Annotated in this window: 98 protein-coding genes (1 of these 98 running past the window's edge); 81 read left to right on the top strand and 17 right to left on the bottom strand. The window is 37.5% G+C overall.

Translation table 11 applies throughout. The annotated features are described in order from the left end of the window. The 44 genes from H4J57_RS00490 to H4J57_RS00275 form a co-directional block, all read left to right on the top strand. Positions 1–5: the 3' portion of a 2OG-Fe(II) oxygenase gene (locus H4J57_RS00490; RefSeq protein ID WP_182241642.1), read on the top strand. It extends 808 nt beyond the left edge of the window; the window shows 5 of its 813 coding nt (coding positions 809–813); its start codon lies off the left edge, out of view; its stop codon occupies positions 3–5. A gap of 21 nt (positions 6–26) precedes the next feature. Next, positions 27–839: a glycosyltransferase gene (locus H4J57_RS00485; RefSeq protein ID WP_182241641.1), complete on the top strand. Its 813-nt coding sequence runs from the start codon at positions 27–29 to the stop codon at positions 837–839. A 10-nt stretch (positions 840–849) separates the two neighbouring features. Then, positions 850–1,887 carry a polysaccharide biosynthesis protein gene (locus H4J57_RS00480; protein WP_182241640.1) on the top strand — a complete coding sequence of 346 codons (1,038 nt, stop codon included), beginning with the start codon at positions 850–852 and terminating at the stop codon, positions 1,885–1,887. After that, complete coding sequence (gene wbjC / locus H4J57_RS00475) at positions 1,888–2,943, top strand: UDP-2-acetamido-2,6-beta-L-arabino-hexul-4-ose reductase (RefSeq protein ID WP_182241639.1); 1,056 nt, start codon at positions 1,888–1,890, stop codon at positions 2,941–2,943. It abuts the gene before it with no gap. Between the two features lie 56 nt (positions 2,944–2,999). Then, complete coding sequence (gene wecB / locus H4J57_RS00470) at positions 3,000–4,160, top strand: non-hydrolyzing UDP-N-acetylglucosamine 2-epimerase (protein ID WP_220470245.1); 1,161 nt, start codon at positions 3,000–3,002, stop codon at positions 4,158–4,160. Further along, entirely contained in the window at positions 4,160–5,356 is a 1,197-nt protein-coding gene (locus H4J57_RS00465; RefSeq protein ID WP_182241638.1) for a glycosyltransferase, read from the top strand. Before wecB (H4J57_RS00470) ends, H4J57_RS00465 begins: the two co-directional genes overlap by 1 nt. A 23-nt stretch (positions 5,357–5,379) precedes the next feature. Further along, positions 5,380–6,465: a CapA family protein gene (locus H4J57_RS00460; RefSeq protein WP_182241637.1), complete on the top strand. Its 1,086-nt coding sequence runs from the start codon at positions 5,380–5,382 to the stop codon at positions 6,463–6,465. Between the two features lie 78 nt (positions 6,466–6,543). Further along, positions 6,544–7,947: an asparagine synthase C-terminal domain-containing protein gene (locus H4J57_RS00455; protein WP_182241636.1), complete on the top strand. Its 1,404-nt coding sequence runs from the start codon at positions 6,544–6,546 to the stop codon at positions 7,945–7,947. Beyond that, entirely contained in the window at positions 7,934–9,085 is a 1,152-nt protein-coding gene (locus tag H4J57_RS00450; protein WP_182241635.1) for a glycosyltransferase family 4 protein, read from the top strand. Before H4J57_RS00455 ends, H4J57_RS00450 begins: the two co-directional genes overlap by 14 nt. Next, entirely contained in the window at positions 9,085–10,032 is a 948-nt protein-coding gene (locus H4J57_RS00445) for an SDR family oxidoreductase (protein WP_182241634.1), read from the top strand. Before H4J57_RS00450 ends, H4J57_RS00445 begins: the two co-directional genes overlap by 1 nt. 61 nt (positions 10,033–10,093) lie before the next feature. Next, on the top strand, positions 10,094–10,660 hold the full coding sequence (locus H4J57_RS00440) for a sugar transferase (protein ID WP_182241633.1): 567 nt from the start codon (positions 10,094–10,096) through the stop codon (positions 10,658–10,660). A 445-nt stretch (positions 10,661–11,105) separates the two neighbouring features. Further along, the gene (locus H4J57_RS00435; RefSeq protein ID WP_182241632.1) at positions 11,106–13,046 is read left to right on the top strand and encodes a nucleoside-diphosphate sugar epimerase/dehydratase; all 1,941 of its coding nucleotides are present in this window, start codon (positions 11,106–11,108) and stop codon (positions 13,044–13,046) included. Between the two features lie 237 nt (positions 13,047–13,283). Then, a complete protein-coding gene (locus H4J57_RS00430) occupies positions 13,284–15,401 on the top strand; it encodes a YjbH domain-containing protein (protein WP_182241631.1) in 2,118 nt (705 codons plus the stop codon). Between the two features lie 366 nt (positions 15,402–15,767). Then, positions 15,768–16,844, top strand: a complete 1,077-nt coding sequence (locus H4J57_RS00425; RefSeq protein WP_310733688.1) for a Wzz/FepE/Etk N-terminal domain-containing protein — start codon at positions 15,768–15,770, stop codon at positions 16,842–16,844. 14 nt (positions 16,845–16,858) lie between these two features. Then, positions 16,859–17,896, top strand: a complete 1,038-nt coding sequence (wecA, locus tag H4J57_RS00420; RefSeq protein WP_259366758.1) for a UDP-N-acetylglucosamine--undecaprenyl-phosphate N-acetylglucosaminephosphotransferase — start codon at positions 16,859–16,861, stop codon at positions 17,894–17,896. 212 nt (positions 17,897–18,108) lie between these two features. After that, positions 18,109–19,245: a non-hydrolyzing UDP-N-acetylglucosamine 2-epimerase gene (gene wecB, locus H4J57_RS00415; RefSeq protein WP_182241630.1), complete on the top strand. Its 1,137-nt coding sequence runs from the start codon at positions 18,109–18,111 to the stop codon at positions 19,243–19,245. Between the two features lie 126 nt (positions 19,246–19,371). Then, positions 19,372–20,661, top strand: coding sequence for a UDP-N-acetyl-D-mannosamine dehydrogenase (gene wecC / locus H4J57_RS00410; protein ID WP_182241629.1), 1,290 nt, complete (start codon positions 19,372–19,374; stop codon positions 20,659–20,661). A 166-nt stretch (positions 20,662–20,827) separates the two neighbouring features. After that, positions 20,828–22,129 (top strand): oligosaccharide flippase family protein, encoded by a 1,302-nt coding sequence (locus tag H4J57_RS00405; protein WP_182241628.1) that lies wholly within the window; start codon positions 20,828–20,830, stop codon positions 22,127–22,129. Then, positions 22,126–23,382 carry a hypothetical protein gene (locus H4J57_RS00400; protein ID WP_182241627.1) on the top strand — a complete coding sequence of 419 codons (1,257 nt, stop codon included), beginning with the start codon at positions 22,126–22,128 and terminating at the stop codon, positions 23,380–23,382. The genes H4J57_RS00405 and H4J57_RS00400 overlap by 4 nt, the downstream gene beginning before the upstream one ends. A gap of 1 nt (position 23,383) precedes the next feature. Next, complete coding sequence (locus H4J57_RS00395; RefSeq protein ID WP_182241626.1) at positions 23,384–24,592, top strand: O-antigen ligase family protein; 1,209 nt, start codon at positions 23,384–23,386, stop codon at positions 24,590–24,592. Then, the gene (locus tag H4J57_RS00390; RefSeq protein WP_182241625.1) at positions 24,593–25,741 is read left to right on the top strand and encodes a glycosyltransferase; all 1,149 of its coding nucleotides are present in this window, start codon (positions 24,593–24,595) and stop codon (positions 25,739–25,741) included. Then, the gene (locus H4J57_RS00385; RefSeq protein ID WP_182241624.1) at positions 25,738–26,511 is read left to right on the top strand and encodes a glycosyltransferase; all 774 of its coding nucleotides are present in this window, start codon (positions 25,738–25,740) and stop codon (positions 26,509–26,511) included. Before H4J57_RS00390 ends, H4J57_RS00385 begins: the two co-directional genes overlap by 4 nt. After that, the gene (locus H4J57_RS00380) at positions 26,498–27,532 is read left to right on the top strand and encodes a polysaccharide biosynthesis protein (RefSeq protein ID WP_182241623.1); all 1,035 of its coding nucleotides are present in this window, start codon (positions 26,498–26,500) and stop codon (positions 27,530–27,532) included. The genes H4J57_RS00385 and H4J57_RS00380 overlap by 14 nt, the downstream gene beginning before the upstream one ends. Then, positions 27,533–28,645 (top strand): UDP-2-acetamido-2,6-beta-L-arabino-hexul-4-ose reductase, encoded by a 1,113-nt coding sequence (gene wbjC / locus H4J57_RS00375; RefSeq protein ID WP_182241622.1) that lies wholly within the window; start codon positions 27,533–27,535, stop codon positions 28,643–28,645. Next, the gene (wecB, locus tag H4J57_RS00370) at positions 28,642–29,772 is read left to right on the top strand and encodes a non-hydrolyzing UDP-N-acetylglucosamine 2-epimerase (protein WP_182241621.1); all 1,131 of its coding nucleotides are present in this window, start codon (positions 28,642–28,644) and stop codon (positions 29,770–29,772) included. The genes wbjC (H4J57_RS00375) and wecB (H4J57_RS00370) overlap by 4 nt, the downstream gene beginning before the upstream one ends. Beyond that, complete coding sequence (locus H4J57_RS00365) at positions 29,773–30,969, top strand: glycosyltransferase family 4 protein (protein ID WP_182241620.1); 1,197 nt, start codon at positions 29,773–29,775, stop codon at positions 30,967–30,969. Between the two features lie 15 nt (positions 30,970–30,984). Next, complete coding sequence (rfbA, locus tag H4J57_RS00360; protein ID WP_182241619.1) at positions 30,985–31,863, top strand: glucose-1-phosphate thymidylyltransferase RfbA; 879 nt, start codon at positions 30,985–30,987, stop codon at positions 31,861–31,863. An 893-nt stretch (positions 31,864–32,756) separates the two neighbouring features. Next, entirely contained in the window at positions 32,757–33,305 is a 549-nt protein-coding gene (gene rfbC, locus H4J57_RS00355) for a dTDP-4-dehydrorhamnose 3,5-epimerase (RefSeq protein ID WP_182241618.1), read from the top strand. A gap of 33 nt (positions 33,306–33,338) precedes the next feature. Then, positions 33,339–34,214 carry a dTDP-4-dehydrorhamnose reductase gene (gene rfbD, locus H4J57_RS00350; protein ID WP_182241617.1) on the top strand — a complete coding sequence of 292 codons (876 nt, stop codon included), beginning with the start codon at positions 33,339–33,341 and terminating at the stop codon, positions 34,212–34,214. A gap of 30 nt (positions 34,215–34,244) precedes the next feature. Then, positions 34,245–35,345: a dTDP-glucose 4,6-dehydratase gene (rfbB, locus tag H4J57_RS00345; RefSeq protein WP_182241616.1), complete on the top strand. Its 1,101-nt coding sequence runs from the start codon at positions 34,245–34,247 to the stop codon at positions 35,343–35,345. 96 nt (positions 35,346–35,441) lie between these two features. Further along, positions 35,442–36,608: a nucleotide sugar dehydrogenase gene (locus tag H4J57_RS00340; RefSeq protein WP_182241615.1), complete on the top strand. Its 1,167-nt coding sequence runs from the start codon at positions 35,442–35,444 to the stop codon at positions 36,606–36,608. A gap of 51 nt (positions 36,609–36,659) precedes the next feature. Continuing rightward, positions 36,660–37,694: an NAD-dependent epimerase/dehydratase family protein gene (locus H4J57_RS00335; RefSeq protein ID WP_182241614.1), complete on the top strand. Its 1,035-nt coding sequence runs from the start codon at positions 36,660–36,662 to the stop codon at positions 37,692–37,694. Positions 37,695–37,839: 145 nt separating this feature from the next. Next, positions 37,840–38,739 carry a UTP--glucose-1-phosphate uridylyltransferase GalU gene (gene galU / locus H4J57_RS00330; protein WP_182241613.1) on the top strand — a complete coding sequence of 300 codons (900 nt, stop codon included), beginning with the start codon at positions 37,840–37,842 and terminating at the stop codon, positions 38,737–38,739. Positions 38,740–39,510: 771 nt separating this feature from the next. Further along, positions 39,511–41,130, top strand: coding sequence for a glucose-6-phosphate isomerase (pgi, locus tag H4J57_RS00325; RefSeq protein ID WP_182241612.1), 1,620 nt, complete (start codon positions 39,511–39,513; stop codon positions 41,128–41,130). Between the two features lie 188 nt (positions 41,131–41,318). After that, positions 41,319–42,848: a SulP family inorganic anion transporter gene (locus H4J57_RS00320; protein ID WP_182176065.1), complete on the top strand. Its 1,530-nt coding sequence runs from the start codon at positions 41,319–41,321 to the stop codon at positions 42,846–42,848. A gap of 56 nt (positions 42,849–42,904) precedes the next feature. Beyond that, on the top strand, positions 42,905–43,210 hold the full coding sequence (locus tag H4J57_RS00315) for a DUF1289 domain-containing protein (RefSeq protein ID WP_182217334.1): 306 nt from the start codon (positions 42,905–42,907) through the stop codon (positions 43,208–43,210). A 577-nt stretch (positions 43,211–43,787) separates the two neighbouring features. Beyond that, a complete protein-coding gene (locus H4J57_RS00310; protein WP_182241611.1) occupies positions 43,788–45,212 on the top strand; it encodes an amidohydrolase in 1,425 nt (474 codons plus the stop codon). Between the two features lie 11 nt (positions 45,213–45,223). After that, positions 45,224–46,492 carry an amidohydrolase family protein gene (locus tag H4J57_RS00305; protein WP_182241802.1) on the top strand — a complete coding sequence of 423 codons (1,269 nt, stop codon included), beginning with the start codon at positions 45,224–45,226 and terminating at the stop codon, positions 46,490–46,492. Positions 46,493–47,015: 523 nt separating this feature from the next. Continuing rightward, positions 47,016–47,891: a D-hexose-6-phosphate mutarotase gene (locus H4J57_RS00300; RefSeq protein WP_182241610.1), complete on the top strand. Its 876-nt coding sequence runs from the start codon at positions 47,016–47,018 to the stop codon at positions 47,889–47,891. A 121-nt stretch (positions 47,892–48,012) separates the two neighbouring features. Beyond that, positions 48,013–48,552: a hypothetical protein gene (locus H4J57_RS00295; protein ID WP_182241609.1), complete on the top strand. Its 540-nt coding sequence runs from the start codon at positions 48,013–48,015 to the stop codon at positions 48,550–48,552. Between the two features lie 3 nt (positions 48,553–48,555). Then, positions 48,556–50,166 carry a GMC family oxidoreductase gene (locus tag H4J57_RS00290; protein WP_310733687.1) on the top strand — a complete coding sequence of 537 codons (1,611 nt, stop codon included), beginning with the start codon at positions 48,556–48,558 and terminating at the stop codon, positions 50,164–50,166. A gap of 1,223 nt (positions 50,167–51,389) precedes the next feature. Next, on the top strand, positions 51,390–51,680 hold the full coding sequence (locus H4J57_RS00285) for an OadG family protein (protein WP_182241608.1): 291 nt from the start codon (positions 51,390–51,392) through the stop codon (positions 51,678–51,680). A gap of 10 nt (positions 51,681–51,690) precedes the next feature. Further along, positions 51,691–53,472: a sodium-extruding oxaloacetate decarboxylase subunit alpha gene (gene oadA, locus H4J57_RS00280; protein ID WP_182241607.1), complete on the top strand. Its 1,782-nt coding sequence runs from the start codon at positions 51,691–51,693 to the stop codon at positions 53,470–53,472. A gap of 6 nt (positions 53,473–53,478) precedes the next feature. Continuing rightward, positions 53,479–54,609 (top strand): sodium ion-translocating decarboxylase subunit beta, encoded by a 1,131-nt coding sequence (locus H4J57_RS00275; RefSeq protein ID WP_182217347.1) that lies wholly within the window; start codon positions 53,479–53,481, stop codon positions 54,607–54,609. 127 nt (positions 54,610–54,736) lie between these two features. Here H4J57_RS00275 and H4J57_RS00270 read toward each other — a convergent pair whose 3' ends face one another. From H4J57_RS00270 to H4J57_RS00260, 3 genes are all read right to left on the bottom strand, one after another. Continuing rightward, positions 54,737–55,582 carry a transporter substrate-binding domain-containing protein gene (locus H4J57_RS00270; RefSeq protein WP_182217349.1) on the bottom strand — a complete coding sequence of 282 codons (846 nt, stop codon included), beginning with the start codon at positions 55,580–55,582 and terminating at the stop codon, positions 54,737–54,739. Further along, entirely contained in the window at positions 55,582–56,253 is a 672-nt protein-coding gene (pdxH, locus tag H4J57_RS00265; RefSeq protein WP_182230966.1) for a pyridoxamine 5'-phosphate oxidase, read from the bottom strand. Before pdxH ends, H4J57_RS00270 begins: the two co-directional genes overlap by 1 nt. A 115-nt stretch (positions 56,254–56,368) precedes the next feature. Next, a complete protein-coding gene (locus H4J57_RS00260) occupies positions 56,369–56,536 on the bottom strand; it encodes a PA3496 family putative envelope integrity protein (RefSeq protein WP_182241606.1) in 168 nt (55 codons plus the stop codon). A gap of 214 nt (positions 56,537–56,750) precedes the next feature. Here H4J57_RS00260 and H4J57_RS00255 point away from each other — a divergent pair, with 214 nt between their 5' ends. Then, positions 56,751–58,973, top strand: a complete 2,223-nt coding sequence (locus H4J57_RS00255; protein ID WP_182241605.1) for a GNAT family N-acetyltransferase — start codon at positions 56,751–56,753, stop codon at positions 58,971–58,973. A 12-nt stretch (positions 58,974–58,985) separates the two neighbouring features. Here H4J57_RS00255 and H4J57_RS00250 read toward each other — a convergent pair whose 3' ends face one another. Both H4J57_RS00250 and H4J57_RS00245 read right to left on the bottom strand, forming a co-directional pair. After that, on the bottom strand, positions 58,986–59,243 hold the full coding sequence (locus H4J57_RS00250; RefSeq protein ID WP_182230923.1) for a hypothetical protein: 258 nt from the start codon (positions 59,241–59,243) through the stop codon (positions 58,986–58,988). Then, a complete protein-coding gene (locus H4J57_RS00245) occupies positions 59,234–59,464 on the bottom strand; it encodes a hypothetical protein (RefSeq protein ID WP_182241604.1) in 231 nt (76 codons plus the stop codon). The genes H4J57_RS00250 and H4J57_RS00245 overlap by 10 nt, the downstream gene beginning before the upstream one ends. Before the next feature lie 179 nt (positions 59,465–59,643). Between H4J57_RS00245 and H4J57_RS00240 the strand changes: the two genes are divergently transcribed. Then, the gene (locus tag H4J57_RS00240) at positions 59,644–60,558 is read left to right on the top strand and encodes an ABC transporter ATP-binding protein (RefSeq protein ID WP_182241603.1); all 915 of its coding nucleotides are present in this window, start codon (positions 59,644–59,646) and stop codon (positions 60,556–60,558) included. A gap of 4 nt (positions 60,559–60,562) precedes the next feature. Next, complete coding sequence (locus tag H4J57_RS00235) at positions 60,563–61,567, top strand: ABC transporter permease (RefSeq protein WP_070374527.1); 1,005 nt, start codon at positions 60,563–60,565, stop codon at positions 61,565–61,567. A gap of 144 nt (positions 61,568–61,711) precedes the next feature. Here H4J57_RS00235 and H4J57_RS00230 read toward each other — a convergent pair whose 3' ends face one another. Then, positions 61,712–62,311, bottom strand: a complete 600-nt coding sequence (locus tag H4J57_RS00230; protein ID WP_182241602.1) for a DUF4202 domain-containing protein — start codon at positions 62,309–62,311, stop codon at positions 61,712–61,714. A 291-nt stretch (positions 62,312–62,602) separates the two neighbouring features. Between H4J57_RS00230 and H4J57_RS00225 the strand changes: the two genes are divergently transcribed. The 3 genes from H4J57_RS00225 to H4J57_RS00215 all read left to right on the top strand — a co-directional run bounded on the left by H4J57_RS00225 (position 62,603) and on the right by H4J57_RS00215 (position 66,969). Next, positions 62,603–64,240 (top strand): CTP synthase, encoded by a 1,638-nt coding sequence (locus H4J57_RS00225; protein ID WP_070374523.1) that lies wholly within the window; start codon positions 62,603–62,605, stop codon positions 64,238–64,240. A 158-nt stretch (positions 64,241–64,398) separates the two neighbouring features. Then, a complete protein-coding gene (eno, locus tag H4J57_RS00220) occupies positions 64,399–65,697 on the top strand; it encodes a phosphopyruvate hydratase (RefSeq protein WP_182222863.1) in 1,299 nt (432 codons plus the stop codon). Positions 65,698–66,543: 846 nt separating this feature from the next. Then, positions 66,544–66,969, top strand: a complete 426-nt coding sequence (locus H4J57_RS00215) for a hypothetical protein (RefSeq protein WP_220470243.1) — start codon at positions 66,544–66,546, stop codon at positions 66,967–66,969. Between the two features lie 124 nt (positions 66,970–67,093). On the opposite strand, the gene H4J57_RS00210 is transcribed toward H4J57_RS00215, so the two are convergent. After that, the gene (locus H4J57_RS00210; protein ID WP_182241601.1) at positions 67,094–67,987 is read right to left on the bottom strand and encodes a mechanosensitive ion channel family protein; all 894 of its coding nucleotides are present in this window, start codon (positions 67,985–67,987) and stop codon (positions 67,094–67,096) included. 215 nt (positions 67,988–68,202) lie between these two features. Between H4J57_RS00210 and H4J57_RS00205 the strand changes: the two genes are divergently transcribed. From H4J57_RS00205 to rpoS, 10 genes are all read left to right on the top strand, one after another. Continuing rightward, entirely contained in the window at positions 68,203–68,820 is a 618-nt protein-coding gene (locus H4J57_RS00205; protein ID WP_182241600.1) for a hypothetical protein, read from the top strand. A gap of 112 nt (positions 68,821–68,932) precedes the next feature. Continuing rightward, a complete protein-coding gene (gene ftsB, locus H4J57_RS00200) occupies positions 68,933–69,235 on the top strand; it encodes a cell division protein FtsB (protein ID WP_182241599.1) in 303 nt (100 codons plus the stop codon). 7 nt (positions 69,236–69,242) lie between these two features. Beyond that, positions 69,243–70,001, top strand: coding sequence for a 2-C-methyl-D-erythritol 4-phosphate cytidylyltransferase (gene ispD / locus H4J57_RS00195; RefSeq protein ID WP_182241598.1), 759 nt, complete (start codon positions 69,243–69,245; stop codon positions 69,999–70,001). Next, the gene (gene ispF, locus H4J57_RS00190) at positions 69,998–70,498 is read left to right on the top strand and encodes a 2-C-methyl-D-erythritol 2,4-cyclodiphosphate synthase (RefSeq protein WP_070374503.1); all 501 of its coding nucleotides are present in this window, start codon (positions 69,998–70,000) and stop codon (positions 70,496–70,498) included. Before ispD ends, ispF begins: the two co-directional genes overlap by 4 nt. A 1-nt stretch (position 70,499) precedes the next feature. Then, entirely contained in the window at positions 70,500–71,534 is a 1,035-nt protein-coding gene (gene truD, locus H4J57_RS00185; protein WP_182241597.1) for a tRNA pseudouridine(13) synthase TruD, read from the top strand. Beyond that, positions 71,534–72,280, top strand: a complete 747-nt coding sequence (gene surE / locus H4J57_RS00180; RefSeq protein ID WP_070374501.1) for a 5'/3'-nucleotidase SurE — start codon at positions 71,534–71,536, stop codon at positions 72,278–72,280. The genes truD and surE overlap by 1 nt, the downstream gene beginning before the upstream one ends. 101 nt (positions 72,281–72,381) lie before the next feature. Then, positions 72,382–73,020 carry a protein-L-isoaspartate(D-aspartate) O-methyltransferase gene (locus tag H4J57_RS00175; RefSeq protein ID WP_404842419.1) on the top strand — a complete coding sequence of 213 codons (639 nt, stop codon included), beginning with the start codon at positions 72,382–72,384 and terminating at the stop codon, positions 73,018–73,020. A 142-nt stretch (positions 73,021–73,162) separates the two neighbouring features. After that, positions 73,163–73,741, top strand: coding sequence for a YqaA family protein (locus H4J57_RS00170; RefSeq protein ID WP_182241596.1), 579 nt, complete (start codon positions 73,163–73,165; stop codon positions 73,739–73,741). A gap of 29 nt (positions 73,742–73,770) precedes the next feature. Then, a complete protein-coding gene (locus H4J57_RS00165; RefSeq protein WP_220470242.1) occupies positions 73,771–74,631 on the top strand; it encodes a peptidoglycan DD-metalloendopeptidase family protein in 861 nt (286 codons plus the stop codon). Positions 74,632–74,717: 86 nt separating this feature from the next. Continuing rightward, the gene (gene rpoS, locus H4J57_RS00160) at positions 74,718–75,641 is read left to right on the top strand and encodes an RNA polymerase sigma factor RpoS (protein ID WP_182241595.1); all 924 of its coding nucleotides are present in this window, start codon (positions 74,718–74,720) and stop codon (positions 75,639–75,641) included. 65 nt (positions 75,642–75,706) lie between these two features. Here the strand turns inward: rpoS and mutS are convergent, their stop codons facing one another. Further along, complete coding sequence (gene mutS / locus H4J57_RS00155; RefSeq protein WP_182241798.1) at positions 75,707–78,286, bottom strand: DNA mismatch repair protein MutS; 2,580 nt, start codon at positions 78,284–78,286, stop codon at positions 75,707–75,709. A gap of 337 nt (positions 78,287–78,623) precedes the next feature. Between mutS and recA the strand changes: the two genes are divergently transcribed. The 3 genes from recA (at position 78,624) to metH (ending at position 84,815) form a co-directional block, all read left to right on the top strand. Then, a complete protein-coding gene (gene recA, locus H4J57_RS00150; protein ID WP_182216951.1) occupies positions 78,624–79,661 on the top strand; it encodes a recombinase RecA in 1,038 nt (345 codons plus the stop codon). 448 nt (positions 79,662–80,109) lie between these two features. After that, a complete protein-coding gene (gene metA / locus H4J57_RS00145) occupies positions 80,110–81,057 on the top strand; it encodes a homoserine O-succinyltransferase (protein WP_182231053.1) in 948 nt (315 codons plus the stop codon). Positions 81,058–81,116: 59 nt separating this feature from the next. Then, on the top strand, positions 81,117–84,815 hold the full coding sequence (metH, locus tag H4J57_RS00140; RefSeq protein WP_182241594.1) for a methionine synthase: 3,699 nt from the start codon (positions 81,117–81,119) through the stop codon (positions 84,813–84,815). Positions 84,816–84,936: 121 nt separating this feature from the next. Here the strand turns inward: metH and H4J57_RS00135 are convergent, their stop codons facing one another. Next, positions 84,937–86,067, bottom strand: a complete 1,131-nt coding sequence (locus H4J57_RS00135; RefSeq protein WP_182241593.1) for a HupE/UreJ family protein — start codon at positions 86,065–86,067, stop codon at positions 84,937–84,939. Between the two features lie 237 nt (positions 86,068–86,304). Here H4J57_RS00135 and dinB point away from each other — a divergent pair, with 237 nt between their 5' ends. Continuing rightward, positions 86,305–87,366, top strand: coding sequence for a DNA polymerase IV (gene dinB / locus H4J57_RS00130; protein ID WP_182241592.1), 1,062 nt, complete (start codon positions 86,305–86,307; stop codon positions 87,364–87,366). A 67-nt stretch (positions 87,367–87,433) separates the two neighbouring features. On the opposite strand, the gene H4J57_RS00125 is transcribed toward dinB, so the two are convergent. The 3 genes from H4J57_RS00125 to rpsT all read right to left on the bottom strand — a co-directional run bounded on the left by H4J57_RS00125 (position 87,434) and on the right by rpsT (position 90,166). Beyond that, entirely contained in the window at positions 87,434–87,928 is a 495-nt protein-coding gene (locus H4J57_RS00125; RefSeq protein ID WP_182241591.1) for a peroxiredoxin, read from the bottom strand. A 131-nt stretch (positions 87,929–88,059) separates the two neighbouring features. Further along, a complete protein-coding gene (locus tag H4J57_RS00120; RefSeq protein WP_182241590.1) occupies positions 88,060–89,712 on the bottom strand; it encodes a dipeptidyl-peptidase 3 family protein in 1,653 nt (550 codons plus the stop codon). 193 nt (positions 89,713–89,905) lie between these two features. Then, positions 89,906–90,166 carry a 30S ribosomal protein S20 gene (rpsT, locus tag H4J57_RS00115; protein WP_070374488.1) on the bottom strand — a complete coding sequence of 87 codons (261 nt, stop codon included), beginning with the start codon at positions 90,164–90,166 and terminating at the stop codon, positions 89,906–89,908. A 310-nt stretch (positions 90,167–90,476) separates the two neighbouring features. On the opposite strand from rpsT, the gene murJ reads away from it, so the two are divergent. From murJ to H4J57_RS00055, 12 genes are all read left to right on the top strand, one after another. Beyond that, a complete protein-coding gene (gene murJ, locus H4J57_RS00110; RefSeq protein ID WP_182241589.1) occupies positions 90,477–92,066 on the top strand; it encodes a murein biosynthesis integral membrane protein MurJ in 1,590 nt (529 codons plus the stop codon). Positions 92,067–92,188: 122 nt separating this feature from the next. Beyond that, positions 92,189–93,115, top strand: a complete 927-nt coding sequence (gene ribF, locus H4J57_RS00105) for a bifunctional riboflavin kinase/FAD synthetase (RefSeq protein ID WP_182231050.1) — start codon at positions 92,189–92,191, stop codon at positions 93,113–93,115. 115 nt (positions 93,116–93,230) lie between these two features. Beyond that, positions 93,231–96,068, top strand: coding sequence for an isoleucine--tRNA ligase (gene ileS / locus H4J57_RS00100; RefSeq protein WP_182241588.1), 2,838 nt, complete (start codon positions 93,231–93,233; stop codon positions 96,066–96,068). Between the two features lie 217 nt (positions 96,069–96,285). Further along, positions 96,286–96,819: a signal peptidase II gene (lspA, locus tag H4J57_RS00095; RefSeq protein ID WP_182216965.1), complete on the top strand. Its 534-nt coding sequence runs from the start codon at positions 96,286–96,288 to the stop codon at positions 96,817–96,819. A gap of 1 nt (position 96,820) precedes the next feature. Then, on the top strand, positions 96,821–97,255 hold the full coding sequence (fkpB, locus tag H4J57_RS00090; RefSeq protein WP_182241587.1) for an FKBP-type peptidyl-prolyl cis-trans isomerase: 435 nt from the start codon (positions 96,821–96,823) through the stop codon (positions 97,253–97,255). 42 nt (positions 97,256–97,297) lie between these two features. Continuing rightward, a complete protein-coding gene (ispH, locus tag H4J57_RS00085; RefSeq protein ID WP_182216966.1) occupies positions 97,298–98,227 on the top strand; it encodes a 4-hydroxy-3-methylbut-2-enyl diphosphate reductase in 930 nt (309 codons plus the stop codon). Between the two features lie 396 nt (positions 98,228–98,623). Next, positions 98,624–99,241 carry a type IV pilus modification protein PilV gene (gene pilV, locus H4J57_RS00080; RefSeq protein ID WP_182241586.1) on the top strand — a complete coding sequence of 206 codons (618 nt, stop codon included), beginning with the start codon at positions 98,624–98,626 and terminating at the stop codon, positions 99,239–99,241. A gap of 89 nt (positions 99,242–99,330) precedes the next feature. Next, positions 99,331–100,320: a PilW family protein gene (locus tag H4J57_RS00075; protein ID WP_182241585.1), complete on the top strand. Its 990-nt coding sequence runs from the start codon at positions 99,331–99,333 to the stop codon at positions 100,318–100,320. Beyond that, positions 100,311–100,832, top strand: coding sequence for a PilX N-terminal domain-containing pilus assembly protein (locus tag H4J57_RS00070; protein ID WP_182241584.1), 522 nt, complete (start codon positions 100,311–100,313; stop codon positions 100,830–100,832). The genes H4J57_RS00075 and H4J57_RS00070 overlap by 10 nt, the downstream gene beginning before the upstream one ends. Positions 100,833–100,834: 2 nt before the next feature. Further along, complete coding sequence (locus tag H4J57_RS00065) at positions 100,835–104,410, top strand: pilus assembly protein (protein WP_182241583.1); 3,576 nt, start codon at positions 100,835–100,837, stop codon at positions 104,408–104,410. Beyond that, positions 104,410–104,826, top strand: a complete 417-nt coding sequence (locus H4J57_RS00060; RefSeq protein ID WP_182241582.1) for a type IV pilin protein — start codon at positions 104,410–104,412, stop codon at positions 104,824–104,826. Before H4J57_RS00065 ends, H4J57_RS00060 begins: the two co-directional genes overlap by 1 nt. Position 104,827: 1 nt before the next feature. Next, complete coding sequence (locus H4J57_RS00055) at positions 104,828–105,166, top strand: TapY2 family type IVa secretion system protein (protein WP_182241581.1); 339 nt, start codon at positions 104,828–104,830, stop codon at positions 105,164–105,166. A gap of 9 nt (positions 105,167–105,175) precedes the next feature. On the opposite strand, the gene H4J57_RS00050 is transcribed toward H4J57_RS00055, so the two are convergent. The 3 genes from H4J57_RS00050 to nadE all read right to left on the bottom strand — a co-directional run bounded on the left by H4J57_RS00050 (position 105,176) and on the right by nadE (position 107,490). Then, a complete protein-coding gene (locus tag H4J57_RS00050) occupies positions 105,176–105,757 on the bottom strand; it encodes a GspH/FimT family pseudopilin (RefSeq protein WP_182241580.1) in 582 nt (193 codons plus the stop codon). A gap of 215 nt (positions 105,758–105,972) precedes the next feature. Continuing rightward, positions 105,973–106,548: a GspH/FimT family pseudopilin gene (locus tag H4J57_RS00045; RefSeq protein WP_182241579.1), complete on the bottom strand. Its 576-nt coding sequence runs from the start codon at positions 106,546–106,548 to the stop codon at positions 105,973–105,975. 90 nt (positions 106,549–106,638) lie between these two features. Further along, complete coding sequence (gene nadE / locus H4J57_RS00040; RefSeq protein ID WP_182241578.1) at positions 106,639–107,490, bottom strand: ammonia-dependent NAD(+) synthetase; 852 nt, start codon at positions 107,488–107,490, stop codon at positions 106,639–106,641. Between the two features lie 215 nt (positions 107,491–107,705). Here nadE and glnB point away from each other — a divergent pair, with 215 nt between their 5' ends. Next, the gene (glnB, locus tag H4J57_RS00035) at positions 107,706–108,044 is read left to right on the top strand and encodes a nitrogen regulatory protein P-II (RefSeq protein ID WP_070374471.1); all 339 of its coding nucleotides are present in this window, start codon (positions 107,706–107,708) and stop codon (positions 108,042–108,044) included. 135 nt (positions 108,045–108,179) lie between these two features. Here the strand turns inward: glnB and H4J57_RS00030 are convergent, their stop codons facing one another. After that, on the bottom strand, positions 108,180–108,944 hold the full coding sequence (locus H4J57_RS00030; protein WP_070374470.1) for an outer membrane protein assembly factor BamD: 765 nt from the start codon (positions 108,942–108,944) through the stop codon (positions 108,180–108,182). 187 nt (positions 108,945–109,131) lie between these two features. Here H4J57_RS00030 and rluD point away from each other — a divergent pair, with 187 nt between their 5' ends. The 3 genes from rluD (at position 109,132) to clpB (ending at position 113,588) form a co-directional block, all read left to right on the top strand. Further along, positions 109,132–110,109 (top strand): 23S rRNA pseudouridine(1911/1915/1917) synthase RluD, encoded by a 978-nt coding sequence (gene rluD, locus H4J57_RS00025; RefSeq protein ID WP_182216975.1) that lies wholly within the window; start codon positions 109,132–109,134, stop codon positions 110,107–110,109. Further along, positions 110,069–110,887 (top strand): peptidoglycan editing factor PgeF, encoded by an 819-nt coding sequence (gene pgeF / locus H4J57_RS00020; protein ID WP_182241577.1) that lies wholly within the window; start codon positions 110,069–110,071, stop codon positions 110,885–110,887. The genes rluD and pgeF overlap by 41 nt, the downstream gene beginning before the upstream one ends. A 127-nt stretch (positions 110,888–111,014) precedes the next feature. Continuing rightward, entirely contained in the window at positions 111,015–113,588 is a 2,574-nt protein-coding gene (gene clpB, locus H4J57_RS00015; RefSeq protein WP_182241576.1) for an ATP-dependent chaperone ClpB, read from the top strand. 10 nt (positions 113,589–113,598) lie between these two features. On the opposite strand, the gene H4J57_RS00010 is transcribed toward clpB, so the two are convergent. Then, positions 113,599–114,045: a DUF4124 domain-containing protein gene (locus H4J57_RS00010; protein WP_182241575.1), complete on the bottom strand. Its 447-nt coding sequence runs from the start codon at positions 114,043–114,045 to the stop codon at positions 113,599–113,601. A 180-nt stretch (positions 114,046–114,225) separates the two neighbouring features. Here H4J57_RS00010 and pssA point away from each other — a divergent pair, with 180 nt between their 5' ends. Then, a complete protein-coding gene (gene pssA, locus H4J57_RS00005; protein WP_182216982.1) occupies positions 114,226–115,023 on the top strand; it encodes a CDP-diacylglycerol--serine O-phosphatidyltransferase in 798 nt (265 codons plus the stop codon). The last annotated feature ends 320 nt before the right edge of the window (positions 115,024–115,343 follow it).

Genomic DNA, 115,343 nt, shown 5'->3' with positions numbered 1-115,343 from the left:
AGTAGGTTTTTTATTAAGGTGTTAAATTGAATATTTATAATTTCATTTGTGTTAATTACAATGGTAGCCATTTTTGTCATGACCTACTGAAAAGTTTAGAGTTAATAAATGTCGATTCGGGTCATTATGTCCGTTTTTATATAGTTGATAATTCTTCAAAGTTAAAAGATATTAAGGCTCTAAGGAAACTGTCTAGTAATAAAGTAGAATTAGTTTTAATGGAATTACCTAATAATATTGGTTATTTTCCAGCTATGAATGTAGGGATTAAAAAAGCCAATAGTGACAATGATGGACTAATAATAATTGGAAATAATGATCTTGAATATAGTACAAACTTTATTACATCTTACAATTCTTTAGTAGATGTGCCAAAAGATACAATAGTTATTTCTCCTGATGTTGTAACTACCGACGGGGTTCATCAGAACCCTTTATCATTATCTAAGTTATCTAAATCAAGATTAATTATTGAAGAGATATATTATAGTAATTACTATATTTCTCGTGCGATGATATTTATTCGAGGATTATACCCGAAACAGAAAAAAATAAAGCCTGTACAATCTGAACAAATGGTCATTCAGAGAGGGATTGGTGCTTGCTATATTCTCCAGAAAACTTTCTTTGATTTCTACGATAAGCTAGATGACCGTGTTTTTATGTGGGGTGAAGAAGTATTGTTGTCTAATCAAGTTGAATCAGTAGGTAAAAAAATATTATTTTGTCCGAGCCTTAAAGTTCATCACTTTGAAAGTGGAACAGTTAAAAAAATAGCAAGTAAGAATAGATATGAAATGGTTAGGAAATCATTTCAGATATATAAAAAATATCTTTAAGGGGGATGTAATGTTTAAAAATAAAGTTTTGTTAATCACTGGTGGGACAGGTTCCTTTGGTAATGCAGTGTTGAATCGTTTTTTAGAAACAAATATAGCAGAGATACGTATTTTTTCTAGAGACGAAAAAAAACAAGATGATATGCGAAAGCATTTTAATTCGAATAAGCTGAAGTTTTACATTGGTGACGTGCGTGATCCTCAAAGTATCTCTACTGCTATGATGGGAGTTGATTACGTATTCCATGCTGCAGCATTAAAACAGGTACCTTCATGTGAGTTTTATCCATTAGAAGCTGTTAAAACAAATGTATTAGGTACTGAAAATGTTTTAGAGTCAGCTATTGTTAATAACGTGAGTAGGGTGGTTTGTTTAAGTACGGATAAAGCCGTTTATCCTATTAATGCGATGGGTATATCTAAAGCAATGATGGAGAAAATTATTGTTGCTAAGAGTCGAAATCTTGAAGGTAAAAATACTATTATTTCTGGTACACGTTACGGTAATGTTATGGCTTCTCGAGGCTCTGTTATTCCTCTGTTTATTCGTCAAATAATCGAAAACACCCCACTTACTTTAACTGACCCATCTATGACGCGTTTTATGATGACATTGGGCGATGCAGTAGATTTGGTATTGCATGCTTTTGAGCATGGTAAAAATGGTGATATATTTGTCCAAAAAGCACCAGCCGCAACGATTGAGGTGATGACACAAGCTATTCTCGAAATGATCGGTAAACCTGAGCATAAAGTGAATGTGATCGGTACCCGTCATGGTGAGAAACTATTCGAAGCGCTGTGTAGTCGTGAGGAGATGTTTGTAGCCCAAGACCAAGGTGAATATTACCGTATTCCTGCTGATAACAGAGATCTGAATTATGCGCAGTATACTGAAGAAGGTGACAAAGACCTCTCTGGTATTGAAGACTACAACTCACATAATACTGAGCGTCTAGATGTTGAAGGTATGAAAGAGCTATTACGAAAACTTGATTTTATGCGTGAAATCGAAGCTGGTAATCTATTTGTTCCTGAAGGTGTATAAGTGAACATTTTAGTTACAGGCGCAGCCGGTTTCATCGGCCAAAATTTATGTGTTTTTTTACAGGAATCTGGTTTTGATAATATTGGAAAAATCACCCTTGATGATAACGCATCAACTGTTATTAAGAAGGTAGAGTCCGCCGATTTTATCTATCACCTTGCGGGTATTAATTGCCCTAAAAACGATGATGAATTTAAAAAAGGTAATACTGATTTAACTCAGGAAATTATTAATATCCTTGTTAATAGTGGGCGAAAAACGCCTATTTTATTTACCTCATCAATTCAGGCCGAACTAGATAACCCATACGGTGCTAGCAAAGCGGGTGCAGAGAAAGCTGTTGCTGCCTATCAACAAAAAACGGGTGCATCAACTTTTATATACCGCTTACCAAATGTATTCGGAAAATGGTGTCGTCCTAATTATAACTCTGCAATTGCTACCTTTTTTTCTAACATCCTAAATGATTTGCCAATCACAATTAACGATCCAGAAGCCTCGCTTAGCCTTGTCTATATTGATGATGTTTGTCAGTCGTTTTTAGGCATGTTGACCGCAACGACACAATCTACAGAAAAATATAGTTATGTTGAGCCGGTTTACCAAACAACGGTTGGTGAAGTTGCAGCTTTACTAACTGAGTTTAAAAAAAGTCGTGAAAGTATGATTTCTGCTAAAGTAGGCGAAGGTTTTATTCGTGCTCTTTATTCAACTTATATTAGTTACCTTGCCCCTGAACAGTTTGCATATGATGTTACTCGTCACAGTGATGAGCGTGGTACATTTGTTGAGATGCTTAAAACAAAAGATGCAGGGCAGTTATCCTTTTTTACTGCTCATCCCGGCGTTACTCGTGGTGGTCACTATCACCATACAAAGACAGAAAAATTTTTTGTTATTAATGGAAAAACCTCATTTAAATTCAAGCAGTTCACAACGGGTGAGTCTTACGACCTTATTGTTGATGGTGAAGAATCTCATATTATAGAAACTGCTCCTGGATGGTCCCATGATTTAACAAATATTGGAGAAAATGAATTAGTAGTAATGCTCTAGGCAAATGAAATATTTGATCGAGAGAAACCAGATACAGTTAATTTTAAGGTTTAAGCATGGAAGTAAATAGTAAAAAATTAAAAGTCATGACGATACTTGGAACTCGTCCTGAAATCATCCGTCTTGCTTCGGTAATGGCGACATTAGAAAAGTTTACTGATCATAAGTTAGTTCATACAGGACAAAATTACGATTATGAATTAAACCAAGTTTTTTTTGATGAATTAGGTGTTCGTGAACCTGATTACTTCTTAAATGTTGATACGTCATCTCTAGGTAAAGTATTAGGTGAAATTTTAATAAAAACGGAAGAAGTAATATTAAAAGAAAAACCTGATGCTGTACTTGTATTAGGTGATACCAATAGTGCGATTGCTATTATGATGGCTAAACGTATGAAAATCCCAACATATCATATGGAAGCTGGTAATCGTAGTTTTGATTCAAACGTACCAGAAGAAATCAATCGCAAGGTGGTGGACCACTTGGCTGACTTTAACTTGGTTTATACAGAGCACGCTAGACGTCACTTAATAAGTGAAGGTTTGAGTCATCGTTTTATCTACGTTACTGGCTCACCAATGCTGGAAGTGTTGAACTCTAAAAAAGAAGAAATAGAAGCTAGTAATATATTAAGTCAATTAGAGTTGGAGAAACAAAAATACTTTATTGTAAGTGTTCATAGAGAAGAGAATGTAGATAACCCCGAGTCTCTTAAAAAAGTAGTAAATTGTTTAAATGAATTATATGACAACTATGGTTATCCAATCGTTGTTTCAACGCACCCTAGAACTAAAAATAGATTAGAAAAACTGAACCTTTATACTAACTCTCGTGATATTCGTTTCTTAAAACCATTTGGTTTTTTTGACTATAATAAACTTCAAAAAGAAGCTTTTTGTGCTATTTCAGACAGTGGTACCATTGCCGAGGAATCAGCAATGTTAGGCTTCCCAGCGGTAACTATTCGACAATCAATCGAGCGTCCTGAAGCGTTAGATGCAGGCTCGATCGTATTAACAGGTTTGAATCCAGATATATTAATTTCAGCCGTTGATCTAGTAACAAAAGAAACTGATTTATTTCCTAACCGTGAAGTTCCGGTAGAATATACTGTTGAAAACACTTCTTTAAGAGTTCTTAAACTTATATTAGGAACTGCAAAGTTAACTAATAGATGGCGTAATTTAGAAAGTTTTTCTAGGTATGAATGGTAATGAAGGAGACAATAGTTTATGTAGGGAATTTTTCTTTCCCCAAAAAGAACTCGGCTGGAATACGAGTTCTAAACAACGGTTATTTATTCCGTGAGTTGGGTTATAACGTTGTATATATTGGGCTTAGTAAAACGGTTTCATGTATTGATAATTCCGCTCAGTCTGATAAGGAATATGATGGATTTAGATACTTTGAATTTCCTTATCCAAAGGGGCTTAAAGACTGGTTGTTTTTTTCTAAACAATTAAAAGCAGTCGTTGCTATTCTAAAAGAGTTAGAACCGAAATCTGTTATAGCTTACGGTAGTATGTCTAACGCCTTTTTTTGCTTGTTTTTAGGTTGGTGGTGTAAAGCCCAAAAGATAAAGTTTATTACAGATTGTGTCGACTGGTTAGGTGGAGCCTCAGGCGGGCGAATTTTTAGAATAGGTAAAAGGCTCGATACTGAATTACAAAAGCGATATGTAAATACTATTGGTGATGGAGTGATAACAGTTAGTAGTTTTTTGGCTGATTATTATGCCCGAAAATCTTGTTCGACCTTGATTTTACCTCCTTTATCAAAAGAAAATACGCATAAAATCAAATTAAGCGAAACGTCTAAAAATAAAAAGATCAGAATCATTTATGCAGGCTTTCCTTTCCCTACGGATAGAAAAGTTAAGGATAAGTCTTTTTTTAAGGATAGATTAGATAAAACAATTGAATTATTAGCACTTCAAAAGAAAGGTACTTTCGTTTTTGATATTTATGGAGTGACTTTAAATGATTATATTAAAAGCGTACCTGAGCATGAAACACTCTTATTAGAATTGAATGGAACTGTCAATTTTCATGGGGTGGTGAGTAATGAGGTTGTAGTGAATAAGGTTTCAGAAGCAGATTATTTCTTTTTGTTTAGAGATAGTAACAGAATGACTAATGCTGGTTTTCCTTCTAAAATTGTTGAAGCTATTAGCTTAGGTACCCCTGTTATAACTACTGCAACTTCCGACATAGCAATGTACATAACTAACGATGTTAATGGTCATATATTGTCTAAAGATAATGATGAAAAAAGTGCATTAGAGCTATCTAAAATTTTTGATGAACATGATGCTAAGCATAATATGTTAAAGCGCTCTTGTATTAACTGTAACCCGTTTGACATAAAGTCTTTTACGGACAGCACCAAACAATTTATGAAGTCAATTTAATATCCACATATAAGGAACATACAGTGAAAATAGCGTTATTAGGTGACGTAGCTTTTTTTGGTAAATATTGTTTAAAAAGTAACCCCAAAGTTTATGATTATTTTAGTGAATTAAAGGAATACCTTTCTCAGTATGATTTAATTGTGGCTAACCTTGAGGCACCTTTTGTTGAGCAACAAAATAGTATCGCAAGTGGACACAAGTCTGCTTATGTTAGTTCAGATCCCATAAATATTAATTTGCTGAAGTTTCTTGGCATAAATGTTGTTAATTTAGCTAATAATCATATATTAGATTATGGCGTTGAGGGATTTAATAGGACTGTTCAGCTTTTGGAGCAGAATGAAATTAATTGGTTTGGCGTTAATTCTAAATCCCTAAAACTTGAACTATCAGAAAAAATAGCTTTTCATGGTTATTGTGCTTTTAATACAAATCCATTGGGAGCTAAGAAAAACTCGGGTGTTAACCCGTTAATTGGCGAAATGGTTGAGAAAAACTTAAAAGAGTCTACTGAAGATGGTTTTTATAATATATTAAGTATTCATTCGGGTATTGAGCATGTTAATTATCCGTCAATAGAAGATATAAATCTTGCTCGGTATTTTTCTACAATTGCCCCTTATACTTATTACGGTCATCACCCTCATGTCTCACAAGGGATAGAAACGATAAATAATAGTGTCCTCGCCTACAGTTTAGGTAATTTATGTTTTGATGACGTGTATGACCCAAAAGGGAACTTGATAGTTAAACAATCAGATAATAATAAAGCTTCTTTTATATTATCTTTAGATATTATTGATGGAAAAGTTTGTAAGTATGATGTCATAGACTTTTTTAACCACCAAGATAAATGCGTACTTTTAAGTACTGAAATAAGCAGGAAAGTAGAAGAGTACTCTGCTGCACTTAGTATGAATGTAGATGAATATGAAGAAATGAGAAACAGTAAGGTTGCTGGTGTCCTTAAGGTTAGGAATTCTCGTCGGGACTTGAAATGGGTATTAGATAGGTTGAGTTACTCAACATTAGTTCGACTTTTTGAGTTAAATCTTAATAAAAAACGTCAAAGTAAATTTGTATCTGCTTTTTTAAAAAATAAATAATTTTACTTAAATATATAAACTTAGATGATTTATTGTAGGCAAGTAAAATAGTGATGAAAACTGGTTTTGAGGGATGTTGTGAGTATAAATAGTAAAGTATGGTTTGTCTGTGATGGAAAAAAGTCTCAAGTAAATAAAGAGTTGTTACGTGAGAAATATGGTGTGTTTTTTGAAAATCAGATTGTTTTTCATAATAAAATAGAACTCAAATTATTTTATACTTATAACAACGACGGTATTGTATTAGGTGAATCTTTACAAGATTTAGTTGAGGTTAAAAAAACAACTATATCTAAAGACTCTACAGATTTTTATAATAGATTTGGTTTTATATACCCTCCTTATACTGTATATGAAGACATATTCGTTTTAACTCCTTATATGAGAGTTTCGGTTAACCTTCCTTCTGTTGAACGCGTATTAAATTATCCAACCGTTGATCAATCTTTCTCCTTAAAAGATGTTGAAGTGAGTGATTTGATTAAAAAGCATATACAAATAGAGATAGCAAAAAGTGCTGCGAATAAACTTATATTATTCAGTGGTGGAATTGACTCATCAGTAATCTTAGGCATTGTAAATGAACAAGAAGATAACGTTGAAGCTTTAACTTGCCATATGCCTAGTTTTTCTTCAGAAACCACTAAATCAAAATCAATGTGCTCTGAAATACAGATTCCTCATGAAGTAATTCATATCAAGAATGACCTGTCACAATATGCAATTGAATTTTTAGAACAAACTTTAGAACCAATCTCGGATAAAATATCACCCGTGTTTGGGGCTATACTGGATAGCATTTCTCCTAATAAAGCCAAAAAGTCATTTACTATTATTGATGGGCAGGGTGCGGATTCACTTTTTTGTGGTTTGCCTCATGATAAAGTATATGATTTTTACAAAAAAGCAGAGCATCTACCATTTAGAAATTTACTTTCGTATATCCCTTCTTTACCTCGCAGTAATAACAATTTTCGCCACACATTATACCGAATATGTAAGGCTTTAAGAGCGTTAAGGTTTGAAACTCCGGTAGAAATGTTGATTGATACCTTAGTAGAAGATAGTACGACTAGCATTTGTAACGAAAATAACGTGCTTGTTGCCATGCGTAGTGATCTAGAGCAATTAAATAATCGCTTTGATTCATTTCATTTGGTGATTAAGTATATATTCATGTTTAAAATTTTGCCCTGTAGAGAAATGCAAAAATATGATATCGCAAGAAGAAAGGGTTTTAGCATAGCACTTCCTTTTTTGTCACCATCATTTGTTGAGCAATGTTTTTATATAGATGATTCTCTATTAATTAGAAGTAATAATTATAAATATCCTATGTATAAATTAGCTAAGAAGTATTGGCCAAGTTATTTTGATAACTCTAAAACTTCTCCTTTTAGTATTCCTTATGAAGTGAATAACCAAGATATTCGCATTTATAGTTTAAATAAATTACAAGAAATAATAGATGAAAGATCCTAAAGATAAAAAAATTCTATTTCTCATAAATGTTGATTGGTTTTTTATATCGCATCGCCTACTCATAGCTCTAGAGGCCCAATATAAAGGTTATGTAGTTACAATAGCGTGTCATTTCACCAAACATAAGCAAGAGCTCATTAATATGGGGTTTAGTGTCGTTGATATCCCTTTTAGTCGCAGTGGTAGTGGGATTATTAATGAGCTAAATACCCTTAAAAATATTAGGAAAGTGATAAAGGAGGTTAATCCTTCGCTTATACACGCAGTAACAATAAAACCTGTTTTATACACCGGTTTGGTTTTGAAGAGTATTAATCGCAATATTCCATTTGTAGCAGCGATTTCTGGTTTAGGTTATGTATTTACTGCAAGTACCCTAAGAGCAAAACTCACCCGCTTAATTGTCTCTGGTTTTTATAAAGTGGCATTATCGCAAAAGTATAAAACGGTGATATTTCAAAATACGTCAGATGAAAGTATTTTAACCGACGTTGCAAAATTAAAAGCAAACAGTAAAGTTTTAATTAAAGGCTCAGGTGCGGATTTATCGGTATATAATTATTTGCCAGAAAATAGTACTGATAGCATTAAAGTCGTAATGGCATGCCGCCTTTTGAAAGAAAAGGGCGTCTATGAGTATGTTGCATCCGCAAAGCTTGTAAAAGAACAGTACCCTAGAACTGAATTCTTATTAGTTGGTACGCCTGATGTTGAAAACCCAAATACTGTTAAGCAAGTTGAAATTGATGGCTGGGTAAAAAATAGCCTTATTAAATACCTAGGGCATAGAAACGATATACCCAAAGTATTTTCAGGCTCTAATATTGTTTGTTTACCCTCATTTTATGGGGAAGGTGTACCTAAAGTTCTCATTGAGGCAGCAGCTTGTGGCCGTGCTATCGTTACTACTGATAATCCAGGTTGTAAAGATGCAATTATTGATGGCGAAACGGGTATATTAGTTCCTATTAGAGATGCTCAGGCACTATCTCAGGCAATTATCACTTTAATTAAAGATACTAAGTTACGAAATAATATGGGCAAAAAAGCTAGAGTTTTTGCTGAAAAAGAATTTGATGTGAAGGCAGTAGTGGCTAAACATTTAGATATTTATAAAAATTTATTGGGCCGATGCTAATGATTGCAATTACAGGGTACAGTGGTTTTGTTGGCCAGCATCTACTTTCTGTTTTAGATGAAAACAACTGTTTGCTTTTAGGACGTAAACGCATAAAAAATCAAAGTCAGCATTGTCATTTTAGTTTAGGTTTTGAAAACAGTGCTGAATTAGCGTTGGCTCTATCTTCGGTGAGTACGCTTATTCATATTGCCGCGAGAGTTCACATAATGAATGATGACTCTCAAGATCCTTTAACTGAATTTAGGCAGATCAATACAGAAGGTACGCTTAATTTAGCTAGGCACGCTGCTTCATCTGGGGTTAAACGTTTTATCTTTGTTAGCTCCATTAAAGTTAACGGTGAAAGTACTACTAACAGACCACGCTATAAAAGTTCTGATGAACCTTCACCTGAAGACCCTTATGGTATATCCAAAGCTGAAGCAGAAGTAGGTTTAAAATTAATCGCTGATGAAACTGGTATGGAAGTTGTAATAATTAGACCTCCTCTTGTTTATGGCCCCGGTGTTAAAGCAAATTTCGCATCAATGTTAAAACTTGTCTCAACAGGTATTCCATTACCATTTGGTTGTATAAATCAAAACAAACGCTCAATGGTATATGTAGAAAATCTAATTAGTTTAGTTATTGGGTGTATTAATAATCCAAAGGCTGCGAATCAGACCATTTTGGTGTCAGATGACAATGATTTATCTACTAAAACATTTGTTAAAGGTTTGAGTATTGGATTAGGTAAGTCAGGCCTAATGTTACCTATACCCAGTATGCTTTTTTCTATTGCGGGGAAAGTATTGGGTAAGTCAGCTGTTATTGATAGGTTGTGCGGCTCTTTGCAAGTAGATATTAACCACACCAAAGATACACTAAATTGGCAACCACCCTATTCTGTAGAACAAGGGTTTGCCGCTACAGCTAAGTATTTTAAAGAACAACATTCAAGTTAATTCTAATACTATAATTAACCTGACATTTAACTTTAGGCTATGGCCTAATTAGAGATACCCCATGACCTTTTTATTTATTCGATTGCTAGATTTTTTATTTGCCTTATTTGGGCTTTTATTCGCGTTTCCATTTTTACTTATTTTGACGTTAATAGGTTACTTTGATACTGGCTCCCCAATCTTTATCCAAGAGCGAGTAGGGCGATTTAAAAAACCTTTTAAGCTAATTAAGTTTCGTACTATGACAGTTGGTACGGCATCTGTTGCGAGTCATTTAGCAAGTGCTGCATCTATTACTAAATTTGGTAGTTTTATACGTAAAACAAAGCTTGATGAGTTACCACAACTTTGGAATGTTCTTAAAGGTGAAATGAGCTTAGTGGGACCTAGACCTAACTTGTTTAACCAAAAAGAATTGGTTGTTGAACGTGAATCACGCGGCGTTTATAATGTTCGACCAGGTATTACAGGCCTTGCTCAAGTCAATGATATTGATATGTCTACGCCTGCATTACTAGCCAAGACTGATGAAAAGATGATTTTAACTTTGACAATTAGTTGTTATTTCAAATATATACTCCAAACTGTTACCGGGTCAGGCAGTGGTGACAGAGTTACTAAAGACTAAAGACTAAAGACTAAAGACTTTTACAAATATAATCACAACATATAAATAACAAAGGAAGTGACGTGGTCGTATCAATTAGACCACTTCATACTGTTGAGTAGGGTTTGTTTTATGCAGAATTAGGCGATAATTTTAAAGTTTATTTACAGGGAATAGTTAATAGTCAGTGACCATTTTTTTTAATTCTGACCCTATGGGTTCAGGCCTAAGATACAGTTTGAATGACAATAAACTGGATTCTGACTTAAGTGGTAGCAGGATTAACTAAAGCAAAGGAAGTAGAACTTCGAAGATGACAGTTTATAAGTTTGCAGATACAAGTCGTTATCTAACCATACTATAGGTAACAGTAAGTGAAATTTCAGTTAAATTTCGGTTTTTTTAGTTTATACTAGATCATTCTGTGAAAGGAAAATGTATTTTAATTTATAAAAGGAATTAGTTAGTGTCTTTTATCCAGTCTATTTTGAGTTTGCCTCGCCCGTATAAACGTGCCATTTCGTTGTTGGTAGACTCTGTGTTTTTATTTTGTGCTTTTTGGCTTGCATTACTTATGCGAATTGAGAGCTTTACCCCAATATTTGTTCAAGGTTACTGGCTGGTTTTTGTCAGTTCTTTACCGCTTAGTTTATTCGTTTTTATAAAACTTGGACTTTATCGGGCTGTATTACGCTATATGAATATGCAAGCAATTTGGGCTGTTGCGCTTGGTAGTGTTTTTGCTTCAATTGTTGTTATGGGTTTTTCGTTTGTTTTTCAGGCTGGGATTCCCCGTGCTGTTCCTTTTATTTTTATGAGTTTATGTTTGATATTTATTGGTGGCTCAAGGATTGGCATTAGAGCTGTTATTAGTCATCCGCGTTGGCATAAAAAAACGTCGGTGTTAATTTATGGTGCTGGCTCTGCAGGGCGACAGCTATCAACTGCTTTGTCTCAGGGGCCTGAATATCATGCAGCAGCTTTTGTTGATGATAATAAAGCATTACAAGGCCAAGTAATTCACGGTATTCGTGTTTATTCCCCTAAAGATATAGCCAGCATTGTAGTCAGTAAAAAGATAAAAAAAATATTATTAGCTATGCCAAGTACTTTAATGGAAAGACGTAAAGAAGTACTAAGCAATATTGATTGTTTAGGTGTTCAGGTGTTAACTATTCCTGGCATGGCTGATGTTGTTGACGGTAAGGCTAACCTTGAAGAGTTTAAAGATGTTGGTGTTGAAGATTTATTAGGCCGTGACCCAGTAGACCCTAAACCTGAGTTAATGAATGCTAATGTCGCAGGTAAAATTGTCATGGTTACTGGCGCCGGTGGCTCTATTGGCTCTGAATTATGTCGTCAAATTATTCGGCTAGAGCCAGCTAAACTGGTTTTATTTGAGTCGTCAGAGTTTGGTTTGTATACCATTGATAAAGAGCTTAATGAATATAAATTAACACATGGTTTAATCGTAGAAGTGTTGCCTATTATGGGCTCAGTGCAAAGAGTTAATCGCATTGAAACTGTTATGAAAAGTTTTGCCGTACAAACTGTTTACCATGCAGCCGCATACAAGCATGTGCCATTGGTTGAGCATAATGTTGTTGAAGGTGTCAGAAATAATGTTTTTGGTACTTATCATGCAGCGCGTGCTGCCATAAATGCCAATGTTGAGACTTTTGTATTAATCTCTACCGATAAAGCCGTTAGACCCACTAATATAATGGGTACGACTAAACGTGTGGCTGAGTTGGTACTGCAGGCGTTGTCTAAAACACAAGATACTACGCGTTTTTGTATGGTTCGCTTTGGTAATGTTTTAGGTTCGTCTGGATCAGTGGTTCCTTTGTTTAGAAAACAAATTAAGGGGGGTGGCCCCGTAACGTTAACGCACCCAGACATTACTCGTTATTTTATGACGATACCTGAAGCCTCTCAACTTGTTATTCAAGCCGGTGCTATGGGTACAGGTGGAGATGTATTTGTACTTGATATGGGCGAGCCAGTAAAAATTTATGACCTAGCCTGTAAAATTATTCACTTGAGTGGTTTTTCGGTTAAATCTGATAACAAGCCAAACGGTGACATTGTTATTAAATGTACTGGGTTAAGGCCAGGTGAGAAGCTTTACGAAGAACTGCTTATAGGGAATAACGTTTCAGGGACTATTCATGAGCGTATTATGAGTGCACAAGAGGCCATGCTTGATTGGCATGAGCTAGAACCCTTGCTAAAAAAGCTCGATAATGCCTGTCATGCGTTTGACCATGAGTTAATTCGTGAGATATTGCTTAAGGCCCCAACAGGATTTAACCCCACTGATGGAATATGTGATTTAGTGTGGCTACAAAAAGAAAAAGGGTCGTTGAAAACAGCTGAAGTTATCGAGTTGAAAAAAGTCACTTAATACGCCAATACTCTAACACTAATGGCTCGCTGTTTAACTGGTCATTAAAATGTGGATGTTCTTCGTTATTATGATTTAAAAGCCATTCGAGATTGAATGCTTAGAATGGTTTTTTCTAGTTATAGCACCACAAACCCTATGATTTTGTCGAGCCAAGTGACACAGCACCTGGCGCTATTTTGATCTACGTACTCTTATTATCAATAGTTAGAATTAACCTTGTTAGGATCTATTAAAATGAAGCACCGTATTTTCTTTGTATTGGCTTTTCTGCCTTGTTTTCTTATTGCCGCTGAACCTGAGGCAAGTATGTCTTTTCAAGGGTATAGCGGACTAATAAATACCCCCACAGCAACATTGTTTGATGAAGGTACGCTTTACCTGAAATACAGTAACCAAGTTGAAACAAAGGATGGTTATCGAAACGGTGATAATTATAACTTTGGTGTAGGTTTATGGAAGTATGTTGAAGTTTCAGCCCGGTTAGCTGATTATCAAGCCCCCAATGGCGGCAGTAGTCATACAGATCTATCAGCCAACATTAAAATAGGTATCCCTTTTATCCCAAAAGACTGGTTTAGTTTAGCGGTAGGTATTCAAGATCTAGGTGGCGCGGCTAATTTGTTTGATGCTAAGTATGCTGTGGCGACAAAAAATATTCTAGAAGACGTTAATATTTCTCTGGGTATCGGACAAAGCGACTCAAACCAAGGGCGCCTTGATGGTGTTTTTGCTGGTGTTGAATGGCAGCCTTATCAATGGGTAAAGCTCTCAGCAGAATATGATGCAGCTGATACTCAATTAGGTATGCATTTATCTTCACCTAAAGAGTGGCTGAGCAGCGGTATTCAATTAACTACTGAACTGCTTATCTCTAGTAGTAATGAAGCATTAAAAGACGATGTTTATTATAGTATAGGGGTAACTATACCTCTTGATTATGACGCAGGTACTCATTCATCGCACCCAAAGAGTTACCCGATAAACCATGGTAAAGGTGATGGTGAATTAGAACGAAAGAATGAATACGTAGCATTAGCTATAAATGATGTCGAGTTAGATGATGCTTATCGTTCTGGTGCACTTGAACGATTACGGTTAAGAAAATTACTCGTTAAAGAAGGTTTTGAATCAATCAGGGTCGCTGAAGCTGATGTAAATACGGTCTATGTAGAACTTGAAGATCACATTTATAACCGTAACAAAATAGATGGGCTTGGCGTTATTCTAGGGGTTGTCAGCAAAAATATACATCATAATTACTCGCACTTTACTTTAGTGCTGAAAGAGCGAGAAATATCAACTTTAGTCGTGAAAGGTAGTATCGCTGAGTATGATGCCTTCTTAAGAGATGATAAGCCTTTAAAAATTGATATATCAACAGATATTTTTGCCACTGAGCGGTTGACCTCGGATGATGCTGATAATAGTAATAATTTTTGGCTAAAACCACGCTTTACCTTTTGGCCTGGAATAGCCTCTAGAGTGGGTACAGAGCTTGGCGTCTTTGATGCGTCTGTAGCCTTAATTAGCCACGTTGAATTACCCTTATGGCCTGGTGCTGCTTTAACTGCTGCACATGTTGCACAGTTTGCTGAAACCAAGAACTTTGAAGATGGTCAATATTTCGCTGATGATAAGCAAACTACAGGATTAAAAGAATATAGCTTTCATCAGACCTTTTCATTACCGTATTCGGTAAAAAACATGACTTTTTTTGGTCGCTATCGTGATACTTATAACTATGTAGCGAACGAAGCTCGTTGGCAAAGTGTTGGTGGTGCTCATAAATTAAACCTGTTAACTGCAAGATATGAAAACCAATTAGTACCAACAGGAAGGGCTTACGCGGGGTGTAATATTTTAGCTTTGAGTTGTAGATCGCCAAAAGAACCTGAACCAAGAGAGGTTCTTATTGGTACGTATAAATATTATAACGCTCATCTTAATGCGACTGCTGAACTACAGGTAGGGAAGTACTGGCAACGCGATAAAGGTTTAATCTTTAAAGTAGAGAGGATGTTTGGTGATGTGTCGTTAAATTTAACCTATAAAAATACAAAAATTGATGGTGAAGAAGCTAATCAATTTATTGGTCTTGGCTTTTCAATACCGTTAACACCACGTAAAGATTACAATAATAAATACTTTCAAGTAAGAGGCAAGCCTAAGTGGAATTATTCAGTGAGTACGCTCGTTGGGGAAAACCATAATAGACTAACACCAGGTACTGGCGATAACACTAAGCAGTTTTATAACCTTGATAGTGCCTTTTATAATCATGACCGCTTAGGTAGTGAATATATTTATGAAAATTCGAATCGCTTAAAAGAGGCATATTATCAAGCGCGTTAATATGTTTACCATTATTAATAAAACCCAGTGACAATTTGAGTTGCTGGGAGTGAGATAAATTTGTAAATACAGATAGAAAACGGCTATGTGGCCGTTTTTTTTTGGCAATCGATAATTTGAATTATCATTACTCTTTTTTAAGTTCGCTTGTAAGCGTATAGCTAACGACACCTGTCTCTAATTCTCGACCTCCTATATCCTATCCTCAAACTTGATTTCGGAGATAATCATGAGAATTACACGTAGCCAATAACAATGGAAAACCATCATTGAAGATCAGCAAAACGGTGGCTTAACTAAATTTAATACCGTATAATTCGCAAGCTTTAATAGGGAAGTGTCCTATTGTTATTCAAATAGTTAAGTATGGAAAATCTGCAAGTGCAAAATCAGAATCAATCGAATCAATCGGATCATAATAGTACTCAGCAATCCACTACACCATTTTCTCAAGAAGCGCTTTTGCTTTCTCAGCAAATGTCTCAACAACTTGCCGAAAAAAATAACCCTGACGATGAAATTGACTTAGCAGAATTATGGCGAGCTATATGGTCTGGTAAACTCCTTATTATTGTTATTTCATTTATATTTGCTGTTTCATCTATAGCTGTTGCCTTATCAAAACCCGATATCTATAAAGCATCAATTTTATTAGCGCCAGCCTCATCAGATTCTGCCGGTGGTATGGGGGCGCTTGCTGGGCAGTTCGGTGGTTTAGCTAGTCTTGCGGGCATTAGCTTAGGTGGCGGTGGAATTGATAAAACGGCTTTAGCCCTAGAAATTATAAAATCACGAGCTTTTCTTGAAACCTTTATTACTAAACATGAATTGTTAGTACCATTAATGGCAAGTGAAAATTGGGATAGGGCAACAGATTCTCTCGTTATTAATAAAGAACTTTATGATAGTAAAAATAAAAAATGGTTAAGAGAAGCTTCATACCCCAAAAAGTCTGAACCGTCTTCTTGGGAGGCCTATCAAGAACTTTTAAAATTACTTTCCATTACACAAGATAAAGCAACATCACTAGTAACAATAGATGTTGGATTTTATTCACCTGAAGTAGCAAAACAATGGCTAATTTGGTTAGTTAGCGACGTTAATGACTTTATGCGTGAAAAAGATGAAAAAGAAGCTCAATCTTCGATTGATTATTTAACGAAACAACTTGAGAAAACAGAAGTAAGTGCGATGGAAACTGTCTTTTATCAATTGATTGAAGAGCAAACAAAAAATATGATGCTAACTAAGGTTTCAGCAGAATATGTTTTAAAAACGATTGACCCTGCCCAAGTACCAGAAAAAAAGTCTGGCCCTAAGCGTGCATTAATTGTAGTACTAGGTACAATGCTGGGTGGTATATTGTCGGTACTTATCGTATTAATCAGACACTTTACTAAGAACAATAAATCGACTAAACCAAAGGACGAAAATTTAGCGTAAGCTAATGTGAAATTATGATGGAAGTATTTATCTCTGCACTTACCGCTTTTTGCTTTGCCTTTATCGCAATTAAGTTTTTTAAACCAGTAGCAATAGAAGTTGGCTTAGTTGACAAACCAAGCGAACGAAAATTGCATGCCGGACATATTCCGCTTATTGGCGGAATTTCAATCTTTATAGCGGTACTTATGGCTAGTCTTTTATGGCTTCCTAATACTTTAGAACTTCGTATGTACCTAATTGCCTCAGCAATGATGGTTTTCATTGGTGCGGTAGACGACAAATTTGACTTGAAAGTACGTATTAGAATTATTGGGCAGCTTATTGTCGCTAGTCTAATGATTTATGGTGTAGGTGGTTATATTTCAAACTTAGGTAACCTGTTTGGTTTAGGTGATGTCACACTAGGCCCTGTAGGTATTATATTTACCTATGTCGGGATTATTGTTGTTATCAATGCTTTTAATATGGTTGATGGTATTGATGGGTTGATCGGTAGCTTAAGCATTAATACTTTTGCGTCTATAGCTATTCTATTCATCATGAGTGGACAAAACGATTACGTGAGTTACCCGTTAATACTTGCTACAGCGACTATCCCCTATTTAATTTTTAATTTAGGTTTAGCGTCCAAAGCAAGAAAAATATTCATGGGCGACGCAGGCAGCATGTTCATTGGCTTGAGTGTTATTTGGTTACTAACCATGGGGACTCAAAATGAAAACGCCTCATTTAGACCTGTAACCGCGCTGTGGATTTGCGCTGTACCATTAATGGATATGTTAGCAATAGTGGTTCGACGTTATAAGAATGGTAAATCACCATTTAAGCCAGACAGAGACCACCTTCATCATATACTTCAACGTGTTGGTTACAGCTCACGACAAACCTTGGTTGTTATTTCTACATTTGCAGTAGCAATGTCAGTAATTGGTTTGACGGGGGAATATTTCAATGTTCCTGATGTTATTATGCTAACTGGTTTTATTTTTATCTTTGCTTGTTATGTATTCGTTATTCGTAAAATTACAAAGTCAGAAAAGGTGAAATAGAGAAACCTATTGGCAAAGAAGAAGGTTTTAACGATTAAGTCCTTATTTATAAGGGCTTTTTACTGAGCTGATGCTCATTTAATGTATCGCTAAATGTCTCGGTGACGACAGAACTTGACCTAGGTGATAATTATTTCTGACAAAACAGGTTGATAGTATTCAACTAAGCACGCGCTCCTCAGAGCTAATTAATTTAACATAGATGTAAAATAATGACAAAAAAACGTATTTTAACCGTATTTGGCACACGTCCTGAAGCAATCAAAATGGCCCCCCTTGTTCATGCATTATCAGTAGATGAACGCTTTGATGCAAAGGTATGCGTTACCGCGCAACATCGTGAAATGCTCGACCAAGTGTTAGAGTTGTTTGAAATAACGCCAGATTATGATCTTGATTTAATGAAAGCGGGCCAAACACTCAATGAGGTGACTGCCCGTATTTTATTAGAGTTAAAGCCAGTACTTCAGTCATTCAAACCCGATGTTGTGATGGTTCATGGTGATACTGCAACGACCTTTGCTGCCAGTTTAGCCGCATATTATGAGCAAATTGCCGTAGGGCATGTAGAAGCTGGCCTTAGAACGGGTAACGTATATTCTCCATGGCCGGAGGAAGGCAACAGAAAGCTAACCGGCGCATTAACGAAATACCACTTTGCCCCAACAGAAACTTCTCAGCAGAATTTACTTGATGAGAATTATGCGCAAGAGAATATTGTGGTCACCGGTAATACCGTCATCGATGCATTATTGATGGTAAAAGAAAAGATTGATCATGATGTTGATTTAAACGCAATACTTGCTGATTCGTTTCCAATGCTAAATGACAACAAAAAGTTAATTTTAGTCACCGGTCATCGACGTGAAAGTTTTGGTGGTGGATTTGAGCGTATTTGTGAAGCATTAGCTATTACAGCTAAAAGATATCCCAATGCTCAAATTTTATATCCAATGCATCTAAACCCCAATGTTCGTGAACCTGTAAATCGTATATTAAAGGGTATCGATAATGTCTTTCTTATTGAACCTCAACAGTATTTACCCTTTATATACCTGATGACCCGCGCACACATTATTTTGACTGATTCAGGCGGAATTCAAGAAGAAGCGCCTTCATTGGGTAAACCGGTGTTAGTAATGCGTGATACTACAGAGCGCCCAGAAGCAGTTGACGCAGGCACTGTCAAATTAGTAGGAACCAATGTTGATGTCATGACTTCCGCCATAAATGAGTTAATGGATAATGAACAAGCTTACAAAGCAATGAGCTTTGCCCACAACCCCTATGGCGATGGTAAAACATGCGAGAGAATTTTAGATGTTCTTGCAATGCATAATCGAAGATAAGTCGTCAACCTAAGCTCATGTTAGGATTTAGCAGTCATCCTGAACTTGTTTCAGGATCTAAATAATGAATAAAGAAACCTGTAAATACTAAACTTACAGGTACAAAGCAAAAAGAGTTAAAAATTAATGTCATTTGAAACAATCTCAGTAATTGGTCTTGGATACATAGGTCTACCAACAGCAGCTATGTTTGCCGCTTATGGTAAAAATGTAATTGGTGTTGATGTAAACCAACACGCAGTAGACACAATCAACCGCGGTGAAATACACATCGTTGAACCAGACTTAGATGCTATTGTCCACAAAGCAGTAAGCGACGGAAAGCTTAAGGCTGTTTTGACTCCCGAAGCTGCTGATGCATTTTTAATTGCTGTACCCACACCTTTTTTACCCATTGTAAACGAAGGTGATATCCCGCAACCAGATTTGAAATATATTCAATCTGCTGCAAAAGCTATAGCCCCAGTACTTAAAAAAGGTGATCTAGTTATTCTAGAATCTACATCTCCAGTAGGCGCCACCGAAAAAATGGCAGATTGGTTAGCTGAATACAGAACAGATTTAACTTTTCCTAAAACAAATGGTGAAGAATCCGACATACGTATTGCCCATTGTCCTGAGCGTGTATTACCTGGTCATGTGGTTAAAGAGTTAGTTGAAAATGATCGTGTCATCGGTGGTTTAACCAATAAATGCTCTGAGCAAGCAACTGATCTTTATAAAACGTTTGTTCAAGGCGATTGTGTTGTAACTAATGCTCGCACGGCTGAAATGGCAAAGTTAACAGAAAATAGCTGCCGAGATGTACAAATAGCGTTTGCTAATGAGCTATCAATTATTTGTGACAAGCTGGATATTGACGTATGGGAGCTAATATCTTTAGCCAACAGACACCCTCGTATCAATATTTTACAGCCTGGTCCTGGAGTTGGAGGACATTGTATTGCGGTAGATCCATGGTTTATTGTTGCCAAAACACCAGAGCAAGCACGATTAATTCACACTGCACGTAAAGTAAATGATTCTAAACCGCTGTGGGTAATGAATAAAGTGAAAGTAGCTATAGCAGAATACCTCATAGCTAACCCTAAAAAAACAGCAAAAGATATTACTATTGCTTGTTTTGGTTTAGCTTTCAAACCTGATATTGATGATTTAAGAGAAAGTCCCGCGCTTAATATTACCCAAGCTATTGCAACCATGAATGCAGGTATTACATTAGTGGTAGAACCTAATATAGTTAATTTACCTGATAGTTTGAATAAAAGGTTAACACTTGTACCATCTGAAGTTGCTATTTCGGATGCTGATATTTTACTGATGTTGGTTGATCATAAAGAATTTAAGCAATTAAATAAAGTGTTACTAAATAACAAAGTCATCATAGATACCAAAGGTCTTTGGTCAAAATTATAATTAATTTTTTTGTAATTTAAAAAATTCAGTTTACGAATTAACTAGCTCTAGAAATTAATATTATAAGTTAAATGTACAAATGTTATATGAATGTCTAATTCCTATTGTTTATATATATTTAATTCTGAAATTTAGTTAATACACATAAGTTTTCTAAGGACTTTTTATGAAACATCATCAATTATTTAAGAAAGGGATGATTGTTTTTTTGATTAATATCATCGGCGTTTCGATTTCAATTTTGCTGAATGTACTATTAGCAAAAGAAATGAATCAGATAGATTACGGATTTTATGCCTTTTTAATATCATTTTTTACTTTACTATCAGTTTTATGCCAATTTGGCTTCCCTACTCTGCTAGTTAAAAATCTTCCTTTGTATTTCGCGGGAAATAAAATTGGATTATTTCTAGGCCTAGTGATTTATACCTTAGCGTTATCATTCATATTAGCTTTTTTAATATCTTTGGTACTTTATTTTAATGATGTTTTTATAAGTGAAATTTTCAGTTTAAGTAAAAGTATATATAAGCCGAGTGTTTTTATAGTACCAACAATAAGTTTTTTGATGATTGGATCTGCAATTTTAAGAGCTATCGACAAACCTATATATGGTGTGTTGCATCAGGCTTTAATTCGACCTTTAATTGTATTGCTCATAATGTTGTTTTTTATATATAAAGATGAAGTAATTACAAGGGAACTTGTTTTAAACAGCTACCTGTTTTCTGCATTTTTTTGTTGTATATTGATGTTTTGTTATATATATGTTTTTATTTTTAAAAATAATGATACTTCTTCAATTGTTTTTGAAAACAAATCTTGGATTAAAGAATCTTTCCCCTTACTATTTTTATCAAGTGTCGCTGTATTAACTGATAATTTACCCATTTTAACTCTTACTCATGTATTAGGCCTAGAGGAAGTCGCTTCCTATCGAATAAGTGCTTTAGGGGGGAGTGTTATAAGTTTCATAATACTAAGTTTAACAACCGTTGTATTACCTCGATTAAGTTTATATTATAAAAATAATAAATTTTCAGAAATTGAACAACTATCTAAACAGTGTGCAAAATGGGGAATGAGTATATCTTTCATTCTTTTTTTAATTTACTTACTTTTTGCTAATAAAGTTGTTTTATTTGTTTTAGGTGAGGATTATTCAGAGGTCGGTAGCGTTTTAACTTTGTTTGCTCTGAGCCGTGCGTTAATGGCTGGATTAGGTATACCGGGTGCAATTTTAAGTATGTCAGGATTTGGTGGTGAAGTTGGAAAATACTGGTTTTATACAATTTTAGTTAGTGTAGCATTTGGTACAATTATATCGGGTTATATTGGTTTTCAAGGGATGGTAATGTCTATATTAGTCGGTGAAGTTTTACTTAATATTAGATTGAGAAAATTAGTTCATAATAAAATGAAAATTAATACTGGGATTTATCCAATGCTTTTGAAGAGATCTTTATGAAAAGTAAAGCTGTATTAATCGTACTTCCTAACGCATTTAAATTTGGTTGGATGGGATCAACAAAAAGGCTTTTTAGTATAAGTAATGCATTTAACTCATTGGACTATAAAATTTTAGTTGTCGCACAGAATTATGAAAATGAAAGTGTACAAAGAAAAATAGAAAGTGAATATTCTTGGAAAGTGTTAAGAACTACTTCCTTTGGAAATTATCCTGAAATAATAGGTAAATTTAATTTATTAAGAAGGTTGTTTCGTGGTTTTTGGCGACTTATTGGGAAAGAAAAGTCTTTGTATAATATCTCACTAGGTTGGGCAAATAAACTTAATATTAAAGAGATTCTAAATGACAACGTTTTAGATGATTATGATTTTAAACTTGTTTGGGGGATGTCCGCGGGTATGCTTGATGGTGCTAAATCTGCTTCTAAATTAGCCGATTATTTAAGTGTTCCATGGGTTATGGAATTACACGATCCTCCTATTGGTGTTGATATACATTGTGAATACAAATCTTTAGTGCATGAGTTTACTCAATTACTAGAGGATTGCTCCTTAGTTGTACCAAATACGAAAAGTTATCAATCATTAATTATTGAAAAATATAAGATCGCTACTAAAAAATGTATTCCTATATTTATGACGTATGAAATTACACCTCAATCATTGCTAATCAATCAATCACCTTCGGTAGAGTTTGTTATTGGTTATGTAGGCACTCTAAATGGCCATAGAACCCTTAATAATTTTGCTTATGCTTTAATTGAAGTAGTTCGAAATGATAACAGTATGAACAAAAAAATCAAAATTGAATTAGCTGGGATTGGGCAAGGTTTTGATGACTTTCAAAAGATCTGTTCCGATAGTGAATTTGACTTCATTATAAATTACCACGGTCAACTTGATAGTAAAGCGGTCGAAAGTTTAGTGAAAGCTTGTGATTGTTTGTTAATTGTTCAAGCAAAAGAAAATAACTTAGAGATACCAGGTAAATTGTTCCAGATGTTTTCATACGCTAAACCAATTTTAGGGCTTATGGATACAAATAGTGAAACAGCAAATATATTAAAGAAATCAGGTTTAGGAACCGTTGTGGGGAATTACTCAATAGAAGAAATAAAAACTTCTATTTTGCAGCTTTTTACAAACTACAGGTGTGATTATAAGTTACAACAAAACAAAGAATTTATAGAAATTTTTTCTGAAAAGAAATTACACTTAAGGTTGCAATATGTTCTAGATGAACTTAATTAATATGAAAATATTCCCATCTAAGATAAGTGTGATTTTTGTGGTTGTTACTTTGGTGTATTCTCAATTTTTATTGGGTATGCTTAGTGATAAAATTATAGGTATTTCATTAATACCTATAATTAGTTTAGTAGTAGCTTTAGTTTTTTTATCTAAAACCAAAGTTTTTACAAAAGAAATAATTATTTTTGTTTTGTTAGTAAATTCTTTTTTTATATTTTCTTTTATGGTTAGTGATAAAGGAGAATATGCTACGTATAAGTTTATTTTTATAATCTTAAAATTTACTGTATATGTACTTCTAGGTGCATTATTTGGACAAAAAAAGGAATTATTCGCTCCAGCCGTTTTTAATATATTGTTGATATTTTTTATATATTCAATGTTTTTTTGTTTTGTAAACCAAAGTACCTTTGATGTCAATAATAGAGTTTTTATTGGGATTTTTAATCCAATATGGATAGGTAGAATTATATTTGAATTTTTTTTGATTTCATTGTTTTTTCTCAATAAAAAGCTTTGGGTAAATATTTTAATATTCACTGGATGTTTATTTATTACTTATATGACTGGTTCGAAAGGAGCATTGTTTTCGTTAATTTTAACAGTGTTTTATTGGTATTATGCTAATGAAAAAATCAATAAATTTTATTTTACCCTAACTCTGTTGTTCTTTATCTTGTTTTGCTTTTTAATTTATACCAATGTGGATGTTGATTCATATGTGTTTCAAAGGTTCATGACAACAGTACCAGACGGTACATCGGATGAGTTATATAATGAATCAAGAATTATTGTCTGGCCAAAAACATTTGAGTTAATCGTGTCGCAGGATCTGATTCCTTTATTATTTGGTAATGGGATTGGTGAATTTGGTTCATTTTATAAGGGGCATGAGTATAATGCTCGTTTTTATCCGCATAATCTCATATTAGAACTAATAGTTGAGTTTGGCCTCATCTTCACTACAGCCGTTTTTATTTATATGGTGAAAATATTCAAAAAATCGAAATCACTATACAAACTATTATTCCTTTATTTTTTACTAAACTCCATGTTTTCTGGTGATATATTGCTAAATGAATTTCTTTATTTATACATGGGATGCTTAATGTCGAAGAAAGTAACATTAAATAATAATTATAACTTTTTAAGGCCTGTAAAAATTAAAAGTAACTTAAAATTTCAGAATCTAATTAGGACAAGGCCTTAAATGAAAATATTATATTTAACAATGGAAAGCGTTGAAACGGATCCTATTCTAAACTCACAAGTTATACCTTTACTCGAAAAAATAAGCATGGATGTGCTTATTGATACTGTGACTTTGGTTACTTTTGAGACGAATGGGATTGAGATAAGTAATAATACCTTTAACCATAAACCAATTATAAAAAAAGGGAAAATAAATTCTCAGATTCAATTACTTAAATTTCTTTTACTAAATAGGAAAGGATATGATGTAATTCATGTAAGAAGTTATATGCCGATGTTTATTTCTATTATTGTTAAAAAAATACTCAATAAAAGATTGGTTTTTGATCCGAGGGGACTTTTTGCTGATGAAGTCTTATATGATTACAAGGCAACATCTTTTTTCAACGTAAAAAAATATTTAGCTAAAACAATTAAATTAGTCGAACCGTATCTCTATAATCAATCCGATTCTGTGGTTCTAGTGTCAAATTTTTTTAAAGACTATATCGTAGATAAATACCACGTTAATCGAGATAAATGTTTTGTTATACCAACATTTTCTGTCCCACCACATAGAAATAATAATGATCAATATGTTAGTTTTCGTAGTACCAATAAGTGGGAAGATAAAATAGTCATTTGTTATTCTGGTTCTCTTGAAAAGTGGCAACAAATTGATGAAATATTGCATTTTTGTAAATACGCAAGTACCTATAGTAATAAATTCCGTTTCTGTTTTTTTTCAAAGGACATTAGCGCGATTAAAGAAAAGGTATCAAATTATATACCCTCGTCGCTATGTTTTTTTGGTTCATTTGTACCAGCAGAGTTAACTATGGCATTAAGCGAAGGTGACTATGGTCTTCTCTTTAGAGACAAAAGTATTGTTAATCAAGTTGCAGCTCCTATAAAATTTAAGGATTACCTTTGTTCTGGATTAGAAGTCATTGTTAATCAAAATATAGGCGATTGTGCTGAAGTATTAAACGATACAGGGTTTGGGTTTGTGATTGACGGAGATTTAACTCAACCTTCTGTCATTTTAGATAAAATGTCATTACGTTCATTGGAAAGAAAAAATGAAATATCAAAAGTTGCAACTAAGAATTATGGGTTGCAGACCTCCTTCGAAAGTTATTTATCTATATATAAAGGGCTATTATGAATTTTGAAGTAGATAACAGTCATATTTCAGTTTGTATGGCTACATATAATGGTGAGAGTTATATTATAGAACAGCTTCAGAGTATTATTTCTGAATTAGACCAAAATGATGAGCTAATAGTAATTGATGATTGTTCTTCAGATCTAACTGTTCAGTTAGTGTTGTCTTTAAATGATCCTAGGATAAAGTTGACTGTTAATCGTATAAATTTGGGACATGTAAAGTCTTTTGAAAAAGCAATATTAATTGCAAAAAACAGATATGTCTTTTTAGCAGATCAAGATGATATATGGACAAAAGGACGAGTAAAAAATATGCTTGCAAAGCTTTTGAACCCATCAAATATTCTTGTCACGGGTAATTCAGATTTTTGTGATTTAAATGGGGACTCTATCCAATACCCCGTTAGAGGTGTCATTGGTTATCAAGAAAAGCAAAATTTTCGAAATATAATAGCTGTTGTTTTAGGTGAGTCTTCTTATTTTGGCTGCACTATGGCGTTTTCGGCAAAGTTAAAGAATATTATTCTTCCTTTTCCTAGTTTTATTGAAAGCCATGATCAGTGGATAGCGTTTGCTGCAAATATAGTAGGTAAAAACAGCCATCTTGATGATGTTGTTTTAACAAGAAGAATTCATAACAACAATGTTAGTTATCGACGTCGTAATCTTTTGGTTAAATTGAAAACAAGAGTTATTCAGCTTACTTCGATAATGTTATTACTGGGACGTGTTTTTTTAATTAAGGTGTGTAGAAATGTTCAAAAATAAAATTTTATTAATAACGGGGGGAACGGGATCTTTTGGTAACGCTGTCCTACGTCGTTTTTTAGATTCTGATATTAAAGAGATTAGAGTCTTCTCACGAGATGAAAAAAAACAGGATGACATGCGTAAAAACTTCAATTCTACAAAATTGAAGTTTTATATTGGTGATGTTCGTGATTATCAAAGTGTTTCAAACTGTATGCGTGGTGTTGACTTTATTTTTCACGCAGCGGCACTTAAGCAAGTGCCGTCTTGTGAATTTTATCCTTTAGAAGCAGTTAAAACGAATGTGATAGGTACTGAAAATGTACTTGAAGCAGCAATTAACCATGGCGTTAAAAATGTTGTTTGTTTAAGTACAGATAAAGCTGTTTACCCAATAAATGCTATGGGTACATCAAAAGCTATGATGGAAAAAGTTATTATAGCAAAATCTCGTAATGTACCTGAAGGCATGACTATTTGTACTACACGTTATGGTAACGTGATGGCTTCACGAGGTTCGGTTATCCCTTTGTTTGTTCGTCAAATCATTGAAGGTGCCCCAATTACGATTACTGATCCTAATATGACTCGTTTTATGATGACGTTAGATGATGCAGTTGATTTAGTTATTCACGCTTTCACTAATGGCGCTAATGGCGATATTTTTGTACAAAAAGCGCCAGCTGCAACCATCGATGTATTAACTAAGGCAATATTCAGTTTGATGGATAAACCTGAGTATAAAGTCAATGTAATTGGCACTCGTCATGGTGAGAAACTTTTTGAAGCTTTATGTAGCCGAGAAGAGATGTTCGTTGCACAAGACCAAGGGGAATATTATCGCGTTCCTGCTGATAATCGTGATTTAAATTATTCACAATATACTGAAGAAGGTGAAAAAGACCTTTCTAAAGTTGAAGATTATAATTCACATAATACCCACCGCTTAGATGTAGAAGGTATGAAAAATTTATTACGTAAACTTGATTTTATGCGAGATATTGAAGCTGGAAGTATAATTGTTCCAGAAGGTGTATAAATGAATATCTTAGTTACCGGAGCTAATGGATTTATTGGCAGTAATTTATGTGTATTTCTCAATGAAGGCGGTTATGAAAATATTAGTACTATTACCAGAGATGATTCTGAAGATAGTATATTAACAAAAGTTAGCCAAGCTGATTTTATTTATCATCTTGCAGGAATAAATCGCCCTGAAAATGATGATGAATTCCTAAAAGGTAATGTAGGTTTAACGGAAACAATAGTTAACCATCTAATATTAACAAACGCTACAACTCCTATTTTATTAACATCGTCGATACAAGCAGAACTTGATAATAATTATGGTAAAAGTAAAGCAGGTGCCGAAGCGGCAATTTCTGACTATAGAAGTAAAACTGGCGCATTAACTTATATATATAGATTACCTAATGTCTTTGGTAAGTGGTGTCGCCCAAACTATAATTCTGCTGTAGCTACGTTTTGTCATAATACAATTAACGATTTACCTATTACTATCAACAATGCTGAAGCTGAGCTAAGCCTTGTATATATTGATGATGTTTGTAAAAATTTCCTTCGATTATTAGACCCAACTATTGTTAATAGTAAAGTTAGTGAGATATCTCCAATATACAAGACAACTGTTGGACGAGTTGTTGAGTTATTAGAAAAATTTAAAAGTAGCCGTAAGTCACTTATTACCGAAAAAGTAGGTACTGAATTTACCCGAGCATTATATTCAACTTATGTAAGTTACCTTGAACCTGAACAGTTTGCTTATTCAGTAACTCGCCATGGTGATGAACGAGGTACTTTTGTTGAAATGCTTAAAACCCAAGACTCGGGGCAATTTTCATTTTTTACAGCTCATCCTGGTATTACTCGAGGTGGACATTATCATCACACTAAAACTGAAAAATTTCTTGTAATAAAAGGAAACGCATCATTTAAATTTAAGCATATAGTTACAGGTGATTTTTATGAACTGTTGGTAAACGGTGATGAGTCTAAAATTGTTGAAACAGCCCCTGGTTGGTCTCATGATATAACTAACATAGGTAGTGACGAAATGATTGTTATGTTGTGGGCTAATGAAATTTTCGATCGTGAAAACCCAGATACAGTTAATTTTAAGGTTACAAAATGAAAAAGTTAAAAGTCGTCAGTGTTGTTGGTACTCGCCCTGAAATCATTCGTTTATCTCGTGTTTTAGCTAAATTAGATGAGCATTGTGATCATACTTTAATTCATACTGGGCAAAATTATGACTATGAATTGAATGAGATATTTTTTGACGATTTAGGTGTGAGAAAGCCAGACTATTTTTTAAATGCAGCAGGTAAGAATGCATCTCAAACCATTGGTCAAATTATTATTGCTGTTGATGAAGTCCTTGAAAAAGTTCAACCTGAAGCTTTATTGGTTTTAGGAGATACGAATAGCTGTTTATCAGCTATTCCTGCTAAGCGTCGTAAGATTCCCATCTTCCATATGGAAGCTGGGAATCGTTGTTTTGATATGCGTGTACCAGAAGAGATCAATCGTCGAATCGTTGACCATACGGCTGATGTCAATTTAACATACAGTGATATTGCCCGTGAGTACTTACTTGCAGAAGGTTTATCTCCTGATAGGACCATTAAAACTGGTAGCCCAATGTGCGAGGTATTAGCACATTATGCAGATGGTATCGAAAGTTCAGATGTATTATCGAGGTTAGAACTTACATCAGGGAAGTATTTTGTTGTTAGTGCTCACAGAGAAGAGAACATTGATTCAGATGTGAATTTTGAAAAACTAGCTTTGACATTAAATACAGTAGCTGAAAAGTATAATGAGCCAGTAATCGTTTCAACTCATCCTAGAACACAAAAACGTATTGATGCTAAAAATATTCAATTTCATCCTATGGTTCGTTTATTGAAACCTCTTGGGTTTAAAGATTATGTAAAGTTACAAAAGGAAGCAAGAGTAGTGCTTTCAGATAGTGGGACTATTAACGAGGAGTCGTCAATTTTAAATTTTCCAGCCCTTAATTTACGTGAAGCCCACGAACGTCCTGAAGGAATGGAAGAAGCTGCAGTGATGATGGTTGGTCTTGAACCAGAGCGTGTATTGCAGGCTTTAGCTATTTTAGAAACTCAATTGCGTGGTGAAGAGCGTTCTTTGCGACAAGTGGCTGATTATTCAATGCCAAATGTATCTGATAAAGTCGTAAGAATTATCCATTCTTATACTGATTACGTGAATCGTGTTGTTTGGAAAAAATATTAAATGCGTTTAGCATTGATTATCGATGATTACCTACCTGACAGTACACGGGTAGGAGCTAAAATGATGCATGAACTCGCTATTGAGTTTATGCATCATGGTCACGAAATCGTAGTTATAACCCCTGGTGATAACATACAAGAGCATCGATTAACTAAAAATGTGATTGATGATGTGGAAGTTTGGAAATTTCGCAGTAGATCAGTTAAAGACGTATCTAGAATAAAGCGAGCGATTAATGAAACGTTAATGTCTTTCAACGCTTGGTTAGCGATTCGACACGAAGTTAAAAACAAGCCATTTGAAGGCATTGTTTATTATTCACCCTCCATTTTTTTTGGTCCTCTAGTTAACAAATTAAAACGTAGTTGTGACTGCAAATCTTACTTAATACTTAGAGATCTCTTTCCTCAGTGGGTGATAGATGATGGTATCTTAAAAGAAAAGTCACTTATAACTAAATATTTTCGGTATTTCGAAAATATAAACTATAAAGCCGCTGATGCTATTGGTTTGATGTCTCCTAAAAATTTAGAGTTGTTTATTAAAAAACAGCCAGAACTAGAACATTTGCACGTTTTGTATAATTGGGCTTCAACCGTTCCTGTTCAAAATATAAATCCAAATAGCTCTATTCGGTTAAAGCTTGGTTTAGAAGATAAAATTATTTTCTTTTATGGTGGGAACATAGGTCATGCTCAAGATATGGAAAACCTATTAAAGCTTGCTAAATCTTTAAAAGAAGACTTAAAGGCTCATTTTTTATTCGTTGGACAAGGTGATGAAGTAGATTTAGTCAAACGATTAGTAATTGAATGGCACTTGGAAAATGTTACAATTTTACCTTCAGTATCTCAAGGTATATTTAAAGATATACTTTTTGAGGTAGATGTTGGGTTATTCTCATTAGCAAAAACTCATACGGCCCATAATTTCCCAGGAAAGTTACTTGGATACATGACTCAGTCAATTCCAATTCTTGGAAGTGTAAATGAGGGTAATGACCTTCTTAATGTCGTTAATGATGCCAATGCAGGCTTTGTTTTTGAAAATGGTGAAGATGATAAGTTATTAAATGCGGCAATGATCTTATTAAATGATAAAGAACAAAGAAAAAAACGAGGAGTTGCTTCTCGATGTTTATTAAATGAATTATTTTCTATTGATTCGTCAATAAATGTAATTACTAAATACTTTTAAAAGTTGTGAGGATTTATGCGTAAAGGAATTATTTTAGCAGGTGGAAGTGGGACTAGACTATACCCATTAACCAAAGTTGTTAGTAAGCAGTTAATGCCTATTTATGACAAGCCTATGGTTTATTATCCACTTGCAACGCTAATGCAAGCCGGTATTCAAGAAATACTCATTATATCTACTCCTGAAGAAACTCATCGCTTTGAAGAGCTTTTAGGTGATGGATCTAATTTTGGTGTCGACATATCTTACAAAGTTCAACCTAGTCCTGATGGCTTGGCACAAGCCTTTATTCTTGCCGAAGAGTTTCTTAATGGCTCGGCTGCTGCTCTAGTTCTTGGTGATAATATGTTTTATGGCCATGATTTGACTAAGTCTTTACAGAACGCCAATGCTCAACTATCTGGCGGAACTGTGTTTGGTTATCATGTCTCAAATCCGCGCTCTTACGGTGTAGTTGAATTTGACGAATCAGGTACAGCAGTATCTATTGAAGAAAAACCACAAGTGCCTAAGTCTAATTACGCAGTTCCTGGTTTGTATTTCTTTGATGATCGTGTGGTTGAATTTGCTAAGAATGTTCAGCCTTCTGCTCGTGGTGAATTAGAAATAACTGATGTTATAGAACAGTACTTAAAAGCAGGCGAATTGAAAGTTGAAATTATGGGACGCGGCACAGCATGGCTTGATACCGGAACTCATGATGATTTACTCGCTGCTGCTAACTTTATTTCGACTATTGAAAAACGCCAAGGCTTAAAAGTTAATTGCCCTGAAGAAGTCGCTTTCCGTAATGGTTGGTTGAGTGAAGAAAAATTACGTGAGATTGCACAGCCTTTACGTAAAAGTGGTTATGGCGAGTATCTTATACATTTAATTGAAGGTCGTGTTTTTTAATATTAATAGGAAGTAGGCGCCTTATGCCGTCATACTGAATTTATTTCAGTATCTGGTACTTTTTGTAGAGGCACTTTTGTCGTCATGCTGAATTTATTTCAGTATCTGGTTTTGCTGTTTAAGAACGAGATCCTGAAACAAGTTCAGGATGACGGTAGCTGCGTCGGAATGACGGTATGCACCTTAGGAATGAGGGTAATGACCACTTTCTGTAGAGGCACTTTTGTCGTCATGCTGAATTTATTTCAGTATCTGGTTTTGATGTTTAATAACGAGATCCTGAAACAAGTTCAGGATGACGGTATGGTCTTTCAGGATGACGGTATGCTTCTTCAGGATTACGTTATGTTGCTTCAGATTGATGGTATGCTCCTTCGGAATGTGGGAAGCTGCTACTTTTTGTAGAGGCACTTTTGTCGTCATGCTGAATTTATTTCAGTATCTGGTCTTTGCTGTTTAAGAACGGGATCCTGAAACAAGTTCAGGATGACGGTATGGTCCTCAGGAATGAGGGAAGCTGCTACTTTTTGTAGAGGCACTTTTGTCGTCATGCTGAATTTATTTCAGTATCTGGTCTTTGCTGTTTAAGAACTAGTTCCTGAAACAAGTTCAGGATGACGGTATAGTGCTTAAGATGACGGTATGTTGCTTCAGGATGACGGTATGCTTCTTCAGTATGATGGTATTCTGCTTCGGAATGGGGGAAGCTGCTAATTTTTGTAGAGGCACTTTTGTCGTCATGCTGAATTTATTTCAGTATCTGGTCTTTGCTGTTTAAGTACGAGTTCCTGAAACAAGTTCAGGATGACGGTATGTTGATGGGATACTTGGTTAGTAAAGTGTTTGTTGTTTAAGGCGACCGTGTTAATTTTTAAGATAATAGGAAATAATTAATGAAGTATTTGGATACAAATATCCCTGATGTGAAAATTATTGAAGCAAACGTGTTTGGCGATGAACGCGGTTTTTTTATGGAAACATTTCGTGTTGATGAGTTTAAAGAGCATTGTTCTGAACATGCCTTTGTACAAGATAACCACAGTAAATCTAGTCACGGTATTTTACGTGGTTTACACTACCAACTGAAAAATACTCAGGGTAAATTAGTGCGCGTTATTTCTGGTGAGGTTTATGATGTTGCGGTTGATATGCGAAAGTCATCTCCTACTTACGGACAACACGTAGGTGTTATTCTTTCAGGTGAAAATAAACGCCAGCTTTGGGTGCCAGAAGGTTTTGCTCATGGTTTTTACGTGATGAGTGAATCAGCAGAGTTTGTTTATAAATGTACTGATTATTATGCTCCAGAGCATGAAGTATCATTATTATGGAATGACCCAGCATTAAATATCCAATGGCCACTAGTGGATGAAATTTTACCTTCGTTATCAGCAAAAGATGAAGTCGGATTATTGTTTAAAGACGCACCTTCTTTTTCATAACTTCAGTATTATAGAACGGATAGATCAAACTCTATGAAAATAATTGTTATAGGTAAGTCAGGTCAATTAGCCTGGGAGTTAAGCCAACTTTCATCGGTTAAGCATGAAATTGTTTGTTTAGGCCGAAAGGATATCAACCTTAATGAGCTTTTATCGGTTAGTGAAACTTTAAAAATTCATAAAGCTGAAGCTATTATTAACGCTTCAGCTTATACCGCTGTAGATAAAGCAGAAAGTGATATTGATAATGCATATGAACTTAATGCTAAAGCGGTAGGGCATTTAGCACAAGCGTGTAAATTGTTATCTCTGCCATTGGTTCATATATCTACAGATTTCGTTTTCCATGGTGATAAAGGCGCTCCTTATTTACCGAATGACGAAATTAATCCATTAGGTGTTTATGGTGCTAGTAAAGCAGAAGGTGAGCAGTTAATTACTGATATCCACCCTAGTAATAGCGCTATTATTAGAACCTCTTGGGTCTATTCCGCGCATGGTAATAACTTTGTGAAAACTATGCTGAACTTGATGAATACTAAACCTGAACTTGGCATTATTAGTGACCAAATAGGATCGCCAACCTATGCGAAAGGATTAGCTGAGGCTTGTATTCTTGCTCTGGAAAATAAATTAGTAGGTATTCATCATTATACTGATACAGGTGTTGCTAGCTGGTTTGATTTTGCTGTGGCGATACAATCGATTGGTTTCGATTTAGGTTTGTTAGATAAAAAAATTCCGATTAAGCCCATTTCAACTTCGCAGTATCCAACACCTGCTGAACGACCACATTACAGTGTTTTAGACAAATCTAGTTTAGTTAACGCTTTACCCGAACTTTCTTTCGTACATTGGCAAACTCAATTACAAACTATGATGAAAGCCTTAAAGGCTGATCAGTCTTAAGTTTATATATTAAATTTTTAGAGAATTATTATGAAAAAATTATTAGTTACAGGCGGTGCAGGTTTTATAGGTGCTAATTTTGTTCATTATTGGATGAATAAATACTCAGCAGATAAAATCGTCGTACTAGATGCATTAACTTACGCAGGTAATATCGCCAATTTAGACTGTGTAAAAGATGAAGGTAACTTTACCTTTGTGCACGGTAATATTTGTGACCAAGCGTTAATTGAAACGTTATTAGTTGAGCATAGTATTGATACTCTAGTTCACTTTGCCGCAGAGTCACATGTTGATCGTTCTATTACAGGTCCTGATGCGTTTATAGAAACTAATATTTTAGGTACTTACAGCTTATTAAAAGCAGCTAAAAAAGTTTGGTTAGACGGTGAGAGTATATTAGAAGGTCATCGTTTTCATCATGTATCTACTGATGAAGTTTATGGCACATTAACGCCTACTGAAGCACCTTTTACTGAAGATACGGCTTATGCACCTAATTCTCCTTATTCAGCTAGTAAAGCAGCAAGTGACCATTTAGTACGTGCTTATCACCATACTTATGGTTTAAATGTTACGACTAGTAATTGTTCAAATAACTATGGACCATTTCATTTCCCTGAAAAATTAATTCCATTGGTTATTACTAATATCCTTCATGATAATGCTTTACCTATTTATGGTGATGGTCAGCAAATACGCGATTGGTTATATGTTGAAGACCATGCTTATGGGATCGATCTAGTTCTACAAAATAGCCGTGTAGGCGAAAATTACAATATTGGCGGTAATAACGAATGGGCCAATATTGATATTGTAAAAGCCATTTCAGTACTTGTTGAGCAAGAGTTTACTAATAATGCAGAGCTTGCTACTCGTTTTCCGAAAGCAAAGGCGGCAATAGAAAATAATACCGAATCGTTAATTACTTATGTTAAAGACCGACCGGGTCACGACAGACGTTATGCGATTGATGCAACTAAAACCAATAATGAGCTAGGTTATGAACCTAAGGAATCATTTGAAACGGGGATTGCTAAAACAGTCGCTTGGTATTTGAATAATGAACAATGGTGGCAGTCGGTAATGGATGGTTCTTATCAAGACTGGGTAAAGCAGCAATACAGTTGATTTTAACATCTAGGTAAACGTGCTCAGTTTACTTTTAATATAGGATTGTATTAACATTCTATGGATAATGAATTTTAGAAAACTTAAAGGAATATAATGAATATAACTATTGCAGGAACAGGTTACGTAGGTTTATCAAATTCAATGTTGTTAGCACAACATAACACCGTGATTGCAGTTGATATCATCAAAGAAAAAGTGGACTTGTTAAAAAATAAGAAATCACCAATAGCAGATGTTGAAATTGAAGATTTTTTACAGAATAAAACCTTGGACTTTACGGCAACCTTAGATAAAGAGTTTGCTTATAAAAATGCTGATTATGTAATTATTGCCACACCCACAGATTACGACACAGTAACGAATACATTTAATACCAAAAGCATTGAAGCGGTAATCAAAGATGTAATGGCAATTAACCCATCAGCAGTTATGGTAATTAAGTCCACTGTACCTGTTGGTTATACTGCTCGAATTAAAAAAGAGTTAGGCTGTGAAAATATAATGTTTTCACCTGAGTTTTTACGAGAAGGTCGTGCTCTCCATGATAATTTGCATCCTTCACGTATTATTGTGGGTGAAAAGTCAGAGCGAGCAACTATATTTGCTAATTTATTAGCACAAGGGGCGATTAAGCAAGATATTGATATTTTGTTTACTGACTCTACCGAAGCAGAGGCCGTTAAGCTTTTTTCGAACACTTACCTTGCCATGCGCGTTTCTTATTTTAATGAATTAGATTCTTATGCGGAAACTCATGGTTTAAATACAAAGCAAATTATTGAAGGGGTAGGATTAGACCCTCGTATTGGTACTCATTATAATAACCCTTCTTTTGGTTACGGCGGTTATTGCTTACCTAAAGATACCAAGCAGTTGTTAGCTAATTATCAAGATGTTCCTAATAATCTGATCAGTGCTATTGTTGATTCCAATACTACGCGAAAAGATTTTATTGCTGATTCTATTATTAATAAAAAACCGAAAGTGGTTGGTGTCTATCGTTTGATCATGAAAAGTGGTTCAGACAACTTCAGATCTTCATCTATTCAAGGGATTATGAAACGCATCAAAGCCAAAGGTATTGAAGTGGTTATCTATGAACCCGTGTTAGAAGAGGCTGAGTTTTTTCATTCTAAAGTATATAACGATCTTGAAGCGTTTAAAGCTATTTCAGATGTTATTGTATCCAATCGCATGGATGATGAATTAGTTGACGTTGCCGATAAAGTTTATACCCGTGATCTTTTTGGCAGTGACTAGTTAGTGGCGATTTGTTATCAAATTTTATATGTAAAAGATTAAGAGTGCTTTATGAAATATTTAGTAACCGGTGCAGCCGGATTTATAGGTTTTCACCTAACCAAACGTTTATGCGCGCAAGGGCATGACGTTGTTGGTATTGATAATTTAAATGATTATTACGATGTTAACCTGAAGCTTGCCCGTTTAGCGGAATTAGATAAGTTTACCGTTAAAAATACCACAAATGATAATGGTGTTTTTCGATTTATAAAGTTAGACCTTACCGAACGTGAGGGGATAGCGTCATTATTTACCGATGAAAAGTTTGATCGTGTTGTTCACTTAGCGGCACAAGCGGGTGTTAGGTATTCAATCGAGAATCCTATGGCTTATGCTGACTCTAATTTAATTGGTCACTTAACCATTCTTGAGGGGTGTAGAAACAATAATATTAAACATTTGATCTATGCTTCTTCTAGTTCGGTTTATGGTTTGAATAATAAAACGCCATTTTCAACGAGCGACTCAGTTGACCACCCAGTATCGCTTTATGCAGCAACCAAAAAGTCTAATGAGTTGATGGCGCATAGTTATTCGCATCTGTATGACGTGCCAACTACAGGGTTAAGATTTTTCACCGTTTACGGATCATGGGGACGACCTGATATGGCGCCCTATATATTCACTAAGAAAATTTTAGATGGTGATACGATTGATATTAACAATAATGGTGATATGTGGCGTGACTTTACCCATGTAGACGATATTGTTGAAGGTATTGTTCGCATTGCTGATGTTGTTCCAGTGCGTGATCCTACTTGGAAAGTGGAAAGTGGTTCTGCTGCTTCTAGTTCTGCACCTTATGCTATTTATAACATAGGCCATGGTTCGCCAATTAATTTGATGGGTTTTGTTAAGGCCATTGAAGATGAACTGGGCATTGAAGCTACGAAAAACTTTCGTGAAATGCAAGCGGGTGATGTTTATCAAACCTATGCAGAAGTTGATGACTTATTTGACGCTGCAGGTTACAAATCACAAGTATCTGTCGCCAAAGGTGTTGCTGAATTTATTAGCTGGTATAGAAAGTTTTATAAAAAATAATTAATATCAGGCTAAAATCTTTTTACGATAAAATGACATCAATTGGTGTCATTTTTTATTTGTTAGAGGGGGAAATGATTATTTCACCGTGACAATTGCTAAAAGTCCCTTTAATATTAGTTATCGTAAAAATTTAGGGACGAAAATGACAAATAAAATAACAAAAGCGGTAATTCCAGTAGCGGGTCTTGGTACTCGTATGTTGCCAGCAACTAAAGCAATTCCCAAAGAAATGCTGCCAATTGTGGACAAGCCGATGATCCAATACATAGTTAATGAATGTGTTGCGGCAGGTATTAAAGAAATTGTGCTAGTTACCCATTCTTCAAAAAATGCCATTGAAAACCATTTTGATAAATCTTTTGAACTTGAAACGACTTTAGAAAATCGTGTAAAGCGTCAGTTGCTTGAAGAGATTCAAGCGATTTGCCCGAAAGACGTTACCATACTGCATGTTCGTCAAGGCGAAGCGAAAGGCTTGGGTCATGCTGTAATGAAGGCCCGTCCTATTATTGGTAACGAACCTTTTGTTGTGGTACTACCTGATGTTATTTTAGATGATGCTACGGCCGATTTGAAAACCGAAAATTTAGCGGCGATGTTAACGCGTTATGATGAAGTGGGTGGTTACAGCCAAATTATGGTTGAACCTGTGCCAATGGAGCAAGTAAGTAGTTATGGTGTGGTTGATTGTGGTGGTGTTGAGCTTGCCCCCGGTGAGTCAAAAACTATGACGGCTATTGTTGAAAAACCAGCGATGGAAGACGCGCCATCAAACTTAGCCGTTGTTGGTCGTTATGTCCTTTCTGAGAAAATTTGGGATTTATTAAAGTTAACCCCTCCAGGTGCTGGTGATGAAATTCAATTAACTGACGCTATTGCGATGTTAATGGAAAAAGAAACGGTTGAAGCTTTCCATATGACAGGCAAGTCACATGATTGTGGTTCTAAACTAGGCTATATGAAAGCGAATGTTGAATACGGTTTACGCCACCCAGAATTAGCTGATGATTTCAGAGCATATTTAACCGAATTGATGAAGTAACAACTATTTTTTGTACTTTTGAACTTTTGTGCTTCTGTCGTCATGCTGAATTTATTTCAGTATCTGGTTTTTGTTGTTGCAAGTACAGATCCTGAAACAAGTTCAGGATGATGGAGTAGTGTTCAGAATGAAGGCGTTGGTATCAGGATGATGATCCAACTGGATCACGGTATTGGTATCAGAGAGTCGGTGATTGTTTAGTCCTCTTGTCGTCATGCTGAATTCATTTCAGTATCTGGTCTTTGTTGTAAGTACAGATCCTGAAACAAGTCCAGGATGACGGTGTTGGTATCAGGATGATGGTTATCCCACAGGATGACGTTATTGGTATCAGAGAGTCTGTAGTCGTTTAGCACTTCTGTCGTCATGCTGAATTTATTTCAGTATCTGGTCTTTGTTGTTACAAGTACAGATCCTGAAACAAGTCCAGGATGACGGAGTAGTGTTCAAGATGACGGTTATCGCACCGGATGACTTTTATTTCTTAGGATGACGTTATTGGTATCAGAGAGTCGGTAATAATTTAGCACTTTTGTCGTCATGCTGAATTCATTTCAGTATCTGGTTTTTGTTGTTACAAGTACGGATCCTGAAACAAGTTCAGGATGACGGAGTAGTGTTCAGGATGACGGTGTTGTGTTCAGGATGACTGTTATCCCACCGGATGACGTTATTGGTATCAGGATAACGGTTATCTCACAGAATAATGGTATTGGTATCAGCATGACGAGCCTTCACCTATTTTAAATTTACTATAAGAAAAGTATAAATATGGATATATCTTCTTTATCAGCGCTTTCGAAAGCGGCTAAGTCTCGGGCAATTGTTTCATTGTTCTCTACTGACCAAAGCCGTGTTGAGCAATACTCAACTAGCAATGCCGGTCTATACCTCGACTTCTCTAAACAAAACATTAACTCGACAGAACTTAATCAGCTTTTTGAATTAGCAGAAAAGTCTAGTTTAGCTGAAAAAATCAACGCGCAGTTCTGTGGCGAGGTTATCAATAACACTGAAAAGCGTGCCGTGCTTCATACCGTTCTTCGTGCCCCGGACGAAAAAAAACAAGCAATATTAGGTGCACAAGCTGACGAAGTTATTGCCACTGAGCAGCACATGGCCGACATCGTTAATGATATTAGTTCGGGAACGTTACTTTCAGCTTCTGGTGAAAAGTTCACTGATATTATCGCTATTGGTATTGGTGGCTCTTATTACGGTATTAAAGTGGCGCTTTCTGCATTAAGTACTTGTCATACCACCGGCTTGAATGCCCATGTTATTGCCAATGTTGATGGCGCTGCAGTTGAAGATAAACTCGCTAAGCTGAATGTTGCTACCACCTTGGTTGTTGTTATTTCTAAAACCTTTACCACCCAAGAAACATTATTAAATGCGCTTGCGGTTAAAAACTGGATGCTTAAGCATTCTTCTGATGCTGACATTATTGAAAAGCAGTGGTTTGCGGTTAGTACTAATATTGCTAAAGCGACTGAGTTTGGTGTTTTAGAAAAAAACATTCTACCAATGTGGGATTGGGTGGGTGGCCGTTTTTCTCTTTGGTCTGCTGTTGGATTACCGCTTGCTTTAGTGATTGGCAATGAAAATTTTAATAAACTTAAGCAGGGCGCTTATCAAATGGACCAGCATTTTCAAAATGCTCCCTTTGAGCAGAATATGCCGGTGCTAATGGCACTGCTTGGTATTTGGAATCGTAATGCTTTGCAGTATTCAAGCCTTGCTATTTTACCGTACGACCATTCTTTGCGCGCTTTACCCGGTTATTTACAACAAACAGATATGGAAAGTAATGGTAAGTCAGTATCTAATACTGGCGAGAAGTTAGCATGGCAAACCGCCCCCACTGTTTTTGGTCAAGAGGGGACGAATGGTCAGCATGCTTTTATGCAATTAATGCATCAAAGTGATGATATTATTCCTACCGACTTTATTGTCTGTTTAAAAGGTGCGAGCAATCTACCTGAGCATCATCAAGTATTAGTGGCTAATTGTTTTGCGCAAAGTGAAGCGTTAATGCGCGGTAAAACCTTAGCAGAAGTTGAAGGTGAACTTGACGCTGCAGGCTTAACAGCTGAAGAAATTTCTACACTTGCGCCACATAAAACCATGAAAGGTAATACACCCAGTAACACCTTATTACTTGAAGAAATGACACCCGAAAATTTAGGGGCGTTGCTTGCACTTTATGAGCATAAAATTTTTGTGCAAGGTGTTATTTGGCAGTTAAATTCTTTTGACCAATGGGGTGTTGAATTAGGTAAACAATTAGGCAACAGTATTTTATCAGCAATCAATGGTGGCGAAATGTCAATGCTGTCAGCTTCAAGCCAAAATCTAATCAAACGTTTTAATAGTTCTACTAATAAATAGCATTGAAATATGAACAATAACTAGTCATAAAAGTGGCTAGTTATTGACTTTTTCACGGCAAATCTATAGTATTCCCGCGCTTTTACCTTGATATACCCTCAAATAAGTCAATTAACGCTTCTTGTTAAGTTTTCCTATTATTAGGACGTCGTCAGGTTACACCCCACTATCCATAAAATGAGAGTGCAATGTTCGAATTACATGCCAGTAAAGTTTCTAACCTGAAGAACGATGTTCTTTCAGGACTTACCGTCGCCTTAGCGCTAGTGCCCGAAGCTGTTGCTTTTGCATTTGTTGCTGGTGTCGACCCTCTTGTTGGTTTATATGCTGCTTTTATGGTGGGTTTAATTACCTCTGTTTTCGGTGGACGCCCTGGCATGATTTCTGGTGCAACCGGCGCTATGGCTGTTGTCATGGTGAGTCTAGTGGCTATTCATGGTGTTGAGTATTTATTCGCTACGGTGGTATTAACAGGCTTACTGCAAATTCTTGCTGGTATATTTAAACTGGGTAAGTTTATCCGCTTAGTACCCCATCCCGTTATGCTTGGCTTTGTTAATGGTTTAGCTATCGTTATATTTTTAGCTCAGCTTGGTCAATTCAAATTTACTAATGACGCGGGTGAATTAGAATGGATGCAAGGAGCACCTCTTTATACCATGGCAGGCTTAATTCTTTTAACCATGGCAATTATTCATTTTTTCCCTAAGTTAACTAAAGCGGTACCTTCAACATTGGTCGCGATAGTTGCTGTGTCATTCTTAGTTTTTGGCCTTAATCTCGATACTAAGTTAGTGGGTGATGTTGCCTCTATAGCCGGCGGATTACCAACATTTAGCATACCTAGCGTACCATTTGATTTAGAAATGTTAAAAATCATCTTTCCATTCGCTATCGTATTAGCAGCGATTGGTTTAATTGAATCATTATTAACGTTAACCCTTATTGATGAGTTAACCGGTACTCGTGGTCGTGGTAACCAAGAATGTATTGCACAGGGTGCAGCAAATACTGTTACGGGTTTCTTTGGCGGTATGGGTGGTTGTGCAATGATTGGTCAATCAATGATCAACGTGAACTCAGGTGGTCGAGGTCGAGCCTCAGGCATTACTGCGGCACTAGCATTACTTGGCTTTATTTTATTTGCCTCAGGTTTAATTGAACAAATCCCTCTAGCGGCCTTAGTTGGCGTTATGTTTATTGTTGTTATTGGTACCTTTGAATGGTCGAGTTTCCGCATTTTAGGCAAAGTGCCGAAGGCTGATGCCTTTGTGATAATTCTTGTCTCAGGTGTTACTGTTTATTCAGATCTTGCTATTGCTGTTGTTGTTGGTGTTATTGTCTCAGCGTTAGTTTTTGCTTGGGAACACGCAAAACACGTTACTGTGCATCGTTCAACTAACGAGCATGGCTCAACCGTTTATGATGTTAAAGGACCATTGTTTTTTGGTTCGGTTTCAAACTTTTTAGAGCAGTTTGATATGGATGAAGCAAGTAGCGACATTATCGTAGAATTTAAAAATTCACGCGTTGTTGACCATTCTGCTATTGAAGCGATTGATACCTTAGCTGACCGTTATTTGTCGCGCGGCAAAACCATGCACTTAAGACATTTAAGCAGTGAATGTACAAAGTTATTAACCAAAGCGGGTAGTCTAGTTGAAATCAACGTGATTGAAGACCCTGACTATCATATTGCTACTGATAAATTAGACTAATATGATACAAGCCTATACATTATGTATAGGCTTTTTAAGTTTGGCCGAAGGTTTTTATGCAATTAGAGTTTTTTGATGTTCCCAGCCCTTGTATGGGTGTGTGTCAGTCTGATGAAAAAGGCAATTGTCTTGGCTGCTACCGTACGCGTGAAGAACGCCAAACGTGGATAAACTTAACCTCTGATAACAAACAAAAAGTAGTTAAACGCTGCTTGCAACGCAAAAAACGTAAAAATGCCAAACCGAAAGTTAAAGTTATTCCAACCCAGATAGAAACGCAACAACCTTCGTTACTTGATCCCCAATCAAAAGCAAAGCCAGATCCCTCAACAGATCTTGATTTTGGTGATTTTGAACTCTAAGACAATCATTCTCAACAGACTCTTGAGTCCTGAAAATACTCTGTCATCCTGAACGAATATGTCACTTTTCACGAATATTCAGCCCTGAACGAATACCGTCACTTTTCACGAATAATTCAGCCATGAACGAATACCGTCATCCTGAACTCGTTTCAGGATCTGTACTTGTTCTGCAAAGACCAGATACTGAAATAAATTCAGCATGACGACAAGGGAATGAGACAATGCGAATAATAAACAAACCACTCTCCGTCATCCTGAACTCGTTTCAGGATCTGTACTTGTTCTGCAAAGACCAGATACTGAAATAAATTCAGCATGACGGCATGGGAGTGGGTAGATGCTAGATACTGAAATAAATTCAGTATGACGGCATGGGAGTGAGCAAAATCCAAAAGGCAAATTATCTATGTGCTCTTAGTATCTGAAATACTCTTATTTATTTGCTTCATTCTCCATTCACCGTGAATGTATAACCATTGGACGTAATTGGCTCAGGTTCACTTGCCGTATTGTTCAAATCATTTTATTGTTGACTATTAAACCCCAAAATAATAATCCGCACAGGAAGCATTAAATGCATATCAAGCAAAGCATCGCGCCTACGTTGTTGGCCCTTAGCGTATCACTCGCGTTATCTGGCTGTTTAGAGTCTGAGCAGCAAGACCCAAAAGTGTCTATTAATAAAAACCCTTATCCGAGTACTTATCAACCTCTACCTAAGCAAACGACATTAATCAAAAATACTACGGTATTAATTGGTAATGGTGAGCGTTTTGATAATGCTGATGTGTTGATGACTGATGGAAAAATATCTCAAGTGGGCAAAAACTTGTCCGCTGCGGGTGCTGTCGAAATTGATGGAACAGATAAATGGGTTACGCCTGGTGTTATCGATGTGCATTCGCATCTAGGGGTTTATCCAAGCCCTTCGGCTGAGTCACACTCAGACGGAAATGAAATGAGTTCGCCCAATACCTCTGAAGTTTGGTCTGAACATAGTATTTGGCCACAAGACCCTGGTTTTAATGCTGCCCGTGCTGGCGGTGTTACTACAATGCAAATCTTACCTGGCTCTGCTAATTTATTTGGTGGCCGTGGTGTAACGCTTCGTAATGTATCAAGCCACACGATGCAAGGCATGAAGTTTCCAGAAGCACCTTATGGTTTAAAAATGGCTTGTGGTGAAAACCCTAAGCGTGTTTACGGTAGCCGTAAAATATTACCCTCAACTCGTATGGGCAACATGGCAGGTTACCGCATGGCTTGGGCAGAAGCGACTGAGTATAAACATGCCTGGGAAAAATACGACCGTGACTACGAAGCGGGGAAAAATCCTTTAGCGCCAGCACGAGATTTAGAGCTTGATACCCTACGTGGTGTACTCGACGGTGAAATTTTAATTCACAATCATTGTTACAAAGCTGAAGAAATGGCGATGATGATTGATCTGGGTAAAGAGTTTAATTACCAGTCAGGGACTTTTCATCATGCGATTGAAGGTTACAAAATTGCTGACTTATTAGCTGAAAATGGAAACTGTGCAGCCATGTGGCCTGATTGGTGGGGTTTCAAAATGGAAGCTTACGACATGATCCACGAAAACGTTGCGGTTGTTAACGCGGTGAAAAACTCTTGTGCGATTGTTCACTCAGACTCAAACAGTACTATTCAACGTTTAAACCAAGAAGCAGGTAAAGTCATGTACCGTGCTAACGAGAATGGTTTTGCCTTAAAACCAGCAGAAGCTATTCGTTGGATCACTTTAAATGCAGCTAAATCTTTAGGTATTGATGATAAAACCGGTAGTTTAGAAGCGGGTAAAAATGCGGATGTGGTGCTTTGGAATCAAAGTCCTTTCAGCGTTTATGCACAAGCTGAACAAGTATTTGTTGATGGTGCAAAAGTGTATGACCGCTTTGATGATAAATACCGAGCAACAAGTGACTTTATGTTAGGGCAAGCTGAAGTTCCTGCTTTATCTAAAAAGGGAGGGCAGTAATCATGAAAAAAATTAAGTTATTTAAAGCTTCGTTAGTTGCACTTGCTTTAGCGGCAATAAGCCATGCTAACGCAGAAAGTTTAGCAATAACCAATGCCACTATTCATACGGTTACTGAACAGGGTGTTTTAACAAATGCCACGGTTGTTATTGATGACGGAAAAATTATTGCGATTAACCCTGAAAAGATTGTTGCTGATGTAACCTTCGATGCGATGGGGAAAATACTGACACCGGGTTTAATTGGTTCAATGAATTCATTAGGTTTGGTTGAGGTGAATGCAGTATCAAGAACCCGTGATGCTAGTGATAAAAAAGCAGACATCACTTTTGATGCATCAATGGCTTTTAACCCACGCTCAACGGTTGTGCCTTATACACGCAAAGGTGGTATCACCAGTAACGTTTCAGTGCCTAGCGGTGGTGATAGTATGTTCAAAGGGCAAACCTTTGTAACAGACCTCTCAGGCGAGTTTGACAGTGTTTACATTAAAGAAAATGCCGTCATCATAGATCTTGGTGCTAAAAGCAGCGGTTCACGCGCTCTAAACCTACAAAAACTGCGTTACACGCTTGAAGACGCCCAAAAGGCTTTAACCAAGGCTGCTGAAGACGCTAAAACAGCGAAAAAAGATAAAAAGGCTGACGAGAAGCAAAAAGAACTAAAAGAATTAAAGCGTGATGAAAAAATTATCAACGCCTTGTTAGCCGGTGATAAACCGCTTGTAGCTTATGCTGACCGCGCCACAGACTTACTCGAATTACTGAAATTAAAAGCTGAGTTTAATCTTGATTTAGTGATTGCTGGCGGTGCTGATGCGATATTAATTACCGAGCAATTAGCTGCAGCGAAAGTCCCTGTTATATTTGGCGCTTTAGATAACTTACCAAGTAGTTTTGATTCGCTACATTCATCTTTAGACAATACGGCAAAATTAACCCAAGCAGGTATCAATGTTGCTTTAGCCATAAGCGATGCACATAACTTGTATCAGCTGCGTTTTGAAGCGGGTAATGCAATTGCTAATGGTTTAACTAAAGACCAAGCACTTGCCGCTGTTACTGCCAATGTTGCCGATGCTTTTAACATTAATGCGGGTCGTATTGCCGTTGGTAAAAAAGCCGATTTAGTTTTATGGAGTGCTGATCCTTTCGAGCTTAGTACGAAAGTAGATAAAATGTGGATTAACGGCAAAGAGACCTCAACGCAGAGTCGTCAAGACAAACTGCGTAAACGCTATACCACTGAGAGTGATATGCCAAGAGGTTACACGAAGTAACCCTTATTGGCAGTTTGCTATTAGATAGCGAAAGGCATTAAACGATAATTCGTTTAATGCCTTTTTTTTGCGCTTTGTTGTTTAGCACTTTTGCCGTGATGCTGAATTTATTTCTCTAGTCGTCATGCTGAATTTATTTTTCTTGTCGTCATACAGAATTTATTTATCTAGTCGTCATACTGAATTTATTTCAGTATCTGGTCTTTGTTGTTACAAGTACAGATCCTGAAACAAGTTCAGGATGACGGAGAGTGTTATCAGGGTGACGGTGTAGGTATCAAGGAGTCGGTAATCGTATAGCCTTTTTGTCGTCATGCTGAATTTATTTCAGTATCTGGTCTTTGTAGATCAAGTACGGATCCTGAAACGAGTTCAGGATGACGGTGTGGTATCAGGATGACGGTGTTGGTATTAGGATGACGAAGTAGTGTTCAGGATGACGAAGTAGTATTCAAGATGACGCTTATTTATATTATCGTTATAATGATTTATTTATTACTTTCTAAATACCGCTTGAGGTTGTATGTCATCAATTATTGCTGAAAATGAATTTGGTCAAATTAAGCAAGTTTCGCTTACCGATCAGATAAATGCACTAGAAATTATCCATAATACTTGTACAGCAAAAATAAGTTTATATGGTGGTCATGTTCTCGCTTGGCAACCCGCTAACCAAAAACCAGTGTTTTGGCTAAGTGATGACGTTATTTTTGAACAGGGAACGCCTATTAGAGGTGGGATCCCTTTATGTTGGCCATGGTTTGGTCCATATCAAGCACCTAGCGGTGAAAAAGCCGGTAATCATGGTTTTGCTCGTCAACGAAATTGGCAACTTGATGACGTGATCGTTGCTAAAGACAGGGTTACGGTAACTTTATCTTTGTCTGGAGAAAATGAGCACCCATTATGGCCTCATCAATACCAATTGAAGCAGCAGTTGATTTTTTCTGATCAATTTGAACAAAAATTATTTATAAGTAATTTATCATCCAAGGCGTTTGAATATTCAGCGGCATTACACAGTTACTTTGCCGTTAGTGCACCAGAAAATATTACGGTAGCGCCCTTAGCTGAGTTTCCCTTTGATGACAAGGTTACGGGTAAAGAACAGCAGCTTGCTGCTTTAGAAAATTGTCTGGGTGAAGTCGATCGTATTTATTACACTAACCAACAATGCTTAATCGAAGATAAACAACGGCAAAGAACGCTTACAGTATCGTCAACAAATTGTCAGCAGTGGGTTTTATGGAACCCCGGCGTTGAGGTTGCTCAGCGAATGAAAGATCTTCATGTTGGCGCTGAAAAAGAATTTGTTTGTTTAGAGGCAGCTAATACTGACAGGCAAGTTGTCCAAGCGAATGAGACCGTGATGATCGGGCAGAAAGTCACGCTAACATAAACACATCAAAAACAGCACTCAATTTAAGCCACTAGACTTTGTCGCTATTATCCTTTATCTTTTGATGATTAATTAACAGGTAATACCAGTTGGTATTACCTTTTATAATTTTGGTGGCTGTGTGAATACAAGTCGTAGAGAATTCTTTAAAGTTAGTCTGCTTGGCAGTGCCATCTTGTTGGTTGGCAGTAGCTTGTCTGCTATAGCACTGGCCAATCCAGCTACAAAAAATATACAAAAGTTTGATTTTCTTCAAGCATCTGATGCTGATTTTTTATTAGCGCTTGCCCCTGTTATGTTAAAGAGTAACTATCCTGGTGTATTAGCTGAAGACGCTGGAGTGCGATTATTAATGGCTGTTGACCAACAAATAATTACTTTAGGTGAACACTCCCAAAAGCAATTACGGCAGCTGTTTGATTTAATGTCATCGACGACATTTCGTTATCTTGTTGGTGCACCGACCAGTGATTGGAACGCAACCCCAGCGAAAGAAATTGAAAGCTTTCTACAAGGTTGGAAAAATAGCCTATTTTCATTAAAACGTACTGGCTACGCTTCTTTAGGTAAGCTGATTATTATGAGTTGGTATGCTCAGTCAGAAAATTATTTACAAGCGGGATACCCAGGCCCTCCTAAAATATATCCATCGCAGGAATAAAACGTGAAAATAGTCTCTGAAATTCGTGGTATTAGCGATCCTTACTCAGCAAATAAAGCGATCACCAAGCAAACGGTAAATGCTAATCAGCTAGATACCAATATTATTAGCGCCGATGTCATTATTATTGGCACTGGGGCTGGTGGTGGCACAAGTGCTGAAATATTGGCACAGGCAGGGCTAAAGGTGTTGATGATAGAAGAAGGGCCATTAAAGTCGACCCGTGACTTTAAAATGGATGAACGAACTGCCTATGCCGATTTGTATCAAGAAAATGCTGGGCGAGCCACAAAAGATGGTGGCATTGGTATCTTGCAAGGGCGCTGTGTTGGGGGAACTACCGTAATCAACTGGACCTCAAGCTTCAGAACACCGTCACCAACCCTAGATTATTGGCAAAAAACATTTCAGGTAAAAGGCTGTAGCAGCAGCGATATGGTTCCTTGGTTTGAACAAATGGAAAAACGCTTAAATGTCACGCCATGGCAAGGTGGAGCGAATGAAAATAATGCGGTGCTAAAAGAAGGTTGTGAGCAACTCAATATTCCATGGAAAGTTATTCCGCGCAATGTCAAAGGCTGCTGGAACCTAGGTTACTGCGGTATGGGGTGTCCGACCAACGCAAAACAATCGATGCTAGTTACCACTATCCCAGATGCGCTTGAACATGGTGCCACATTACTTTATCAAGCTCGTGTCGAACGGTTAATTATTGAGAATAAAAAAATAACAGCCGTAGAATGTTTTGCGCTCGATGATAATAAGAAAAAGACAGCGAAGAAGATCATCGCCAAAGCACCTTATATTATTTTAGCAGCTGGTGCGATTAACGGCCCAGCACTGATGTTACGCTCTAATGCGCCAGATCCGAATAATCGTATTGGTAAAAGAACCTTTTTGCATCCAACTGTTTTCTCCTTTGCTCAATTTGATAAAGAAATATCGCCTTTTTATGGTGCGCCACAAACTATTTATAGTGATCATTATCAATGGCAAAATGGTGCTACCGGGCCGTTAAGTTATAAGTTAGAGGTACCGCCATTACACCCGGCTATGTCTTCAATTATGTTAATGGGCCACGGCACTAAACATGTTGAGGATATGGCAAAGCTGAATAATACCCATGCAATGTTAGCCTTGTTACGTGATGGCTTTGACGCTGATAGTGAAGGTGCTGAAATAACGCTTTCTGATGACGGTAGCCCGATTGTTGATTATCCGATGAATGATTATTTATTTGATGGGGTTAAACGCGCTTATTTATCTATGGCTGAAGTACAGTTTGCTGCTGGTGCTAAAAGAGTTCGCCCCGCACATCAACACGGACAATGGTTTGAAAGCTTTGAGTCTTTTAAAGCCGGTTTTAATGAACTTGAGCATAAAGTCAGTAACAACTTAATTGGTAGCGCTCACGTTATGGGAGGCTTAGCGATGGGTGAAAACAAAGCACTATGCTTAGTTGATAGTGATTGTAAGTACCATTATTTAGATAATTTATGGGTATTTGATGGTTCTGTTTTTCCTACATCTATTGGTACTAACCCGCAACTTTCTATTTATAGTTTAGTTTGTAAACAAGCGACCAAACTTGCTAAAAAATTGAATGAATTATAAAGGTTTTATTTTTGGCGTTAGACAAGAAAACAACTAAACTTACGATGAAAAATAGACCGAATTATAATTATTAGCACAATTTTAATCATGCTGAATTGATTTCTCTTGTCGTCATGCTGAATTCATTTCAGTATCTGCTTTTTGTTCTAAGTACAGATCCTGAAACAAGTTCAGGATGACGGAGATGTGTTTAGGATAACGGTGTTGTGTTCAAGATGATGGTGTTGTGTTCAGGACTACGGTGGTTGTTAAGGATAACAGTGCTCGATTTTCACTCTTGTCGTCATGCTGAATTCATTTCAGTATCTGTGTTTTTGGTTCTAAGTACAGATCCTGAAACAAGTTCAGGATGACGGTGTCGTGTTCAATATGATGGTGTTGTGTTCAGGGTAACGGTAGTTATTAAGTAAGGATAACGGTGCTCGCTTTACGCTCTTGTCGTCATGCTGAATTCATTTCAGTATCTGTTTTTTGGTTCTAAGTACAGATCCTGAAACAAGTTCAGGATGACGGTGTCGTGTTCAATATGACGGTGTCGTGTTCAGAATGACGGAGATTATTCAGGATGACAGTGCTCACTTTTCACTTTTGTCGTCATGCTGAATTTATTTCAGTATCTGTTTTTTGGTTCTAAGTACAGATCCTGAAACAAGTTCACGATGACGGCGATGTGTTCAGGATGACGGCGATGTGCTCAAGATGACGGCTTTGTGTTTAGGATAACAGTGCTCGCTTCACGCTCTTGTCGTCATGCTGAATTCATTTCAGTATCTGTGTTTTTGGTTCTAAGTACAGATCCTGAAACAAGTTCAGGATGACGGATATGTGTTCAGGATTATGGGTAGCATTCAGGGTTTTTGGCTGGGGTATCTTATGTTTACTTTGTTCAAAATAGCTATCCAATATACATGCTAAAGCAGTTGATTATTTGTTAATTAAACCCCCTTTATATATTTATGCACATATTTAGAATAAACGAAAGCTATGTGTATATTGTATATTATACTGGTTTTTATCTCGCTAGCTCAGCAATACAAGAATACTATATTGTATACAATATGGTGAATATACAGTTTTTTCTTAATAAAACGCTAAAAATACTGAATATTTACTCTAATCTAGATTGACACGAAATTATTTTTATGAAACTGCAATAATTAGTTTGCTTTTTAGGCATTGGAGTGATTATTCTAATAAAACTTTTTGTTTGAATGAGACTTTTCATGGAACACCTAAACCAATTATTTGTAGAAGCGGGCACGTTAATGTTTGCTGGCATGGTCTTCGTTTTTATCTTTTTGGGATTAATGATTGTTTTTATTAATGTCGTTTTAAAACGCCTCGCCATCAAATTTCCAGATGCCGTTGTCCAAACAAGATCTACCCGCTCAAATCAAAAAACAAAACAAAATGTTGATGGTGTTTCACCTAAAGTGGTGGCAGCAATTACTTCTGCTGTATCGCAATACCGAAAACAACATAATCAACCCTTAAGCAACCATAAAACTAAATAGGAATAAACTCATGACAAAGCCATTAGGTATCACTGAAGTTGTTTTAAGAGATGGTCATCAATCATTGCTCGCCACTCGTTTACGCCTTGAGGATATGTTACCCATTGCGCCAAAACTTGATGAAATTGGTTTTTGGTCAATCGAGTCTTGGGGTGGTGCTACGTTTGACTCTTGTATTCGCTATTTAGGTGAAGATCCTTGGGAACGTTTACGCGCATTAAAAAAAGCGATGCCAAAAACTAAACAACAAATGTTATTTCGCGGTCAGAATATTTTAGGCTACCGTCATTATGCTGATGATGTGGTCGAGAAGTTTGTTGAACGTGCTCATGTTAACGGTATTGACGTGTTTCGCATTTTCGATGCAATGAATGATGTACGTAATTTACAAACAGCGATTAAATCAGCAGTAAAAGTCGGCGCTCATGCGCAAGGCACATTAAGCTATACCGAGAGTCCAGTGCATACCCTTGAAGGTTGGCTGACGATGGCTAAGCAAATTGAAGATATGGGCGCGCATTCTTTATGTATCAAAGACATGTCTGGTCTATTAAAACCTTACGACGCTGAAGAATTGATTGGTCGTCTAAAAGAAACGGTCTCTTTACCTATTGCTTTACATTGTCATGCGACCACAGGTTTAAGTATTGCTACTCACATGAAGGCTATTGATGCCGATGTAGATGTTATCGATACGTCTATTTCTTCAATGAGTATGACTTATGGTCATTCACCGACAGAAACGATTGTTTCGATTGTTGAAGGTACCAAACGAGATACCGGTTTAGACATGGTTAAGCTTGCTGAAGTTGCCACTTACTTTCGTGAAGTTCGTAAAAAGTATGCCAAATTTGAAGGTAGCTTAAAAGGTATCGATGCGCGTATTTTACTTGCACAAGTTCCTGGCGGCATGTTAACAAATATGGAAATGCAGTTAAGAGAACAAGGCGCTGCAGACAAGCTTGATGAAGTGTTAATTGAAATTCCAAAAGTAAGAAAAGATTTAGGTTATATCCCATTAGTGACACCAACCTCGCAAATTGTTGGTACGCAAGCGGTATTAAATGTATTGACGGGTGAGCGTTATAAGTCAATCACTAAAGAAACAGCCGGTGTTTTAAAGGGTGAATATGGCGCAACTGCCGATAAAGTTAATGCCGAATTGCAAGCGCGTGTTTTAGATGGCGCTGAAGCGATAACTTGTCGTCCTGCTGATTTAATTAAACCTGAACTTGATAATCTTACTGCAGAATTAGAAGAACTTGCAAAAGAGAAACAGATTGATTTAGCCGATGATGTGATTGATGACGTTTTAACGTATGCATTGTTCCCGCAAATAGGACTGAAATTTCTAGAAAATAGAAATAACCCGGATGCATTTGAACCTGTGCCTACGATTGAAGATGCGGTAGCAGCCTCTGCACCCGCTAAAAGTTCAACCGCGCCAGAAAGTTATGCAGTCAGCGTTGATGGTCAGGTGTTTGACGTCGTTGTAGGCCCTGGAGGCGATATTAGCCAAATTACTCAGCCTAGTAGCAGTCAATCATCATCACAGGCATCAAAACCGTCCTCATCAACTTCTGAAGCGTTAAATGCACCACTTGCTGGCAATATATTTAAAGTGTTAGTTAATGAAGGTGATGAAGTTGCAGCCGGTGAAGTTGTTATCATTATGGAAGCAATGAAAATGGAAACTGAAATTCGTGCAGTTAACTCAGGTACCGTCACTTCAGTGGATATTAAAGAAGGCGATTCTGTAACTGTTGGTCAAGCTTTATTGAGTTTAGGATAGATAATAATGGATTCGTTAAATAAACTTTGGTTGTCTACTGGCTTAGCTAACTTCGAGTCGGGTCAGGTGATCATGATGATAGTTGGCTGTTTGCTACTTTATCTTGCGATAGCACGTAACTTTGAACCGTTATTGTTATTACCTATGGGCTTTGGTGCGATATTAACCAATATACCTTTAGCTGGGTTTTCAGAAGTTGGTGGTTTATTACATTTCATCTACTATGCGGGTATTGATACGGGGATATTCCCGTTGATTATCTTTATGGGGGTGGGTGCAATGACCGACTTTGGCGCGTTAATCGCTAACCCTAAAACCTTATTACTTGGTGCTGCTGCTCAATTTGGTATCTTTGCTACCTTATTTGGTGCTATTGCTTTAAACGCAATACCTGGTATTGAATTTACGCTTAAAGATGCATCAGCTATTGCTATTATTGGTGGTGCAGATGGCCCAACAGCGATATTTTTAGCATCAAAACTAGCGCCAGAATTATTAGGTGCTATTGCTGTTGCGGCTTATTCTTACATGGCTTTAGTGCCAATTATTCAGCCACCTATTATGCGCGCATTAACCACTGATGCTGAACGTAAAATTGAAATGGAGCAATTACGCCCAGTAACAAAAATTGAAAAAATAGTATTCCCATTAGGTGTTCTCATGATGACTATTTTCTTTTTACCATCAGCAACACCTTTAGTTGGCATGTTCTGTTTGGGTAATTTGATGCGTGAATGTGGAGTGGTTGAACGATTAAGCTCAACAGCACAGAACGAGTTAATTAATATCACCACCATATTCTTAGGTTTAGGGGTTGGCTCTAAATTAAGTGCCGAAGCCTTTTTGAATATAGAAACCTTAGGTATTTTAGGTTTAGGTGCCGTGGCATTCTCAATTGGCACTGCTTCTGGGGTATTAATGGCTAAGTTAATGAATAAGCTTTCATCAACACCTATTAATCCTCTCATTGGCGCTGCCGGTGTTTCAGCAGTACCTATGGCGGCACGTGTTGCTAATAAAGTGGGTCTGGAAGCTAATCCACACAACTTCTTATTAATGCATGCGATGGGGCCTAACGTTGCCGGTGTGCTTGGTTCAGCGGTTGCGGCAGGTATCTTACTGGCATTAGTGGGATAGGAATTGCGGTACGCTTAACGCGTTAACTAACAAAAACGGGAAGCTTTGCTTCCCGTTTTTTTTCATTTTAGCTGCGCTAATGCCCAGGTACGACAACAAATGACATCTTTGCTAGCTTAGCTATCTTTTACTCAATTATACCGTTATCAGGCAATTGGGCGTAAGGGGCTATTTTTTTAAAGTAGTGAGCGGTATCGTCAGACAGCAAGGCATCTAATTGTTTTTTTAGCTTTGCTCCTACTGCATCGTTTGCAACAGCAAGACTTGCTGCAATAACTTTAAACTTTTGATAATAAATTTTTTGTGGGCTTTCTGGGGAGTTGAATTCTGTTGGAACTTTGGTGGAGAGGTCGTCTTGTAATTCTTTAATCGTTGACATCATAGCCACCCGTTCGAAAAGTATCACTTTAAGTCTCCCGCGTGCCATCATCATAATTAATTGCGCTAAACTGCTTACTTCAACAAACTTTTCTCTGGGAACTTGCGCTAATTCAGCGAAAAAATCAGCATTACCAATTAGCGTACCAATGCTCCCTTCGGGCAGATTTTTGATGTCAAAGTTAGCGGGGGATGTTGAATAAAGATCAACGGTAGTGTCAAAGTGCCAAGATAACTCTTGTGCGTATTGGTAAAAGCTTTCTGTTTCACTATCTTTAGGCGTTAAACCTACCATGTCGATACGGTAACTTTTTAATTCCAGCTTCGCCCGAGCATAGGTCATTATTTGATAATTAAACGTTAGTGTCGAATTTTCTTGCAGGCCATTAAGCATATCAATAACAAAACCACTGCCGTCTTCGTTTACTAAAGGAGGAAATGGCTCCAACCCAACTAAAATATTAGTAGGGTTGGCTAATGATTTAACGCTAAATAAAGCACACAAAACAGCAACACCGACAACTTTATATAACACTGATATGTTGTTTGAAATAGACATCTTATAAATACTGTTTGAATGTTTAAATATAGCCATTAAGGATTCAATTTAAATTGATGCCATAGTACCTTTTTGTCATCTTGATTTTGCTCTTGTTCAAAACAAATACGGTCATGTAAACGATTAGCTCGACCTTGCCAAAATTCAAGGTAATGAGGTTTTATTCGCCAACCGCCCCAAAATTCAGGTAAGGGAACTTCTTGGCCAGCAAACTTTTTAGTGTAATAAGCTTCGCTCTGCTTTAGTGCTTCTTTACTCGCCAGTGGTGAGCTTTGCTTTGACGCCCATGCGCCAATTTGGCTACCGCGGTCTCTGCTATGAAAATACTGTTCTGATTGTTCAGCCGTTACTTTTTCGACTCTGCCTTCTATCCTGACTTGGCGTTGCAGTACATTCCAATGAAATAATAAGGCTATCTTATTATTTTCATTTAAATCTTGGCTTTTTCGGCTGCCGTAATTAGTATAAAAAACGAAACCATCGTCATTAAACTCTTTTAACAACACCATACGTGAGCTAGGTTGACCGTTTTGATCGCAACTGCTGACAGACATAGCTTCAGGTAATAAAATGCCTGATTTTTTTGCGTCATCAAACCATTGGCCAAACAATTCGATGGGTGTTGTTTGTTCAGAAATATCGGGCAATGGTAAGGCAACACCTTGACCAAATGTTAATAAGCAGCGTAATTTTTCAAATAATGTCATAACGGTAAATTTAAATGATGTAGGGAGAATAGGTTCGTTAGATAGTAGCATGAATGTTTTATCTGACAATAAGAGATTATCGGCTTAATGCAATCAAAAGTTAATGCAGTGATGACTATATTTTCCAATCATCACTGAAGTCTAATGCTTCACGAAGGCGTTTTTTTTCAAGCAAATCATCGATACGTTTACGCACCTTGCTATTTTTATCTGCTTTTTTACCGGTGGCGAGATCTTTGTCGTAGTTATCAGACTCGTCATTTGCTTTATATTCATCTGCCATTATCGTGTTTTTCTCACGGTTAAGTATTTTTATTAATAAGGATTAATTTCAAGATAGGCAACAACTGAGAAAATTTCAATAAATTAGCTTAATCGCCTACTATTAATGCCATTATTTTTAGTAAATAACCGCAGATAAAAATAAACTATTTGAATTGGGGTAGCACATTGATAAACTGCTTTCACTTTAGTTTTACTGAATTTAGCGCCTGCTTATGTCTAACCATAATTTCGTCGAATGGCTTGAAGAAATGCAATGTCAGGCTTTGACCAAATTTCAGCGACAACTGGTGTTACTGGTCGGTGATGCTTGCTGGGTCAAACAGTTACTGCAACTTAATGAACAAAACCAGAGTAAAGACGCTTGGCTGGTATTTAGTCACCACCCCGAAATTTCTGCCACGATCAACAACAAACACTTTGCTCAGCAACTCGGTAGTGAGCATAGTCGAATATTATTTTCAGGTGTTGAAAATAGCGACTGTTCTGCGCCTAATAGTATCAATTTGGATGCTTTTGCGGCGCTCTCTGGCACGCTAGTCGCTGGCGGTGTTATGTGTTTATGGCTTGAAAAACCATTAATACAAGCGATTGAGCAAACAAAGGCAGCTTCACTTAAGTATTTTTATCGACAACTACTCGACAATAAAGCCTTAATTACGATTACACAAAATGACGAGCAAACGTTTCCGTTGTTAGATGGTATAGCACCAGTAATATCGACCGTCTCTAGTGATTTTTTATATCAATGTAAAACCAAAGAACAACAAATAGCCGTTGAACATATTATTAAGGTCAGCCGAGGTCATCGAAACCGCCCATTAGTGTTAACTGCTGATCGTGGTCGTGGAAAATCATCAGCGCTTGCTATTGCTTGTGTTGAGCTCATTGCAAATAACACCGCTATGGGCCATGAAAAAATTAATATAGTTATTACCGCACCCCATGTTCGTTCTTTATCGGTTTTTTACCGCCAACTTGCTTGTTCATTAGCGGCACTTGGCGAAAAATTTGACTATGCTAATACCAGCAAAACCGCTTTGGTTCACCCCTTGGGTTCGATAACTTTTGTTGCGGTCGATCAACTCATTCGCCGCGATGATCCATTGAATATTTCGCTATTACTGGTTGACGAGGCAGCTGCCATTCCGGTGCCTTTATTAACAAGCTTAACGGCTCTTTTTTCTCGTGTTGTTTTTTCAAGTACGGTTCATGGTTATGAAGGAGCAGGGCGCGGCTTTACGGTAAAGTTTCAACAAGCGTTAACAAAGCAAGTGCCGCAGTGGCGAAGCTTTCATATGCATCAGCCTATTCGCTGGCGTCAAGACGATCCGTTAGAAGTCTTTGTTTTTGAAAGTTGTTTACTTAACGCCAAGTTAACAGAATTGCCGTTACTAACTCAGCCTGTAACCGAAATTTCTTTGAATAAAGCAACCTTAAGCCAATCATCAACAGTGCACTTTGCTAAAGAATCGTTATCTTTTAGCCAAGTGTCATCAACCTCGTTGATTGAAGACACGGCGTTATTAAAGCAAGTTTTTGCTGTGCTGGTCACCGCTCATTACCAAACGTCACCGAACGATATTACGCTATTACTTGACAATAAAGCGCTACAATTATTTGTCGCCAAATTAGGTGATGATATTGTCGGTGTTGCCTTACTTCTTGAAGAAGGGTGTCATAAAACAGCCGATATTCAAGCGATAGCAACAAATCAACGTCGACTAAAAAATCAGTTTATTCCCCAATCTTTATTAACTCATTGTGGTTTTAGTGAAAGCTTTAGTTATCAATATCTGCGGGTTTTACGCATAGCTATTCATCCACAATATCAAGGATATGGTTTTGGCCGTTGTTTTGTTAAAGCGCTAGAAAATTTTGCAAAAAAGCAGCAAGTTGATTTTATTGGCGCGAGTTTTGGTGCCAATGCGCAGTTACTTAAGTTTTGGCAAGATGCTGATTATCAAATTGCTCGAATAGGTTTCACTAAAGACCAAGCCAGTGGTGAGCATTCCGCGCTAGTGGTTTCTGCAATGAGCGAGCGAGGGCAATTTTTTGAACGAAAGATTGCCAGTGAATTTTATAGTTCATTCGATTATTTACTCACCGATGAATACAAAGGTTTATCGCCTAAGTTAGTGTGGCAAATATTACATCATTGCCCTGATAAAAGTTTACCGCAGTTAAGCGCCCATCAGCTGAGCAGCATTAGCGATTTTATTCAACAAAAACGGCAGTTTAGTCATTGCGTAAAAGCGTTGCATTATTGGTGTCTTTTACACTGTAAAGAAAATTATCAAGCAAGTATACTACTGTTAATCGAGCGTATTTTACAGAAAAAGCCCGTTGATGAAGTATGTAAGAATCATCAGTTAACCGGTAAAAAAATGCTAAATCAGGCATTAATTGACTACATTACGCAGGCTCAAGCGCAATAGCTATTCAATCGCCTAGGCAATCTGTTGTTGCCAAAATTTAAGCATAGTAAAATAATGACAAGGCTGACTGGCGAAAGCGGTGAAGTCGTCATGTTTGATAAGGCGAGTTAAATAATAGCTAATCACCTTTGCTAATCCATTACTGGGATGCTGCGCATAAGTCTTGGTCAATACGCTCAACCAATCTTCTATTTGATAAAGCTCACTTGAATATGCAATAGCGCAATGAATACTATCTTTGTGAGAGCCCGCAGAATAAGTTAACGGCATCTTGATTGCTCTCCTTGTAAGCTGCTTAGTAAGAGTGATTGCCACAATGTTTTACGCGCAGCATCATCTAAGCACCTGCACTCATTACCGGGCAAAGCGCCAGACAAGATTAACTTTTCTAATAATATGATGGGTAATTCAACTTGTGCCTTTTCAGTGTGTATGTGGTGATAATTGTCTTGGATATTTTTTCTATTGATAGAATATTGTTGCGCACCCATGATGAAACTCCTTTGCTTTGCCGATGACGTTAGATTTAATTTAATGTAATAGTTGTCACAATGCAAATGATAATTATTATCATTTGCATTGTGGTGGTGTTTTATTATTTTTAGTGATGTGATCTTTACACATATCCCATTACAATAACGAGCAAGCATTAGGTATTATTAGGAAAGTTATGACACAGAATCAGCAACGGGTTGGTCAAACAAAAAACGATGTTATTGAAGTTAATCATTTAGTTAAAAGTTATAAAGGCGTGCAAGCGGTTGATGATATTAGTTTCACCATTACTAAAGGGCATTGTTTTGGTTTGTTAGGGCCAAATGGTGCAGGAAAAACGACGACCATTGAAATAATGGAAGGGATAATTCCAGCGACCAGTGGTGAAGTGCTTTATTCAGGAAAAAGCATAGGCAAGGATATAAGTCAGCAAATAGGCATTCAATTTCAAAGTACTGCTTTGCAAGATTTTTTAACGGTACAAGAGACCTTAAATTTATTCACCGCATTTTATGACAACACCGTACCTCATCAGCAATTAATTGAGCTCTGTGGCTTAAAAGATTTTTTAGATAGAGATAATCGTTTGTTGTCGGGTGGACAACGCCAACGGTTATTATTAGCACTGGCGTTAATTAATGACCCCGATATTATTTTTCTTGATGAACCCACCACCGGGCTTGATCCACAGGCGAGACGTAATTTTTGGCAGTTAATAAAAAATATTAAAGCCCAAAATAAGACGGTTATTTTAACCACTCATTACATGGACGAAGCGGAACAACTTTGTGATGAAGTGGTTATTATGGACAATGGTAAAATTATTGAAAGTGGCACACCTAACCGATTACTTGCCAAGCATTTTCAAGAGGTTTTTATTTATTTACCTCAAGAGCAAGTACCGCAGCCATTAATTGAAAAACATCAGTGGACTATCGAACACGAGCGGGTCGAAATAACGACGCAACATGTGGAAGAAACTATTAGCTTGTTAATTGCTGAGAAAATTCCATTAGAAGGTTTACAAGTAAAGTCTCCAAATCTTGATGACCTTTTTCTAAAATTAACCGGCCATTCGTTGAGAGAGTAAAGTTATGAATTTTAAACGTTTTTTTGCGGTAGTCAAAGCCCGTAATATTGAGTTTTTTCGCGATCGTTCATCGTTAGGGTGGAATTTGTTTTTTCCTATTCTCATGTTAGCGGGTTTATCTTTTGTTTTTTCTGGTGACGGAAAAGCCGTTTATAAAGTGGGGGTTATCGACAGTAAAACCGTTCAATCGAGTTTTATGGAAACACGTTACGTTGACTTTATTGACTATCAAGATAAGGCGTTAGCAACCGTAAAATTAGAACAGCATGCTATTGATTTTTTAGTCGACTTTAGCCAAAAAAGCTATTGGGTTAACCAAGGTTCGCCAAACAGTTACCTGGTTGAAAAAATCTTTTTAGGACAACACAATAACTTTCAACGCCTAGAAACCTATGGGAAGAAAATTCGTTATGTCGATTGGGTGCTGCCTGGGATCCTTGGAATGAACATGATGTTCAGTTGCCTATTTGGTGTTGGCTACGTGATAGTACGTTATCGTAAAAATGCGGTATTAAAACGTTTAAAAGCGACACCGCTTTCAGCGTTTGAATTTGTATCAGCACAATTAGTGTCACGTATCTTTATTGTGATGTTTATGTCGAGTGTTGTTTATATTGGCTGTAATTTCTTTTTTGATTTTTACATGCTGGGCAGCTATTTTGATCTATTTATCATCGCAGTTTTAGGCGCTATTAGCTTAATATCTTTAGGCTTGCTGGTCGCGAGCAGAAGTAAGAGTGAAGAGCTTATTGGCGGTTTACTTAATTTGACCTCATGGCCAATGATGTTGTTATCAGGTGTTTGGTTTAGTTTAGAAGGTGCGCCCAATGCGGTAAAAGTTTTTGCTGACTTTTTACCTTTAACTCATTTAGTGGCTGGAGCGAGAAAAGTGATCACCGAAGGTGCAACCCTAGCTGATATCAGTTATCACCTGACCGCACTTTTGATTATGAGTACTATCTTTTTAGCGTTAGGTTCTTACTTATTTAGTTGGAATACCGAGCGATAATAGCGGTTGCTGTTTTATAGTGAGACCTATTAATCATTATACTAGGTCTCGTTGTGCAACAAAATCCGGCCGTAACACGCCCCTTTATTTTTTTATGGCGTTTACCTCTTTCAGCAGAGGAACAGCAAACTTAACTGTTAATTATTAATCGGCGAGTGCTTTACCCACTAAGGTCGCTAAATGGTTAGGGAGTGTTAATGAAAGTGCTATTTCGTGGCCACGCACTGACATTTTTCCCCAAGTTTTCTTTACTATCCTAATGATTTTAGCTTCGTTGTCTGCTTCAGTATATTTAGCGGCAAAAGCGTCAAAGTAATATTGTAGGAATACTAAGCAAGCGACATCCTCTAACGTTTGCGTGTTGGCATTTGTTTTGAGCTGTTCTTTTCTTAAAATACAAGCGGTCAATTCAGCCTCATGCTCAGAATAATCATTTTCTATCATTAATGACTTAGTGAGCTCAGCGTGGAACTTTCCTTGGGAAATTCGCCATTGATAATAGCCAGCTTTGCCTTCATCAAATTCGGTACGCTTTAAGTCCCAGCGTTTAATATGCTGTGCGCGCACAGCTATTTGTAATAATTCATTTGACTGAGGAAAGTACTGCTCAAGACAAGAGGTCATGTATTGACCATAAAGTAATTCATTGGCTTGAGGATGCCCATTAACAAGTGTTTGATTGGGATCTTCACTATTTATTTTATCGATTGCACAAAGTACGGCGGTTAAACGAGATGAAGTCATAAAGGGTATCCAAAGCCTAGGGCGAATTAAAACAATATGTTAGCTTTTTATCGATAAAATAAACACAGTGATTAAATGTTTTTGTCAAAATAACAGAAATTGATCGGTTGATCATATTGTCGTGGTAGCTAGTTTTAAGTATAATGTTTTCCCGTCCTGCTAGGTTGGTGCGTTTTTCAAAATCATGACTAAACTTACCTCATTATTCGTTAATTAATTCGTATAATAAGCTAGCAAAACAACTTAAGTAAAACACACAAAATTCCTGCTCACTCTGACTTTTGGTATCACATGACAACTAGATATATTTTTGTAACCGGCGGCGTTGTATCGTCTCTTGGTAAAGGTATTGCCGCGGCTTCTCTTGCTGCAATTCTTGAAGCACGCGGCTTAAAAGTCACAATGTTAAAACTTGACCCTTATATTAATGTTGACCCGGGTACGATGAGTCCTATTCAACATGGTGAAGTGTTTGTTACCGAAGACGGCGCGGAAACTGATTTGGATTTAGGGCATTATGAACGATTTATTCGTACCAAAATGACCAAGCTTAATAACTTCACCACCGGCAGAATATATCAAGATATTCTTGCACGTGAGCGCAAAGGTGAGTTTTTAGGTGCCACTATTCAAGTTATTCCTCATATTACTAACGACATTAAGCGTCGCGTTATTGAGGGGGCTGAAGGTTATGACGTTGCTATGGTTGAGATTGGCGGCACGGTTGGTGATATTGAATCACAACCTTTCTTAGAAGCTATACGCCAGTTAGGTACAGAATTAGGACGTGAGCGTGCGATGTATATGCACCTAACGTTAGTGCCTTATATTAAAACAGCCGGCGAAATTAAAACAAAACCAACTCAACACTCAGTGAAAGAGCTACGCTCAATCGGTATCGTCCCTGATATTTTAGTGTGTCGAAGTGAACGCACTGTGCCTGCTAATGAGCGAGCAAAAATATCTTTGTTTACCAATGTTGCTGAAAAAGCGGTTTTATCAATGCGTGACGTTGATAGCATTTATAAGATTCCGGCGTTACTTAAAGCCCAAGGTATAGATGAATTAGTGGTTAAACGTTTTGGTCTTGATGTACCTGCAGCCGATTTAAGTGAATGGGAAAAAGTACTCTATCAAGAAGCTAACCCTTTTGGTGAAGTTACCATAGGCATGGTAGGTAAATATATTGAATTACCAGACGCGTATAAATCTGTTAACGAAGCATTAAAACATGCCGGCTTGAAAAACCAAGTAACGGTAAACATTAAATACATTGACTCACAAGATCTTGAGAGCAAAGGAACTGATGTTTTAGGAACCGTTGACGCGATATTAGTGCCAGGTGGTTTTGGTATTCGTGGCGTTGAAGGAAAAATTTTAGCGGCGAAATATGCCCGTGAAAACAAAGTGCCTTATTTAGGCATTTGTTTAGGTATGCAAGTGGCGCTTATTGATTATGCCCGCAATGTTGCTGGTCTTACTGACGCTCATAGCACCGAATTTAACCCTGAAACCCCACATCCAGTGGTTGGTTTAATTAATGAATGGTTAGATGAAGAAGGCCAAGTTGAATACCGTCATGAAAATTCAGACTTAGGCGGCACGATGCGTTTAGGTTCACAATTGTGCCACCTTGTGAAAGGTACCAAGGCATATGACGTATATGGCAGTGAAACAATTTATGAGAGACACCGTCATCGTTATGAGGTAAATAATAACTACCGTGAGCAAATTAGCAAAGCTGGTTTGGTGTTCTCGGGGTTATCTACGGATAAAACATTAGTTGAGATGATTGAAATACCGGATCATCCTTGGTTTATTGCTGGGCAGTTTCATCCTGAGTTTAATTCAACTCCACGTGATGGACACCCATTGTTTGAAAGCTTTATTGCTGCTTCATTTGAGCATCAAAAACAGCAATCAAGTTAAACCTGAAAATTAATAAAACCGTAGCATAGTGCTGCGGTTTTGCTTTCTGGCATAATTATTTATGGCAAAATGTTTTATCAGTAAAATGTAAACTAAAAACTATTACCAACTTAATAGCGGTTCATTCGCTGTAGTGCACTCAATTTAAAGGAATTATAATGTCGAATATCAGTAAAATTATCGCCCGTGAAATTATGGACTCTCGTGGTAACCCAACCGTTGAAGCTGACGTTTTTTTAGCATCGGGTGCTTGGGGCCGTGCTGCTGCACCCTCTGGCGCATCAACCGGTTCACGTGAAGCGTTAGAGTTACGTGATGGTGATAAATCTCGTTATTTAGGTAAAGGCGTATTAAAAGCGGTTGCGGCGATAAACAATGACATTCAAACGGCATTGATCGGACAAAGTGCTTTAGAACAAGCCACTATTGATCAAATCATGATCGACTTAGACGGTACTGAAAATAAAGAAAAATTTGGTGCCAATGCTATTTTAGCGGTTTCATTAGCAAATGCAAAAGCAGCCGCAATGGAAAAGAAAGTACAATTGTTTGAACATATCGCTGATTTAAACGGAACTCCGGGTCAATACTCATTACCTTTACCTATGATGAATATTATCAATGGCGGTGAACATGCAGACAATAATGTTGATATTCAAGAATTCATGATCCAACCGGTAAGTGCTAAAAGTTTCAGTGAAGCATTACGTATGGGCGCTGAAATATTTCATGCCTTGAAAAAAGTATTATCAGCAAAAGGTTTAAATACTGCCGTTGGTGATGAAGGTGGTTTTGCACCTGATTTAGCCTCGAATGCTGACGCCTTAGCGGTTATTAAGGAAGCAGTTTCTGCTGCCGGTTATGAATTAGGTAAAGACATTACGTTAGCGATGGATTGTGCTGCTTCAGAGTTTTATGATAGCGAGAAAGGCATTTACGACCTGAAAGGCGAAGGCAAGCAATTTACAGCTAACGAATTCTCTGATTTTTTAGCAACGTTATGTGAAGAATACCCTATCGTTTCTATTGAAGACGGTTTGGACGAGTCTGATTGGGACGGTTTTGCTTACCAAACAAAATTATTGGGCGATAAAATACAAATTGTTGGCGATGATTTATTTGTAACAAATACTAAAATCTTAGCACGTGGTATTGAACAAGGTATTGGCAACTCAATTTTAATTAAGTTTAACCAAATTGGTACCTTAACTGAAACATTAGCGGCGATTAAAATGGCGAAAGATGCAGGCTTTACTGCAGTTATCTCTCATCGTTCAGGCGAAACCGAAGATGCAACGATTGCTGATTTAGCGGTAGGTACAGCGGCAGGCCAAATTAAAACCGGTTCACTTTGTCGTTCAGACCGTGTTTCTAAGTATAACCAATTACTACGTATTGAAGAGTACCTTGGTGATAAAGCTATATTCAACGGCCTGTCAGAAGTTAAAGGCCAATAACGATTAAACTATGTTTATTTCTTCCTACCACGTTGTTAGAAGTACTCATTGACTATCGTCAACTCCGTGCGTCTGCCTAGTGGTAGTTTGAACTAACTCATATTTTGATTCGTTATTTGAGTTATAAATATAGTCATAAAAAGCCACTCAATTAGAGTGGCTTTTTATTTTTAGGGATAACTGATTTAGGCAAGTGGTTACTTTAATAACATAGCTAAAGCATGTTTATTTCTTCCTACTGCTTTGTTAGAAGTACTTATTGACTATCGTCAATTCCGTGCGACGTCTTCGCTCTAAAAGCAATTAGCAGCTAAATTAATAATTATTCGTTATATTTTATGATTATGCGTAAGGGTGAGATTAGCCTTACTTACAGTCGTTTATTTTTAAAAGGCTCTCATAAAATTTAATTATGTAAAAAGGCACGTTTTCGATCATAATATTAGAGATTCAGTCAGCAATATTTAAAATCACTTATGCGCTTTATAGACATTAGTTATAAATTATTAGTCATAGGTTATCTAATTAATCACTAACCAAATTTATTGGCATGTTATTTAAATATATGGCGAAGTCTCGTTTATCCCAAATTAATTGGTATTAAATTGTTTTTATTACCTTTAATTTACATGGAATACATGTATGACGAACCATGTGTGGGCTCAGATATATCATGGTTCGTTATGCAAAGTTATATACGATGTTGAATACAACAAAAATTGCTGATAACTTATTAAATATATTATAAAAAATGTGGTGCGTAAAAGATTGTCGTTGAAATTGTCGACGGTTTAATCTGAAATGCGTATTAATAGGCTATTATAGCTTCAAAAATAGAAAGAGGAATTGTTCATCAACGAAAAATACAACCTTAGCTCCACTCGTCGAAATCCTTGGATTTATATTAGTGTCATCGTATTGATATTTATATTTATAGGATTTGCAGTAACGTTGATGCCTAAAGCTTTTAAGATGACTCACGAGCAAATAGGCACCGGCTTGCCGGCTCTAGTGTTTATTTACGATCCAAACCTTGTAGTTAGCATAAGCCAGACTGAACAGATGAATAAAGCTCGTGATCAGCTTGGTGTCCAAGTTCTCTTTCTTATCGCCAAAATTAGGACCCCAGAGGGAGACCAGTTTATCGCTGAATATCAAGCTAGCCCTGCGGAGCTTTTACTCTTTGATCCATCTGGGAGACTGATTAAAAGGCAGTTCGCTTTGAGAAATTCTAGCGAACTAACAGAGTGGATCACGGTAGATGGGCTTTAATTTTGGCATGCTAGTTTCGAACATTATCCGCAGCTACAATTTTCCTCGAAAAAAAACCACTCAATAAGTGGTTTTTTTATGCGTTGAATTTATGGTGGAAAGTCAGACTTATTCAACCGTTATACTAAGCTTGTGAGATTAAATGAACATCGCGTTGTGGGAACGGGATCTCGATATTGTTTTCTTTCAGAGCTAAGTAAATTGCTTTGTAGGCTTTAAATTTAGCATCATAATAATTAGCCGTGGGCGTCCATAAGCGTATCGAAATATTGATAGAGCTGTCAGCAAATTCGCTAATACCAATTTGTGGTTCGCGCGATTCACCAACGATATTGAGTTCCTCTATCGTTTTTTCTAAAATAGTAACCACTTGTAATGGATCTTCTTTATAAGCGATACCCACTGTTAACTCTAATAATGAGTCATGTTTGGAGTTGTGTAATATCTCGCCAACAATATGTTTGTTCGGTATGGTAATCGCAACACCGTCTTGGTCATGAATTATGGTATAAGCCAGGAGAACTTCTTTGACTATGCCGGTAACACCGCGCACAGTTATGGTATCGCCAACCACGAAGGGGCGAATAATAATAATATTAAAACCAGCTGCATAGTTAGCTAATAAACCTTGTAAGGCTAAGCCTGCGCCAAGAGAAATGGCACCAATGGCAGCTATAAATGGCGTAACACTAATGCCTAATTTACTTAACGAGATAACGGTTATCATAATAACGATAAGCATTTTGGTGGTACTGGCCAAAAACTGACTTAAGGTGATATCAAGTTTATGTTTTGTACATAGTCTCAATACAACATTGGATATTTTGCCTGCGACGATATAACCGAGCGCGAAAATGATGAAGGCGCCAATCAATTGGAAGGTATAATTAGCAAAAAAATTAACAATGATATTATAAATATAACTGACCTGATCTATTTCTTGTCGTAATAAATCGGTTGGCGCTAGAGAGAGTGTTTTTTCTACTACGGGGCTTTCACTTGCTACTTTTTCAAACATATATTTTCCATGAGTTTTTGGTGTTAGATTATGTGGAGTTCAATTAACAGCATAGCGCTATTGGTTAATGTTAAGGGCGATAAAGCTAATAATGTGTATGATAATAGCCATAAATAAAGACTGTAGCTTTATTTTATCTTTTTCACCCAATAGGTTATGCTTAAACTTCAGGTTAAATTCTACCCAGTAACGTATTAAAAAGCACTCAATTATTCATGAATGAACAAACCTCAATATGGCAAAGGGACTATCAATCAGCTGATTTTGCTGAGCTTTGTAATGCGCTATACGAAAGAGAGTTGGGGCAGTTGAGTATAGATCCTCTTTTATCAGCCCCATTGATGCAGGGTCGATTAAAAAGTTTACCTCATTATATCAAGCGTACGGCAAATTCCATGTTACAGGTGCAAACACCTCTAAAGCTTGATGTGCAAAATGCAACTTGGTCAGCTAAACAAGGTGTACAGATGCCATTAAATGGTCAAGACAGCGAGTCAGTAAAACAGTGGTATTTATCGGCAACGTTGCATCATGGCCTAGTGGTGCCTATTGCCAAAGATTCCACGATATTATTAGACTCTATTGACAGAATTGATTTTGAGCAACAGCGTTTTCGAACCAATCTTCATGGTTGGTTCTCTTTAACTGAGCTTGAACAAAACCAGGCAATAGGGCAGTTACTCAAGCCTAATAAGAAAGTGATGACGGCAGCTTGTAGTGGCCATTGTTGGTTAAATGCCCATCGAGCAAACCCTTTAACACCGAGTTTGCGTGAGTTGTTATTATCTTGTGCCATTAACTGGCGTAACTTTAAGCAATCGTTAGCAATTTAATTTTTAAAAATTATAAATGTGTTAATAATGTTTACACCAGCAAACACCGATTTATAATGGCAACCGTACTGGTACTTCTCTGACTAAATTTTAGGCTTTACATTAGGTTTTTATGCGCGCTATAACCGTACTATTACTGGTTTTTTTGATGTTATTACAATACCGACTATGGTTCGGGAAAAATAGTGTGCCTGACTATCTAGCTTTGGAACAAGAAGTTGAACGTCAAATAGCAGACAATGACAAGCTCAAACAACGTAATAAATTATTATATGCTGATACCGACGATTTAAAATCAGGCGTCGAAGCTATTGAAGAGCGCGCTCGAAATGAGTTAGGGATGATAAAAGAAAACGAAACATTCTTTCGTTTAATACCCTCTGAAAAAAACACCATGCAAATAGACCCGGAATAATAACGTTATGCTAATTAATCCAACAGAGCTCACTCAACAATTTATTGCTGTTGTCCCTGCCGCTGGTGCAGGTAAACGTATGCAGGCAAATTGCCCTAAGCAATATTTAACTATTGATAATAAAACGATTTTAGAACACACCATTGAACGCCTGTTAAGTCATCCGTCGATAAATAAAGTTATTATTGCGCTCAGTGCAAATGATGAATATTACCCACAAACGTCATTAATCAATAATGCTCAGGTTGAAACAGTTATTGGCGGCAAAGAACGAGTCGACTCAGTTCTGGCTGGATTAACAGCGATTGACCCTGAGCACCATTTTTGGGTCTTAGTGCATGATGCTGCGAGACCTTGTGTTACTCATGATGATATTTCAACGTTAATTGCTCGTTGCCTAGCAAAAGAAGTGGGCGGATTATTAGCTGCACCGGTGCGAGACACCATGAAACGATCGGTTTTGAGTACGTTAAATGGTCCGCAAGTTTTGTCAACGGTCGCGCGAGAGCATTTATGGCACGCGCTAACACCGCAAATGTTTCCGGTGCGAGAATTAAAAGCCGCGATTATTAATGGCCTTAATCAGGGAGCTGAACTCACTGATGAGTCATCAGCAATTGAACGGGCTAATTTACCTAGTCTGTTAGTTTCGGCAAGCAGTGAAAATATAAAAATTACTCATCCAGATGATCTCGCTTTAGCTGCTTTTTTCTTAGCTAAGCAAAAACAACAGCAACAAAAACCAACATTACAGGAAACACCATGAGAATAGGTCACGGCTTTGATGTACACAAATTTGGTGGCAAAGGCCCTATTGTTTTAGCCGGTGTAGAAATAGATTATCCGCAAGGCTTTATTGCTCACTCGGATGGTGATGTTGCAATTCACGCTTTGTGTGACGCAATATTGGGGGCGCTTTGCTTAGCCGATATTGGTAATCACTTTCCCGATACAGATGGCCAGTATGAAAATATCGATAGTCGAATTTTATTAAAGCATGTTGTCGGTTTAATGATTGAAAAAGGCTATCAACTCGGTAATGCCGATATTACTATCGTTGCACAAGCCCCTAAAATAGCACCACATTTATTGGCGATGCGTACTTGCTTAAGTGAAGACTTACAAGCAGAGCTAGATCAAGTGAATGTAAAAGCAACCACGACTGAAAAGTTAGGTTATGCAGGTCGTAAAGAAGGCGTGGCTGTTCACGCTGTGGTCTTACTGACAAAATCTTCTGCAGCCGTTATAGAGAATAATCAATAAAATGAGCAAGTCATTACAATATTTATATACCCAACCGAATGCCACTGGCCAACTTCGTAGTGAAATGTCTGATTTTAAGGTTTTTGAAAAATTACCTTTTGAACCTTGCGGCGAAGGTGAGCATTTATTTATTCATCTGAGAAAAACTGGCACCAATACGCTGGTTGTTGCCCGAGAGTTGGCTAAATACTTTAAGGTAAAAGAAGGCTTAGTATCTTATGCCGGCTTAAAAGACAGATTTGCTGTTACCGAGCAGTGGTTTGGTATTCACCTACCAGGCAAAGCGATTTATGATTTAAGTAACTTAGCCATCGAAGGTGTCGAAGTTCTTTCCCAACAACGTCATAACAAAAAATTACGCATCGGTGCCTTGTCAGGTAATCGCTTCGAATTAGTGTTACGTAATGTCAGTAATACCGATGATGTCTTACGCCGCTGGGCAGCGGTTAGCCAATTTGGTGTACCCAACTACTTTGGTGAACAACGCTTTGGTATTAATGGCGGCAACCTTGAAAGAGCGTTAGAGTTATTTCAAGGTAAGAAAGTAAAAGATAAAAAGAAACGTGGCCTTTATTTATCGGCGGCTCGCTCAGAAATATTTAATCAAATAATCAGTACACGTATTGAAAAAAATCAGTTTGAATCCTTACAAATGGGTGATGTTTTTATGTTAAGCGGTACACAGTCAGTATTTTTGGCTGATGAAATTGATGCAACCATTCGTCAACGCTTTCAAGAAAAAGATATCGACTTAACGGCTGCGCTGTGGGGCGCTGGCAAATTAATGTCGCAAGGTGAATCACAACAGCTAGAGCAACAGGTTGCCGATGGTTACGCTGACTTTTGCCAAGGTTTAGCTAAATTTGGCTTAAAGCAAGAACGACGTAGAATTAGGTTGTCGTTAACTGAAGGCAGTATAAAGTCGGTTGATGACACTATAACATTGAGCTTCTTTTTACCTTCTGGTTGTTATGCAACCACCATTTTACGTGAATTAATCAGTTATCAAGATATGACAGAGCGAGCGGTAAACTAATGAAAATATTACTCAGTAACGATGACGGTGTTCATGCTTTAGGCATTAAAGTTTTACACGACGAATTAGTAAAAATAGCTGAGGTAACGGTAGTCGCACCCGATAGAAACTGTAGTGGTGCCAGTAACTCTTTAACGCTAATGAATCCGCTACGCATTCAAACGTTAGACAATGGTTTCATTTCAGTAAACGGCACGCCAACCGATTCAGTTCATCTTGGCATCAGTCAGCTGTTGACACCTGATTTAGTTGTTGCCGGTATTAACTGTGGCGCAAACCTAGGCGATGATACTTTATATTCAGGTACGGTAGCGGCGGCAACAGAAGGGCGCCATATGGGAATGCCAGCAATCGCTGTTTCCTTGGTGGGTCAAAGTGAACAAAATTACCAAACAGCTGCCGTGGTTACGGCAAAATTTATTCAACGTTTACAATCTCATCCATTAGCCGTCGATCAAATTATCAATATTAATGTCCCTGATATTCCGCTTAGTGAATTAAAAGGTGTCAAGGTGACACGCTTGGGTAATCGTCATAAAGCAGAAATGATGGAAAAAACGCAAGACCCATGGCAACGTGATATATATTGGTACGGTCGATTAGGCCAAGAGCAAGACTGTGGCGAAGGTACAGACTTTCATGCTATTGCCAATGGTTATGCATCGATAACCCCGTTAACTGTTGATATGACCGCCCATGATAGTTTGGCATCGATCACTCGTTGGGTCGGCGACTTAATCATTTAAGTTCCCGTTGAGTTATTGCTAAATTTTAGATAAATCACATGTTAATTTGAAAATAAAAAAAATAAAAAGAGCAGGTTATGAATGTAAGGGTAGGGAGCAATGTGAGCGGTAAATCACGTCGTAGCGGCGAGCTATTAGCGCAAAAATTATACGCAGAAGGGATACGTGATCAGCGGGTGTTGCAAGCGATTGCTCAATCACCTCGTCATATTTTTGTTCCTGAAATCTTAGCGCATAAAGCATACGACAATACGGCTTTGCCTATTGGGCAGGGACAAACTATTTCTCAACCTTATATAGTGGCAAAAATGTCAGAATTATTATTAGCGGACGGTGTCCCTGACAGCATTCTAGAAATAGGGACAGGGTCTGGTTATCAAACATCCATCCTTACACAATTGGTTGCTAAAGTTTTTTCGGTCGAGCGTATTAAGGCATTACAATGGCAGGCGAAACGTCGCTTGCAATCAATAGATTTAAATAACGTCTCAATGAAGCACGGTGATGGCTGGCAAGGGTGGAGTAGTAAGTCTCCCTTTCAAGCGATTATTGTTACTGCAGCGCCAACCGAAGTACCTAAGGCATTACTGGAACAGTTAGCTGATGGTGGGCGCTTAGTGATACCTGTTGGCACAGATACGCAAATACTAAAAGTTATTACTCGTCATGGCGATGAGTATAAAGAACAACAAGTTGAAATGGTTAAATTTGTACCACTTGTACCCGGCGCGTTAATTTAATTTTTCATCGCTTGATATAAAAAGTTGTGCCAGTACGTTACTGCCATAGCCCTAGATTAGCTGCAGAGTATTGTGGTCTTTGCATAAATAAACTAAACAATATTACTCACTCTTTATTATCTGAAAAAAAGGTATGATTTAATTGAAAATTTTTTCAAAAATGTATGAATGGACACTTCGTTTTGCTGAACATAAATTTGCGCCAAGAATGTTGGCACTATTAACTTTTGCTGAATCTATATTTTTCCCTATTCCCCCTGATGTGCTTCTAGCACCCATGGTGCTGGCTAAACCACACAAAGCATGGTCTTACGCCACATTAACAACGATAGCTTCAATTCTGGGAGGCTCTGTTGGTTATTTACTCGGTTATTATATGTTTGAACCTTGGATACAACCGGCAATTACCGCTATGGGTAAGCAAGAGGCTTTTGACGCCGTTGTGCTGTGGTTTCAGCAGTGGGGTGTTTGGGTTGTCTTTATTGCTGGATTTTCACCGATCCCTTATAAATTATTCACAGTCAGTGCTGGCTTCTTACATATGGCTTTTCTGCCTTTTTTAATCGCTTCAGCAATTGGTCGTGGAATGCGATTTTTCTTGGTTGCCGGTATTATTCGCTGGGGAGGGGCCGCCATGGAACAAAAGATAAGACAATGGGTAGATATACTGGGTTGGCTAATTGTTGCGCTTATTATTGTGGCTTATTTTGTTTTACGTTAAATGAATACAGACAACGCTAGGATGGTTTTTTGATTTTAAATCGTGAAAATTATGCTCTATTAAGCACTAAAAAAATCACTTATGTGGTTTTTTTAGTGCTTAGTTTGTCTGTGGTAGGTTGTTCTTCTAACCATAAACCGGCCCCCGTTGTTGATGTTCAAGGCTCAGTTCCATTAAGTAAGCGTGTTAAAAATAGCTTAAAAGGTCGCGAGTACATCGTTAAAAAAGGTGAAACCTTATATTCTATTGCTTGGCGAGCCAATGTTGATATTAGTAGCTTAGCCACTTTTAATAATCTGGTATCTCCTTACAAAATATTCCCTGGACAAAAATTATTTTTAGTTAAAAATTCGAGCCAAGCCACTAGTAATATAGCGCGCAATGAAAAGCCGAAAAGTAACATACCAACAAGGGTAAAAAAACCTGTTGCATCAAATAAAAAGCAGGCGTATGGTAAAAATGTAAGAGGGCAAAAAGTAAACAATAAAACCTCTGCAAATGGCACAAGTTTTTCTCAAAAAATAAGAAATTGGTTGTGGCCTGCTCAAGGAAAAGTTATTGAAGGTTTTTCTACAGCAAAACAAGGTAACAAAGGAATAAACATCGCAGGTATACGTGGTGACTCGATTAAATCGACAGCTGATGGCGTGGTGGTTTATGCCGGAGATGCTTTACGAGGATACGGTCAGCTAATTATTGTTAAACATAATGATGATTACCTTAGTGCTTATGCTCATAACGATAGTATCTTAGTGAAAGAACAACAGTCGGTAAAAGCGGGTCAGGTTATAGCGAAAATGGGTGATACAGACGCTGAAAGAGTCATGCTTCATTTTGAAGTTCGCTTTCGCGGTAAATCAGTAAACCCTATGAAGTATCTGTCTAAATAACAACAAATAATAATAATAATAAATTGGAGTTAGTGTGCATATTTAATCATTGATAGTTGGCTTTGCTAAATATTGGGAGATACAGCATGAGTATAGAAAAAGAATTGGTAAGTACTAGTGTAGATAAAAAAGAATCAACTAGAGCATCATCTAAAGATAGAGAAGATGTACCATCGAATTTAGACGCCACTCAATTGTATTTAAGCGAAATTGGATTTTCTCCATTACTTAGCGCTGAAGAAGAAGTGTACTTTTCTCGCCTTGCCCTTAAAGGTGATGAACCCTCAAGAAAACGCATGATCGAAAGTAATCTGCGTTTAGTTGTTAAAATTTCCCGTCGTTATAATAATCGTGGTTTACCCTTACTTGACCTTATTGAAGAAGGTAACTTAGGTTTGATCCGCGCAGTAGAAAAATTTGATCCCGAACGAGGATTTCGTTTTTCAACTTATGCAACATGGTGGATACGTCAAACGATTGAACGTGCCATTATGAATCAAACACGCACTATTCGTCTCCCTATCCATGTCGTTAAAGAACTCAATATTTATTTACGCACTTCGCGTGAATTAGTACAAAAGCTTGATCACGAACCTACCGCAGAAGATATTGCTGAAGCGCTTGATGTGCCAGTCGCTAATGTCACTAAAATGCTGCGTCTAAATGAACGTATGACCTCAGTCGATTCCCCCTTCGGTGGTGAAAACGATAAAGTATTACTTGATGTGATCCCTGATGATAAAAGTGGTGGTCCAGAAGGTAGCTTGCAAACATCCGACATTAAAAATAATATTATTCACTGGTTAAACGAACTTAACTCTAAGCAACGTGAAGTACTTGCCCGTCGTTTTGGCTTATTAGGATATGAAGCGGCAACATTAGAAGATGTTGGCGTTGAAATTGGTTTAACACGTGAACGTGTTCGTCAAATTCAAGTTGAGGCGCTTAAGCGTTTACGCGATATTTTAAGTCAACAAGACTTATCGATTGAAGCCTTGTTTCAAGCGTAGATATTTTAGCTTCGATAAAACAAAAAACCAGCAATTGTTGGTTTTTTTTTACTTATTATTAAGGGCTACATTTTACTTTTAAACTCAAACAATAAATCTAATGCTTGTTTGGGGGTTAAATCGTTTACATCAATTGATGACAATGACTCTAGTACGGGGTGAGTGTTATCAATAAATGAAAGTTGCTCAAAGGGTTGTTGTTCGACATTGATAACAGAAGGAGCCTGTTGTCTTTCCAGTTCAGCCAAGCGTTGTTTAGCCCGTTGAATAACGGTCTTAGGCACACCGGCAAGTTGTGCAACCTGTAAGCCAAAGCTCTTACTTGCAGCGCCTTCTTGAACGGTATGCATAAAGACGATGGTATCACCATGCTCAACCGCATCTAAATGAACATTAACCAAGCTCGGTATCTGATCGGCTAACAGGGTTAGCTCAAAATAATGACTAGCGAATAAAGTAAAGGCTTTAGTTTTAATCGCCAGCATTTCAGCGCAAGCCCAAGCAAGAGATAAACCGTCATAAGTACTGGTTCCTCTGCCTATTTCATCAAGTAACACTAAACTTTTTTCTGTTGCATTATGGAGAATGTTTGCGGTTTCTGTCATTTCAACCATAAAGGTTGAACGACCACTCGCTAGGTCGTCAGAAGCGCCAATACGGGTAAATATTCGATCAACCATACTAATGTTTGCCGCATCAGCAGGGACATAGCAACCAATATGAGCCAATAAAACAATGAGCGCTGTTTGACGCATATAGGTTGATTTACCGCCCATATTAGGACCCGTAATGATCAACATCTTACGTTCATTATTTAAAGTAACTGGATTAGCAATAAAGGGCTCACTAGTCATTAACTCAACGACAGGATGACGACCGGCTTTAATCTCAATACCGTCATTTTGGCTTAGACTTGGTTTAACATAATTTAGGCTTTCTGCTCGTTCTGCAAAGGTATTTAAAACGTCTAGTTCTGCGACAGCCTGAGCAAGTAATTGCAGTTTTTCTAAATCAGGTAATACTAAATCGAACAATTCATCGTATAAACGTTTTTCTAAGGCGAGAAACTTACTCTGTGCGCTAAGCACTTTTTCTTCATGTTGTTTTAGTTCATTAGTAATAAAACGTTCGTTATTTTTTAAGGTTTGTCGGCGAATATAATCATCAGGTACATCGTTCGCGGCAGTACGACTCATTTCAATAAAGAAGCCATGAACCCTGTTATAGCCTACTTTTAAGGAACTAATACCGGTACGTTCTTTTTCACGCGCTTCGAGTTGGGCAAGAAATTCAGTTGCACCATCACTTAAGTCACGTAAGACATCAAGTTCTTCATGATAGCCTTTGGCAATAACGCCACCATCACGGATAAGAACGGGTGGGTTTTCAACTAAAGCATGCTGTAATAAGTCATGTAAGTCGGGTATTGGAAAGCTTTTTGACGCTAATTCAGTGATATGTGCTTGCTGACAAGTTTGTAAATGTTGCTGAAGTTCAGGCAATTGACTTAAAGCATTACGTAAACGAGCAAAATCTCTTGGACGCGCAGAGCGTAAGGCAATGCGAGAAACAATACGTTCAATATCACCAAAAGATTTAAGTTGGCTAAATAATTCAGTCGTTAAATCTTGTGACAATAGTTCACTAATTGCATTTTGACGTGCAGTTAATATGTTTAAATCACGTAAAGGAAAATGTAACCAACGTTTTAGTAATCTAGAACCCATTGGTGTCGCTGACTTGTCTAATACCGATGCTAGGGTATTTTCAAATCCACCTTGTAAGTTTTGCGTGAGTTCTAAATTACGACGAGTTGCCGCATCTAAAATGACACCAGAAGCAGAAGACTCACAAATAATGGCTCGAATGTGAGGAAGCGCACTGCGTTGACATTCTTTTACATATTGAAATAAACAACCAGCGGCCATTAAGCCTAATGATTTATCACCAACACCAAAGCCAGAAAGTTCTTTAGTGCCAAATTGTGTATTTAGTAAATTAGTAGCTGTGTCTAAATCAAACTCCCATTCAGGTCTTCTTCTTAATCCTTGATAGCCTTTTAGTAACTCTGGCACTGAGAACGATTCACTGTAGAGTAATTCAGCAGGAGATAAACGCTGTAGTTCAGCTTGTAACTGTTCAATGGTATTTGGCTCAGTCAGTACAAAGCGACCACTGGTCATATCAAGATAAGACAGCCCAAAGCGTTGCGATGACTTATTATTGCCTTCACTTACCGCAACAATTAGGTTGTCATGTTTATCAAGTAATAATGCTTCATCACTCACCGTACCTGGGGTAATAACTCTAACAACTTTACGTTCAACAGGGCCTTTGCTGGTTGCTGGGTCACCAATTTGTTCACAAATGGCAACAGATTCACCCAGTTGTACTAATTTTGCTAGATAATTTTCCACCGCATGATAGGGAACGCCCGCCATAGGTATTGCATTGCCACCTGTCTTGCCGCGAGCGGTTAATGAAATATCGAGCAAATCAGATGCTTTTTTCGCATCATCAAAAAATAACTCGTAAAAGTCACCCATGCGATAAAAAATTAAAATATGAGGGAACTCAGCTTTAATGGTTAAGTACTGGCGCATCATAGGGGTGTGTGAGGATAAGTCTAAGTTTGCTGTCGTCATTTCTATGCGGTAACTCATAAGTTCAATTAAAGAGTAAGGTGGCAATTATGTCATAACTGGCAAATTTAGACTCTATTTATTTAACTAAAGTTTTTACTGAATACGATAATGTTTATGCAATTATTTTACAGCAATAATATAAATAGTAACTTTTTGTCGGGTAATGGCTAAAAGTTACTGTTGCTGTTTATTCTCAATTTTATCAGTAACTTAAAAGTCACCTTGTTTTGTTTTTGATAATACAATTAAAATAGTTGTAAAAAAGCTTGATACTGTACGGTCATACAGTATACTTGCTTCATCAAAACGAAATCTTAGCAACATCGGCGGAACAAACATGAAAGATGATAAAGAAAAAGCATTAGCAGCAGCATTAAGTCAAATTGAAAGACAATTTGGTAAAGGCTCAATTATGAAGCTTGGTGATAATAACACCATGGATGTTGAAACCATTTCTACAGGTTCATTGGCGCTTGATGTTGCACTCGGTGCGGGTGGTTTGCCACTTGGGCGTGTTGTTGAAATTTATGGTCCTGAATCAAGTGGTAAAACAACGTTAACGCTTGAAGTTATTGCTGAAGCTCAGCGTAACGGTAAAGTTTGTGCCTTTGTTGATGCTGAGCATGCACTTGACCCTATTTATGCTGAAAAGTTAGGTGTTAACATCAACGAATTACTTGTTTCTCAGCCTGATACCGGTGAGCAAGCATTGGAAATTTGTGACATGCTAACGCGTTCAGGTGCTATAGACGTTATTGTTGTCGATTCTGTTGCTGCCCTTACACCAAAAGCAGAAATTGAAGGCGATATGGGTGACTCTCATATGGGATTACAAGCCCGTATGCTTTCACAAGCAATGCGTAAGTTGACAGGTAACTTGAAAAAATCAAATACCATGATTATTTTCATTAACCAAATTCGTATGAAAATTGGTGTAATGTTTGGTAGCCCTGAAACCACAACTGGTGGTAATGCACTTAAGTTTTATGCTTCTGTTCGTTTAGATATTCGACGTATCGGTGCTGTAAAAGCAGGCGACGAAATTATTGGTAACGAAACTCGCGTAAAAGTGGTTAAAAACAAAATAGCGCCTCCTTTTAAACAAGCAGAATTTCAGATTTTATATGGCGAAGGTATTAACAGCTTAGGTGAATTAATTGATTTAGGTGTTTTGCATAACATGGTTGAAAAAGCCGGTTCTTGGTATAGCTACAATGGCGATCGTATTGGCCAAGGTAAAGCAAATGCGGCTAAATCTTTAGCAGAAAAACCTGAAATGGCAAAAGAACTTGATAAGCGTTTACGCGACTTACTGTTAATTAAAAGTGTAAGAGCAAGTGAAAAGCCAGCTAAAGAAGAAGAAGCTGTAGAATAAACATTAAACATTAAACGTTTAAAAAATTATTAAGCCACTGTATTTACAGTGGCTTTTTTATATCTAATTAGTGACTTCTCTCTCTTATGCTATCGTTCTTTAATATGCTGATATAGTATTTTACCTAAGCATCTTTACTGCCCGAATACCCCCCGTTTTTCTACGTAGCACTCTATTAGGCTAGTTCCACCAATATTTACTCGCTAGGGTTATAGATGACAAATAATATTAACGTAAAAAACATTATAGACGTCTATACGTTTAGATGTTGACATAGCTAAAAATACACGTACCATAAAATGATAATATTTATATATCCGTTATCATTCGTAGTGCTTGAGTTAGTCGAAACCTGTATGTTGATTGGTAGCCATAATATAAGTTAATAAATGAAAGTAGAGAACGAAGTGTTCATGCTTGTTTGACATTATTTGATTAGGTAAACGCTATGCCCATTAAAATTCCAGATTTATTACCTGCTTTGTCTATTTTAGGTGAAGAAAATATTTTTGTAATGTCTGAGCGTAGAGCGGCAAGTCAAGAAATTCGCCCAATGAAAGTCGCTATTCTCAATCTAATGCCTAATAAAATTGAAACAGAAGTTCAAATATTACGGGTATTGTCTAATACACCTTTACAAATAAATGTCGATTTTGTACGTATTCACGCCAATGAATCCAAACATACGCCGAAAGAGCACTTAGATAATTTTTACCGTCTCTTTGATGACATTAAAAATACTCAATACGATGGCCTAATTATAACCGGTGCACCATTGGCGTTAATGGAATACGAAAAAGTAACTTTCTGGGATAAAATCTGTGAAATATTTGATTGGGCTGAAGAAAATGTCACCTCAACAATGTTTTCTTGTTGGGCTGCTCATGCCGCTCTATATCATCACTATGGATTGCGACGACATTTAAGAAAAGAAAAATTATCTGGTGTTTTTCAGCATAGCCCTGTTGACCAAAAAGAACAGCTTACCCGCGGCTTTGAAGAATTTTTTAATGTCCCACACTCACGATTTGGATATATTGATAAGTCTGATTACCTATCAATTCCTGAATTAAAGATTGTTGCTGAATCTCCTCAAGCAGGCGTTTATGTGGTCGCGAGCAAAAATAAACAGCAGGTCTATTTAACCGGTCATCCAGAATATGACTCAACCACGCTAGATGAAGAGTTTCAACGTGACCTTAAGGCTGATGTTGATGCAGTTATGCCCAATAATTACTATATTAATGATGATATAACAAAAGTGCCACACAGTTCATGGCGTAGTCATGCCAGTTTATTATTTACTAATTGGCTAAACTATTATGTCTATCAGATCACACCGTACAAGCTAGACGCAACAAATATTAAAGCAATACACCCAGATGCAGAAATATAAACAGTGTCGGATATATCTAGCCATTAAATTAAGTTTGAAAGTAAAAGTAGAGAAATAGTATGAAAAAATCAGCATCATTTAGTCGTCTTGAGCAACAAATACAAAAAAGAATTCTTATTTTAGATGGTGCTATGGGGACGATGATCCAAGCCTATAAATTTGAAGAACAAGATTACCGAGGTGAACAGTTTGCTGATTGGCATCTTGATGTCAAAGGCAATAATGATATGTTAGTGCTTACACAACCCGAGGTAATTAAAGCTATTCACTATGAATACCTTGAAGCGGGTGCTGATATTCTTGAAACGAATACTTTTAATGCCACGACGATTGCGATGGCAGATTACGATATGCAGTCTTACAGTGCGGCAATCAATTTAGCGGCGGCACAAATAGCCCGTGCAGCAGCGGATGAATTTACCGCTAAAAACCCTGATAAGCCTAGGTTTGTTGCCGGCGTTTTAGGGCCAACGAACAGAACATGTTCTATTTCACCCGATGTTAACGATCCTGCTTATCGTAATGTGACTTTTGATCAATTAAAAGATGCCTACATAGAATCAACGAAAGCACTGATTGAAGGTGGCTCAGATATTATTCTTATTGAGACTATCTTTGATACCTTAAATGCTAAAGCGGCTATTTTTGCGGTTGAAACTGTTTTTGATGAATTGCAGTTACGTTTACCAGTAATGGTCTCGGGTACCATTACTGATGCATCAGGCAGAACATTGTCTGGGCAAACCACCGAAGCTTTTTATAATTCATTGCGCCACGCAAAACCTATTTCATTTGGTTTGAACTGTGCATTAGGTCCGGTTGAACTAAGACAATATGTCGCAGAATTGAGTCGAATATCAGACTTTGCTGTTTCAGCTCATCCTAATGCAGGCTTGCCTAATGCCTTTGGTGAATACGATTTCAGCGTCGAAGATATGAATGTTCATGTCAATGAGTGGGCTGAGTCGGGATTCCTTAACATTATTGGTGGCTGTTGTGGTACAACGCCAGCGCATATAAAAGGTATGGCGGATGCGGTTGCCAATGTAAAACCTAGGGAAATCAGCGCCAGGAAAATTGCTTGTCGTTTGTCTGGGCTTGAAGCGTTAACCATAGAGGAAAGTTCATTATTTGTTAACGTTGGCGAACGAACTAATGTTACTGGCTCTGCTGTATTTAAGCGCTTAATTACCGAAGAAAATTATGAACAAGCCGTCGCTGTTGCCCTGCAACAAGTTGCCAATGGCGCGCAAATTATAGATATAAATATGGATGAAGGCATGCTTGATTCGAAAGCGGCGATGATCCGTTATTTGAATTTAATCGCCGGTGAACCTGATATCGCGAAGGTGCCGATTATGCTTGATTCTTCTAAATGGGATATTTTAGAAGAAGGCTTGAAATGTATTCAGGGCAAGGGGGTTGTTAACTCAATCAGCTTGAAAGAGGGCGAAGAAAACTTCCGTAAACAAGCTGAACTTCTACGCCGTTATGGTGCGGCTGTTATTGTTATGGCCTTCGACGAACAAGGTCAAGCAGACACTCGGGTACGTAAGTATGAAATATGTAAACGTGCTTATGAAATTTTAGTCAATGAAATAGGCTTTCCTGCAGAAGATATTATCTTTGATCCCAATATTTTTGCAGTAGCAACCGGTATCGAAGAGCATAATAACTATGCGGTAGATTTTATTGAAGCGGTTGCCGATATAAAAGAAAACCTGCCTCATGCGATGATTTCGGGCGGTGTTTCTAACGTGTCATTTTCATTTCGTGGTAATAACCCAGTACGTGAAGCGATTCATGCGGTGTTTTTATATCACGCAATAAAAAATGGTATGGACATGGGCATTGTAAATGCAGGTCAGTTAGCTATTTATTCAGATATTCCTGACGATCTCCGCCTTGCTGTTGAAGATGTCATACAAAATAGCGATGACGACGCAACAGAACGCTTACTTGATGTGGCTGAGTCTTATCGCGGGCAAGCGGGGAGCAAAAATAATAAGGCTGATTTAACCTGGCGTGAGCTACCGATTAAAGAGCGTTTAGAATACTCTTTGGTTAAAGGCATTAATGAATTTATTGTCGAAGATACTGAAGCAGCAAGGCTAGTTGCTGAACGACCTCTTGATGTTATTGAAGGGCCATTAATGGATGGTATGAATACCGTTGGCGATTTATTTGGTGCTGGCGAAATGTTTCTGCCACAAGTGGTAAAATCGGCCCGAGTGATGAAACAAGCTGTTGCTCATTTAAATCCATTTATTGAAGCTGAAAAAACTGAAATAAAATCAAACGGTAAAATCTTACTAGCAACGGTAAAAGGTGATGTCCACGATATTGGTAAAAATATAGTCGGTGTTGTTTTGCAATGTAACAACTACGAAATTATTGATTTAGGTGTCATGGTTTCTTGTGATGATATCTTGCGTGTGGCGAAAGCCGAAAAGGTCGATGTGATTGGATTGTCAGGTTTGATAACACCGTCACTTGATGAAATGGTGCATGTTGCTAAAGAAATGAAACGTCTTAATTTTGACTTGCCGTTACTTATTGGTGGCGCGACAACATCAAAAGCTCATACTGCCGTTAAAATAGAGCAACAATATCAACATCCGGTGATATATGTGCCTAATGCGTCGCGTTCAGTTTCAGTCGTTAGTACCTTACTTTCAGATGATAGTGAGAAACGTGCGGCATTTTTAGCGCGTCAAGATGATGAATATGTGCGGGTACGTGAGCGTCATTATAAAAAAGGACCACGTTCAAGCTTAATATCATTAGAAGATGCACGCGCAAATGCTGCGCCGATAAGTTTTGAAAACTATACCCCTAAAATACCCAATAAACTTGGTATTACGGTACTTGATAATCTTGATTTAAATGTCATTCGAAACTACATCGATTGGACGCCATTTTTCATGACTTGGCAATTATCAGGCAAATATCCGCTTATTTTACGACACGAAGTGGTCGGCGAAGAGGCAACTAATCTATTTAATGATGCTAATGCTTTATTAGACGATATTATTAACAGTAAAAAGTTAACGGCAAAAGCGGTTTTTGGTCTGTTTCCAGCTCATCGTCAACAAGACGATTTAATATTGTTTGCAGATGAAAACCGAGATAAGCAATTGATGAAACTGCATCAATTACGTCAACAAAGTAAAAAACCAGCAGGGCAGTTTAACCGTTGTTTGGCTGATTACATCGCGGATAAAACCTCAGGTATTAAAGATTATGTTGGTGCTTTCGCGGTATCTGCAGGTTATGGTTGTGATGACCTAGTGAAGGAGTTCGCCGCTCAACATGATGACTACAATAGTATTTTAGTTAAAGCTGTTGCCGACCGATTAGCAGAAGCGAGTGCTGAATATCTCCATGAAAAAATTCGCAAAGAATACTGGGGATATGCCCCACAAGAGTCGCTTGCTAATGATGATTTAATTCGTGAAAAATATCAAGGTATTAGACCTGCGCCGGGTTATCCTGCCTGTCCAGAGCATACTGAAAAAGGTTTGTTGTGGGAACTACTCAATGTTGAAGAAAACATCGGCATGGAACTAACCTCAAGTTTTGCCATGTGGCCTGGAGCCGCGGTTAGTGGTTGGTACTTTGCTCACCCAGAATCAAAATACTTTGCGGTCGCTAAAGTCGCTAAAGACCAAGTGATTAATTATGCGACTCGCAAAGGGATGACATTGCCACAAGCAGAGCGTTGGCTGTCAGCTAACTTGGATTATGAACCTGAGTAATTAATATAGCCATTATCATTTAGTTTATACGGCAACGGCCTTAAATCTCTGTAAAGTAGGTTTAAGGCCGTTGTTCATTTGACTACTCAATGTTAAACGACGAGATGACCTGTGTTGTGTATTAAAAGGTTCTTTCGATAAACCAATAAATAGCGATAACGGCGATAAGCGCACTTAACGGTATCACCACGTATTGTCTATATTGAGGTTTTTTAGCAAACCAGCGCGTCGCTAATAAAGCTAAGGCAATGACCGTTATTTGACCCAACTCAACGCCAATATTAAATGAAATTAAGCTACTGACATACTCACTCTTGGGTAAGCCCAGTTCAACAAGTACTGCTGCAAACCCTAAACCGTGCAGTAAACCAAAAGCAAAGATAATGGGTAAGCGCCACTTTGTTAGTTTGTGATAAAAAATATTCTCAATAGCCACGTAAGCAATTGATAAGGCAATAAGCGGCTCTACAATGCTGCTGGGTAGGTTGATAATACCAAATATACCCAAAGCTAGCGTAATTGTATGGGCAAGAGTAAAGGCACTTACCTGCCAGAGCAGTGTTGATGTCTTAGTGGCTAATAAAAATAGCGCGAGCACAAAGAGAATATGATCAAGCCCTTGCGGCAGAATATGTACAAAGCCCTGATAGATATACTCAACAATATTAAGTAGCTTAATTTCGGCTGTTGAAAGTTTACGTACACCACCCTTGATATCATCAATAGAAAAGTGATGGCTGTTCTGGCCGGATAGCACTAAAGATTTCTCTGAACGGCTGACTGTTAATAAGACATCCCCTAAGATGGGCGAAAATATCAAGGCTGCGTTGTTACTTTTTTGTGGTAATTGACCCTGCGACGATAGCTTAATGGTTTTAGTCGGTGAGTCAGCGCGAAGTCTTGCTTTTAATTCAAATACCGTTAGCCCTGAAAAAGGGGCAACAAGCACACTTTCTTCATCAATAATAAAAGCGCTTTGTTGATTTATTATTTGCAATATTTTTGAGAGTAATTGCTTTATTTCAATTAAAGAGAGGTTTTTTAGATGATTAATTAAATCTGCCTCATCTACTGATGATTTTTGATGACTTTTAATGACATGCAAAACATCAATATCGATACTAAGTTGGTAGTTATTATCTACAAGTAATTTTAGCTCTGCTTGGTTAGCTTCATTGGTGTGAGCATTTACTAGTGCAGGTGATAAAAGTAGTAATAGGGCAAAAGTTGTTTGTAAAAGGCGCGTAATCATAAAAGTAATATCAGCTAGTCATTGATAAAAAATAAAGCGACAAATTAACGTATTTAGCACGAAATTAACAGTGGTCAAATTATTATTTCAGTATTGAACTATTAACTTAAAAGTTTATACTGTGTTTGTATACAGTTTAGGTTGAGTTGCCCATAGCGAAAATATGCTTTATTTTTTCACAACGAAATAAGGGACTTTTGATAAACATGATTACTATAATTAAAACATGACTAAAACATGACTCAAAGCCGAAAAATAATACATATAGATATGGACTGTTTCTATGCCGCTGTTGAAATGCGTGACAATGAGTCTTTACGTAATGTGCCACTTGCGGTCGGCGGTACAGGGCCCCGAAGCGTCTTGTGTACGTGTAATTACCAAGCAAGAAAATTTGGTGTTCGCTCGGCAATGCCAGCAATAAAGGCGATGCAACTTTGCCCTGAGCTAGTTATTGTTTCAGGCAGAATGGCTGTTTACCAAGAAGTTTCTGCACAAATAAGGGCGATATTTCAACGTTACACTCAGTTGATTGAACCATTGTCGCTTGATGAAGCCTTTCTTGATGTTACCCATAACAAAGAGTTTAACGGCAGTGCGACGCTTATTGCGGAGCAAATACGTCGTGATATTTTTAATGAACTCAATCTAACCGCCTCGGCAGGTGTTGCTCCTAATAAATTTATTGCTAAAATTGCCAGTGATGAAAATAAACCTAATGGTCAATGTGTTGTTACGCCCGCAGACGTGAGTGGTTTCGTTGAAAATTTACCATTGAAAAAAATTCCGGGTATTGGCCCAAAAACAGCACAAAAATTATTGGGTTACGGCTTCTCGTCATGTGCAGATATACGAGCAAGTTCTGTCGCCGTATTAACACCTATTGTCGGCAAGTTTGCCCCTGCATTGTATCAACGAAGTTTTGGTATTGATCATCGCCAATTAGAAACCGACAGAGTAAGAAAATCATTAGCGATAGAAACCACTTTTTCTCAAGACTTGTCTTGTGAAAAAGTGTGTGAAAGTGCCGTTGAGCTTTTATATGAGAAGCTTTTAGTGAGGTTAGAAAAACATCAGCATATGGTTATTAGTAAGCAAGGGATTAAACTTAAGTTTAATGACTTTACCCAAACAACAGTGGAACAGCAAAGCAGCCACTGTGATGAAAACACCTTTAAACAATTACTGTTAAAAGCACTGTTGCGTAGTCAATCTAGGGGAATACGTTTAATAGGATTAACGCTAGGTTTTGCTGAGCATAATAACAAAGAAACACAGCAGCTTTGTTTTAGTTTATAAACAGTACTGACTTGATATGATGTCAGTACCGGTATTTTAGTTTTTATTACTGTGCCTATTACTGTGCTTATGCGGGTTTAATGATTTCTTTAACCGCCAATTCTAATTTTGGATCGTTAATATTTGAGCTGGTAGATTTGAAAACAACTTGTCCACTTCTATTGATAAAAAATGTCGTTGGTGTACCTTTTACGCCATATAACTTAGCAACTTTTTCCCCTTCAACACCGGTAATAAATTGATAACCTCGTTGAGTAATCGAGTCTTGTGGTTTTGCTCCTTCATCTTCACTAAAACTAATAGCAACAATCTCAATGCCGGTATTTTTATACTTTTCAGTTAGCTCGACTAATTTAGGCTGCAATTTTTTACAATAGGGACACCATGTTGCCCAAAAATGTAAAATCACCGGCTTGCCCTGATAGTCTGCTAATGAAATGCTTTTACCGGCTTGGGTTTTTAGTGTCCAGTTTGGGGCTTGGTTGGCTTTATTGTCATTGGCGTTAACGTTGAACGACAATATGCTAACGAATATTATAATAATTGATAAAAATGCTTTCATGAAACAACCTACTTTTATTTATATGACTCACTACTTTAGGAGACCTTGATTACGGCGAAATTATTTCGAGCTTTTTATTAACAAAAAAGCCTATCGTATTGATAGGCTTTTTGGCACTTCATTTAAAAGTATTATAAACCTAACACTTTTTTACCTTGCTTAAAGGTAATATCAACAGGAATATTAGCCGCTTCAATACGCGCTAAGTCTTCTGCTAAATCGGCTTTAATGACACCGCTTTTTGCAACAAGTGCAGCCACACCTTCATAATCACCATTACCTTGTAGAGTTAAAATAAGCTCAGACAACGAATCAATAGCGGCAGTCATCTTATCAATGTTGACAGAGTATAACCCTTGCGAGTTACGGGTAAACGCCCCTTGCTCAGCAAAGTAATTAAACCGTACCATGTTGGCTTTACCGTGAGCAGATGTTGCGCCAAAGCGCACTGAACGGAAAATTCCCGCTAAGAAGGTTGTGTAATAATCTTGCAATGTACCTTCTTCAATGGCGCCTTTAATCAGTAACTGGCGGATCATATAAAGCCCAAGAATATCGGCCTTACCTTCTTCTAGTGCTGACGCATGTTCTTTTAATGATTGGCGTACTGTGCCCTTATCATTAATGGTATTTTTGATACCCAAACCATGGGCAACCTCATGAAACATCGTATTAGCAAAGAAGGCATTGAATGTTACATTTTCACGTTGCTCAGCAACGATTAAGGTACTAGCAATGGGTAACATAATATTATCGAACTTGGCTTGCATCGCATTTTTAAGTTGTAAGCGGCGCGTACCTTTCTCTAACTGTACTTTTTCGTCATTGGGGAGATTAATCGCAATGGTTTTACTACCGGCATTAGAATGACCTGCATAATAAATGACGTCATATGCGTTTAAGTCTGCATCAGAGCCGGGTACTTCTTTTTTATAAGCTTTTTTAACGGGTAAGTCTTTTTGTAATTCGGGTAAATATTCAGCATATTTAGCGAGCTTTTCACTCCAGGCTAAATCTTTAATCAGCACATAAGATTCAAAAGCAGCGCGGTAACCATAAAGCTGATCTTCGTAGGTTTCTATTGGGCCAATAACGACATCAATAGGATTGTTTTTCATATCCATCCAAGCAAAATCAGACGCTTGAAAGTCATCATGACGGATTGCTGTCGCACGTAAATTTAAGTAATTTGCAAATTCTTTATCATCAGCAAAGCTTGATGCTTTTTCTAATATAGCCGCAATACGATTAATGCTATCGCTATAAAGCTCAGAAAAAGCCACTGACGTTAATTGGCCATCGCTGGTACGCTTAACGACCGAATATAAGCCACTCTTGTCAGCAAAATCTGCTTGCTCAAATTCAGCTTTGGTTAAGTCATTAGGGTAAAACTCTGCGCCAGCCGCTTTTGCTTGATATCCAGAAAGGAAAGGTTTATCGCCATCTAATCTATCCCAAGGACCATAATTGATACGGGCAAATTCACGGACCTTTTCATCTTCAATACTAGCAAGGAAGCTTGCTTTGTCTTCACCAAAAGCCTGTTGCCAGAAAAGTTCATCAATAATATCTGAAGCTTCAATAAGCAATACGATCATTTTTTTCTGGTTTTTAGACAAGTGGCTCAAATCAGCACTAAGTGTTACTGGCTTATATATGTCTAAACGACTTTTGGCTTCTGCTAATAAAGTAGGCGCTGAACGTGGTTGTTTATTATTTTCACTACAAGCGCTTAATAGGCTAGTGGCAAGCAAAAGGCCAGTAGCGAGTTTTGTTAGTCTCATTTTTATTCTCACGTATTTTTTGAATATGTATATATAATGCAAAGAGATTACCAAAAATAGCAGGATGCGCAAGGTCTTAATCTATGGGATGGGATCAGGTTTTAGTGAGTTTGTTTTATTGGTGGGGTAAAAAAATTAAATAATAGGCAAAAAAAAACCAGCATAAGCTGGTTTTTTAATTCAATAACAAAAATTAAAGCGCTTTAATAGCAGCGTTTAAACGACTCTTACTACGAGCAGCTTTATTTTTGTGAATAAGACCTTTGCTTGCAAAACGATCTAAGATCGGTTGTGCAGCAGCAAATTCTTTAGATGCTGTGTCTTTGTCACCAGCTTCAATTGCAGCGAGTACTTTTTTGAATAGAGTGCGCATCATTGAACGACGACTTGCATTATGTTGACGGCGTTTTTCTGATTGAACCGCGCGTTTCTTCGCCTGCTTTGAATTAGCCAAGGTGAACTCCTAAAATATGATTGTATATATAGCCTAAATTTAAGGCGAGGAAATATGCCTTTTTTTAGCTCGATTGTCAAACCTTTTACCGGTTTAATTTACTTAATAACGATGAATTTACCATTATATAATAATTATCATTATTGGTTACTAAATAATGGCGCTATTTTACCTGTTATTTACAGGATTTAAAATAGATTAAAAACTTCTTTGCATTTACTTGTTTATCACAGGTAAAAAGCTGCATAATATTAATGAAAAATTACATCTTGGAATATGATGATTTATATCGATTTATTGGAGCTATGCATTGAGTAAAAAGTTAATAAAATCAGGTCTTATAGTGAGTTTTATGACCTTGGTTTCTCGTGTGCTCGGCTTGGTTCGAGATGTTGTTATTGCGAACATTATTGGTGCAGGTTTAGCGTCTGATGTTTTTTTCTTTGCCAATAAAATTCCCAATTTTCTACGTCGATTATTTGCCGAAGGTGCTTTTGCACAAGCTTTTGTACCTGTGTTGAGTGAATATCATACCAAAGATGAGGCCGATGGGCTGAGTTTGAAAGAAGGTGAAACACGTAAATTAATCGCTCAAGTTTCAGGCACCTTAGGTGTAATTGTTACCATAGTAACGCTTATTGGCATGATAGCCTCGCCGTTATTTGTGATTTTATTTGGTTTTGGTTGGTTTGTTGATTGGCTTAACGATGGCCCCAAAGCCCAGCAGTTTGAGTTAGCCGCATCACTACTAAAAATTACCTTCCCCTATTTATGGTTTGTCAGCTTTACCGCACTTGCCGGCGCGATTTTAAATACTTTTGGTCGATTTGCTGTTTCTTCTTTTACACCCGTTTTACTTAATGTCTGCATTATTGGCTGTGCAATCTACTTGTCACCCTTATTCGACAATCCTGCTTTTGCATTAGCTTGGGGCGTATTTTTAGGGGGCTTAGCTCAGTTCTTATTTCAAATACCTTTTTTAATTAAAGCCGGTGTCTTTGTTAAACCAAAATGGGCTTGGCACGCGAAAGGTGTAAAAAAAATCCGCAAACTTATTGTTCCTGCTTTGTTTGGCGTTTCCGTTACGCAAATTAATTTACTGCTTGATACCCTAATAGCCAGTATCTTAGTCACTGGCTCGATTAGTTGGCTTTATTACGCCGATCGTTTATTAGAATTCCCCTTAGGGTTATTTGGTATTGGTATAGCTACCGTTATTTTGCCCAGTTTAGCTAAATTGCATACTAAGCAAGACAAAGAAGAGTTTAGTGAGACGATTACTTGGGGCTTAAAAATTGTTTCTTTATTTGGCTGGCCCGCACTTGCAGGGTTAATGGTATTAGCTCAGCCGATTATTATGATTTTATTTATGCGTGGTGAGTTTTCTCAAGAAACTGTTTTACAAGTCTCTTATGCCTTATTTGCTTACCTTTCGGGTTTAATCAGCTTTATGTTTATTAAGATATTAGCGCCGGCTTATTACGCACGCCAAGATACCAAAACCCCCGTAAAAATAGGTATTAAAGCGATGGCAGCCAATATGATTTTCAATCTGATGTTGGCACCTTTTTTTGGTTATGTAGGTTTGGCCATTGCGACAGCTATGTCGGCAACACTCAATGCGTTAATGCTTTACCATGGTTTAAAAAGTAATAATATCTTTGCATTGTCTAAAACAACGTGGTGGTTTTTTGCGCGGCTTATCTTTTCTGCAGGGATAATGGCAGTGGTTGTTTTTACGTTATCACCACCGTTTAAAGTTTGGTTAGCGATGGAAACCACCTTGCAAATTCAACAATTACTTATTTGCATTACTTTAGGTATGCTCAGTTATTTTATTTCTATTGCTGCACTGGGAATTCGAGTGAAAGATTTCAAAGTTAAAGTAACTGAAAAATAAATTGATGAAATTAGCTTCAGGTGCTGATTCTTAAGCCTGAGTGATATATAATTTATCGGTTTTTATTCATTAATGGCGACACTTGTCTACTAATGTCAGTCAAATTTAGGTTTTTTAATTAAATGCAGTTAATACGCGGTATCCACAATATTCAAGCTGAAGATCATGGCTGTGTGTTAACCATAGGCAATTTTGACGGTGTTCATTTAGGACATGCTCGCGTTATAAAGGCTTTAATTGCAAAAGCTAAAGCATTGAATTGTACACCAGCAGTGATGATTTTTGAGCCTCAGCCGCAAGAGTTATTTTCTCCTGAGACGGCTCCTGCAAGATTGACACGTTTAAGAGATAAATATTTTCTTTTGAAAAATTTGGGTGTAGAACGTTTGATTTGTGTTAATTTTCATCGAGAATTTGCCAATAAAAGCGCGTCAGAGTTTATCGAACTTTTATTAGTTCAACAGCTAGGTATTAAACATTTAATTATTGGTGACGATTTTCGCTTTGGAAAAAACCGTTTAGGCAATTTTAGTCTGCTAAAACAAGCCGGTGAAAAATTTGATTTTGCTGTTTCTGATACCGCAAGTTTCAAACTTGAAAATTGTCGGATCAGCAGTACTCAAATACGTAATGCTTTAGAGAATAATCAATTAGCTGACGCAGAAAGAATGCTAGGTCGGGCTTACTCTATTATCGGTCGGGTTTTTCATGGTGATAAGCGTGGCCGAAAACTAGGATTTCCTACCGCAAATGTTTTATTGAAAAGACGAGTTTCACCTATTTCTGGTGTTTTCGTGGTAAAAGTAAATACCGTTAAAGAATGCTTTTATGGTGTGGCTAATATTGGTTCAAGGCCAACAGTGTCTGGTATTAGGCAACAGCTAGAAGTACATATTTTTAACTTCAATGAAGACATTTATGGTCAAACCATTGAAGTGGTTATGCTAAATAAATTAAGAAATGAAATAAAGTTTTCATCACTAGATGAATTAACTAAGCAAATATCACAAGATAGTGAGCAGGCAAAAGCCTTTGTTCAAGATTTATAAATAAACAGATACGTGAGTTAATAGTAAAATTAATATCAAGCCAATGTCGATTTTACTATTAACTTATTAGAGGCTAACCACCAGTTAGCGAATATAACAACGGATAATGATTTAAATGAGTGATTATAAACAAACCCTAAACTTGCCAGCTACTTCTTTCGCGATGAAAGGTAACATGGCAAACCGTGAACCAAACATGCTAAAAGAGTGGGCTGAAAAAGATCTGTATGGCCAAATTCGAGCGGCTAAAAAAGGTAAGAAATCATTTATTTTGCATGACGGTCCTCCGTATGCAAATGGTGATATTCACTTAGGTCATTCTGTTAATAAAATTCTTAAAGATATTATTGTTAAATCAAAAACGTTATCTGACTTTAACGCACCGTTCGTGCCTGGTTGGGACTGCCATGGTTTACCGATTGAATTAATGGTTGAGAAAAAAATTGGTAAGCCAGGTCATAAAGTTTCTGCCAGTGTTTTTCGAGAAAAATGTCGTGAATATGCAGCCAAGCAAGTTATTGGGCAGCGTGAAGACTTTAAACGCTTAGGGATTTTTGCTGATTGGGAAAAACCTTACCTCACTATGGATTTTGGTACTGAAGCCAATATCATACGTGCTTTAGGTAAAATAGCTGAGAATGGTCATTTACATCAAGGGTTCAAACCTGTGCATTGGTGTACTGATTGTGGTTCTTCTTTGGCTGAAGCTGAAGTTGAATACAAAGATAAACAATCGCCAGCGATTGACGTAAAATTCACCGTAGTTGACCAAAGTGTTGCTGATAAGTTTGATCACCCTGAAAATCATCAAGGTGAAGGTGAAGTATCGGTTGTTATTTGGACCACTACACCTTGGACACTTCCGGCTAACCGAGCAGTTTCTGTTAATGCCGACGTTGAATACACTTTAGTACAATGTGAAACCGAGCAGGGCAAAGTACGTTATATTTTAGCGTCGGACCTAGTGACAGCATGTATGGACCGTTTTGGAATTGATAAATATCATGCATTAGGGTTTTGTAAAGGTAGCGATTTAGATTTAGTGCAACTTAAACACCCATTTTATGATTTTACTGTACCAATGATCTTAGGCGAGCATGTAACGACTGACTCTGGTACGGGTTGTGTACATACAGCACCTGGTCATGGTGTTGAAGATTTCGTGGTGGGCAAAATATATAACCTTGAAGTAGCTAACCCTGTTGGCGCTAATGGTGTTTATTTAGAAGATACGCCATTGTTTGCTGGCCAACATGTTTTTAAAGCCAATGCCAATGTCGTTGAAACATTGAAAGAACATGGCACTTTAGTACATCACCATGCAATAGAGCATTCTTACCCGCATTGCTGGCGCCACAAAACACCCTTAATTTTTCGTGCTACACCACAATGGTTTATTAGCATGGATAAAAAAGGTTTACGCCAAGATTCATTAAACGAAATTGAAAAAACGCAATGGATCCCTGATTGGGGTCAACGCCGTATCGAATTGATGGTTGAAGGTCGCCCTGACTGGTGTATTTCACGTCAACGTACTTGGGGCGTGCCAATGGCATTATTTATTCATCAAGACTCGGGTGCTTTACATCCACGCAGCATTGAACTGATTGAAACGGTTGCTAAGCGTGTTGAAGAAAAAGGCATTCAAGCATGGTTTGATTTAGACGCTGCTGAGCTTATTGGTGATGACGCTAAAGAATATATTAAAGTACCAGACACCTTAGATGTATGGTTTGACTCTGGAACGACTCATTACTCCGTTGTTAATGCACGTGAAGAATTTGATGGCGTTGCAGATTTATACCTTGAAGGTTCAGATCAACATCGTGGTTGGTTTATGTCGTCAATGATTTCATCGGTAGCGATGAATGGTAAAGCGCCTTATAAGCAGGTACTAACACATGGCTTTACCGTTGATACTAACGGTCACAAAATGTCTAAGTCATTAGGCAATGTTATTACACCAAAAGAAATCACCAGTAAGTTAGGTGCAGACATTTTGCGTTTATGGGTAGCTTCAGTTAACTATACGCAAGAAATTACTGTCTCTGATGAAATCTTTAAGCGTCAAGCCGATGCGTACCGTCGTATTCGTAATACCTCGCGCTTTTTATTATCAAACCTTAATGGTTTTGATCCTAAAACTGATTCAGTCGCTTTTGACGATATGGTTGCACTTGACCGTTGGGCTGTTGATAAAGCTGCACAATTGCAAAAAGAAATTGTTAGCGCTTATGATGACTACGAATTTAATGTTGTTGTTCATAAGCTGATGAACTTCTGTACCACAGAATTAGGTGGCTTCTACTTAGATATTATTAAAGACCGTCAATATACAGCGAAAGAAGACAGTACGGCTCGTCGCTCTTGTCAAACCGCTATGTATTTAATCGCTGAAGCGATGACTCGCTGGATGGCTCCTATTTTATCTTTTACTGCACAAGAAATTTGGCAAGCGCTACCGACTCCGTCTGGTGAAACGCGTGACGAATTCGTTTTCACCGGTGTTTGGTTTAATGGTTTGCCTAAGGTAGAAACAAGTAATACTTTAAACAATGATTACTGGAATGAAATTTTACTTGTGCGCACCGAAGTAAACAAAGCACTAGAAAATGCCCGTAAAGAAAAACAAGTGGGTAAAGCGCTTGAAGCAGCGGTTATTTTATATACCAACGCAGAGCTTGCTGAAAAATTACAACAATTAGGCGAAGAACTTCGCTTTGTTTTGATCACCTCTAAAGCTACGGTTGAAGTAGTTGACAGTGCACCAACGGGCGCTTTAGCAACTGAAATTGAAGGCTTATGGTTAACGGTTGCACCAGCAACAGGCACCAAATGTGAGCGTTGTTGGCATGTAACTGAAGACATTGGGGAAGATGAAAAACATCCTGAACTTTGTGGACGTTGTATTACCAACGTAGAGGGTGAGGGCGAGAAACGCCAATTCGCCTAAATATTTGTGTATTCTTTGCTATTTCATCCAAGAATTGCAGAAAAGTACTCAGCTAGTTAACTAGGCTGTGTGCTTTAGCTTTATTCTTGAATGAACTAGCTTTGAATAAGCCAATATTTCATCGATTAGTTTTGTTGAAAAGTCTTAGTCAGACATTCACAAAACATGCTAACTATCTCATTAGTTATATAACAACAACTATTAGCACAGTAGAAATATGAAAATTAATAAACTTTTTACAGAAACGGGTTTTAAATGGTTATGGTTAACCGTTTTATTTTTGATTATTGATCAAGTAACCAAGCAACTGGTTGTTAACTCATTTGATTTATATGAGTCGATGAACATTTTACCTTTCTTTGATTTGAGATATGTACAAAACCCAGGGGCAGCCTTTAGCTTTCTTGCCGACCAAGACGGTTGGCAACGTTGGTTCTTTACCATTATTGCTGCTATTGCCAGTGTGGTTTTTTTAGTGTGGTTGGCTAAAACGCCAAAGAATAATGCACTATTAAGTATCGCTTTAGCGTTTATGCTCAGTGGCGCAGTGGGCAACTTAATTGACCGGGCATTATTTGGCTATGTTATCGACTTTTTAGACTTTTATATTGCCGATAATCATTGGCCAGCCTTTAATGTCGCAGACTCTGCTATTTTTATTGGCGCGGCATTGATGATTTTTGATTCCTTTAAAAATGGTGATTCAGCCAAGAAAACTGAAATTACTAAGACAAAAGTAGACGAGAAATAAAATGACAATGTTAATTACTGATAAATCTGAAGTTATCGCTCATATTACCATGAAATTATCTGATGGCTCAGCGGCAGACAGTACCAAAGTAAACAAAAAGCCTGCTAAAATTATTATGGGTGATGCCAGTATTTCTCCTGCCTTTGAAGCGCAATTGTTAGGCCTTGCTGCCGGAGATTCTAAAGAATTTACCCTCGAAGCAAAAGATGCCTTTGGCGAACCTAATCCAGATAATTTCCATTACGTTGATGCAGATAAATTTGGTAGTGACGTACCAGCAGAAGTGGGCAGTATCATTACTTTCACACAACCTGGCAATATAGAGTTACCTGGTATGGTCAAAGAAGTGACCGGTACATCGGTCACTATTGACTTTAATCATCCGCTAGCGGGACAAGCAGTAACATTTGTTATTGACGTTGTTGAAGTTTTATAATCGTTAACTCTTAGGACTTTTTAAGTCTTTCAGGAACAAATTATGGAAATTATTTTAGCTAACCCTCGTGGTTTTTGTGCTGGCGTAGACCGAGCGATTAGTATCGTAGACCGCGCGTTAGACTTATTTGGTGCGCCCATTTATGTACGCCACGAAGTAGTACATAACAAGTTTGTTGTTGATGGCTTAAAAGACCGCGGCGCGATATTTGTTGATGAACTCTTTGAAGTTCCTGACGATAATACCGTTATTTTTAGTGCTCATGGCGTCTCTAAAGCGGTACGTCAACAAGCTAAAGACCGTGGTCTAAAAGTATTTGACGCTACTTGTCCATTAGTGACTAAAGTACATATGGAAGTGTCACGTACCAGTCGTAAAAATATTGAGTGCATTCTTATCGGTCACGCTGGACACCCTGAAGTTGAGGGTACGATGGGACAATATGAAAGTGAGCATGGCGGGATTTATTTAGTTGAGTCTGTTGCTGATGTAGCAACACTTGAAGTAAAAGACCCTACTCAATTGTATTATTGTAGCCAAACGACTTTATCCATTGATGATACGTCAGAAGTGATTGACGCATTGAGAAATAAGTTCGCTTTAATTAAAGGCCCCCGCAAGGACGATATTTGTTATGCAACACAAAATCGTCAAGACGCGGTACGCACTATTTCTGCACAAGTTGATTTACTGTTAGTTGTTGGCGCCAAAAATAGCTCTAACTCTAATCGCTTACGTGAACTCTCTGAGAAGTTGGGCACACCTTCCTACTTGATTGATACTTTTGCCGATATTCAACCACAATGGCTTGAAAATGTTAATAAAATTGGTGTTACTGCCGGAGCTTCTGCCCCCGCAATACTTATCCAACAAGTTATTGACGCACTAAAAGACTTTGGTGGTCAAGAGGTTATCGAATATCCTGGCCGTGAAGAGAACACAGTATTTGCGGTACCTATAGAATTGCGCTAATCTTAAAATATCAGGTTAAGTGGTTTAATGTAATTTTATCCGTTATATGAGTGCTTAAATTTAAAGCACTTTAATAACAATATTCATGACTTAACCTTATTATTCTGAATAGTCACTATGTACATAGGCTATTCAATAATAGATTTTTAAGGTATGAGTTAATGCGGTTCACGTTAGTGATTTTTAACACATATAAGTTATCCATCGAATTCTTAGCGCTACGCTTAGTTTCGTTTCTCCTCGCCTTTAAAATTCTATTTGAGTCTGTTTTGTGTTTGCCACTTAAAAGTATGCTCATCAATGCTGTTTCTTTTATTTATCTCCCATTCACTCTATATTTTAAAGCATTACTTTTCTGGGTAGTCAGCAATTTTTGTCAGTGTATTAAGGAGTCTCATGGATAACAGCACACTTAGGACGAGTTATCCTAAAAGAAAACCAGCCCAAGTACAAAAGGGCATGACACTAATAGAGGTTTTAGTCGCTTTAGTTATTTTAGTGACGGGTATTTTTGGTGCGGTTGCCATGCAGGCGTCAGCTAAGAAAGGCAGTTTTGATGCGATGCAACGCTCAGTAGCCTCAGCGTTAGCTCAAGATATTATCGAACGAATGCGCAGTAATGATTCTGATATTCTTACTTTAGAGAGTTATCAAGGTGTTTATGGCGCAGCATTGAATACTCCGCCTGACGCTGACGTTAGGTGTAATTCAGTTGCTTCTTTGTGTACAAGTGCACAAATGACCACCAATGATTTGTATGAATGGGAAGTCAAACTTATGGGCGCTGATGTTACTGCTGGTGGTAAAAATACTGGTGGCTTAGTTGGTGCTGTCGGTTGTATTGATCATAATAAAAATGCAGTTACTGTTGTGATCAGCTGGCAGGGCAGAGTCGCAACGGCTGATGGTTATGATGCCGATAACAATAGTTCTGCAGCTGCAACATTGGCCAACGCGTGTGGTACAAGTACCAGTAAACGTCGACAAGTTACGGTTGAAGCTTTTATATATTAAGGCAAGCAAAGCAATCACTGTTAACGTTCATCGTGATGTTAATGCTTCGAATTATAGATAATATTGATTTTGTTTAGTAAGAGATGATAATGGTTAATGCTCAACGAGGTTTTAGTTTAATCGAAATATTTATATCGCTTGCGGTAGGTTTAATGTTGCTGCTAGGTATATTAAGTGTTTTTGTTGGTATGAAAACGACCACTGTTGAGACCACCAGTTATGGAGAGTTACAAGAAAATGGCAGGTATGCGATTAGCTTACTCAGTGATGATTTATTACGACAAAGCTTTTGGGGCGACTTATCAGGAAACCTCGATGTAAGTGGCTTGGTAAGTTCACCTTTACCATCAACAGTTTCTGGTGATTGTATTGGTGAAGGCGTTAATAATGCCAGTTTCCCTGCAGCTATTGGCCATTTTAGAACCTTATGGGGGAAAACAGTCAACAATGTCAACTTAATGGGCTGTATTACCAATGCTAAAATTGGTTCTGATGTATTGCAATTAAAAAGAGCTGTTTCATCAACGACAGCGCTAGCCGATATTTCTAGTGATAATTACTATATCATTTCAAACCCTAATACGGCTGCGATATTTGCGGGTGGCGCTGCCATACCAACACTAAATTTGGGCCAGATCTGGGAATATCAGCAGCACATTTACTATGTGCGTGAAGACAATCAGGGCACCAATAAAGTGCCGGTTCTAGTGCAAGGTCGATTACAAAATAAAGCTTCGGTGATGAATCTTGATATGGTCGTTGAAGGCATTGAATACATCCGCTTTATGTATGGCGTTGATACGACCAACAACGGTATCGTCAATGCTTTTATTTCTGCAGATAACATGACAACAGCTTACTGGGATAATGAAAGTAATGTACGGATACTTGCCGTTAAGATTTTTGTCTTAGCGCGAAATATCTTGCCTGACAGAGATTATGAAAATCTTAACACTTATCAGCTTGGTGATCTTCCTATCAACTTTATCGATGGTGAAGGTAAAGGGGATAATTATCGACGTTTATTATTTAGCTCTACCATTACACTTTACAATGCGAGGGTCGACTCATGGCCATAAAAGTTATAAGAAAAAATTGTTTAATTTATTCTGGTAATTTAAAACTAGGTCACAAACAAAGCGGTGTTGTGCTAATCGTTTCACTAGTTTTTTTGATCGCTTTAACTGCCGTTGCTGCCGCATTAATGCAAAATACCACCATTGATATGAAAATGTCTGGAGCAAGTGAAGAAAAGGTCGTTGCTACCCAAGAAGCGGTTAGTACTATTGATGAAGTTATTTATAAAGAAGTCACGCAAATAAGTGGAACCAATGCTTTTGCTTCTGAAATCGCCAAATTTCCACTCTCACCCGTAGTGAGTAGTGCAAGTAATACCAGTGCAGAAATTTCGCTGGCTAATCCGTATAAGATTGCAGCCGATTGCCCCCACTCTCGAGCCGCTTCTTCCGTACAGGTATTTAAGTGTAATGTACTTAAGGTGCAGGTCACTCGACTGTATGGTCGCACCAACAAAAGCACCATAGAAGTTAATTCTGGTGTATCGCAACAACTACTTAATGTGGGGAACTGATCATGAAAAAATTATTATTATGTAGCGCATTGATATTTACATCTCTTGCTGCTTATAGTGAAGATATTGAACTGTATATTGGTGATGCAGCACAGCGTACCGGTAATAAACCACAAGTACTGATTATTTTTGATAATTCTGGCAGCATGAATAGTTTAGAGTCAGTCGATGAACCTTATGATCCTAATACAGTTTACCCCGCGGTTGGAAGCGATAACTCCTTATCAGATAAATTTATTTATTTTACTCGAGGTGGCATTGATGGCTCTTCTTCCCTTGTTCCCGATAGTCCTGGTGAAAGCCGTCGTTTTCTTGATGCTATTAATAGCTGTGCAACTGCCCGTGAACGTTTAGCATCTGTTGGCTTTTATACCGGACACATTCGTGAATATGCCTTTCAAGGAAACTCAGGTAGCTGGCAAGAAATTCCCGATAACAATGGCGCTAATATTGATGTAATTGACTGTGAAGATGATGTTAATTTAGTGCCTGCAAATCCTGAAGATAATGCAGGTATAAAAAAAAATAACGGTAGTGTCGTTGATTTACCCGATGGTTTTCCCCTCGATGGTGGTGGCTCTAAGCAAAGCCCGGTCTATTACACGGCAAATGCGAGTAACTCAAATGTTATTTGGTCGGGTGAGGTTGTTACACTTTATACCGACAACTATTTGCGTTGGGCAAACAGTGAAACGCTTGAGCAGGTTAATCGCACCCGTTTAGAAATAGCACAAGATACCGTTACTGATTTAATTGAATCGGCACCTTCTGTTGATTTTGGTTTACAAGTTTTTAATTATAATCATTCTGGCGAATTTGTTCGCGATGGTGGCAGAGTCGTTTTTGGTATTCAAGAAATGACCGCAGCAGCTCGCGCTGAATTAGTAAATATTATTGATTTAGAGATTGATGGTGAAACGAATACCCCGCTTTGTGAATCTCTTTATGAAGCGTCACGTTATTTTAGTGGCCAGTCGGTGGATTTTGGCAATAACGACTCTAATTCTGGCAGTAGCTACAAAGGTAATACACCGCCAAGAGATACCTCAATTGAAGATGCGGGTGTTTATCAATCACCCTTTAATTCATGTACTAATGAAGTTTATGTGATTATGATTACAGATGGTGAACCGACTAGGGATCTTGCCGCTAACACTTATATTCAAAACTTACCTGATATCGGCCTACCGTTTGACGTTAATGGTACTAATAACTATTTAGCGGCACTTGCGGGTTGGATGCACACCCATGATTTACATAGCACCTTACCTGATGTGCAATCATCAACACTCTTTACGATAGGGTTTGGCCAAGATGCTATTGATGATGCGGGAGCGTTATTACGTGAAGCTGCAAACTTGGGGGGTGGTCAATATTACCCGGCTAAAGATCCTAGTGCTTTACTGGCTTCACTTCAATCGGCGTTAACCAATATTTTGGAAGTGAATACTAGCTTTACAGCCCCTTCGGTTGCTTCAAATAATTTTGATAGAACTGAAACTTTAGATTCAGTTTATTATGCGATGTTCGTTCCTGATCATGGTGCAAGGTGGCAAGGAAATTTAAAAAAACTTAAAGTGACCGATGGCCAGCAAGTCGATAGAACGGGTGCTGGTGCTATTGATGATAATGGCAATATTTCAAAAAATGCCAAAACCTTTTGGAGCACAGATACCAATCCAGATGGTAACGATGTTAAAAAAGGTGGCGTAGCTGAAATGTTACGTACTAAATCTACGCGCGTTATTGTCAGTGATATTGGGGTTGATGGTGCCTTAATGTCACTAACACGAACGAATGCCGAAACATCCTACGGTGACGAAGCGACGCTAGCAAGTGAATTGGATACTGAAATTGATGACATTGATGGCATGCTCAATTGGGCCAAGGGAATTGACGTTGATGATGAAGACAACGATAGTTCAACCACAGATATCCGTAGTGATGTCTTTGGTGACCCACTGCACTCTAAACCATTAGTTATTAATTATGGTGGTGCAAGTAATGATCAAGATATTCGCATAATCGTTGGCACCAATGCGGGTGTTTTACATATGTTTGACGATAACGGTGAAACGGTTGATGAAAACTGGGCTTTTATGCCTAAAGAATTTTTCTCAAAAATAAAAGCTTTACGTGAAAACTTTACTTCATCAGGTAAATCATACGGCATAGACAGCCCTGCTGTTTCATACTTGCTGGACGTCAATGGTGATGGGTCTATTGATAGTACAAGTGGTGATAAAGCATGGATATTTTTTGGTTTACGTCGCGGGGGTTCTTCATATTATGCTATGGATGTTAGTGACCCCGATACTCCTAAGTTATTGTGGCACCTAGATGCAAGTTCACCAGGATTTAGCCATTTAGGACAATCATGGTCGCAACCTAAAATAGGGTTTTCAGCGCTTAATATAGTAAATGGTACACCAAAACCTGTACTCTTTTTCGCTGGCGGATATGACACAACTAAAGATAACTTAACCGTTGGTGCAGATGATACCTTAGGCCGAGCTGTTTATATGGTCGATGCAGAAACAGGTGTACTAAAATGGAGTTTAAGCCCTGATGCAACGAGTGCAACTAATACTCAATTTACTGAGATAACTGATAGCGTGCCTTCTAGCCTCGCTATCTTAGACAGTGATTCTGATGGCTTAACCGATCGTCTTTATTTTGGCGATACCGGTGGAAATTTTTGGCGTGTTGATATGCCAGGCAATGCTCCCTTTAGTGGAACATCGCCGTGGACTGCTTTTAAATTAGCTGAGTTGGGTGGAACAACTCATGCGACAGATCGCCGTTTTTTTAGCGAACCTTCAATTGCTAGAACGTATATTTCAGACACGATAGAAACTACATTAGTTGATGCTAATGGTATTAGTTCAACCGTGGTAACAAAACAGGAAAGACCCTACGAAGCGATACTTATTGGTAGTGGCGACCGTTCAACACCTGCGGCCAATGATACTGACGATAAATTTTTTATGATTAAAGATGCCAATATTGTAACCACATCATTTGTTGCTTCACCTACCCACCCACAATTGGCAATACCCGCGGCTATTTTAGCGACAGATCTTTATGACTATACAAACAACCCGTTTGGCCAGGCATTGACTGCCGACAATCTGCAGACACTCGAAATAAACGTCGGTAATAAAAAAGGTTGGTTTATGGATTTCGTTGGTGATGGTGAGAAAAATACGGCCTCAGCCATCGTTATTAATGGCGTTGCTTACTTCACTTCATTTACGCCTGCCGCGGTCTCTACTGATCCTAACAGTTGTGAATTAAGTGATGGTTCGGGTATTTTATATGCTGTGGACTTAGCGCTTGGCACGACTGTCTATGACTGGAGAACATGGGAAATAGCGGCCGGTATTCCTGATACTCCTTCAATTATTATTACTAAAGACCCAAAAGCGCCTCAAGAACCTTGCGAAGGCGATTGTCCGCCTGATGAAGAGGAAGCAGAAGTCATTGCCACGATAAAACTATTAGCAGGGAAAATTATTCCGTTAGGCGTTAGCCTAGAAACGTCAAGAATTTACCTTTATGTAACGGAGTCAAATTAATGAGAGTGAGTAAAAATAAGCGGCGAGTTAAAGGTTTTACTTTGCTTGAGCTAATGATATCGGTTGCTGTAGTGGGTATTCTAGCTTCGATTGCTTATCCGTCATATATTGATAATATTTCAAGGGCAAATCGTAGCGAGGGCCAACGTGAATTGTTGCGCTTAGCAAGTTTACAAGAGCAGTATTTTATTGATCATCGAGCATACACCACAGATATGAAAAAATTAGGTGCGTCTGCAGACCCTTATATTACAGACTCGGGCTTTTATAGCATTGATGCTGTGGTAGTTGGGGTAACATATACCCTTAAAGCTACGGCGAGAGGTACGCAAGCGACTAATGATTCTTCTTGTTTAACCTTATCGGTAACCGATAGTGGTCAGAAAACAGCAACATCAACCAATTGCTGGGAGTAATATGATGAAATTGTTATTTAAGCATTGCTTAGCGCTCAACTTACTTTTTGTAAGTCTACTTTTTATAAGTATTGATAGCGTGGCAAAGACGACAGAAAAATCGACAAAAATTAAGATTAAATGTCATGTTGAACTAATGGGCGGTAACGACATTATTCATTTTGGCATTATTGGTTCTAATAAACTGGCAAAATATCCTGATTGGTTAGTCGGCAAAAAAATAGCGACTGGCTTTTCAAAGCAAAAGCAGCAAGTTCATCAAGTAAAAGAATGTGTTAAATCAAATGATGATTTTTCCAATGCTCTTTCAAAGAAATTAGATGAAAACACTGCTCGTTAAAGAGGAGACTTAGCTGCAAGTAATTTCATTGCCTGAGCGGTCTTCATCAATGCCGTCGCTATCTGTGTCTGAGGTAACGTATGAACGTCCAGAGGTAGTTACTGTAATACCCCTTGACTTGGCCGGGTAGTCTTTTGGACAATATTTAAATGGGCTAGCACTAACGCCACCTGTGATGTTGCCTGTAGGTCTGTATATAATGCTATCTTGGCCGTACTGAAGTTTGTCATTAGTTTTTATCTTAGCCTTTACTGCAACTATTCTTTCGTCAGTGGCGGGTTCATAAGTTTTATCGCCATCTATATCAATAAAAACACTGACTTCGTTTTGCCAATTAGTATCACAACTATTACTTGCATTAAGTGGGCACAAGGTAACCGATTGTTCTGCATTTATGGCGGTATTTCTTGCTGTTAATAGTAGTCTTTGTAAATGAGAAATTTCATTGTCGACGCGTGTTTCAACTAAAAAACTATTGAAGTTTGGTAGCGCTATCGCCATTAACGTTGCTCCAATAGCGATAGTTATCATCAATTCAACGAGTGTAAAGCCCTGTCGCTTGTTGTTTGATTGCAAATAATCATACTTCATAATATAAGCCTTAATTTCTTGTTATACCCATGAGAGCACTTAGTTAGTCTTATGGGGATTACATCATATTCAAAACTGTGTGAGAATATTTCAAGATAATTAAGTTATATCACTTAAGTCACTCTTTCGCTAGGTTGCTGTTATCGATATCAGAGCTTGTTATTATTAAAATGATAATAAGCTCTATACCTTTTAAAAGCGCTTGTTGTCATAGATTAGTGACAGCTAATGATTCGACCGCTACGATTTTCATCGGCTCCATCCATATTTTGGTCGCTCGATAAATAAAACCGCCCAGCGCCTGAAATGATAATTCCTCTTGATTTATTACTGTGTGATTTTGGACAATAGCGGAAAGTACCATTACCTCCCCACACTGCGAGCCGTCCACTGGGTGCGTAAATTAATGCTGTTCTGCCTTGAGCATACTGTAATTTATCGCCTGACTTTATGGCTGATTTTATTTTTATAATCACTTCAGCACTTGAGGCATCAAGCGCTTTGTTCTTATTATCATCATAGAATACAGTCAGCGTTTTATGCCATTCGTTTGAGCACTGACCAGAAGGGGTAAGTGGACAAACAGTAACAAAACGTTCCTGATTAACCGCATGATTTCTTGTTAATAATAATAGGCGATGTAAGGCTGTGATCTCATTATCAACACGTATTCTTATCCTTAAATCTGCAAACGTAGGAACAGCTATAGCGGTAAGGAAAATTAATATAGCTAGCGTGATTAAGGTTTCAATGAGAGTGAAACCCATTATTTTAAACGATAAGTATGACATAACATTAAGCCGTCCGTTGGCTAGAGTAGATGTATTACTAGGTATAGCTGTTAACGTTAAATTTACAAGTTTAGCGCTTACAAGTTAAAGTTAATCGTAGATTGTTGGAATAGGTAATCGCTTATGTTGAGTTTTTTGATAAATATTAATGATAAGTGCTTGCACCTCTGCTGCTACTGGTTTGCCTTCCAAGAAATCATCTAACTGCTCATAACTGATACCTAATGCATCTTCGTCAGTTTTTCCCGGATCCAATTCTTCAAGATCCGCGGTTGGAGCTTTATTAATTAATAAGTCTGGCGCACCTAAATTTTCTGCTAATAACCGTACTTGGCGTTTAGATAAACCAAATAAAGGCGCTAAATCACAGGCGCCATCGCCCCATTTAGTGAAAAATCCAGTAATGTTTTCTGCTGAATGATCTGTCCCTAAAACCAGTGCGCCAACAATACCGGCAATATGATATTGCGTTACCATTCGGCTTCTAGCTTTGGCATTACCTTTTGAAAAATCGATTTTTGCATCGTCTGCCGATAAGATATTTGCTTGGTTAAGCGCGTTAAGCGTTTCAATGTGAATGCCATTAACTGCATTCAATATATTGGTTACTAAACTATGTGTCGGTTGAATAAAGTCCAAAGCGAGCTGGGCATCGTCTTCATCTGCTTGCACGCCATAAGGTAAACGAACCGCAATAAATTGATAGGGTGATGTCGAATTATTATTAGCGATTCTTTCTTCAGCATTGAGCTCATCAATAGCAAGTTGTGCAAGACGTCCACAGGTAGAAGAGTCGACACCGCCACTAATGCCTAGCACTAAATTTTTGAGTCCGGCAGCCTTAAGTGTTTTTTTGATAAATTCAATACGGCGTTTTATCTCAAACACAGCATCTATTTGAGGTAAAACTCTCATTTCATTTATGATCAATTGCGGATCCATTCAACTTCCTTTGATAGTTATTTGATAGTTATTTGATAAGTTAAATTATCCTAGTGTAACGTATACCTGTAATACTTCAATATATAGGTAACCGGTATTGGCTAGTTTGTTCAGTATCTGAAATTTAAATGACTTACAACAAATATAGCGCTTGGGTTTATTTGATATAATTGTGTACAATTCAAAGTATATTTCGCGGTTAATGGATAACAACAATGAAAAAAATAGAAGCAATTATCAAACCATTTAAAATGGATGATGTGCGTGAAGCATTAAGTGAAATTGGCATCACAGGCATGACTGTTTCAGAAGTAAAAGGTTTTGGCCGACAAAAAGGGCACACTGAGCTCTATCGTGGTGCAGAATATATGGTTGATTTCTTACCGAAAGTAAAATTAGAAATTGTTGTCACCACAGAACAAGTTGAGCGTTGTGTTAATGCTATTATAGAAACAGCGCAAACCGGTAAAATTGGTGATGGAAAAATATTTATCACTGATGTTGAGCGGGTGATCAGAATCCGTACGGGTGAAGAAGATGAAGCCGCTATTTAATTTTATCAGTTAATCCCATCATAAAAAAAGCCCATTGAGTATTATATCTCAATGGGCTTTTTATTAATTTAAACCTTATTATTGATAAGGCAAATTTTTATAGCTTATATTTCAATGCTAACAAACAGTTAAAACTTAACGAGTTAAAAACTTATTATTTGGATAATTTGCTGCTAAGACTTGCTTCGCATTAATTTTTAAATCCATTAAATCTAACTTGTCGTAACACTCAATCATAATCTCTAAGGCTTGTTCCACTTCCTGGCTAGGCGAGAAGTATTCAACAATGTACTTACCACGATTTGCTGCTGAGGCCCAAGCATCACGTTTCATATAAAAACGAGCTACTGTTAATTCATACTTAGCTAAACGTGATTTTATACCAATCATACGTTTGCGTGCATCAGCGGCATATTTGCTTTGCGGTAGCTCAGTCAAAATCGTTTTAAAGTCTTTGAATGCTTCGCGAGCAGCCGTTGGATCTCTGTCTGAACGATCAATGCCTGCTAATTCTTGAAAAAGGTTCTCTTCAGTTGAAATATTGATTAACGCTCGCATGTAATAAACATAATCAAGATTGACATGATCAGGATTTAAACGCAGGAAACGATCCGCCAAAGCAATACCTTGAGCTGAATTACCACTCTTATAATAAGCATAAATTAAGTCTAATTGCACTTGATGAGAGATAGGACCAAATGGAAAGCGTGAGTCAATTGCTGATAAAATCTGGATAGCTCGTTGATATAAGCCACTATCAAGCGCAGTTCTAGCATCGGTGAACAATGCTTGTGCTGACTTGTCTGGTACTTTTTCAATGTCGGTTTTGTTTGATGATGAACACGCCGCTAGCCCTAATGAAAGCACTAGTATTATCATTTTTATTGTCAAATTTTGCATAGACTTTGTTATCACTACTTTGTTTTAGTTAAAGGTATTAGTTAAATAAATATACGCCCTTTGCAAATTACTTAATGTAATTAATAGAGCAAAGAGGTAAAATAAACACTGGCATTCTAACCTAGCATACTTGCCTTGCACAGCGCTAATTCATAGTAAATTTATAGAGAGTTAAATAGAAATTTTAATGGCTGAAATAATTCAACATACAGATACGGTTCCTGAAACTTGTTTAGGTAAACGATTCGACCAAACATTAGCTGAGATGTTCCCTGAATATTCTCGTTCTCGCATAAAAGAATGGATCTTAGCAGGTCACGTTACTTTAAACGGCGCTATTTTGATAATACCACGCGAGAAAATGTTTGGCGGGGAAGTGATCAAAATATCAACTGAAGTTGAAGGCGACGTGCGATTTGAACCACAAAATATTCCTTTAAATATTGTTTATGAAGATGACGATATTATAGTTATTAATAAACCTGCTGGTTTTGTAGTTCACCCAGGTGCAGGTAATCCTGATGGCACGGTACTTAATGCTTTATTGTATCATTGCCCACAGCTTGATGTTGTCCCTCGTGCCGGCATCGTCCATAGACTAGATAAAGACACAACGGGTTTGATGGTTATTGCTAAAACAATTGCAGCGCAAACAAACTTAGTCGATGCTATACAAGAGCGTGAAATAACGCGTGAGTATGAAGCGATTGCTAATGGTCTAATGACAGCTGGTGGTATGGTTGATGAACCTATAGGTCGTCATTCAACCAAAAGAACACACATGGCTGTTAGTCCTTTTGGACGTCCATCGGTAACGCATTATCGTGTAATGGAAAAATTCCGTTTACACACACGTTTAAGATTACGTCTTGAAACGGGTCGTACACATCAAATTCGTGTTCATATGGCGCATATAACCCATCCATTGATTGGAGATCCTAACTACGGTGGTCGTCCTCGTCCTCCTAAAAATGCGACAGAAGATTTGCGGGATTTATTGCGTAGTTTTAAGCGCCAAGCATTACATGCGGCAATGTTGTCATTATTTCACCCTATAACTGGTGAAGAAATGACTTGGCATGCACCTATTCCAGAGGATATGGTTAATTTAACAAATGTTTTGCGTGAAGATTCGAAAATCAACGCAACAGACGACTATTTATAACAGTCTCTACAATATAGAATGGCCAGTACTAAATGTACTGGCTTTTACTTCGACAAGACTCCATCCTCAAAAAAAATCGTTATCCTCTAATCATAGCTATTCTTCAGTATACGGCCAATTTAACTTGGGCGAACATGTTGGTGATGACTTGGTTAATGTCAATAAAAATAGAGCTTCGTTACTCGCATACTTACCGCTTAATACAAAAATTCAATGGCTTGAACAAGTTCATGGTAATAAAGTTGTGACCATAGAATCTTATTCAAAAACGCCTTTAGTAGCTGATGCGATAATCACTCGGCAAAAGAATATTGCTTTAGCCGTGATGACCGCTGATTGTTTACCGATATTATTAACTGCAATAGACGGCAGTGAAATTGCTGCGATCCATGGTGGTTGGAAACCCTTAGCTAAAAATATTATTACCAATACCGTCAATAATATGAAAACAGACAATGAAAATATCATTGCTTGGTTGGGGCCTTGTATTGGTGAATATGCTTTTGAAGTAGGGCAAGAAGTAAAGTGTGCCTTTGAAAGTCAGTCAGAAAAATTTGTATCGGCTTTCACTGCTATAAATGAACCATTAGCGCTGGAAAAACATAAAGGTAAATACCTAGCCAATTTAGCAATGATAGCAAGAATCCAACTAAATACGCTCGGTATTAATAAGGTTCATCATTTAAACCATTGTACCTATTCTAATGAACAGCAGTATTACTCTTATCGACGAGATACCATTACCGGACGAATGGCTTCGATAATTTGTCGAAAATAAGTTTAAAAAACAAACTAAATCTTATTTCAAATCAAAAGCTTTTCATTTTGTTCCTTGAAAAATTTCAATTATATCCTTATCTATAAGGTATAAAAGAATATTTTTCTTTGTTAGGCAGGAGAGCCTCATGCGTTTAGACAGATTAACCCAAGCATTTCAAGTCGCTATTTCAGACGCACAGTCAATAGCATTAGGTCGGGATCATCAATTTATAGAACCCGTGCATATCATGTTAGCGCTATTAAATCAGAACGCGAGTAGCATTATACCCTTATTGAAAAGTGCAGGAATTAATGTTCTTTCACTGCGATCACAAGTCGAGACGGTTATAGAACAACTTGCGCAAGTTTCTGGATCGGGTGGCGACGTACAACTTTCTTCTGCTATGGGGAACTTACTTAACCTCTGCGATAAGTTCGCACAAAAAATGGGTGATAAGTATATATCTTCTGATGTTTTTATCCTTGCCGCTATTGAAGACAAAGGAAAGCTAGGCCAAATATTAAAGTCGCTTGGGGCAAGTGAACAACGTGTTCAAGATGCAATATTACATGTGCGTGGCGGTCAAAAAGTTGATGAGCCTAATGCTGAAGATATTCGACAAGCACTTGATAAATATACGGTGAACCTAACAGAGCTTGCCGAGCAGGGCAAACTAGATCCCGTTATTGGCCGAGATGATGAAATACGTCGCACGATACAAGTTTTACAACGTCGTACGAAAAATAATCCGGTATTAATTGGTCAGCCAGGTGTTGGTAAAACAGCCATCGCCGAAGGGTTAGCACAACGTATCATTAATCATGAAGTTCCTGAAGGATTAAAAGGTAAGCGGGTATTATCATTGGATATGGGGGCTTTGGTTGCTGGCGCTAAATATCGTGGTGAATTTGAAGAACGTTTAAAGGCGGTATTGAGTGAGCTAGCCAAAGAAGAAGGGCAAGTCATTTTATTTATTGATGAACTTCATACCATGGTCGGTGCAGGTAAATCTGATGGCGCGATGGATGCTGGAAATATGTTAAAACCAGCACTTGCCCGTGGTGATTTACATTGTGTCGGCGCGACAACATTGGACGAATATCGTCAATATATTGAAAAGGATGCAGCCTTAGAGCGTCGTTTTCAAAAAATATTAATCGAAGAGCCTAGTGTTGAAGATACGATTGCCATATTGCGCGGTTTAAAAGAGCGTTACGAACTTCATCACAGTGTTGATATTACCGATCCAGCCATAGTCGCCGCTGCTACTTTGTCACATCGTTATATCAGTGATAGACAATTACCTGATAAAGCGATTGATCTTATAGATGAAGCGGCTTCTAGTATTCGTATGCAAATAGACTCTAAGCCTGAAGACTTAGACCGATTAGAGCGGCGTATCATTCAACTGAAATTAGAACAACGGGCATTAGAGAAAGATTCAGATGAGGCTTCTAAAAAACGTTTAGGACTGATCTCATTGGATCTTAGCGTTTGTCAGACTAATTTTGATGAGTTAGACGAGATTTGGAAAACTGAAAAGGCTGCTTTACATGGTACACAGGCTATTAAAACAGATTTAGAACAAGCTCGGCTTGACTTAGAGGCTGCCCGACGATTGGGCGATCTTAACCAAATGTCAGAATTACAATATGGCAAAATACCGGAATTAGAAAAACAACTCGATTTAGCAAGCCAAGCAGAAATGCAAGAAATGACGTTATTAAAAAATAAAGTCACTGAAGTTGAAATTGCAGATGTATTAAGTCGAGCAACGGGTATTCCTGTTTCTAAGATGCTTGAAGAAGAATGCGATAAGTTACTGCAAATGGAGGATAACTTGCATCAGCGAGTTATAGGACAAAACGAAGCGGTTATCAGTGTTTCGAATGCTATCCGACGTTCAAGAGCTGGGCTTGCCGATCCAAGCCAGCCGATAGGATCGTTTTTATTTTTAGGTCCTACTGGTGTGGGTAAAACCGAACTTACGAAAGCATTAGCCCATTATCTTTTTGACAGTGAAGATGCACTTATTCGTGTCGATATGTCTGAATTTATGGAAAAACATTCAGTTTCTCGGTTAGTGGGGGCTCCTCCCGGATATGTAGGGTATGAAGAAGGGGGCTATTTAACTGAAGCTGTTCGACGCAAACCTTATTCTGTTATTCTTCTTGATGAAATTGAAAAAGCGCACAGTGATGTTTTTAATATATTATTACAAGTGCTCGATGATGGACGTTTAACGGATGGTCAAGGGCGAACTGTTGATTTTAAAAACACTGTTATCATTATGACTTCTAATATTGGCTCTGATCACATTCAAAAATTTGCTGATGACGGTCAGTATGAAGAAATGAAATCTAAGGTAATGTCAGAAGTGAGTTTACATTTTAAGCCTGAGTTTATTAATCGCATTGATGAAACAGTTGTTTTTCATCCATTAATATCACAACAGATAGAAAAAATAGCAGCAATACAAATTGACGGTCTAAGAGATCGTTTAGCAGACCAAGATATTAAGCTATCAATTAGCCAAGAAGCACTTGCGCTGATTTCTTTGGCTGGATTTGATCCTCTATTTGGAGCAAGACCGTTGAAAAGGGTAATTAGACAAAAAATTGAAAACCCATTAGCTCAGAAAATATTGTCAGGAGCCTTTAAAAACAAGGCAGAGATAAGTATTGAAGTCAGTGACGGTGAATTAGTTTTTACGCACTAACAAATTTGTATTATGGCATTTCACTTAAAGACGCACAGTAAACTTCTGTGCGTTTTTGGTTTATCGCTAATTGCTGTTGTTTCTCTGTTTTTGTTAATATCTGTTTACTGCCTTCTTCATCCGTATATTGGACCTTATCAAAAGCCATTAACATGGCAATATTTTCTTGTGCCTCTAGACATTTTTCAGGTCTGTTTATAGTCGCCGTGAGGTTATCTTGATTTTGTTGAGGGATCACATCGTCATCTGAAACTAGCGGGTTGGTAATAATGTCTGCGCGACTAGTTACACTTGACTGATTAGACACTAAAAATTGGGTGTACTCATCACCAACAGGTTGATGTTGACTAAAATGAACAACATTGTTTTCATCTACCCAGCGATAGACCATTAGTTCACTCGCCGAACAAAAGCCAAAATAAAATATCAGCCCAAATAACAGAATACGAAAACTCATTGGTCACCTATTAACTATATAAAGAAAAATCCTAATACTTTATATAACAATACAATTGGGACTTTACAAATTATAACGAGGAATTATTATGCTATTACTCTCTAATATACCCATGATAGTTTTTTATGTTAGATTTGATTAACTATACCTATATATTTTTAAACAAGCGTTGTAACAATAATGAATGATAAAAAAACAAATACCAGTACTCCTTCGAAAGGTATTTACCTATTACCTAACCTATTAACAACCGCAGGACTTTTTTCTGGTTTTTTTGCCATAGTTTCCTCAATGAATGGTCATTTTATTAGTGCAGCTGTAGCAATATTCATTGCCATGATATTTGATGGTTTAGATGGGCGCGTTGCTCGGATGACAAATACACAAAGTGAATTTGGTGCCGAATATGACAGTATGGCTGATATGGTCTCTTTTGGTATAGCCCCTGGACTTGTCGCTTATAATTGGGCGTTATCGAGTTACGGAAAATTTGGTTGGTTAGCCGCTTTTGTCTTTGTTGCCTGTGCAGCACTTCGTTTAGCACGTTTTAATACGCAGGTGGGTATTGCTGATGCACGATTTTTCCAAGGTTTAGCAAGCCCAGCGGCCGCGGCAGTTATTGCCAGTTTGGTCTGGGTTGGTGCAGAATATCAAATAAATGGCCAAGACTATGGCATTGTTGTTGGCATTATTACTATGCTTGCAGGATTGTTGATGGTCAGTAACTTTCGTTACAATAGTTTTAAAGAAGTCGATTGGAAGGGGAAAGTTAATTTTTTTGTGGTTTTGCTCATTGTACTCGCCTTCGTCATTATCGCTTCTAGTCCAGAGAATGTTTTACTTATCGTATTTGGCTTCTATGCTTGCTCGGGGCCGTTTACGACTATCCGCTCTGTTAATAAGTTAAAATTAGAAGATGTCGTCGGTGATGACAAAGATGAAGACTTTAATACGGTTGATAACTCGAAAGATAAATAACAGCAGTAATTAACTGTCTGTAGCACCAGCTTTGTGAGCAAAAGGCATTAGTTGTTTGATTAAACCACAATAAAAATACAGTTTGTACGTTAATCGAGCGAATAAGTATTTATTTCAAAGTTATTACAAAAAAGGGTTGACGCCCAGCGAGAAATCTCTAAAATGCGCTCCAGTTCCAAGGGGTTCAGTCAAAAAGAACCACGAAAGAGCTGTTTTGATAAGTTATCTACATCACTTTAGAGTAAAGTAGTTAACTTAACGTTTTATAGATAAGGTTTGAATCTTCGAAAAGAACTTTAAATTAAATTAAATAAAACGTT

Source organism: Colwellia sp. BRX8-7, from assembly GCF_014077275.1.
Lineage (GTDB): Bacteria > Pseudomonadota > Gammaproteobacteria > Enterobacterales > Alteromonadaceae > Colwellia_A.
The sequence above is the reverse complement of the archived record's forward strand: the minus strand, read 5'-3'. Positions and strand labels throughout refer to the sequence as shown.

Bases quoted from the DNA above. Each gene is read 5' to 3' on its own strand.
- wbjC (WP_182241622.1), top strand. From the start codon at position 27,533: ATGAATATCTTAGTTACCGGAGCTAATGGATTTATTGGCAGTAATTTA.
- ftsB (WP_182241599.1), top strand. From the start codon at position 68,933: ATGCGCGCTATAACCGTACTATTACTGGTTTTTTTGATGTTATTACAA.
- H4J57_RS00260 (WP_182241606.1), bottom strand. From the start codon at position 56,536: ATGGCAGATGAATATAAAGCAAATGACGAGTCTGATAACTACGACAAA.
- H4J57_RS00050 (WP_182241580.1), bottom strand. From the start codon at position 105,757: ATGAAGTATGATTATTTGCAATCAAACAACAAGCGACAGGGCTTTACA.
- H4J57_RS00075 (WP_182241585.1), top strand. From the start codon at position 99,331: ATGGTTAATGCTCAACGAGGTTTTAGTTTAATCGAAATATTTATATCG.
- H4J57_RS00380 (WP_182241623.1), top strand. From the start codon at position 26,498: ATGTTCAAAAATAAAATTTTATTAATAACGGGGGGAACGGGATCTTTT.
- H4J57_RS00450 (WP_182241635.1), top strand. From the start codon at position 7,934: ATGAAAGATCCTAAAGATAAAAAAATTCTATTTCTCATAAATGTTGAT.
- H4J57_RS00285 (WP_182241608.1), top strand. From the start codon at position 51,390: ATGGAACACCTAAACCAATTATTTGTAGAAGCGGGCACGTTAATGTTT.
- H4J57_RS00335 (WP_182241614.1), top strand. From the start codon at position 36,660: ATGAAATATTTAGTAACCGGTGCAGCCGGATTTATAGGTTTTCACCTA.
- H4J57_RS00270 (WP_182217349.1), bottom strand. From the start codon at position 55,582: ATGGCTATATTTAAACATTCAAACAGTATTTATAAGATGTCTATTTCA.
- fkpB (WP_182241587.1), top strand. From the start codon at position 96,821: ATGACAATGTTAATTACTGATAAATCTGAAGTTATCGCTCATATTACC.
- nadE (WP_182241578.1), bottom strand. From the start codon at position 107,490: ATGGATCCGCAATTGATCATAAATGAAATGAGAGTTTTACCTCAAATA.
- H4J57_RS00465 (WP_182241638.1), top strand. From the start codon at position 4,160: ATGAAGGAGACAATAGTTTATGTAGGGAATTTTTCTTTCCCCAAAAAG.
- metA (WP_182231053.1), top strand. From the start codon at position 80,110: ATGCCCATTAAAATTCCAGATTTATTACCTGCTTTGTCTATTTTAGGT.
- recA (WP_182216951.1), top strand. From the start codon at position 78,624: ATGAAAGATGATAAAGAAAAAGCATTAGCAGCAGCATTAAGTCAAATT.
- rfbC (WP_182241618.1), top strand. From the start codon at position 32,757: ATGAAGTATTTGGATACAAATATCCCTGATGTGAAAATTATTGAAGCA.
- H4J57_RS00400 (WP_182241627.1), top strand. From the start codon at position 22,126: ATGAAAAGTAAAGCTGTATTAATCGTACTTCCTAACGCATTTAAATTT.
- H4J57_RS00135 (WP_182241593.1), bottom strand. From the start codon at position 86,067: ATGATTACGCGCCTTTTACAAACAACTTTTGCCCTATTACTACTTTTA.
- H4J57_RS00255 (WP_182241605.1), top strand. From the start codon at position 56,751: ATGTCTAACCATAATTTCGTCGAATGGCTTGAAGAAATGCAATGTCAG.
- galU (WP_182241613.1), top strand. From the start codon at position 37,840: ATGACAAATAAAATAACAAAAGCGGTAATTCCAGTAGCGGGTCTTGGT.
- H4J57_RS00310 (WP_182241611.1), top strand. From the start codon at position 43,788: ATGCATATCAAGCAAAGCATCGCGCCTACGTTGTTGGCCCTTAGCGTA.
- rpoS (WP_182241595.1), top strand. From the start codon at position 74,718: ATGAGTATAGAAAAAGAATTGGTAAGTACTAGTGTAGATAAAAAAGAA.
- pilV (WP_182241586.1), top strand. From the start codon at position 98,624: ATGGATAACAGCACACTTAGGACGAGTTATCCTAAAAGAAAACCAGCC.
- H4J57_RS00070 (WP_182241584.1), top strand. From the start codon at position 100,311: ATGGCCATAAAAGTTATAAGAAAAAATTGTTTAATTTATTCTGGTAAT.
- H4J57_RS00205 (WP_182241600.1), top strand. From the start codon at position 68,203: ATGAATGAACAAACCTCAATATGGCAAAGGGACTATCAATCAGCTGAT.
- H4J57_RS00385 (WP_182241624.1), top strand. From the start codon at position 25,738: ATGAATTTTGAAGTAGATAACAGTCATATTTCAGTTTGTATGGCTACA.
- wecB (WP_182241630.1), top strand. From the start codon at position 18,109: ATGACAAAAAAACGTATTTTAACCGTATTTGGCACACGTCCTGAAGCA.
- H4J57_RS00315 (WP_182217334.1), top strand. From the start codon at position 42,905: ATGCAATTAGAGTTTTTTGATGTTCCCAGCCCTTGTATGGGTGTGTGT.
- glnB (WP_070374471.1), top strand. From the start codon at position 107,706: ATGAAAAAAATAGAAGCAATTATCAAACCATTTAAAATGGATGATGTG.
- wecB (WP_182241621.1), top strand. From the start codon at position 28,642: ATGAAAAAGTTAAAAGTCGTCAGTGTTGTTGGTACTCGCCCTGAAATC.
- H4J57_RS00365 (WP_182241620.1), top strand. From the start codon at position 29,773: ATGCGTTTAGCATTGATTATCGATGATTACCTACCTGACAGTACACGG.
- H4J57_RS00245 (WP_182241604.1), bottom strand. From the start codon at position 59,464: ATGGGTGCGCAACAATATTCTATCAATAGAAAAAATATCCAAGACAAT.
- H4J57_RS00230 (WP_182241602.1), bottom strand. From the start codon at position 62,311: ATGACTTCATCTCGTTTAACCGCCGTACTTTGTGCAATCGATAAAATA.
- pssA (WP_182216982.1), top strand. From the start codon at position 114,226: ATGAATGATAAAAAAACAAATACCAGTACTCCTTCGAAAGGTATTTAC.
- H4J57_RS00430 (WP_182241631.1), top strand. From the start codon at position 13,284: ATGAAGCACCGTATTTTCTTTGTATTGGCTTTTCTGCCTTGTTTTCTT.
- metH (WP_182241594.1), top strand. From the start codon at position 81,117: ATGAAAAAATCAGCATCATTTAGTCGTCTTGAGCAACAAATACAAAAA.
- rfbA (WP_182241619.1), top strand. From the start codon at position 30,985: ATGCGTAAAGGAATTATTTTAGCAGGTGGAAGTGGGACTAGACTATAC.
- dinB (WP_182241592.1), top strand. From the start codon at position 86,305: ATGACTCAAAGCCGAAAAATAATACATATAGATATGGACTGTTTCTAT.
- H4J57_RS00060 (WP_182241582.1), top strand. From the start codon at position 104,410: ATGAGAGTGAGTAAAAATAAGCGGCGAGTTAAAGGTTTTACTTTGCTT.
- lspA (WP_182216965.1), top strand. From the start codon at position 96,286: ATGAAAATTAATAAACTTTTTACAGAAACGGGTTTTAAATGGTTATGG.
- H4J57_RS00065 (WP_182241583.1), top strand. From the start codon at position 100,835: ATGAAAAAATTATTATTATGTAGCGCATTGATATTTACATCTCTTGCT.
- H4J57_RS00120 (WP_182241590.1), bottom strand. From the start codon at position 89,712: ATGAGACTAACAAAACTCGCTACTGGCCTTTTGCTTGCCACTAGCCTA.
- H4J57_RS00240 (WP_182241603.1), top strand. From the start codon at position 59,644: ATGACACAGAATCAGCAACGGGTTGGTCAAACAAAAAACGATGTTATT.
- rluD (WP_182216975.1), top strand. From the start codon at position 109,132: ATGGCTGAAATAATTCAACATACAGATACGGTTCCTGAAACTTGTTTA.
- H4J57_RS00210 (WP_182241601.1), bottom strand. From the start codon at position 67,987: ATGTTTGAAAAAGTAGCAAGTGAAAGCCCCGTAGTAGAAAAAACACTC.
- ribF (WP_182231050.1), top strand. From the start codon at position 92,189: ATGCAGTTAATACGCGGTATCCACAATATTCAAGCTGAAGATCATGGC.
- H4J57_RS00425 (WP_310733688.1), top strand. From the start codon at position 15,768: ATGGAAAATCTGCAAGTGCAAAATCAGAATCAATCGAATCAATCGGAT.
- rfbB (WP_182241616.1), top strand. From the start codon at position 34,245: ATGAAAAAATTATTAGTTACAGGCGGTGCAGGTTTTATAGGTGCTAAT.
- H4J57_RS00125 (WP_182241591.1), bottom strand. From the start codon at position 87,928: ATGAAAGCATTTTTATCAATTATTATAATATTCGTTAGCATATTGTCG.
- mutS (WP_182241798.1), bottom strand. From the start codon at position 78,286: ATGACGACAGCAAACTTAGACTTATCCTCACACACCCCTATGATGCGC.
- wecB (WP_220470245.1), top strand. From the start codon at position 3,000: ATGGAAGTAAATAGTAAAAAATTAAAAGTCATGACGATACTTGGAACT.
- H4J57_RS00055 (WP_182241581.1), top strand. From the start codon at position 104,828: ATGATGAAATTGTTATTTAAGCATTGCTTAGCGCTCAACTTACTTTTT.
- H4J57_RS00320 (WP_182176065.1), top strand. From the start codon at position 41,319: ATGTTCGAATTACATGCCAGTAAAGTTTCTAACCTGAAGAACGATGTT.
- H4J57_RS00250 (WP_182230923.1), bottom strand. From the start codon at position 59,243: ATGCCGTTAACTTATTCTGCGGGCTCTCACAAAGATAGTATTCATTGC.
- surE (WP_070374501.1), top strand. From the start codon at position 71,534: ATGAAAATATTACTCAGTAACGATGACGGTGTTCATGCTTTAGGCATT.
- H4J57_RS00225 (WP_070374523.1), top strand. From the start codon at position 62,603: ATGACAACTAGATATATTTTTGTAACCGGCGGCGTTGTATCGTCTCTT.
- eno (WP_182222863.1), top strand. From the start codon at position 64,399: ATGTCGAATATCAGTAAAATTATCGCCCGTGAAATTATGGACTCTCGT.
- H4J57_RS00480 (WP_182241640.1), top strand. From the start codon at position 850: ATGTTTAAAAATAAAGTTTTGTTAATCACTGGTGGGACAGGTTCCTTT.
- H4J57_RS00030 (WP_070374470.1), bottom strand. From the start codon at position 108,944: ATGCAAAATTTGACAATAAAAATGATAATACTAGTGCTTTCATTAGGG.
- pgi (WP_182241612.1), top strand. From the start codon at position 39,511: ATGGATATATCTTCTTTATCAGCGCTTTCGAAAGCGGCTAAGTCTCGG.
- H4J57_RS00235 (WP_070374527.1), top strand. From the start codon at position 60,563: ATGAATTTTAAACGTTTTTTTGCGGTAGTCAAAGCCCGTAATATTGAG.
- oadA (WP_182241607.1), top strand. From the start codon at position 51,691: ATGACAAAGCCATTAGGTATCACTGAAGTTGTTTTAAGAGATGGTCAT.
- H4J57_RS00275 (WP_182217347.1), top strand. From the start codon at position 53,479: ATGGATTCGTTAAATAAACTTTGGTTGTCTACTGGCTTAGCTAACTTC.
- truD (WP_182241597.1), top strand. From the start codon at position 70,500: ATGAGCAAGTCATTACAATATTTATATACCCAACCGAATGCCACTGGC.
- wecA (WP_259366758.1), top strand. From the start codon at position 16,859: ATGATGGAAGTATTTATCTCTGCACTTACCGCTTTTTGCTTTGCCTTT.
- clpB (WP_182241576.1), top strand. From the start codon at position 111,015: ATGCGTTTAGACAGATTAACCCAAGCATTTCAAGTCGCTATTTCAGAC.
- H4J57_RS00390 (WP_182241625.1), top strand. From the start codon at position 24,593: ATGAAAATATTATATTTAACAATGGAAAGCGTTGAAACGGATCCTATT.
- ispF (WP_070374503.1), top strand. From the start codon at position 69,998: ATGAGAATAGGTCACGGCTTTGATGTACACAAATTTGGTGGCAAAGGC.
- ispD (WP_182241598.1), top strand. From the start codon at position 69,243: ATGCTAATTAATCCAACAGAGCTCACTCAACAATTTATTGCTGTTGTC.
- H4J57_RS00440 (WP_182241633.1), top strand. From the start codon at position 10,094: ATGACCTTTTTATTTATTCGATTGCTAGATTTTTTATTTGCCTTATTT.
- pdxH (WP_182230966.1), bottom strand. From the start codon at position 56,253: ATGACATTATTTGAAAAATTACGCTGCTTATTAACATTTGGTCAAGGT.
- H4J57_RS00395 (WP_182241626.1), top strand. From the start codon at position 23,384: ATGAAAATATTCCCATCTAAGATAAGTGTGATTTTTGTGGTTGTTACT.
- H4J57_RS00045 (WP_182241579.1), bottom strand. From the start codon at position 106,548: ATGTCATACTTATCGTTTAAAATAATGGGTTTCACTCTCATTGAAACC.
- H4J57_RS00445 (WP_182241634.1), top strand. From the start codon at position 9,085: ATGATTGCAATTACAGGGTACAGTGGTTTTGTTGGCCAGCATCTACTT.
- H4J57_RS00340 (WP_182241615.1), top strand. From the start codon at position 35,442: ATGAATATAACTATTGCAGGAACAGGTTACGTAGGTTTATCAAATTCA.
- H4J57_RS00010 (WP_182241575.1), bottom strand. From the start codon at position 114,045: ATGAGTTTTCGTATTCTGTTATTTGGGCTGATATTTTATTTTGGCTTT.
- rfbD (WP_182241617.1), top strand. From the start codon at position 33,339: ATGAAAATAATTGTTATAGGTAAGTCAGGTCAATTAGCCTGGGAGTTA.
- ispH (WP_182216966.1), top strand. From the start codon at position 97,298: ATGGAAATTATTTTAGCTAACCCTCGTGGTTTTTGTGCTGGCGTAGAC.
- H4J57_RS00405 (WP_182241628.1), top strand. From the start codon at position 20,828: ATGAAACATCATCAATTATTTAAGAAAGGGATGATTGTTTTTTTGATT.
- wecC (WP_182241629.1), top strand. From the start codon at position 19,372: ATGTCATTTGAAACAATCTCAGTAATTGGTCTTGGATACATAGGTCTA.
- ileS (WP_182241588.1), top strand. From the start codon at position 93,231: ATGAGTGATTATAAACAAACCCTAAACTTGCCAGCTACTTCTTTCGCG.
- H4J57_RS00300 (WP_182241610.1), top strand. From the start codon at position 47,016: ATGTCATCAATTATTGCTGAAAATGAATTTGGTCAAATTAAGCAAGTT.